We start from the raw sequence: 115,343 nt of genomic DNA, 5'->3' as shown, positions 1-115,343 counted from the left end.
ATTTTGCCAATGTTGATAAGCGTCTTGGCCTTTCTTCCACTCATCTTCCATCGTTCGTAACTCTTGCGTTGCACTATCCAGTTTTTGTTTCCATGCTTCAAATGTTTGTAAGTTTTCAGGGATTTTTTGCTGATTATATTCATAAGATGTTCGAAGCTCAATGTATTCTTTCTCTATGCTGTGATATGTCATTTCCATCTCACGTTTTTCCTTCTGCACTTCCTCTAATTGTACCTCTAACTCTTTTACATGTAATGCAAGTTGTTTTCTCTTTTCTTCACTTTCTTTTAATCTATTTACTTCAGCCGCTCGTTGTTTTCCTTTTTGTACTAGCGCATGATACGTATCGACTAACGATTCTGGTTGATAACCACGCTTTTTCACTTCTTCAATTATTTGTTCATACTGCTGACGGTAGAAATTCCATTTTTCTGCTAATTGAAGATATGATTTTTCAGCAATATTTTTCTTTTCTCGCAGCTCATTCAGTTGATTTTCATCAATGGAATCGCCTCGCTCTGTTGCTTTATTTGGATGTGTTGTACTACCGCATACCGGACAAGATTCTCCATCATGAAGATGTAGCGCTAATATTCCTGCTTGTTCATTTAACCAGCGGCTCTCCATCTCTTCATATGTTGTAACAGCAATCTCCATATTTTGAGTCGCTTGCTTTTTTTCTTGCTCATATTTTTCTTTTTCTTCCCAAACGTCATATGCTTGCTTTAATACTTTTGCATCTTCTCGCATATGTGTTAATTCTTCTACTTTTTCTACATATTGTTCAAGCGCAATTTCTAAATGATTTAATTCCTTAGTTAGTTGTTGTTTTTGCGAAATCTGAACTTCTAGCTGTTGTTCAAACTTTTGAATATTCGTTTTCATTCGCTCGCTCTGCGCCTCAGCTTTTTGCATTGTTGATTTTTGTTCTACCAACGAAGTTATAACGGGCTGTAATTCTTCTAGCCTCTGTACATTTTGTTTCAATTCCTCACGCGCAGGTTCTTTCTGTTTTAATTCTTCATATTTTCTTTGTGCAAGCGCAAATGCTTCAGCCGTCTTTTCCTTCTGAACAGTTATTTGGTTCAATGATCGCTGGGCATTCTGCTCACTTTGCTGCGCTTCTTCATACCATTGTTCAAACGGTAGTAATCTTTTTGCTTGTTCTGCTCGTTTAAAGTGTTTTTCTGCGATTTCAATTTGTTCGCGTCTTGCTTCTAAAGCTTGTTGTTGCTCTTTTTTTCGCTGTAAATCTTGAAATTTTTCATTTGTTGATTTTGCTGTATGAAAATGTTCTTCTATTTCTTTTAATTGCTTTGTTTGTGCGATTTGCTGCGCTTGTAATTGTCGAATTTCCGCTTCATAGTAACTCATTTCTTGTTCTAGCGCTTCAATTACTTGATGCGTATTGACATGTTCTTGCTGTACTAAGATCTCTAATAGCGAACCGTCTCGAACGGGTAATTGAAAAGTATTTCGGAAATAAATTTCTCTTTCTTTTTGTTTCCCCTGCAAGACGTCTTTCCACTGTTTCCGCTTTTGATCTAGTAATTCACGCATTAATTTATAACGATCCGTTTTAAAAATACGACGCAGAATTTCTTCTTTATTCTCTGTTTCAGATGTTAATAGTTTTCGAAACTCTCCTTGTGGAAGCATAACAATTTGGCTAAACTGATGTTTACTAAGACCTATTAACTCTTCAACTTTTTTATTTACATCTGTCACATGAAAACGATCGACACATGGATTTTTCTCACCGTTGACTACTTCATACAATTCAATTGCATGCCCCGTCACAGTTTTATTTCCTTTTTTCTTATGTCCAAGTTGTCTTTTTATCTCATATCGTTTTCCTTTTAATTGAAATGTCAATTCTACACTCGTATATACATTATCATCGGCAAAATGACTGCGTAGCATACTTGTATCACTTCGTTCTTCTCCGCTAGCTTCCCCATATAGCGCATAACAAATTGCATCAAAAATTGTCGTCTTTCCTGCACCAGTATTTCCTGAAATTGCAAAAATACGATGATCTCCTAAGTCACTAAAATCAATGACTTCCCTCTGTTTATATGGGCCAAATGCTGTCATCGTCAGCTGAATTGGTCTCATCCTCGTTCACCTTCCCGTTCCTGCACTGTTTGTAACACTTCTAAGAAGAGACGTTCTTTTACTTCGGATAAATCCGTTCCCTTCATTTCTTTATAAAAAGCTTTTAATAAAGATATATCATCCATTTTATGTCTAGAAACAGTGATTTCATCTGTTTCTGTAAGCTCTCGTCTTTGTATCGAACGCTCAACATGCATTGCATTTGGATATACAGATCGAACTTTTTCCATTGGTTGTAATACTGGTGTTTCATCTAATAGCTTTACAAAAACATAGTCTTCACTTGTTGGATGTTTTAATAAATCATCTATTTTCGCTTCTACTGTACGCATTTGACGACGAGGAATCAATAAACGCTTTTCTATTTCAACGTTACCTGTTCCATCTATCTCCACAATATAGTACCCTTTTTTATGTCGTTCTTCTGAAATAGAGTATGCAAGCGGTGAACCAGAGTAGCGAATGGTTTCATTACGAACAAAATGCGCTTGATGTAAATGTCCAAGCGCTGTGTAATGAAACTTGTCAAAATAGTGACTATTTACATACTCGGCACCACCAATTGAAAGCGGACGCTCTGCATCGCTCGTATTTTCCTCTGGTTCACCCGAAGATGTAACAAATGCATGTCCTACAAAGACATGTCTTGCCTCTTTATCCATTCTCTCTGACAGCTCATTTATAAAAATACACATCGCATCATCATGAGAACGAATATCCTCATTTTTCATAATATGTCTAACAATACTTGGATCAGCATATGGCACTAAGTGAAAATGTACTTCCCCATACTCATCATGTAAAATAACTGGCTCATATGGAAATTGAAATTGACCAACAATATGTAGCCCTTGTTTTTTCATTAACCCACTACCAAAATGAATGCGATCTGGGCTATCATGATTTCCTGCTACTGCGATAACAGGTGTTTGTAAGTCAATCACTATTTTTTGTAATACATCATTTAATAAGTCGACTGCTTCTGTTGGAGGAATTGCACGATCATATAAATCCCCTGCAATAATTACAGCATCTGGTTTTTCTTCTTCTACAGCTTGAACAAACTGTTCTAAAACAACGCGTTGATCTTCCGTCATATATACACCGTGAACAAGCTTCCCTAAATGCCAATCCGCTGTATGAAAAAACTTCATCTTGTCCTTCCCTTCTCTCTTTTAATTTACTGATTGCAATGAAACAAGTTGATAGCTAACAATTGTTTTCTCGTCTTTCCATTCTAACTTTTGAATCATTGCGCTACCAATTCTTTCTTGCTCTGATTTATATAAAGGTAATATCTCATTCACAGCAAATAAGTGATAGCCCTCTAACGTTAATTGAAATATGTTTTCTTCTATATGTAATCTTATTTCTTTTTCATTTGAAATAATTTTTGTATGCATTTCAAACTTCATATAGATACAACCCCTTTTTCTCTATTCACTATACTTTAATAGTATAGTGGGGATTCTAGATTGACAAGGGCATACATCTTCTTATTTCCTCTTTTATTTTTATATCTTTCAATACGGTATGTGAAATTATAATCATTTACAAAAATAAAAATACTTGAGATAGTATTTTTATTTTTGTAAATAATCTTTCATTATATAGTACAATACAGGAATTAAAACACTCACTATAAAAAATGAAAATAAAGCAATAGTATATCCGTCTTTATTTAATATAAAACAAAGTGAAATAGCAATGATAAAAATCGGAAATACAAGACGAACTTTTTCCTTCACTTCTTCTGTCGTATCTGTATGATGAAAATAACGCGTAATTCCTATCATGAGAGAAGACAAAATAATAACCGATAATAGTAAAGGTCCTGGCATTCCGATCTCCCCTTTCTCTATCCCTTATTATATACAAACTAATGATTTGTTAAAAGTTTGATAATTCAGCACTTATGACACCATGCGACTTATATATTACATTTTCTTACATAAAAATCATTCAACATCATAACATATTTTTTTTTCACACTACAAACTATCATGATTGCTGTTGTAATATTCCGCTTCCTACATTGAAATCCTGCAAATGTTACTCGTCAAAATATGCAAGACATAAAAAACCTAACATTTTGTTTAAACAATGAGACACTTTATCCCGCTATTTTAGGGCAGTAAGACTCCCACCTCAAGATTCAGACAGAAGCAAGGAAGATAGATCTGCCCGTAGCACCCGCTTGGTGAGGGCTCATAATCGGTGTGGGATGAAGAAAACCCCCATTGATTAAAGTTTCACTTTATTTTCTTTCATTTCGCGTTTTCAAAATTGGCACATTCCTTGCAATGTACAATAAATTATAAAGGATATTTTAGCTTTTATCGAGAAATAAGAAAATGAGAATATTTGTAGAGGAGGATTTAAAATGACTGAAAATGTTTTATTTTCCATTGGTGATCATGGTGTCGCAACCATTACGTTAAACCGTCCCAAAGCACTTAACTCCTTATCGTATGATATGTTAAAATCAATTGGGCAAAAGCTAAAAGAATGGGAAACAAATAATCAAATTGCATTGATTGTCTTAAAAGGTGCTGGATCAAAAGGTTTTTGTGCGGGTGGTGATATTAAAACGTTATATGAAGCTCGTTCAAATGAGGCTGCATTACAACATGCCGAAAAATTCTTTGAAGAGGAATACGACATAGATACTTACATATATCGTTATCCTAAACCAATTATCGCTTGTTTAGATGGAATTGTCATGGGTGGTGGCGTTGGTCTAACAAATGGAGCAACATATCGAATTGTTACCGAACATACAAAATGGGCAATGCCTGAGATGAATATTGGATTTTTCCCTGATGTTGGGGCTGCTTATTTCTTAAATCAAGCACCGGGACACACTGGTCGTTACGTTGCTTTAACAGCTGCCGTCTTAAAAGCTGCTGATGTATTGTATATAAATGCTGCTGATTATTATATGACAACCGAATCTTTATCTGCTTTCTTAACAGAAATCGAAAATATAAATTGGAATATACAAGATGTACATACTACATTAAAGAAAATTATTCTTACCTTCGCAAGTACACCTAATGCAGAAAGTACGCTTGCTTCTATATTAGAAAATATCAATACCCACTTTTCCTTCCATTCAATTGAAGAAATTATCGACTCATTAGAAAAAGATGGTGGAACATTTGCTTTACAAACAAAAGAAACATTATTATCAAAGTCTCCATTCTCATTAAAAGTAACATTAAAGCAACTGAGTGAAGGAAGAAATAAATCGATAGAAGAATGCTTTGCAACTGACCTTATACTAGCTAAAAATTTCATGCGCCACGATGATTTCTTTGAAGGTGTTCGTTCCGTTGTTATCGATAAAGACCAAAATCCGCAGTATAAATATAAAAAATTGAGTGATGTTTCAGATGAAGATGTAAACCGTTTCTTTCACCTTCTACATGTATGATGAAGAAGCTAGATAAACGGCAGATTTGCTGCCGGCATCTAGCTTCTTATTCTTTATTTCAGACAATTCAGTTTTTCTTATTCATTTATCTCGCTATTTTAGGACAGCCCGATTGGTGAGGCTTCATAATCAGTGGAGGATGAAGAAACTCTTCACTGATTAAAGTTTCACTTTATGTTAAACTATTGTTAACCTAAATTTCATACAATACAAAAAAGAAAGGTAGATGATCATGGAGAACTATTTTCTGTTTATTATTATGTCCATTTGTCTTATTATTTTACCTGGACCTGACACCGCAATGGCGACAAAAAATACGCTTACTTCAGGAAAAATAGGAGGCGTTAAAACAGTTTTCGGCACATGTATCGCTCTTTTCATTCATACGCTCGCTGCTGTAATTGGACTTTCTGCAATTATCGTAAAATCTGCTTTCTTATTTTCCATTTTTAAATATGGCGGTGCCCTTTACCTCGTCTATTTAGGTATAAAAGCACTTTTATCTTTAAAAGACAAAAACAATATAGATGTAAATGAACACTCTATACACCATGCAAATAAAAACAGTTCTTGCTTTCGTCAAGGTTTTCTTACTAACCTTTTAAATCCGAAAGTCGCTGTTTTCTTTTTAACCTTTTTACCACAATTTTTAAATCCGAATTATAATACACTTGTTCAACTTTTCATTATGGGGCTTACTTATCTAGTTTTAACAGTAATCTGGTTTAGCTTCTATATCTTCTTAATTGACAAAATCAGTACTTTCATGAAAAAACCTACTACTCAAAAATATGTTCAAGGACTTACTGGCATTGTACTAATTGGATTTGGTATCAAACTAGCTTTTGAAAAAAGCAACTAAAAAAAGGGTGAGTTGCAAATAAAACTCACCCTTTTGATAATACTTGATATGGAAATAGGATTTCCATATCAAGTAAACCTTTAAAGTTATAGTTTGTTATATTATAGCTTATTTTTCATCCTTAATAATAAATTGTTCAACTATTTTTTCTAAATCCTCCACTTTCTTTTTCATATCACCAGAATTAGCGGAAATTTTCGGATTGATATTACTTGTTTTTGAATTAACTGTCTCGTTTGTCCTGTTCCTTCAAATACTTGCGTTTAATTTTCAGAAACTTCAGATGGATACACATTTACTTCTTCTGTTGCAGCTGATATTTCCTCTGCTGCAACAGACACTGCTTGAATTTGACTTGTAATTCTATTGATATCCTCCATAGCTCGTTCTGCTGTAAGAGCAGATTCTTTTCCTTCTACAGCTTTCTCTGTACCTCTTTTCATAACGAGAACTGTATGTTGCGTATCTTGTTGGAGCGATTGTATCAAATGATTAATTTCTTTGGCAGATTCCTTAAACTGTTCATCCTTTGACGTATAAGAAGTACGTATTGTTAAATTACCTGTAGCAACTTGCCCCATGTCTCTTTGTAATAATGCGATTGGTTTACTAATTGCTTTTCTAATCATATAATCGATCCCAACAAGACATATAATTGTAAGAACTGAAATAGTAATAAACGTTAATACTGTATTTTTCACATACCATATATTACATACTTACCCGTTCTCACATTAAAACCAGCGCTCTGTGACAACTTTTTTACGTGTATAAAATTGAACACCATCTTTTCCATTCGTTCCAAGATCGCCATAGAAAGATGCCTTATTTCCTGCAAAGGCAAAGAATGCCATTGGTGCTGGAACGTTAACATTTACACCAATCATTCCAGCATCGATATGATCACGGAATGTTTGTGCGTGTTTACCACTTGAAGTATAAATGACTGCGCCATTAGCAAATTTAGATTGATTTGTTAGTTGAATCCCTTCCTCTAAATCTCTTACTCTAACAATACTTAATACTGGAGCAAAGATTTCATCTTGCCAAATTTTCATATTTTGATTTACTCCATCAAAAATGGTCGCCCCAACAAAATATCCACCCTCAACATCTTCTTTTATTTGACGGCCATCTACTAATAAGCTTGCTCCATCTGCTACACCGCTATTAATATAACCGATAACACGTTCTTTATGAGATTCGCGAATTAATGGCCCTACATAATTCTCTTCATGGAAGCCGTCTCCTACTTTTAATTTACGCGTTTCGGATACAAGAGCATCGATAAATTCATCCGCAATTTCATCTAAAACAGCTACAACAGAGCATGCCATGCACCGCTCTCCACTACTTCCAAACGCTGATCCAATGACACCTTGCACTGTCTTTTCAAGGTTGCAATCCGGCATAACAATTGCATGATTTTTTGCACCTGCAAGCGCTTGTACTCGCTTTCCATATTTTGTTCCTGTTTCATATACATAACGAGCCACTGGCTCAGATCCGACAAAGGAAACAGCTTGAATCTCCTTATTCTCAAGAATACTATTTACAACTTCTTTTCCACCTTGCACTAAATTTAATACACCCTTCGGAAAACCAGCTTCATAAAATAATTCTACAAGTCTTTCTGCTAAAAGCGGTGTTCTCTCAGATGTTTTTAATACGAATGTATTCCCACAAGCAATTGCTAGCGGAAACATCCATAATGGAATCATCATTGGGAAGTTAAATGGAGTAATACCAGCAACAACTCCAAGAGGATAGCGCCAAATTGAGCCGTCAATACCACCTGCAATATTCGGAAGCGCTTGTCCCATCATTAAATTTGGAGCTGATGTTGCCAGTTCTACTGCTTCAATTCCTCTTTGTACTTCACCACTTGCATCTTTCAATGTTTTTCCATTTTCTAATGTAATAATTTTCGAAAGCTCATCTTTATTTTCTTGCAAAAGTTGTAGATATTTATATAGCATTCTTGAACGGTTTGGAACGGGTACTTTTGACCATGTCTCATACGCATTTTTCGCAGCCTCTACCGCGCGCTCTACATCTTCTTTTGGAGAAAGAGGAACATATGCAATAATTTTTCCTGTTGCAGGATTTGGAACAGCCTCTACTTCTGTACCTGTAGATTCTACCCATTCACCGTTAATATGATTCTTCACTCGTTTAATTTCTGTTGTAATCATTTTATTCGCTCCTTTTTATTTTTTATTGACGATCATTCGTTTATTATTTATGGCTTGAAATGAATTGTTCACTGATCTTTTTGTATAAAGCAGCCATATCTTTCTCGCCATAACCAGCTTTACTGGTTTCATCATATAAGTCGAGAAGCATTTCACTTATCGGTAAGTGAATCTCACTTTCTTTCGCTAAATCGACTGCAAATCCTAAATCTTTCTTTAATAGATTGACAGTAAATCCTGGCTCATAATTTTCTGGAGCAATAAAGCTTTTATAATTTCGTTCATAAATTCTACTTTGACCATAACTTACATTTAAAATATCAAACATTTTATCTAAATCCACATGATTCTTCTTAGCTAGTATCAGAGCTTCACTAACCCCTGCCGTATAAAAACCAATTAGTAAATTATTAATTAGTTTTACTGTTGTACCGCTATCAATTTGTTCACCCACATGGAAAATATTCGCTCCTAATACTTTCATTACAGGCAACGCTTTTTCATAGACTTCTTTTGAACCACCAACCATAAAGGTTAATGTACGATTCTCCGCGCCAATTACCCCTCCGCTAACTGGTGCAGCTAAAAAGTCTACTTTGTTCTCATTTGCAAATTCTGCTATTTTCTTATTTAGTTGCGGTGCTACTGTACTTGTATCAATGAGTATGATATTTGGATGACTATTCTCAATTAAGCCTTCTTTTCCAAAATAAACAGCTTCAACAGCTCGTGAAGATGGTAAACTTGTAAAAACCAAATCGCACGTTTCTGCTAGTTTTGCAATGGATAAACCGATCATTCCGCCTTCTTTTTCAAAGGAAGCCTCGGCATCTTTATTTAAATCGACACCATAAACCATATAGTCAGATTTCACTAAATTTTTAGACATCGGAAGCCCCATATTCCCTAAACCGATGAAACCAATCTTTTTCATAACAATCTTCCTCCCATTTCATCCACTTTCACTATAAACTCTCTCTTACACTGTGCCCTTACACCACATATTTCCCTCGATTTATAATTGCTTTTGCAATCTCTCTCTTTTTCAGAAATAAATTCGTATATAGAGGCACAGACTGTTGACGAATTTCGTCTAGAATGGAATTCCTTGTTTCTTCTTCTGTTATTGCTGCAGAAAGAAGTATAGTTGCAGCTGATTCTACTTTGCGGTATCCTTCTTCACAAAGTACATCTGTTATGAGCTGTTTTACACGCTCTTTTTCTTCTCTATTTTTACTTACTGCTTTTTTCGTACGTAAAAATGCTGATTCCATTACGTAAACATCTTTCAACATATCTGCGATTACACGTGAATATTCTTGTTCTTGTTCCAGTTTTATGTCAGGAGTTTGAGATAACGTTTTCAAAGATTGTTTCAACAATTGTTTGGACAATAAAATATAGCGATGATTTCTTTCTAAGTTTTCAAACCGTTCTCCTTGTACTTCATGATCCATTTCGTTTAACTGTTTCATTAACATTTTCGCAACTGTTAATCGATTAATTTCATTCGTCCCTTCAAATATGCGACTAATTCTAGCATCACGGTATAAGCGTTCCACTTCATATTCTTGCATATAACCGTAACCACCGTGAATTTGTACAGCTTCATCGACGATATAGCCAAGCGTTTCTGAAGCATTTACTTTATTGAGTGCACACTCTATTGCAAATTGAGACATTTTTCGCATGATGTTGTCATCATTCTCATCAACTGCTTTATCAATTATACCTGCTGTTCGGTAAGCTGCACTTTCCGCACCATATGTAGCAATCGTCATATTTGCGATTTTTTCTTGAATCATTGTGAAGTCAACGAGTTCAGTTTGGAACTGTTTACGTTCTTTTCCATATTGTACAGATAAGCCGATTGCTTGTTTGGCTGTTCCGATGTTTCCAAAAGCAAGTTTCAATCTCGCAAAATTCAAAATATTAAGAGCTACATGATGTCCCTTTCCAACTTCACCCAATACATTTTTTGCTGGAATCACTACATCTTCTAAAATGAGCGTTGCTGTTGAAGAACCTTTAATACCCATCTTTTTTTCCTCTACTCCAAGTGAAACCCCTTCACATGTTCTTTCGACAATAAATGCTGTCATTCCTTCATTTGTTTTCGCAAAAACAACGTATACATCAGCCATATGTGCATTTGTAATCCATTGCTTTTCACCATTTAATGTCCATTCGGTTCCATCTTCATTTAAAACGGCACTTGTTTTTGCGCTTAAAGCATCTGACCCAGCGTTTGGTTCTGTTAAAGCGTATGCACCAATCCATTCACCTGATGCAATTTTGGACAAATATTTTTCCTTTTGTTCAACTGTCCCATAATATATATACGGCAGTGTTCCTACTCCTGCATGAATATTAAAAGAAACGCTAAATGCACCTGCATATCCCATTTTCTCTGCTACAAGTCCCGAAACTACTTTCCCTAGTTCAAATCCACCATATTCTTCAGGAACTTCTATACTAAGTAGTCCCAGCTCACCAGCTTTTTTAAATAAACTGCGCGAAATTTCATAATTGTGTTGTTCAATGTTTTCAATTTGCGGTGCAATTTCTTGTTTTACAAATTGTTCTGTCGTTTTTGCGATTAATTCTTCGTCACCTGAAAAGTCTTCCGGCGTAAAAAAGAATGTATGAACTTCCTTATTCAACGAAAAAAAATCATCCCATTGCAGCTTTGTTTTCTCCATCTATATCCTCCTATCATTTCAATCTTCATTTTATTTACAGGCAAAAAGTATGCCAAGTTAAAAACGCTGTGCAACATGATAACAATGAATAGAAAATGTAAAACGGTCTAAACAATTTGATATAGTTTCTGTAAATGTTCTTCAACAATAAAAGGCGATGAGCTTCCACATCAAGCAGTTGTGTTTGCCAAAGATGTATTATCATCGCCTTTTCTTTTTTGTTATTGATCTTCAGATAAAACGGTCTTCGCAATTCCGTTATCTAATTCTTCAAAATCATGATATGAAATTGTTTCATATAGTTCACTTCTTGTCTGCATATTTGATAGTCCTTCTTTTTGCGAGCCCGTTTCTTTAATAAGTGTAAATATACGCTCATATGCTTTTGCTGCGACGCGAAGTGATGTAACGGGATAAATGACCATTTGGAATCCCATATTAGCAAATTCTTCTGCACTATAATACGGCGTTTTCCCAAATTCAGTCATATTTGCAAGTAACGGAACGTTCACTTTACTGTTAAATAACCGAAATTCTTCTTCCGATTGAAGTGCTTCTGGAAAAATAGCATCTGCTCCTGCTTCGACATAAGCAATCGCTCTTTCAATTGCTGCATCCAATCCTTCTACAGCTCGAGCATCCGTACGTGCTACGATAACAAGTGATGGTGCTACTTCTTTAATTACCTTAATTTTTTGTATCAACTCTTCAGTTGTAACAAGTTTTTTCCCATTTAAATGTCCACATTTTTTCGGCAGTTGTTGATCTTCAATTTGAACAGCAGCAACATTTGCTTCTACCATCTCTACAGCCGTACGCGCTACATTGAGCACACCGCCAAATCCTGTATCAATATCAACAAGAAGAGGTAAATCTGTCGCTCTAACAAGATCTCTTGCTCTTTCAGCTACTTCCGTAGATGTCACGATCCCCAAGTCTGGCAATCCTTTGCTTGCTGTATAAGCAGCTCCCGATAAATAAAGTGCAGAAAAACCAGTTTCTTTTGCTACGAGAGCAGCCATTGCGTCATGTGCACCAGGAATTTGTAAAATTTCAGGCGCTTCTACTAAAGCCCGGAATCGATTCGCAAGCTCTTCTTGTGTTGATTGTTTGTTCACAACCCAAGCCATCCTTATTCCCCCTATATTAAGAAAAGATCTACAAATTCATTTACATTCATATTTTCTAATTTTTCTTCATTCAAACATACTTCATGTATTTTTTCTTGTTGCTTATTAGAGTAATGACCAGCGATATTGGCAGAAAACTTCTGTATAATCTTTGGAATCGCTTCATCACGACGGAAACGGTGTCCTAGTGGATATTCACATTCAACATTTTCTGTCGCTGTACCATCTTTAAAATGAACTTGTACAGCATTGGCGATTGAGCGCTTGTTCGGATCAAGGTAATCCAAACTATATTGTTTATTTTCTACAACAACCATCTTATTTCGTAATTCATCTACACGAGGATTAGAAGCTGCTTCATCCTCATAATCATCCGCAACGATATCCCCTTTTAATAAGCCAATTGCAGTAATATATTGCAAGCAATGATCGCGATCAGCTGGGTTATTTAATGGTCCTTCTTTATCAATAATGCGAATTGCTGACTCATGTGTCGTAATCGTAATACGATCAATTTCATCTAATCGACCCTTCACTTCTGGATGTAATTTCACTGCACATTCAGCTGCAGTTTGCGCATGGAATTCTGCTGGATAGGATACTTTAAATAATACATTTTCCATGACATAAGAATCTAACGATCTTGCTAGTTTTAACTCTTGTTTATTAAATAGTACATCTTGGAATCCCCATCCTGGTGCAGATAATGCTGTTGGATATCCCATCTCTCCTTTTAATGCAGTAAGAGCAAGGTGAACACCGCGACTCGTTGCATCCCCAGCTGCCCAAGACTTACGAGAACCTGTATTTGGAGCGTGACGATATGTACGAAGGCTAGAATTATCAATCCATGCGTGAGAAAGTGCGTTAAAGATTTCCTCGCGTGTACCACCAAGCATTTTCGTAACAACGGCCGTTGTTGCCACTTTTACATATAAGACATGATCTAGACCGACGCGATTTAAGCTATTTTCTAATGCAAGGACACCTTGAATCTCATGAGCTTTAATCATCATTTCCAGTATATCTTTTACTTTTAAAGGTTCTTTTCCTTCCGAAATGCGAACGCGACTCATATAATCTGCAACAGCTAAAATGCCTCCTAAATTATCTGATGGATGTCCCCATTCTGCCGCAAGCCATGTATCGTTATAATCTAACCACCGAATCATGCATCCAATATTAAATGCACCTTTTACTGGATCTAATACATAAGATGTCCCTGGTACACGTGTGCCATTTGGTACAATCGTTCCTGGTACAACCGGTCCAAGTAATTTCGTACACTCTGGATATTGTAATGCTAAGATACCGCATCCAAGTGTATCAAGTAGCACATAACGTGCGGTGCTGAATGCTTCTACACTTGTTACCTCTTTATTTAATACATAGTCCGTAATCTCTTCTAAAATTGCATCTTTTTGTTTAATTTCATTTGTTTTAATCATGCTATCCTTCCCTTTCTGTCGAAATTTCGTTATTATTAAGGATGGGTGTCGGTCAAACACCCATCTGGCGGGCGACCTTAACAACTCCCCAGTTGTTTTTTATTTGCTAAGCACATGTCGCTCGCCAATATAATTTACACGCGGACGGAACAATCGATTATTTGCATGCTGTTCAATTACGTGTGCACATAATCCCACCGTTCTTGAACTGAAAAAAATCGGCGTATAGAGTTGAATCGGAATACCGAGCATCCAATACACTGGAGCTGCATAATAATCCAGGTTTGGATAAATTCCTTTTTCCTTCTCCATAATTGTCTCTCCAGCTTCACACATTTCGTATAATGTATAATCCCCTTTTACATCACATAATTGTTTTAAAGCCTCTTTCATCATAAGCGCTCTTGGGTCCATCTTTTTCATATAGACGCGATGTCCAAATCCCATAATTTTTTCTTTGTTATACAATTTCTTTTGGAGTAATTCTTCAAACTTCTCAACAGTACCTGCCTCTAACAACATGTACATAACAGCTTCATTCGCACCGCCATGTAAGCTTCCTTTTAAAGATGCCACAGCACCCGTTAAAGCTCCATATAAATCCGACTGCGTTGATGCGATGACACGAGCTGTGAATGTAGAATTCGGCATTTCGTGCTCACTATATAAAACTAAAGAGCGGTCAAATATCTTTTCTTCAAGTTCCGTCGGCTTCTTACCTGTTAACATATAAAAGAAATTCGCACTATATGACAATTCTTTCAATGGCTGGATAGGCTCTTTATCATTTAAAATATGATAACTATTTGCCACAATATTTGGTACTTTGCTTAATAATTTGTACCCGCGGCTTTTATTTACTTCCAATGAACGATTTTCAATATCATGATCATAACCAGCTAATGCTGATACCCCTGTACGTAATCCATCCATTGGATGCGTTTCTTTTGGTAATGCTTTTAATACATGAAATACACCATCTGGGATTTCATATTCTTCTTTTAAATTCTTTTCAAGCACCTGTTTTTCATCTGCACTTGGTAAATGTTCTTCCAATAAAAGGTGCACAATATCTAAATATTCTTTTGTCTTTGATAGTTCAATTAAGTCGTATCCTTGAATTACGATTTCACCTTTTACTGTGTCAAGAAACGATATTTTTGTCTCGGCTGCAACTACACCGTCTAATCCCGGGGAAAATTTTTCTTCAGCTCTCATTACTATTTCCTCCAATCCTAATAGATCCTCGTGCACATAATTGTAAGCCTTTACAACGATAGAGAACTATATTTCCATTCCAATGTATCAGAGTTTTTAGAAGATTTCAATTTATTTTATAACGATAAGTTTCCTGCACCTTTTCTGATGTAACACTATTGTTTTTTAAAAATAATATTTACGCTTTTTACAACAAAATATGAAATGATGCTATTTTATGTTGAAGCTAAATATATAATTTTTTAACAAAATCAGACATAACACATTAACTTGAAATAAGCACAAAAAAAACGAGTGATACAAATATGTAACTCGTTTTAAAATGTGTCTATGTTATTAAGGTTCAAATACAATTTTTATATAAATTTTTTTTATTTTTAATAAAGTTATTATTTTCTCTCATTCGTCATCATGACTTTAATAGTTTTTACTCTTCATGCACCTTTCTTATTCATATAAGAATATACTGTTATATCCTACAATTTAGGAGTGATCACTTATGTACACCTTTCCCGCAAGAATTACAGTAGCAGCTCCCATGTCCCCTTCTACACATGTCGCATCAATACATGCCGGCACTTCTGATGTTGGCGTAGCCCTTCCTACCACATGGCAGCATTATCAATCTCCTTGGGGAGCAACTCCTTCTTTTTGGCAGCATAACAATCATTCAACTAGTAGTTCAGGTTATCATTATCCGTTTCAAATTTTCTATCATTTCCCCTCTATATATTTCCAAAATTTTTATGGAACATTCAATATATGATGATTTAGATAAGGCTATACTCTATTTTCTAATCATTATGTTTAAAAATTAAAATTCAACATAAAAAACCCCTATCATGCGAATTGAACTGGATCACTGATGTGAGACAGGAATAAAACACCTCCAACTGGTCGTTATATCTACATACGACAGTGGAGGTATTTGGTCCTTGTCTCACTTTATTGGGCCACTTTAAATTTATATCGCAATTATAGGGGTTTTTTATTCATTATGACATGCTGCAATCTTTAAGAAAGTTTACACTCACTGCCCACCATTTGAGCTAGTTGTCGTTTCTCCTTGACTTCCACCACTACTTGATGGTGTATTCTCTTGACTATTTCCATTTCCGCTATTTGGCGGCGTTTGATTTCCTTGATTATTTCCGTTTCCGCTATTTGGCGGCGTTTGATTTCCTTGATTGTTTCCATTTCCGCTATTTGGCGGCGTTTGATTTCCTTGATTATTTCCGTTTCCGCTATTTGGCGGCGTTTGATTTCCTTGATTATTTCCGCTTCCACTGTTTGGTGGCGTTTGATTTCCTTGATTATTTCCGTTTTGCTTATTAGCGTCATCTTCTTGTTTTTGTTCATTTTTCTTATTCTCTTCATTTTGTTGTTCTTGCTGTTTTTTCTCTTCTTCTAACTTCTGTTGCTCTTGTTGCTTTTTCTCTTCCTCTAGTTTCTGCTGCTCTTGCTGTTTCTCTTGATCATCGTTTTGCTTTTGATCATTTGAGCTTGACTTGCTCGGATTTGGAGAAGAATCAGATTTTGCACCTTTTACTCGCAATTCACTGCCCTCTTGAATAACGCTGCTCGGCTTTTTAAATTTCGCCTTACTGGAGCCAAATTCACTCATCATTTCTTTAAAAATAAGCTGAGCAATCTTTGTATTCTTACTGCTAATATAATTTTCTTTGCTATTTTGCATATAGCCAGTCCATACTGCCATTGTATATTCTGGGGTATAACCAGCAAACCAACTGTCACGTGCAGCACTTGATGGTAAATGATATTTTGCTACGTCTTCAGCTGAATAATTTGTTGTTCCCGTCTTACCTGCAACATCTAAAGAACTTACATTTGCTGCTGTACCTGTACCTGATTGAACAACTGAACGTAACATATCGGTAATCATATATGCAGTATAATCTTCCATAACCGTTTTTGCTTTTGGTTCAAAACTTTTCGATTTTCCGTCTGGATAAACAACTTCTTTTACAAAGTGTGGTTTTATATATTTCCCACCATTACCGAATGCGGCGTATGCTCCAGCTAATTCTGTTGGTGAGGCTTCGTTACTACCAATCGCCGTTGATTCTACTGCCGCTTTATTAAATGGAATTCCTAAACTTTCTGCAAACCCTTGTGCTTTTCGTAAACCAACTTCCTTCGCTGTTTTAATCGCTGGTATGTTTCGAGATAGTTTCAATGCATCACGCATTGTCATCAAACCTTTATAAGATCGATCCGCATTTTGCACTTGTTGGCCTGTTGAATACTTATATGGCGAGTCATCTACTTGATGATATGTTGGCCATTTTAAATATTCTATTGCTGGACCGTAATCAAAAATAGGTTTCATAGTTGAACCTACAGAGCGATCTAATTCAATAGCCATATTCTTCCCTTTAAATGTAGCTTTATTTTCACCGCGACCACTGCCTATAGCACGAATTTCTCCTGTTTTTGTATCCATAAACGTGAACGCACTTTGGAATTGATCATTTGGATAAGCAATAATATTTTCATTTAACAATTTGTCTGCAAAATCTTGTGCCTTCGGATCTAACGTTGTATAAATAGATAAACCATCTGAGCCAATATTTGCATCTGGCAATTCTTGTTCTACTTCTTTTACTACTGCATCTATAAATGCAGGATACGGCATTTCTGCAATTTGTTTAGCTGGACGTAGTCCTTTTGTTACTGGCACTTTTGCTGCTTCTTCCATTTGCTCTTTAGAAATGTAACCATGTCGATTCATAAGACGAAGCACAACATTTCTTCTCTCTGTTGCCCTCTCCACATTTTGTGGTTTTGTTGGGTCATAATTGTTCGGTGCTTTTGGTAACCCTGCAAGCATTGCCACTTCTGGTAATGTTAATTCTTTCAATTCCTTACCATAATAATTTTCTGCTGCTGTTGCGATGCCGTATGAACGATTTCCTAGGTTAATTTTGTTTAAATACATCTCTAAAATTTCATGTTTGGAATATTGCTGTTCTAACTTATATGCTAAATATATCTCTTGCGCTTTCCGCTTCGGTGTTTTATCCATAGATAAAAAATAATTCTTAATTACTTGTTGCGTAATCGTACTTCCACCTTGCGAACCATAATCTCCCTTTAAGCTGACTAAAACAGCACGTGCTATCCCTTTAAAGTCAACCCCACTATGTTCATAAAACCGTGCATCTTCCGTAGCCAAAAATGCATTTTCAACTAACTTTGGTATTTGATCGTACGTTACATTTGTTCGTTTTTCTTTTCCGTATTCATATATCAACTTTTTATCTTTATCATAAATTTTTGCTGATAACGGATTAACGAGCTTTGATTTTTCTAATTTAGGGGCATCCTTTATCATAATGAAAAAGGTAGTGACTCCTCCTACAAGCGCTACAATTCCAAATATTAAACAACCAATTAAAAATTTGCGAAAAAACGACGCTTTTTCTTTTCCTTTTTCTGTTCCCTTTCTTTTTTTCACAGCTGGTTGCTTGTTCTTTTGAATTTGTCTTCGCTCTTCTCGAGAACGATAATTTTCTGACATGTTTCTTTCTCCTGCCTTTCAATTCTCTCATTGATTTACTTGAAAACAAAATTCAAACATTGCTTGCATTGATAAAGTGAAACTTTAATCAGTGGGTGCTTCATTCCCCACTGATTATGAGCCCTCACCAATCGGGCTGTTACGGGCAGTTAATCTCCTTGCTTCTCTCTGAATCTTGAGGTGGGAGTCTTACTGCCCTAAAATAGCGGGATAAACATACTATCCTCTTCAAAATAATAATTTTATCAAAAAGCAATCTAAAAGTATAACAAACTCCTATGATAGCTTATACCAATAGCAAAATGCTTTTGGAATTTTTCAATCCCTCTGTTACAATTGTTCATTTTTTGAACATAAAATATAAGAGATTACATTTCAAGTGATTCCAGTAAGCCCCCCGCATAAAATCATATACATTTTTTACATTAATCCAACATCTCCAAATAAAAACATACTCGCAAAGCAAAGGTGACATAAAAATAGCACAACAATATGAACTTCGTGTGAACTTATGAAAAAGCAAGTAGAACAACTAATATTCATACTTAATATATATCATCTATGTATTAGAATGCTACAAAATAGCATTTTTTCTCTATCTGATATTTAAATATATTTAAAGAAGGGAGCTGAACAAACGCGACTTTATATCCAGTAATTCCCCAAAAACTGAGTCGCTGCAGGTTATAATCCATCATCTATGAATTTTTTGACGCTCCAGAAAGCGTTCACAAACAATCTTATCTTCACACGAGAATTTAATATGATTGTGCATAAAAAAGGAGCGTTACGTCTTATAACGCTCTGTTTCTTACTTAAGAAAGGTATTCATAATACCATCCTCTTTCATCTAACCAAGCAGTGAATTTGTCCATTTCTGGATTGCTCATTTTCTCCGTTAATACGTACGGATTACCATTCTTTCCTTCAAAAATAATGGACGCTTTTATATTTCGTTCTACTAAAATGTCAGAAACTTCTTTAATAGCCCCTATACCTAACCCGCCTGTTTTAATTCTTCTTCTTCCATCATCCGCCAATGAAACTCCTCCTCCTACAAACCATGATAAATTTTTATTTCCTATTAAATAATTCAAATCACATTTCCCAATTCCAGGGACATCTCCTGTCTCTGTGTATTGCCATATATCACACTCATATGCAGGCTTATTTCCGCCGTAACGCGGCAACCAAAGGAAGTCTGCCTTCACTCCACTTAGTCCATACTTATTATACATATGGTGACTTACATAGAACCCAACTTTCCACCCCGCTGCTTTACACGTCTGAATAAAGGCTTGTGAAGCAGCAGCCAACTGATCTGGGCCACAACTTTTAAGTGTATCGTCTTCTACATCTAATACGAGGAACTTCGCATTTGGACTTGTTCGAGCCATAAAGTCCTTTGCTTCTACAATGGCATCTTGGACAGAAACAAAACAGCCATACGCATAAGCACCATGAGGTACACCACGCTTCTCTAAATTTGCGACATAATTTTTATACTGCTCATCTGCTGTTCTTGACCCGTATTGTACCCGACATATGGCAAGAGCAATTTGAGGAGCGGCTACATCCCAGTTAATATCACCATTCCATTTAGAAAGATCAACTATATGTTTTTCCATCCTTCTTCTCCTTTCTTAATATTCTATTCAAAATTTTATAGATGGATTGTTCCAATACCTAAGTTTTGTACTACCTTACAACATGTATATAAGTAAAACGACTTGAAATAGGTATGAATCAGTAGGAATTTCTTCATCCCTCTAAACATGAAGATTTTGTATACTTTCTATCATTTTATTTCACTTACTCGTACACATTAAAAATAAAAAAAGAGTAACGCCTTGTTACTCTACACCTACTATTCCTTTTCTCTTATAATCTTTCTCAGTTTTCACATTCATTTATACCGTATCTAACTGTCCATTTTAAAATTTTTGTTCCCAATAAAGCTTGTATGTATATTTGCCGCTACATTTCTCAAAAGAAATCTTTTTTAATATATAACATAAAATCTTCATTTTACATGCTTCTCAGTTTTTCCATTTCATTTTGTATCTTCCGAATTTGATCAAAATGTAATGTAATGGATTCATTAGTATTTCTCTTATGATTTTGCTTCACGAGCAATACACCTGTGTCATAGAAAAATGCTTCTAATCCTTCCCTTATAAAAACTTTCGTAATATGAGCTGTTTTGATGGCGGATAAAATTGCAACTTCATTAGAAAATAATTCGATCTTATTTGGGCAAAATGCTTCTTCTAGCAATGTAACTTTATACGCATGAATAAACGCAATAAGACGACTTGATTTAGGATTTGTTAAATCTACTTTTATAATAACATCATTCATATCATCAGCTCCTTTACGATTGTGTCCCGCATATATCCACTCATTTATTAATTTCATCTTATTCATAGTATAGACAGGATATCTCAAACTGCATGTTCAATCAAGAATTGTGACTTTTTCCCATTAAATTAAATCCTTTAACATTCCTATCGCCTGAATATACTTACGAACATTTCTAAAGAACAAATCATACTATACAATTAATTACTATTTATAAAGCAGGTAAAAAAATGCCTTCAGTCATAGCAGATTTAGTTGTTCAAAATAGTAATGGCTCCTTCAATTCAGGTGATTTTTATAATGTCTCGCCAAAAGAAAATACAAAAGCTGATAGTGGTTCAGGTTCTTCTAATGTGGCGGTTGTCGTTAATACTGTTAATGATGTTCGTGCAAGCAATACGTTTGATTCTGATGTAGCAGATCAAAGTCAATTTGGAACAACTTAACTTTACAATGTATACAAAGAGCTACCTCACATATCTCGCTCTGTGTCACATACATAAAAAACCCCATGAATCATTCATGGGGTTACTTGTTTAAAACCGTATAGAATTTATTTTAAATGTAATGTATACGCGCCATTTCTATTTTCATATTTATAGACATACAAATAATATTTCCCTGGTTTTGCTCTATATGTCCCTTTAATAACGTTGCCATCATTTTGACCATATGCTACATAATTTTGCAAATCAGATTTATGATAAAGAACCCATGTCATTCCAATGTTTTGTTCATTAGATGCAGAAAGTTCTATATTTTGCGGTGAACTCATGTTAAAAGTATATACATCAACTTGATCATGATCGTTCAAAATTCCCTTTATCGGCTTATTCATCTCCAAAACATTTGCTTCTGTTAGTTGATTATTTGGTTCCTGTTCTACGCTCTGTACCATTTGTTGATGCGTAGCGCCCTCTGATTCTAATTTTTCTGGATGAAACCCTAGCTTAGATAAGATTGCTTTCAAGTCAGGTAAAACTCCTATTTTATCTGTAACTGGATTTTGAGACTGTGTTCCAGTACTAGGATTACTTAAAATGTCTCTTAACTCTTCCGGTGTATACGGTTGTCCTAAATGTTCTTTGGCGATGCCTTGTAATGATGTAGCTGCCCCTGCAATAATCGGCGAAGCGCTCGATGTTCCGCTAAAGGAAGATGTATACAAGTTAGTTGCCTCTCTACTTGGTTCCGCATGCGTTGTATCTACATGTTCTCCCCATCCGTATGTATCAATTCTGCTTCCATAATTAGAAAACCATAGACGTTTATGTGGAAATGTTGATGAACTTGCTCCTACCATAATAGCACCTGAATCTTTAAAATCCGGACTATTACGATTTAAAACTTGTTTACCATCTCTGTTCCGAAATTGATCAAGATCATTCCCGCCATTGGCCCCTGCCTCGATGATGACAATTCCTTTATTTGTTCCAGCACGAATCGCATCAAATACATCTGGTTGCACTTCTACAGGTAAATATTTATTTCCATATCCATCATAAGAAGACTGTGCCTCTAGTAATAAAACATCGCCAGGTTGTAAATCATTCACAGCGCTCACGATCGCATCAGCTGTATTATAATCACCATTATTGCGTATTTGAGAGATTACTTTCACTTTTGCTTTTGGTGCAATACCTATATTACCAATCTCATTATCTACTGCGGAAACAATTCCTAATACAGAGGTTCCATGACCTACATGCTGATTTATATTTTGACCAGACATCAGTTCAATCTTTTGTTGTACTAAGTCCTCATGATTTAATAACCAGCCATATTCCATATCTACAAAGGTTGTTCCTTTTCCGTCTCCACCTTTAATACTCCATGCATAAGTCGCATTAATTCCATACGGTGCTGCTGCGAGATATCCTTGTTTTCCAAATCTAGGATCGTCATATGGATGAAGGAAAAGATGATTAAGCATTTCAGGTGGTGCTAACTGTTCTTTTTCTTGTACATACGCATCCTCTATAAGAGGAGATTTTTTTAGCTTCTTTAATACACTTTTTTCTTCTATATCATTAGGTACTTGTAACATATAATAGTTTAATAATCTAGCAGATGATTGATCATCATGCCCTGTTGCATTCTTATCGATATTTCGAATCTCATTTGGATTCAAAGATGTGAATAAACGCTGTAATGTAAATGTTGGAAATTCATCAAAAAATTCACCTAATGCTATATCCTTTTTTTCACTTATAATTCGTTTCTCAATTCCATCTTCATAAGGGAATTGATTATCATTTTTCAACTTTATAATCAGTCGCTTTTCATTCACTTTTACTTGTTGATCTGCATAATACTTTTCACTCGCATACACTGTATTTTCAATCTTTCCAAATCCTACTCCCTCTACTCCTGTACAAATTGTAAGTGCAACTGTAGAAAGAAATATTCCTTTTAAAACCGTTCTCATTGTATCCTCTACCTTCTTTTATTTATTATATATAAATATATTGATGTAAAAATTATAATGAACAACCTATTAAACTACAATCTATTTTTATATGCAATTCTTCATATGCATTTTTTCATTGTATAACAATAAAGTTTAATCTTTTTTTCGCTTTCTTCCAGACATCTCATTTGTTGTGTCACTTCTACACTTTGACTATTTTTTGAAGCATTTTGAATCTACAATACGTACTTTTCACTCATAAAAATATCATAACTAACCCATACTATATAGAAAAAGGATGTATATACGATGAAGATTTTTCTAAAATACACTACGTTATGTATAGGATTCATTATAGGTGGGATACTGGTTCTCTCTTTCTTATTCTTATAAATATACAGCCTTACATCGAACTGCTTGAAGATATATTCAAATACATATTTTCAAAAAGCTGTATAATAATTAAAATTTTGAGCATTATATAAATAAGCTGTAAAACAGCTATAGTCGATTTTGTGAGTACCTAATCTTTTTTCTCCCTTTCCCTGGGGCCAAGCAGCTAGCGATCAACTAGCTGCTTTTCATTTATAAAAATACATTGATACATATGCTAGATACACATCTATAAGAAAAAATAGCCGCTATTTTTGTTCGCAAAATCATAAAATCTATATATTGATTTTTAATGTTAATATGTTAAAATTTTAATGTCCAAACCGCATTATTTTTGCAGTTTTATCCTCTAGAAGTCCTAGCTTGACAATAGCTAGGACTTTCTATATTCAATCTAATAGAAGTTTTCTTCATTCCATATTTTCTAAAGTCCACAGCAGATTAACTAATCATTCTCCTTATTCGCTTCCAATCATACACTGATTTCATATGAGTGATACTAGCCTTTTGCAACAAGCGGATTCTTCTTCAGGTTTACATTTGCGATTGTATTTGCCAGCAAAATTTGCCCCGCATTAACGGGCAGTAAGACTCCCTCCTCATAAGGTAGTTCAATTCAGAAATGAATAAGATTGTTCAAAAGCATAAATCATAACATAGCTCCTTTTACTGGAGTCCTCCTTCTACCTATATTCCTTACTTTTCTCTAAGTCAATCTCGCTGTCCGTTAACACCGGAAAAAATGATGTAAAGAACCTTATTTCTCGTCCATACAGAATGACAATTTTCTTAAATAAGATGGCTCCTCTTTACAATCTCCTATTGAATTTTATAATATTAAAATGTAATATTATATTGTCTTACTATCTATTTATTAACTCACACACTAACTAGAAAAGGAATCCGAATTGGATTCCTTTTCTATATAACAAATGCTACGTTATGATTTATTAAACATATTTACCAACTATTGATCCATTTTCTCGGCATCATGCTGTTTTTATTTTTAGTGTCAATCATTATACTTATCTCGCTACCCTTACAATCGATAAACGTTATTTCTTCTTTATCCTCCATCACAATCCCTCCTTCTCATTACGCTATAAACATTTTAGTTACAAATGAGAAAAAAGGAACGTTGTACCACTAAATTTCCATGTATCTGTTACATCCTCCAAAGCAATAGTGATCGTGCAAATACTTCTATAGTCAGTCACCTATTTCACCTTCATTAATACCCTATATATTATTGTATTGCATATAGGGGGATAAAACGTGATGATACTTTATGATAAAGAGATGTTACAAGAAAATCGTGCTAATGTCCCGAAGTGGCAGCAAGACGTATTTCATTCTTTTGTCCTTAAAATGACAAACACACACCAGCCTTTTCCTTGTATTCCTGCACAGAAAGGCTTTTTATTTAATCATTTGCGATATGGATTTATTGGTGATCCTAGAAAAGAGGCTACTAGTAAAGAGCTGGCTCATTTACTAAAAGCATACGTAAAACAATCTAAGGATTTAGGTAATTATACTTCTCTTATTGTTTTTATTGAAACCCCAACAAAAATTCTTACAAAAGCTACAGTGACAGACTATGAAAATTGGTATTGGTCTCTTCTTAACCAAACAAGTAAATTAGATGAAAAAGAATGGCCTGAACATGTTCCAAGCGATCCTATGAAGAACACGTGGGAATTTTGCTTTCATGAAGAACCATATTTTGTTTACTGCGCTACTCCCGCTCATGTTAAAAGACAAAGTAGATATTTCCCATGTATGATGCTTGCCATTACCCCAAGGTGGGTATTACAAGAAATAATGAAATCGAAAAAGCTAAGCGAAAAGCTGAAACAAGCGATTCGAAAACGTTTACACTCTTATGATACAGCTCCAATCCATCCTTCTCTTAAATGGTATGGTGAAAAAGAAAACTATGAATGGCAGCAATATTTTTTACGTGATGATGAAACAATTCCATCAAAATGTCCCTTTTCGAGAGCCATGAAGTATTTAAATAACAATAAGTCATAATGAATCTCATCATATAGGAAGAAAATTTCTGTCGGAAAATTATATGTGAAAGAAGTGAAAAACCAGATTGTATCGTTTGTTTGTGATACAATCTGGTTTTTTTGACATATTATTTAGTTGTACAAACATACATAACCGAATACCAATAAGTATACATAAAATTCAGCAATCCGAGATGGAAGGAGCTTGTCTGTATGAGTATCTTTTTAAGTTATATCTTTTTAGGTTTATCCTTATCAGCTCCAATTGGGCCTATTAATGCCGCACAAATGGACAAAGGGATTAAATATGGATTTTTTCATTCTTGGGTGCTAGGAATTGGCGCCTTAATCGCAGATCTTATTTATATGATGCTTATCTATTTTGGAGTTGTCCACTTTCTTCAGACCGATATCGTAAAACTATTTTTATGGTCTTTCGGAACTTTTGTTTTATTCTATACAGGAATAGAAAGTTTAAAATCCGCCAATGAAATTACAATTACGAATCATAAAAGCAAAGAATCCATTATAAAAACTTTTTTCTCTGGTTTCTTCATGTCTTTATCCAATCCAATCAGCATCTTATTTTGAATTGGTATATTTGGCTCCATATTAGCAAAAACCGCTTCTTCATACGACAACGATCATCTGCTTCTTTATAGCCTAGGCATTATTTTAGGAATTTTTTTATGGGATATTACTATGGCCGCTGTATCCAGCTCTTTTCGTAATATACTGAACTTACGTGTTTTATCCTTACTAACAATTTTATCGGGTTTATCGCTAATTGGATACGGAATATACTTTGGCTTTCAAGTATATCAAATCATTTTTCATTGACCCTAGCTCCTTAAACAAAGAAAAGGCAACGATATATAGAAATGCGCAAGTATTATGTATGACAAACCTAGCCATATATCTGGAAATCTTAGGCTCATTATCCATCTTGGCAATAAAGTGAAGCTTTAATTAGTGGGGATTTTCTTCCTCCCCCACTGATTATCACCTCATGCCCTAAAAAAATGTGGGATAAACGCACGCTCCTTACTTCTCATCAAAGCGTTCTTTATCATTATCTAAATATGTATGAGCTAGCTTTTCAATCACATCTATAACATCATACGCCTTCATTTCGTGCTTTGCTACCAATTCACTACCTACAGAAATTTCAATTTTAAACACTTCTTCATGCTTCATTTATGTTACTCCTTACAGAAGTTTTTTGATACACCTTTTCATATAAGTCTAGTCTCCCCTGTCCTTTTTCTCTTTATTCCATTTATATATGAATTGTAAAAGCATATCCATATATACGAATGAATAACAAAAACATATTAAGATTAGTATCAGAGACCACGGCTATGGTCTCTGATACTATTTTTTATAGTAGAAGTGAAGAATAAATCGGGGCAGCTCCTTAACGCAAATATACATTCTTCTCTGACATACTTTCCATACTATAATTTAAGAAAGCACCTTTTCTTCAAGAGCTTCTGTGTGGGTATAAATAAAATTCCCAATCATTTGATTCAACTCTGTAGCTGCTTTTGTCGGGATTTGATGCTTTGTATGATGAATAAATCTCAGTTCATTATACGGTAACTTTTCATGTAATACATTCGCATGACTATAAAATGTTTTATCTTTTTCTCCGTAAACTAATAACACCGGTAGATAAATATTCTGAAGCTGGTGGGTACAATTGTAATGCAAGCTATAACGATAATATTCCTCAATATTTTTCGCATTACCATTTCGAGATTCTCGAAACAATTTTTTAAACAATGTCACTTTATTAGAATTTCCCCACGAAATAGCAAATGCTAAAAATGAAATGGCTTTTATCTTTGCTAATGTTACACCAAGAGAGATTTTATTTTTTAAATATCCTTGACGTACCTCTGACATTCCGCCTATTAGTATGCCTCCTAAGGACCTTTCTGCATAAGTTAACAAGAACTCAAGTGCTACAGAGCTCCCTGTTGAATATCCACATATAAAAGCATTTTTTATTTTTAAGTGATCCAATAAAACTTTCATATCTTTTGCAATTAATGAATAGGTTATTGGTTCCTTTGAACGAAGACTTTTCCCATGTCCTCTAATATCAAAAGCGATTACTTTAAAATGTTTAGATAGCTCCTCTATTTGATACTCAAAATTTGAATGCGTCAATATCGGCGGATGAATAAAAAGAATAGGAGTCCCTTTTCCTTTCACTACATAATAAAGACTACTACCGTCTACATCTAACATTGGCATGTATGGGATCACCTCGATTGTTTGTAATTCTCTTATATAAGCGACTTATTTCAATCTACTTCAGTTTTTATCATTCACCTTTATGAAAAGAAATATGTTTCTTTTCTGTACCGTCTATATAAATGTTTTATTCTCTCAACAGCTACACTAATTGAGCTTCCAATGAAGGCACTTCCTATGATATCGAATGGATAATGATGCCCTAACCAAATTCTTGAAAAACCAGTTAAAATGGCTAAAATCCACATGACACCTCCAAATAAACGCTCACGCAGTAAGATAGAAGTCGCTAAGGCAAATGCCACAACTGTATGTTTGCTAGGAAATGAAGAATTCTTTTTAGCTGGAATAAGTAAACGCACAGGATGTACAATGAATGGACGTGGTTTAAAATAAAAAAACTGAATGAAACGATTTACACATAAAGCAGCTCCTACCGATATACCGGCAAACAATATACGTTTTCGGCATCCATTATTTCTAAACCACATGATAAGTAATAAAAGAATGTAAAGAAATCGAGATTTTTGCGAAATAAATACCATAAATGCATCCAAGCTCGAATTACGACCAGCTAATCCATTAATACTTTTAAAGATCCTGTAATTCATTGAGATTCTCCCCTTTTTCTTTCAGATACTATAATGGGTATCATTCCCATCTGAAATAGAAGTATGCGATTTCGCCCACGTTCTTATTCATTGAAATAAAAGAAAAAGACAAGTAAATGCATGACGCAGAGAAGATTTTTGTGATATGCTATGTAGTTCCACATGTGACTCCGCCTTCCCTATCATTACGCTACACGGAGGCCGTTTGAATGAACAACTTTACTTTTCCCATCATAAGAAAGCTACAATGATACTCGGCAATCTCGTTTCATCTATCACTAGAGGATCCAGCTTTCTTGTTTTAGAAATCCGCAATAGTCATTCCATTCTTTGACAGAAAAACCCTTCATCTGTCTTCCATTCTGCATATAATACATCCTGAAACTTTGTAACCCCTCTTTGTTTGATCTGTTTTAAAAGCCAATTTTCATCAAACCCTGCTTCTCTTAAGTTATCCTTAATAACCTCCCCATCACTGATTAATGAAATCGGCATATATACAGCTTTCTGTTTTAAACTTAAATCTTTAATTGTAGGAGATGCATATTGCGGCTTTTTTATGACGCTTATTTTCCCATTTGGTTCTAAAATCAGATACTCTACTTCCCTAACCGAGAAAATATCTTTTTGTTGTCGCAACATTTGTTGTAGCTGGTTCAAGTCTAAGTGATTCGCACTTAACTGCTCTCTGTCAATATGTCCATTTCGTATAAGGATAGAAGGATGCCCTTCAAACATATTTCTTGCCTTTCGCCATTTTTGCGTCAATACTTCTATCGTATAAATTAATATGATCCATATAAATACAGCGTATAAAATAGACCATACCTTCACTTTAGGATCATAAATAGAATTTCCAACAAGTTCACCAAGAACAATCGCAGAAATAAAATCAAAGGGAGTCAGTTGAGAAATCTGCATTTTCCCTAACAACTTAGTAGCAATTAATAAAACGAAAAAACCGACTATAAGTTCTATGGTAATTTGTCCGATATTCTCCATATGAAATGTCACCTCATAAAATCATTTTATATAAAAAAATATATAATCAAAACGAATTATCCATTTCATAACATACAATGAATAGCACAATCACTTCATTTATTTTCATAAAAGAAGCAGCAAGCTTTATTCGGCCATATCATTATTAATTAATTCTTTTAGAATTTGTGATGGCTCCTTCATCATGAGCTGTTGCTGATAGTTTGTGATACATTCTTGATAACGTTGGAAACGATTTTTATTTTGAAAAAAGGAGCATAATTGCTCCTCAAGAGTTTCTTTTTTACCTGTCACCTTGTTCAGCGGGATGATTACGCCTAACTTTTTTAGCTGTTGCAAATTAATTTCCTCTTGCCCCGGTAATACATGGTATATAAAAATCGGTTTTCTTTTAAATAAACTCTCGCTAATTGTAACTCCTCCAGGCTTTGTAATAATAGCGTCTATTAGATCATAAAGTTTGTTCATTTCTTCTCTACTCGTAATATATGGTAAAGGAATAATATACTCTCGTTGTAATCGTTGAATTTTTTGATATAATTTTTTATTTTTCCCGCATAACACATAAAAATGAATGCTTGTTTCCATTCCTATTTGGTCAATTAATTCTTCCATGGCTCCAACTCCTAAACTTCCACCGGTAATTAAGACTGACAGTGTAGAAGATGGAACGTTTTCTATATGCTCTTTTTGCTTTTTTATTTTTCTATGAATAGGAATTCCTGTAATAAAAATCTGTTCATTATGTATCCCTTTGTTTTGTAAAAACTCGTTCATATAATGGGATGGAACAAAATGAAAATCAATATGTGTAATCCCCCATCCCTGGTGAATAAAGTAATCCGTATATACATTGATAACAGGGATTTTCAGTTCACCTTTTTCTTTTAAATAATTTAATATATATGAAGGCAATGCATGCGTACAAACAATCAAATCAGGTTGTTTTTCTTTTATTAACTTTCTCATGAATGGGACAAACAAAATTTCGTATAACCGATAACGTTTCTGCTCTTCTTCGTTTTTGTAAACAAAATTTTTGTATATCTTGTTGTACAAATTAGGAAGTGTCTTAATCCACTTTAAATAAATGCTAGAAACGAATGCCTCTACTTTCCCATAACTATATGAGAGAATATCAACTTGATCGCATTTTATATGAAGTTGATCGTTCTGTATTCCCTCGATTAATGCATTTGCAACTTGATAATGTCCCGATGGGATTTGTAAAAATGGTAAAAATAAGATCTTTTTTTGCGTTGCATATTGTTCCATACAGCACCTCTTGCCATAACAATTGATGATATATTTTTCGTTCATTTTTTATTATGTAGCACTTTTTCTTTTCTATTCTAGTAGTAATGAATGATGGTTCTTGTTCCATAAATTACATACAAAATGAAAAGATTTTTCATGTATAATTTTTTATAAAAGGAGTGATGAAATGAAAATTTTATTACTATCTATTTTATTTATTGCTCTCTTCTACCTTTTCAAAAAAGCTCATAAAAACACAGCTGATGTTGTTATGAATAGAGTTCAAATCAATCAAAAGTACATTCACGAACAAGATTTAAAATTAAATATTCTACACCTTTCCGATCTGCATCTCGAAAATATTTCTATTTCCCCATCTCAGCTTTATGACAAACTAAAAGATGAATCAATTGATTTCATTGCACTTACGGGAGATTTCCTTGACCGTAAGCGTACTATACCGAAACTTGCTCCCTATTTAGAAGTATTAAATCAATTACACGCGAAGTATGGTATATACGCCGTTTTTGGTAACCATGATTATGTGCTGCACGAAACAGATTTACAAACATTAAAAGAAACACTCGAACAATATAACTGTAAAGTACTGCAAAATGAAAATCATATCATTTATGTTCAAGGTAAACTTATAAATATTATTGGTATTGATGACTTTAGTACGAAACGCAGTGACTTAACAGCCTCGTATAAAGGGATTCAGCAAGGCGTAAATTTAGTATTAACTCATGATCCAAATATCGTTCTTCATATGAAAGAATATCATTTTGACTATTTACTTGCTGGTCATTTCCACGGTGGGCAAATTTGTTATCCAAAGGCCTATCACCTTGTGAAGATGGGGAAACTTGCAAGAATGAATATGATAAAAGGACTTCATACGCAAGATGGGAAACCTTTTTATATTAATGAGGGACTTGGGCAAACAGGAGTAAATATTCGAGTGGGCAGTAGACCAGAAATTACATTGCATCAACTATCAATCTCAACTACAAATAAAGAACTACATGCAGTATAGACAATCAAAGCTGTTAACAGATTTCGTTAACAGCTTCTATCTTTACTCTACAATTAGAATATAGAATTTTATGTTGCTCTACTATCTTCTTTTAGAGACTTCATGTAAGGATTTATAAGGGTATCTTTCCAATAAACTTTCCTTTGACATAAATAAATATTGAGGAGAAGAAGATATATTATTCTTTATCATTTTTATAATCGAATTATTACCAGACAATAAACATATTGGTATAAATGCTATCCATTTAAACCATTTATAAAGAGGATTCGAAATAGAAACAAATTCAAATCCTAATCGATCTGCGCCCCGATTTAACATAGTAATTCCAATTATACCTTTAATTTTATCTGCCTTAGGATGATTTTGAATATATAATGCAAGATCTGGTAAGGACTTTTTGACATATTGATAAATGAACTTTCCTTTTTTAATATTATTTTCAAACGACTTCATTTCATTTAATAAACGAACATTGTGTAAATGAATTTTAATCAAAGTATCATTTTTATTGATTTGTGTACCATCTGAAAGCGTGATATTTTTTCCTTTGTAACGCGTAAGCCTCACGCGCAAAATATTGTCATCACAAGTTCCCTTATGAATATAAGTTAATCGCGTAAATTTGTAATAGATTGGATCAATAAAATTCCAAATCGTTAGTACATAACTTTTCATCTTGTTTTCATTTCCCTTTTTGAAATATTGATAAAACTATTTTGCATATTTTTATGGAAAATATTTAGGAAATCTTAAGATTTTAGAAAAAAAAACGAAGACATTACTATAAGTTGGTATCATAAATTTTTATAAAATATTGCAAGATAAATCATGTGAAATAGAACTGACAATTCTTTTTCTAATTATACTTTTACAGGGGGCAAAGAGATGAATATACTTAATTTCGTCACATCATTATTTACTTCTGGAAGAAGACCGCCACAAATGTTTAACTTGTTTAGAAATAAAAGAAATAATAGAGGATGGATATGGTTTTCCTTATTAGGATTAGGAACCATTTTCAGTGTAGCTGCAACACGGAATTCAAATATAAAGAAACCGATTCAACGGTTGTTTCAAAGTGTTCAAAATACGGCAAAAACTTTTACTCCAGCTAAATTAAACTTTGCAAATACGGAATTCGCTCATGAAATTACACCTAATAAGCAAAAGAAACAAAAGTAACAAAAACTAATCATTAGCACAATTAAGACAAAACTCGCCTCTCACTTACGAGTTTTGTCTTATTCTTAATGACTTTCTTTAAGCAAATTTTACCTCGCATATCAAAAATCAAAATATTTGACAAAAAAATTATTTTATGCTATAATTTACTTTTGATCATTTTAGGATTATAATAAGATTCTCCCGGCCAGGAGAATCTTATTTTTTGTTTTTAAAAAGGAGTGTGTTGAGATGAAAAAAAACGCATCCAGTATAACTTCATTAGTAGCAGCTTTTAGCAGAGCGTATCATAGTCAATTTGATACACCGAAAATTTTTCATGATGATATAGCAAAAGAGTTAATCTCTGCACAAGAATACAATATGATCAAAGAAAACATGGTACAAGGTATACAATTCTTCAACAAAGATATTGCGCAAAAATTGAACGGAAATACAGAAGAACTATTAAAATGGATTACCCAAGTGCAACTCTCTCCCACACCATTAGCACGTGCTGCATATTGTGAAGCAGTATTACTCCACGAAATCACATTAGGATTAACACAATATGTCATACTTGGAGCTGGATTAGACACCTTTAGCTTTCGACATCCAAAACTGGAAAACAACTTAAAAATATTTGAAATTGATCACCCTGCTACACAAACTTTTAAAATAAAACGATTACATGAAACAGATTTGAAAATCCCTAGTAATCTTCACTTTGTTTCTATGGACTTTACGAAAAAGTTTATGTATCCAAACCTAATAGCCGAAGGATTTCGTCGTACAAAAACGTTCTTTAGCCTTTTAGGTGTTTCTTATTATTTAACGAAAGAAGAAATGTCGAATTTGATTCATGATCTATTTACTATCGTTCCACCGGGAAGTTCTATTGTGTTTGATTATGCAGATGAAAAACTCTTTGAAACAAAAGGAATTTCTAATAGAGTTGAAAATATGATCAAAATGGCTTCTACGGGCGGTGAACCGATGAAATCGTGCTTTTCTTATTCTGAAATGGAGAAGATGTTAGAAAAATCCGGTTTACTCATCTATGAACATTTATCACCAACTCAAATCAATGAGCTTTATTTTCGCAATCGACAAGATTATCTATCTGCCTTTGAAACGATTCACTACATTCATGCTGTAAAACAATAAAAAACCCGCTTCATAAGAAAAAGGTGTCCATCGCCTACTGTCATAGGTGATGGACACCTTTCCATTCTCAACATTCCGAAAAAAAAGCATCCACTAGTTGGATGCTAACATGATAAGGAGTTTTTTATGAGTATTGAATAGGATATAAGCGAGTGAGCTTGTCCTACACTTTATCATATGCTTGTCCCTCTCAAAAGGTGAAAAAAGAAAGGATATCCCCAAAATAAATATGTTACTTTTTATAATATTAATCTCTAAAACTTAGCAAATACACCTTTTTCTACTATAAAAAAGATGAATAGATTCATCTATCCACTATTTCAAAGGCTTGCCAATGATTTTAGGGATGTTTCATATACGGTATTTCGATATTTATTATATTCTTAATGATCAATTTAACAGATACACCTTTACATATCTTAACTTGGAGAGATTGGTTAGGCTCTATAGTAGGTTCAGGAATCCTATCTACTGGAATGTTTACTATCAGTAAATTAAATTTCAAATAACTATTTTTTCATATTGTAATCTCATCTCTATTTCTCTTTTTACCTGGATGAAGAATTTTTTCTCAACATCCAATATATGGATTTACCTCACGAATTTTGTTACTATATAGTTAATCTCCATATTATTTCTCTGTCGTCTTTCTAAAAGGACTTGCGTCGGACAGCAAGTCCTTTTAATTTATTTTCTTTCAGTTCACCTTTTGTTTTTTCTACACTAACAAATATTTTCTTTCTAAGTCATACAAACGTTTAAGAGTATAGTATTCATCTCTTATATCCTCTTGCAACTAAGGATACTGAAACACAAGAAATACAACACGATTTTTTTAAATACTATTTTAAAACCCTTCTTCTGTATAAACCTTCGCATTCTGTTAATACTATACATAGGCTGTATGCCATAGCTCATTGAATGACCTCTGACTTTTTTCTTTCTCCAGTCCCCCTTGGAGATGAGCGGTTAGCTTCTGCTAGCTGCTCTTTTTCTCAGTCAACCTTTAAAAAGTAGTATATTCGAATAATTATATTGTAAATATTTGACCTAGACACTCATCTAACTTTTGTGTATGATATTCTCAAAGAGTAAGGTAAGAGTTACTCTTTGCCATTTTGAAAAAGGTTCTGCTGGAGACAGCAGAACCTTTTTTGTGAAGTGAAAATATTATTATAATATATTATTATGTTTTTTATATCCCTTCTCAATCTCTGATGACAGTAATACAGAACGAAGTCATAAAGAAGTAACATCTATGAAAAAGTTCAAATCATGTTGGAAAAACGATGCGAAAATAACTATCATGACTATGATTAATTCTAACAACAATCGTTACAATTTCAGAAGTTTGACACAGCTTCAAAAAAAGATTATAAAGAAAAATGAGATCCCTAATATTTAGTTCCACAACCTGAAACATGCTCATGTGACTTTAATGTTGAATACGGTATATTCATCTGAAGATTGTGAGTGGAAGATTAGGACATAAACGAGTAGGCATCACATTGGATACCTACTCTCATGTTGTACTAGGACTTCAAGAAGCTGCGGTGGATTAATGTGCGAACGATTACAAAAGTTGGTTTCATACTCATATTTTTATAAATATTCTTGACTGTAATAAATGTTTAATTTAATCCCCTATTTTTTCACTTACCTTCAAAATTTTCATGCTTGTCGCACTTAAAAGAACCTGATTTAAGAAAAGTCCGTTAGAAAATTCGTTGTATGCATGGGAAATGAAATAGTATTCACTTTTAATTTACATCATCGCTATTCATTCCCTCACTCCTTATTTGTCCTTAACAACAAACAAGACGCTACCCAGATTACGGCAGCGCCTACTATAATTGCTATTGGTTTAATCATTAACAAGTATATCTGGCCCCTTCTTCAACATGTACGAGAAGCCCGAAATAAATACGACACTAAATATAATAATAGAAGACCACATATTAAAATGATATTCTTTGCCTGCAACTAAATTATAGATGTTATGGACCAAGAAATTCCCACCTATGATAATTCCGCCTAAAAACGAACTAATTAATATACTCACTAAATAAAATTTGAGCTTGTAAAACATTTTCCATCTACTCCTTTTCTAAAATAACCTTTATATAAGCTCCCTTAGAAAATTATACCATTTAGTTTTTCAGATATTATTAAATCTATAGATAAATTAAGGTTATTTTAAGGAAGGTAGGTGTTCTTCATTCAAATGTCCATTTTGTTCCACTTCACGTTTAATGTGTAATTTCTATATAACAAAGAAAACATACTAAGATTAGTCGTACAGACCATGGCTGCTTTCTGATTAACCTAAAAATATTCCCTTTGATACTGTTATCGCGAGAGCTTTCATAACCTAAAATGGGATACTTTCCCTGTTCTTTGATTACCTATTTCACATTATTCCAAACCGTATCATTTTTGATCGCATTTAGGAACTCATGCCCTTCCCAAGTTAATGAACTGTAAATCCAGCCTGTTCCAATAATCCTAAATGGTAAACCGCTATTGTTCTATCGATATCAGATGGTATCTTTAATTCTTTCCCATCATCGTCTTGCTCTTCAATAAGTACTAATAAACTTCTAACTAATTCCTTTTGCTATTCGGACTTGGAATACGAAAATATATTTCGTTTGCCACGGAAGATGAAAAAGAACACCGAAAACTAAAAACCATGTTTTCCATCATTGCAATTTTATCTTGCTACGCTGCAACTATGTTATTTTTTTATCTAATTCAGTCTACAGTTTGTACATATACTATTTCTGTCCCTCTGTATAAAACTTAATATTCCGTCAATACTGTTTATTGATGAGCTGTATGCCATAAGTTCATTCAGATTGGCCTCCAATACGAGCAGTTAGCTTTTGCTAGCTGCTCTTTTATTGCTTGTCTACTTCATCCCATTCACCGTCATATATTATCCAACCACCGCAATCATACAAGTCTTTTTGAAGATTCTGTTTTCTTTATTTTTCACGTGCAATCTGTTCTATAATTTTTCTTAATGATTCCTGTGCTTTTATATAATCACTTTCCAACTTCATAATCCTTTTTTCGCTCTCTTCTACATATTGCATATATGCTTTGACTCTTCGTTCATTCCACGGTATTTTCATGGTAGCCTCTCCCTTCTACCCCAATAGCGTTTTTTGTTATAAGTCACTCAAATTCATACAATATTAGCCTGTCTATCTCTTCCTTGTAAATTAATATTTCAAAGTAATTGCCATTCTCAATGCAATTAGACTTATTCAGGTCAAAAACAAACAACTTTTCATCTTAATCTGTTTGTTTTTCTAAAATCACCTCATCTTCAAGCTGTTTGTATAGAAACAGACACAGGAGGATGTTTGTTAAAAACGCATAAGCATCATTTCCTTGTTGTTGCCCTTCTTCATTAATCTAACTTAGTACATGATTAGTAACTGTACTCATCTCTTTTCCCCCTCCAAAATAACTAATAAAGTACAACTATTTGTCCATTTCATCCTATAGCCTTAATTCCCTTCCCTATGCTATGTCCCATAGGAACATCTCCATTTTGTTCACATATACTTTAAAGGAAAAATATGAAACACCTACCCTCAAATGCTTCAAATTAATTTACTAGTATAACTAATTAAGACACACTTAACAGTTTGAAAAAATTTTTTAAAGGAGGTATTTATGAGACATAATCAAAAATCACGCTCACCCAATTCGTGTGATAAATTTCAGCACCCCTGCTTTATTTCTATATCCCCTTGTGATCAGAGCAATTGTTGTACACCTGTCTTTTTCTCAACTTCTCAACAGCAAGAATTATTAAAAATAATAAACCAATTAAACCAAGCTATCCTTTCTTTTTTTACAACACCGAATCCGGCAACTATACAAACACTTCAATCAGCATTACAGGCATTAAATAATTTATTAATAGCGGTACAACCAAATACACCAAATAGAAATTTAGTTATAAGAACCATAAATCAATTAATCAATTCCTTACCTACTGCATCTCTTACTCAAATTTCAGCATTATTTCAATTTCTATTCCAAAATTTATCTTCACTTATTAGTTGTTCAAACCTGCCAGATTCTTTATTACAACAAACATTCAACTTAATTTTACAAGGAGTCTTGAATAGTTCACTATTAAGTAATATTGGGCCGACCGGGCCGACGGGACCAACTGGACCGACCGGACCTGCTGGGACGGGAGTTGGAATTACAGGACCAACTGGACCGACCGGACCTGCTGGGACGGGAGTTGGAATTACAGGACCAACTGGGCCAACCGGACCGACTGGAACGGGAGTTGGAATTACAGGACCGACCGGGCCAACCGGACCTGAAGGGCCTGAAGGGCCTCAGGGACCTCAAGGCGTGCAAGGAATCCAAGGACCTGAAGGGCCTGAAGGGCCTCAAGGACCTCAAGGCGTGCAAGGAATCCAAGGACCTGAAGGGCCTGAAGGGCCTCAAGGACCTCAAGGTGTGCAAGGAATCCAAGGGCCTGAAGGGCCTCAGGGACCTACCGGACCAACAGGGGATTGTGAGTGCCCAACGGGACCAACAGGCCCAACGGGACCGACCGGGCCAACAGGGCCGACTGGGCCGACCGGGCCTGCATGTAATTTCCTTGTTTATGCTACAAATGCAGGAACCCGTGACGACCCTACAGATGATACAGTATCTGTAATCGACACCAGAACAAATACGGTAGTCGATACGATTACTGTAGGTAATGCACCTCTTGAAGTAACAGTTTCTCCAAATGGGGCTCGTGCTTATGTTACTAATATTTTCTCTAATACTGTTTCCGTTATTGATACTGCTACCAATACTGTTGTAGCTACCATTCCTGTTGGCACTAATCCAATTGGTGTAGCTGTTTCTCCAGATAACACAACTGTGTATGTTGGAAATCATGGTAATGATACTGTTTCTGTTATTAATGCTGCTACTAATACCGTTGTAGCTACCATTCCTGTTGGCATCGATCCACAAGGGGTCACTGTTTCTCCAAATGGAGCCCTTGCATATGTTGCAAATGAATTAAGTAACACAATTTCTGTTATTGATACTGCTACTAATACTGTTATCGCTACCATTCCTGTTGGCGTTCGTCCTAGGATAATCGTCTTCACTCTAGACGGGACTCGTGCTTATGTCACAAATCAAGACAGCGGTACTGTTTCTGTTATTGACACCGCTACTAATTCCGTTATTGATACAATTAACGTAGGTACCGAACCTGTTGGTATAGATATTACACCTGATGGCACTCTTATTTACGTTGTAAATAAAGTTAGCAATAATGTATCAGTAATAAACGTGGCAACAAATACTGTAATCGATACAATTCCTGTTGCACTATCCCCAGATCAAGTAACCATCATACCTGATGGCACTCGTGCCTATGTTACAAACCAAGCTAGTAATACAGTTTCTGTTATTGATATTGCTACTAATACTGTTATCGCTAATGTCCCAGTAGGTGTCGCTCCAACCGGAATAGCTACCGGAACTATTTGTGAATAAAATACAGAAATAGGCGACAAGAATAATTTTTATTCGTTATATTCTTTCTTTAACTATGTTTGAACAACTAGAATAAACCTCTATATTCTGTCAATATTGTAAATGACACGGTAATCTTTTCTCTGATTTCTTTAGATAAGCAGTTAGCTTTTGCTAGCTGCTCTTTTTATTCCATAAAGTAACCTTGCTCCTTATAGTTCTCCCATTTCTCTTTTTCAAAGATTCTTTCTTTCGTTTTGATACTTCCATAGCAATCAGTTTTAACTTTCACAAATTCTTTTTCCAATTCCTTAGTCCAATCTGCTTCATAAGGTTCCTCACTCACTAATCCATTCTTTGATGTATTGCTCTAATAAGTTCATATCCATTCCCCTCGTATATTAATATTTAAGCTCTATCTCAGACTTAGCCTGCATAACGTTTTTAACTATATTCATACTATACCTATCACTTTAAGTTACAATCCCATTATTGTAAGCATGGCATGCTTTGTTATACATGTCTGAAAATAGTTTGATACTATTATTCTTTCAAGAATATATATTTTTTATGAATTCTTGTCTCTTAAAACAAATCAAAATCTATTAAAACATCTAATACTAGGTCTTTAAACAAGCGCTTTGCTTCAAATTACATATACTATCATAAATCTATTACAAAAGGGGGTAATATTTTTATGAAAGACCGTTGCTATCGAACTGAATACTGCGTTTGTAAAAAAATAAAGCCGTGCTCTTGCTCTAAACGTCATTGTAAGTTTCCTCCAATCGCATGTCCTTGTCCTACTTCCAAAGCTCCTTTCATCCCTTGTCCTAAACCTCATCACAAACCTTGTTCATCTTCATGTTGTAAACGCAAATGCTAAACTAAAATAAGAATTTTGTTTAGTTTTCTAACCTTCCTCCTATAATGAATCTAAATATTCAGATACAATAAAATCAATAGTTACAACATTTTATTATTAGAAGGGGTACTTATGTCATTCGCAGCATGGAGTATAATTTTGCCGACTTTAATCGGAGCAATGTTCGGATTAATTTTTGACACACTCTCTTCTCAAAATGGCAGCAAAAACCCAAATTAAAAACTTAATAAGAAGATTCAAGAACTACTTCAGTGATAGCTGATATGTCCTTGGCATTTCAGTTATCACGCTCCTTCAAATAACGCTCTAGTCTTACTTCGCAACCCCTTGCTGCTGCCCAAAAGCCGTTGCTCTCTTATTCATTCGTTTTACAATCCGACTAACTTGAACCTGTGATTTCCCTATACGTTTTCCGATATTTTCTTGCCTTATTCCCTTAGAATGCACGTCCCATACAATCAATTCGCTATGCTGTAATGTATCGAAAAAAGAATGAAGAATCACTTTATTTTCCAATGTACTTTCTACATCTACCCCTTCACCGTTGTCAGCTGGATAGATAACTTTATCTAAAGAGAATGTCCCTAGTTGAGCAGCCTCAACAAGTCCATGACCCATATCCAAAGTTTTGCTAATATGGTTCACCGATTCTTCTGATAACTTATTTTTCAAGATTTTTCCCTTCGCATAATATACTGTTCGTTCAATTTTCAACTTCTATGTCTTCCAGATCCCATTACCAATTTCATAAACTATTCTGGGTGCAGCAAACGTAAGGAATTTAAAACCAAGCTCCGGCTTGAATTGTTCTCTTGCTTTCATTAGTGCAACCATGCCATTGCACTAGATCCTCAAATTCAACACCTGTATCGTCTTTTATCGCTTGTAATCTGTGACCATATTTTTTATGAATGAAATAGAAAACGAACTTTTCGTACTTTTAAATAAATTCTTCATCGACAGATCTTTTACATCAATTAACTCAGGCATTTTTCCTCCCCTTTCTTATTTTCCACATGTTTGTTGGCTCTTCCCACCTCTTTTTCAATTTATTTATATAGACTGAATTAAGAAAGAAGTTCTCCGTTTTTTGGAACACACAAAAGCAAGTAGATACTACGCGTTGTACATCTACTTGCGATTACTTGTGGTATGCGTAAAGGAGAAATATTAGGACTTCAATGGAAGAATATTGATTTCGAAAGAAGAACAATATCCGTGAACCGTTCCCTTTCTCATATCTCCGAAGAATTTTATGAGCCAAAGACAGCTACAGGAAAACGTCTAATTGTACTTCCTGAAATTACACTACACGCATTAGAAGAACAATATAAGCGAATACATGTAGAAAAAGAACGATACGCCAACTTATACAAGGACTATGATTTGGTATGCCCTACTTCCAAGCGGAAAACCTTGTAATTTCAAAAGTTTGACACAGCTCTGGAAAAAGCTTATAAAGAAAAGTGGAGTTCTTGATATTCGGTTCCATAATCTCAGACATACCTATGCGACATTGATGTTGAAACAAGGTATTCATCCAAAGATTGTGAGTGAACGATTAGGGCATAAACGAGTAGGCATCACATTGGAAACCTACTCTCATGTTGTATCAGGACTTCAAGGAAAAGCAGTGGAGGATTTTGCAAATAATCTATTTCAAAAACACTAATGTTTGCAAAATGGTTGCAAATACGAATTTTGCATAAAAATACTAGCGAATTCGTATACGATTGAAAGGAGACAAAAACATGAAAGAAATCAAAACAGAACAAGAATTCAAAGACATTATCGCAAGCGAAGATCCAGTAGTTGTTAAGTTTTTTACTACATGGTGCCCAGATTGTGTACGTATGGATCATTTTATTGGGGATGTAATGGAAGAGTTCAATAAGTTTGAATGGTACGCTATTAATAAAGATGAGTTTCCAAGTATTGCAGAAGAGTATCAAGTAATGGGTATTCCAAGTTTACTTGTATATCAAAATGGTGAGAAGTTAGGTCATTTACATAGTGCAAATGCGAAAACAGAAGAACAAGTTACTGAATTTTTAGAAGCATACTAAGATAAGAGATGCCACTGGAACATATTGTTTCGGTGGTTTTTTTATTTGGATTTTTCAACAGATTTTTCCCTTGTGAAACTTTGTTATCCCCTGCTCAAAAAGCTATAAAACGTCAACAATGTTTGTATAGACCCACACGACTTTCCTTTGATACTCTATTGATAGAAGGAATTTCTTTACAGAAAGGAGAGTGCTTTTTATGAATTCATGTTCGAATCAAGAAGCTGATAAAGGGGCTATTGTTAGCATTGTTGCTTACATATTTTTATCAGCAATAAAAATTATCATTAGTTATATCGCTCTATCTAGCGCATTACGTGCAGATGGTTTAAATAATTTAACAGATATCGGTGCTTCACTAGCTGTTTTAATTGGACTGAAAATTTCGCGTAAGCCTCGTGATCATGATCATCCATATGGGCATTCTCGCGCAGAACAAATCGCTTCATTAGTAGCTTCTTTTATTATGGCATCCGTTGGATTCGAAGTTATTATTAGCGCTATTCAATCATTTTTTAATCCTAAGCAAACAGCACCTAATGTAATCGCTGCGTGGGTTGCTTTCTTTTGTGCTATCGTGATGTACGGTGTATACATGTATAATAAAAAAATTGCAAAGCGGACAAAAAGCAAAGCATTAGAAGCCGCTGCCAAAGATAATTTATCAGATGCACTCGTTAGTATTGGTACAGTCGTTGGAATTGTTGCTTCACAATTCCATATGGCTATTCTTGATCCGATTACAGCGGTACTTGTCGGACTTATAATTTGTAAAACAGCATGGGATATTTTTATAGAAACATCTCATATGTTAACAGATGGGATTGATCCTGAAAAAATGGAAGAGTATTCTCAAGCAGTGCAACTTGTTCCAGGGGTTGAACATATCGTTGATATTCGGGCTCGTATGTATGGAAATCAAACGTATGTTGATATTACAATTGAAGTAGATGCCCATATGGACGTAAACAAAAGCCATCATATTACGGACGCAATTGAAGACATGTTACAACAGAAATTCGGAATTTTATATACTCATATTCATGTTGAACCTATGCAAAAAGAACCTATGTTGCCATGAAACCATTGAAAAAGTCTACTTCATAAGAAAAAAGAGTCCATCACCTACTGTATATAGATGATGGACTCCTTGCTATCCTCAATATTACGATAAAAATGCATGTTATCTTTCAAAGTAATCACTTCTTTGGCGTCTTCGATATTATAGGTTCTTTTTTAAGAATGCTTGATGAAAAATAATACATAAAACAAGCCAACTCCCCCCCGCTGCCCATCCAGCTAATATATCAGATGGATAGTGCACACCAAGATAGATACGGCTAACAGAAATCGAAAATATTACGAAACAGGCTGTAAAAATAATTAACACTTTTTTATGCAGTGCAATACGATGTTCCGTAATCGTCACATAGGCAATAAACCCTAGAAATGCCGTCGCATTCATCGTATGACCACTTGGGAAACTATACCCAGTCGCTGTGACAAGTTGTGATACATCAGGTCTTGGACGCTCATACCATAGCTTAAGCATACTGTTAAGATAACGAGATCCATAATAGTTAATCATTAAAAATAACGCACTCAACAACTTTTTTCGGATGAGAAAGTACATTACGATGATAATAAGCAATGGAAAATAGACTTTTTTAGAGCCAATATAAGACATCCAAATAAAATAAGTCGTCAAATATTCATTTCGGAAGCTTTGGATAAATGTTGTAATCACATCATCAAACTTCTCAATACAAGCGGTATGATACGAAAATGATAATACGACAAAACAAATGAGTAATATACCACTTAACAAGTATAAATGTCGATATCGTTTCACATACATAACCTCACAATACAAGAAATGGAGCGGTTGTTTTAGTTTCCCTCTCCATTTCTTTTTTATACATGTTTTTTATGAAGAAATATAACGACTCATTTCTTGTTGCATGTTAGAAATTTTTGAAACACAAATCTCCCATCTCTTCTAGTGCAAAGTATATATCCTGCTTGAGCTCTTGTACATTTTCATAATATGGTCTCTTCATTTGCAGCATTCTCATAATAATTTCTTTATTACCTTCCGCTAACAGTAATTCTTCATGCCATGGCTTTTCTACTTTATCGTTAGACTCATAACTAGCGTATAACAAAAATAAGATAAAATGGCCTAGCGCATAAAAGTCACTGCGATGTTCCACTTCGCGCATAAAAGCTTGTTCGCCTTCATAAAACCCCGCTCGTTCATCTATGTCTCCTTTATATCTCGCTAATCCAAAATCAACAATATGAATTGAACTCCCACTCATTAAAATGTTAGGGATTCTTAAATCGCGATGAATGATACCTTGACTATGAATATAAGAAACAACTTCTAATATTTTATATAAGATATAAAACGCTTCTCGTTCTTCATATATATACCCATCTCGAAAAATAAAATCTTCAAAATTCTCTCCCGCCATATACTCCATGACAAAAAACGGTTGCTTCTTCCAAACAAAATGGTCATACAAGCTTGGAATCGCTGGATGTTGCAAATTCTTTAAAATTTGCTGTTCTCTTACAAACGATTCCCTTCCTGATTCAGACTTTTGCTTACTTTGTCTCAATTGTTTTAATACTTTAACCTCATGATTCTGTAAATCTACCACTTTATAGGTAAAGCCATAACTGCCCATTCCAATTACCGATTCAATCTTATAGCGCTCTATAACAATTGTATTCTTACGCAGCGGTCTATCAAACCACGCGAGTATATGTCGCCATTTCATCAACTACTGGAAAAGAAACTACGGCTTTTTCGTTTTCTTTTATAGTGCTGATGTCCGTATCCGTGAGATGGACGTCTTCTATTATAATCGCTGCTTGAATAAGAGCGTCTTCTATGACGATAGTCACTACTTGAGTAAGAGTGGTATCTACCTTTTTTTCCTAATAAAGAATCAATAATTTTTTTGAACATCCCTTCACCTCTTATAGAAAATTTTATCTTCATTATACCAATATTTCTTTATGAATTTTGTGACAACTTTGTAAAGAAGAATCATGTTGAGAAGAGTAAAAAAACGACGAGTTGATCCCGTCGTTACTTTTACTCTTCATCTCCATCGAACACTTCGTCAATCATACATTTTTCTAGTAAGTATTCAAATGTAATGTCAGCAAGATCTTCGATTTCTTCTTGCTTCGGTACATATCCTCTTTCAATTAGTTGCTCATAAAAAAACTCCGCAATTTCTTCCGTGTCAATTACGACTTCAATTTCCTTCATGAGCATCACTCCTTTATTTCTGTTTTATGAAAGAATTTCAAAATTATGTATATGAAATTAGAAAAATACTTTTTCTTTTCCACCTTATTCTTTTCAGTCATATTGCTGTGAGCAAGCACATACGATGTAGTACAAGCTATTAAAAGGAGGTAATGATAATGAAATATCAATATGAAATAGAGCAAAGAAAAGAAGAGTTCATGCATGAGGACAAATGGGCAGACTCTCTTATTAAATGGCTTTTTATTTTTTTAAGTATAGTAGGCATACCTTATACCACATACGTTTTTATCCAATTTCTCTTTACTTTCTAATCCGTTATTTTTTCTCTGTTAATTTTACTAGATAATTATGAATTACATTCATCACAATTTTATACTCTTCATCTTGAAAAGTTTCATATAATAACTGATAATCGTTATAAATATCTAATAACCCATCAATAATTTCTTGCTTATTTGTTTTAATACTTACTCTCTTTGAATTATTAATGGATTTCAATTTCTCTAAGTCTAATTTATTCATTCCCGCTTTATCTTGTTTCATTTTCTTTAAAATCGCATTTGCTGTTTGGGCATTCGCAAGTAGTGTTAAATCAGATTCATCCGCTTCTAACCACTCACCATCTGTAATTCTTGATAATTCATATATCGTATCTTCCCACGCATCATTTTTATATCTCCATACTTCTGTACGAAATCCAACAATACGAAAAATATCTTGATCATATCCTGAAACTTGCACGAGATCTCCAAATGTAAACTGATAACATAGCTCAATCCACTCTGTCTTATTTTTTTTCACATCTTGCTCTGTAACATGTTGAAGCGTTTGTTCCACATAATATCCATCGTGATTATTTACTTCATATACATATACACCGTCTAGCATTTTCATATTTTTAATTTTTCTATTTTTATTGGTTCGCTTTCTTCTTCATAAAATTCCTTGAAGATATCCGTATCCTTTAATTTTGAGTAAAGTTCCAACATCTTCTTTACACCCTCTAAATCAACAGAATATTCGTTCATCTTCATATGTATCACCCCTTTATATAATTCATTATAAATCAGAAAGAAAAACCCGTACACACAAAATATGTACGGGTTCAACTTACTTTCTCATTATCATTTTCATCTTCACTTTTACATTCTTTTTTATCCTCTAATTTTATTTCTTGTGCCAATTCAAGGAGGGCTTTTGCTGCTTTACGGGCATCAAACTTTCCAATTTCTTTGTATTTAAAATTCATGATACCTCTCACCTCTGCCGATATGATATGCGAGACGTTTTGTCTGTGTTCTTTGTCCTTATCATTTTTCTATCGAGAGAATGAAAAGTGTAAATCAAAACTAAAAAAGCCTCCCTAACGGAAGCTTTCTCATAATCAATTATTATTTTATTTCTTTAAGATCACCTTGTTTAAATAAATCTTGGGTAACTTCTTCTCCGAAATTATTCAAAACAAAAGTTTGTTCTGCTACTGCATCCATAACTCCTGTGGCTTTACCAACGTTACCTTCTTGAGTAGTCCAGAAGTAATTATGGTCTTCTACAATTTTACTAAAATCTCTGTTTATCCATCTTTCATTGATTGCTAAAAATTCCTCTTTCTTTTCAAAGTTACTATTATTTAAAATGTCTCTTATCTTCTCTGCATTTTTCTTAGACATCGGGATAGCACCCCATTTCTGAGTTGCTACTACCTTTTGATGAGTCATGTGATGCATCGCTTTAATAACTTCATCTTCATTAGAACTTTCAGTAACAGGAAGATTCATAAAAACTTCATCTATCTGACCAGTCATTGATTCTTTTTCTCTTGGAACTTCTTTATATTCGCTTATATCTACTTCAGTACTAGTTTTCTTATTTACTGGATTATGTGCAACATAAATCATTCCGTAGGTTACCCCAACTGTAAGAGCAACCACCCCTACAATTGAGCTCATCCCAATCAATATTTTCTTTGCCACCGTTATCTCTCCTAATTCCATTTTAACATCTCATTCTAAGAATATTATATCAAAATTACCTATTTATGGATATTTTTCTCGTATTTCCTTTTTGAACCATTTATTTCGTGCGTACTCTTTAAAATTAGCACATTTATAAGAGTATCCTGCTGTTCCCTTTTAAATTTATATGTTATAAAAAAATCACCTCGACATTCTAATACCGAGGTGATAACAAAACAATAAAATTGATATTTTATATTAGTTTCCTTCTTCAATCATTACCATTGCAAGGTTTACATAACAATTGAAAGTTCATGGGATCATTATAAGCAGATTTATAAAAAAGGACATTGTGATTGTAATGGTCTATTCCAAATTGCTTTGGAATCAAACCTACACTATCGTTTCTACGATTTAAGGAAAACACAATACCTAGCTCTATAGCTATTTGGAAATTGTTTTCTGATTTTTAGAGCCGCAATATGTACAAACTGCCTATCTAATTACTAAAATAACATGTTAAACGTATGCCATAAGTATCCTTTAAATAAGTATCAGTTTCTTCAATAAGTCTTAAAATGTCCTCTGCACTCATGCCCCAACCTTCTATTTTACTTCAACAGTTAGCCTGATAAGACTTTCTAGGAACCATTCTGAACCTTATCAGCTTATAGCCACTCAATTTCTATTGTAGCGCCTTCTCTTGATCTTGTTGTGTCATGATTCGCTTCTGTATTACTACTGAACCATACCTTCTTTATAAACTTCTTCAAAAACGTGTTACATGCTTCTGCATTAAGCTCTTCTAATTTATCTAACTTTTTAATCGCATCTTGCAATCTTGCTTGTTCTTCATCCATATTTGATAAATTCTCAAGTTTAACATCAATGAGCTCCATTTGTTGCTTAACTTGTTTGATTTGTTCTTCGTTTTCTTCACGCATTTCATAAAACTCGGATTTTGTAATCTCCCCATCCATCCGCATTTCTTTAAGATTCCGTTGACGTTTATTAAATCTCGTTATTTGTTTCTCTAATGACTCTCGTTGAATGAATAGTTTCTTTTCTATCTCTATCGTATCAAGTGATTTCAACATTTGCAGCTCTTGTTCAAAATCTGGTTTCTTTTCTTTAACTTTTTGTAATACAAATTGTTCAATTGGTTCATATTTGTATCCTCGATCTCTACATTTATTATTATCAACTTTATAGATACATGATTTTATATAATCAACACCATTTCCATCGAATTGTATGTATCTTTTTCTACCACAACAATTACAATAAATAAGATTTTGTAGCTTCCTAGTCACTTTTCTTTTATTAAAGAAATTTCCTGTCGAATTTTCTTCCAATATTTTTTGAACCTCAAAAAATATCTGTTTACTCACAATGGGTTCATGAGCATTTTCAACAAACACTTTATCAACAACCCTACCATTTACTTTCCTACATGCTTTTACAACTCCATAATAAACAACATTTCTTCGCATATTTGATATATGTGCTGAAGTTAATACCTTACCTTGTCTACTTCTCCATCCAAGTATATCTAACTGCTTTGCAATTTCGTTTGCGCTAACTCGTTCTAATGTCTTTTGAAAAATAAATCGAATGATTTTAGCTTCCTCTTCAACTACTTCTAACCGCTTTTCTTCGTTCTTTTTATAACCTAGAGGGACTCTGTTACTCATTGTCCATTTCCCTTGCTCGGCTGCCGCTAATCGTCCTCTTCCCAATCTTTTACGAATTTGTTTATATTCAAAGTTCGCCATCATTGCTTGGAAGGAGAAAAGCATTTCATTACTTTCCTGTGATAAATCAATTGCACCTTGGGGAGTCAAAATTTTAATATCGTGTATAATCAACATCTTCTTAATTTCTTCAGCATGAGCGTTGTCACGTGAAATTCTGTCTATATCCATTACAAGAAGAGCGTCATAATCATCTAATCTGCTTAACAATAAATTTAGTTGCGGTCTTTCCATATTTACTCCACTTGAGATTTCTTGATAAATGTCATAGGTTAATTTTTGTTGTTTTGCAAGTTTAGTTAAGGCGTTTCGATGATTTAATAAAATCTCGTCTATGTTTAACTGCTCTTCGTTTCTTGATAAACGTAAATAAATTGCAGCTAATCCCATTGCCCACACCCCTTATTACATATATTAGAAATAATAACATAATATCCCTTGGTTAAAAATAGAAAATTAGTATTTTTAATTTTTCTATTTTTATTGGTTCGCTTTCTTCTTCATAAAATTCCTTGAAGATATCCGTATCCTTTAATTTTGAGTAAAGTTCCAACATCTTCTTTACACCCTCTAAATCAACAGAATATTCGTTCATCTTCATATGTATCACCCCTTTATATAATTCATTATAAATCAGAAAGAAAAACCCGTACACACAAAATATGTACGGGTTCAACTTACTTTCTCATTATCATTTTCATCTTCACTTTTACATTCTTTTTTATCCTCTAATTTTATTTCTTGTGCCAATTCAAGGAGGGCTTTTGCTGCTTTACGGGCATCAAACTTTCCAATTTCTTTGTATTTAAAATTCATGATACCTCTCACCTCTGCCGATATGATATGCGAGACGTTTTGTCTGTGTTCTTTGTCCTTATCATTTTTCTATCGAGAGAATGAAAAGTGTAAATCAAAACTAAAAAAGCCTCCCTAACGGAAGCTTTCTCATAATCAATTATTATTTTATTTCTTTAAGATCACCTTGTTTAAATAAATCTTGGGTAACTTCTTCTCCGAAATTATTCAAAACAAAAGTTTGTTCTGCTACTGCATCCATAACTCCTGTGGCTTTACCAACGTTACCTTCTTGAGTAGTCCAGAAGTAATTATGGTCTTCTACAATTTTACTAAAATCTCTGTTTATCCATCTTTCATTGATTGCTAAAAATTCCTCTTTCTTTTCAAAGTTACTATTATTTAAAATGTCTCTTATCTTCTCTGCATTTTTCTTAGACATCGGGATAGCACCCCATTTCTGAGTTGCTACTACCTTTTGATGAGTCATGTGATGCATCGCTTTAATAACTTCATCTTCATTAGAACTTTCAGTAACAGGAAGATTCATAAAAACTTCATCTATCTGACCAGTCATTGATTCTTTTTCTCTTGGAACTTCTTTATATTCGCTTATATCTACTTCAGTACTAGTTTTCTTATTTACTGGATTATGTGCAACATAAATCATTCCGTAGGTTACCCCAACTGTAAGAGCAACCACCCCTACAATTGAGCTCATCCCAATCAATATTTTCTTTGCCACCGTTATCTCTCCTAATTCCATTTTAACATCTCATTCTAAGAATATTATATCAAAATTACCTATTTATGGATATTTTTCTCGTATTTCCTTTTTGAACCATTTATTTCGTGCGTACTCTTTAAAATTAGCACATTTATAAGAGTATCCTGCTGTTCCCTTTTAAATTTATATGTTATAAAAAAATCACCTCGACATTCTAATACCGAGGTGATAACAAAACAATAAAATTGATATTTTATATTAGTTTCCTTCTTCAATCATTACCATTGCAAGGTTTACATAACAATTGAAAGTTCATGGGATCATTATAAGCAGATTTATAAAAAAGGACATTGTGATTGTAATGGTCTATTCCAAATTGCTTTGGAATCAAACCTACACTATCGTTTCTACGATTTAAGGAAAACACAATACCTAGCTCTATAGCTATTTGGAAATTGTTTTCTGATTTTTAGAGCCGCAATATGTACAAACTGCCTATCTAATTACTAAAATAACATGTTAAACGTATGCCATAAGTATCCTTTAAATAAGTATCAGTTTCTTCAATAAGTCTTAAAATGTCCTCTGCACTCATGCCCCAACCTTCTATTTTACTTCAACAGTTAGCCTGATAAGACTTTCTAGGAACCATTCTGAACCTTATCAGCTTATAGCCACTCAATTTCTATTGTAGCGCCTTCTCTTGATCTTGTTGTGTCATGATTCGCTTCTGTATTACTACTGAACCATACCTTCTTTATAAACTTCTTCAAAAACGTGTTACATGCTTCTGCATTAAGCTCTTCTAATTTATCTAACTTTTTAATCGCATCTTGCAATCTTGCTTGTTCTTCATCCATATTTGATAAATTCTCAAGTTTAACATCAATGAGCTCCATTTGTTGCTTAACTTGTTTGATTTGTTCTTCGTTTTCTTCACGCATTTCATAAAACTCGGATTTTGTAATCTCCCCATCCATCCGCATTTCTTTAAGATTCCGTTGACGTTTATTAAATCTCGTTATTTGTTTCTCTAATGACTCTCGTTGAATGAATAGTTTCTTTTCTATCTCTATCGTATCAAGTGATTTCAACATTTGCAGCTCTTGTTCAAAATCTGGTTTCTTTTCTTTAACTTTTTGTAATACAAATTGTTCAATTGGTTCATATTTGTATCCTCGATCTCTACATTTATTATTATCAACTTTATAGATACATGATTTTATATAATCAACACCATTTCCATCGAATTGTATGTATCTTTTTCTACCACAACAATTACAATAAATAAGATTTTGTAGCTTCCTAGTCACTTTTCTTTTATTAAAGAAATTTCCTGTCGAATTTTCTTCCAATATTTTTTGAACCTCAAAAAATATCTGTTTACTCACAATGGGTTCATGAGCATTTTCAACAAACACTTTATCAACAACCCTACCATTTACTTTCCTACATGCTTTTACAACTCCATAATAAACAACATTTCTTCGCATATTTGATATATGTGCTGAAGTTAATACCTTACCTTGTCTACTTCTCCATCCAAGTATATCTAACTGCTTTGCAATTTCGTTTGCGCTAACTCGTTCTAATGTCTTTTGAAAAATAAATCGAATGATTTTAGCTTCCTCTTCAACTACTTCTAACCGCTTTTCTTCGTTCTTTTTATAACCTAGAGGGACTCTGTTACTCATTGTCCATTTCCCTTGCTCGGCTGCCGCTAATCGTCCTCTTCCCAATCTTTTACGAATTTGTTTATATTCAAAGTTCGCCATCATTGCTTGGAAGGAGAAAAGCATTTCATTACTTTCCTGTGATAAATCAATTGCACCTTGGGGAGTCAAAATTTTAATATCGTGTATAATCAACATCTTCTTAATTTCTTCAGCATGAGCGTTGTCACGTGAAATTCTGTCTATATCCATTACAAGAAGAGCGTCATAATCATCTAATCTGCTTAACAATAAATTTAGTTGCGGTCTTTCCATATTTACTCCACTTGAGATTTCTTGATAAATGTCATAGGTTAATTTTTGTTGTTTTGCAAGTTTAGTTAAGGCGTTTCGATGATTTAATAAAATCTCGTCTATGTTTAACTGCTCTTCGTTTCTTGATAAACGTAAATAAATTGCAGCTAATCCCATTGCCCACACCCCTTATTACATATATTAGAAATAATAACATAATATCCCTTGGTTAAAAATAGAAAATTAGTATTTGTAATTTTACCCACGGTTCCATATAGCGTAATCACGACTATATCTCCGACATTATATTTAGGTTGTTTTTTTCTTGACATCTATATCTCTCCTTTTTAGAGTCGTGATTTTGATAACAGTATATGCGAACGATATAAAAACGCTTATCACATAAGCGTATATTCAAAAAAATTTTTTCATAAAAAAAATACATCACTTTTTATAAAGCGATGTATGTTTACATACCATATTATGCTAGCTATCTTTCTTGTAAATACAAATCCCATGCCTTATCAAAGATAGACATACTTTCTATTAATCCACTGCATTCTAAGTATGAACTAATTTCATGATAATCTTCTGATTGCTTTGGAAAACTTAAATCATCGTAGATTGCTTCTGCCAAATCAGATATTTCATTTTTAACCAATGGCGCACGGTGTTTCATCATATAATGGTAAAATGTTTTCTTCAAAAATATTCCCTACCTTTCTAACTTGGGTACATTATACAAGGGAGAAAAGAAAAAAACCAGCATAACAGCTGGTTAAAAATCAAAATAATTTTTCTTTAGTAAACGCGGACGCTCCATTAGTTCCTCATAAGTCAGTTGCTTTGGCAAATCTTTTGTATAAATCAGAAACAACTGATCTTCAATTTCTTTCACGATATGATCAGGTTGATATTCCATTCCACACGAAGAACAAGAAATACACGGTGTTTTTTGGATTTCAATTGCCTTTGTACCATCCGGCAACTCCCAATATACAGTATTTACACTTTCTATTGCTTCTTTACTTTCACACCACATACAATTCATACTGCATCACCTTCAGCTTTTTCATCAGCTTCTAGTTTTTTCATTTGCGCTTTATATTTTTTATCTTTCAGTTGATCGCGCTTTTCACGTTTATCCTTTAAGGATGAATGCGTTTCGTTCATTTCATAGTCTTTTCGGCGATTCATACGCTGCAGGTCATCCGGTACGAGGTTGAATTTCTTATCGCTCATTAATGCTGCTACACCAATATCAGACCGCTTCTCTTCATATGTTGGATAAATTTCTTTAAAGTACCCTTCCGCTCTTCCTGGCACATAATTTTCTGGTTCTGGATATGTTGTAATCACCCCTTCAAAGTTGCGGAGTACAACTTTATCCGCACTTTGTGAGATTAAATAGTTTGGCTGAAGCGCAATTTTACCGCCTCCGCCTGGAGCATCTACAACAAACGTTGGCACTGCATAACCAGACGTATGTCCGCGCAGTCCTTCAATAATCTCTAAGCCTTTAGATACTGGCGCACGGAAATGACCAATCCCTTCCGATAAATCACACTGATAAATATAATATGGACGAACTCGAATTTTCACTAAATCGTGCATGAGTTTTTTCATAATTGGGACGCTATCGTTAATTCCTGCTAAAATAACCGCTTGGTTCCCAACTGGAACGCCTGCATTTGCAAGCATTTCACATGCTAATTTAGACTCTTCAGTAATTTCAATCGAAGTATTAAAATGTGTATTTAGCCATACTGGGTGATATTTTTTCATAATATTACATAGATTTTCTGTAATACGTTGCGGGAATACAACTGGCGCCCTTGTTCCGATGCGAATAATTTCTACATGCGGAATTGCTCGTAAATTCTTTAATACATATTCCAAAATTTTATCATTAATAAGGAGTCCATCACCGCCAGAAATTAAAACGTCTCGTACTTGCGGTGTTTCACGAATATAAGCAATTGCTTCATCTAATTGTTTTTTTGGTACGCCCATGCCGATTTGTCCACTAAAGCGACGGCGTGTACAATAACGGCAATACATGGAGCATTGATTTGTTACAAGAAATAGGACACGATCTGGATAGCGATGCGTTAAACCAGGAACTGGTGAATCTTCATCTTCATGTAGCGGATCTTCCAAATCATACTTTGTTTTATATAATTCTTCCGAAATCGGTACAGATTGCATTCGAATCGGACAGCGCGGATCATCGGGATTCATAAGCGAAGCATAGTACGGTGTAATATTTAGCGGAATCGTTTTTGTTGAAATTTTAACACCTTCTTCTTCTTCTGGTGTTAAATTTATGACTTTCTTTAAATCATCTAACGTTTTAATCGTATTCGTTAATTGCCAAACCCAATCATTCCATTGTTCTTCTGTCACGTCTTTCCACAATTCAATTTCTTTCCAATGACGATTTGGTTTATATACATCGTGTAACATTGCTATTCCCCCTTTTTTTACGCTCACTTTTTATATAAGCAATAATTATGCCAACTTCACAATTTTGATAAGCAGTATTATAAGATTCCTTATCATATATAGGAAAAATCGTTTTTTTACATGTAGATACAATAATCGCTCACCATGATTCCTGTTACTTTTTGTATATGTAAACGCTCTTTTATTGGTGCAAACACATAAAAACGCCGATTATTCGGCGTTTTTTTTATATTTATTTAACTTATACTGCAAAGTTTGTCTTGGAATACTAAGTAATTTAGCAGCTTGTAATATATTCCCCTCCGTTTCTATTAGAGCTTGATGAATTAATTCCTTCTCCATTTGAGACAACGCCTCGCGTAAAGGCAATATCTTTTTCTTCTCCTGCCTGTTTTCTTTCTGGAATATTCGGGGTAAACAACAAGCTGTTAGCGAATGCCCTTCTGCAAGAATCACAGCATGTTCAATCGTATGCTTTAGTTCTCTTACATTTCCTGGCCAATGATACGATAATAATCTCTCTTTTGCATCATCGTTAATCTCAAATACAGCCTTTTTATATTCCTTGTTATATTGTTTTAAAAAATAAGATGCCAGCAGTAAAACATCTTCTATTCGCTCACGAAGTGGTGGAATATAGAGAGAGAATACATTCAATCTATAATACAAATCCGTACGAATCTTATTTTCGCGCAAGCAGACTTCTGGAGGCTGATTCATTGCAGTAATGACACGTACATCTACTTTTCTTGTCTTATTATCACCTATTCGGCGTATGACCCCGTCTTCTAAAACGCGAAGCATTTTTGCTTGCAGATCAAGGGGCATCGAGTTTAACTCATCTAAAAATAATGTCCCTCCATCTGCAAGCTCAAATAACCCCGCACGCTCAATAGCTCCCGTATAACTACCTTTTGTCGTTCCAAATAATAAACTTTCTAACAGTGATTCTGGGAGCGCTGCACAATTTTGTGCAATAAACGGTTTGTTTTTTCTTTTTGAAGCTTCATGAATTGCCTGAACAAATAATTCTTTTCCTGTGCCTGTTTCGCCGTATATTAAAACATTGGCATCTGTTGGAGCTACCTTTTGTGCTAACTCTTTCGTTTGACGAAAGCGAGTGTCATTCGTCACGATTGTATTAAACGCAATATGTTTTTTCGTTATTTTTCGTTTAGAAGAACGCTTCATTTTTGACTGTAAATCAACAATTGTATCTGTCAATTTTTGAATCGTTGTATAATCCTTTGCGATTTCAACCGCTCCAGCAATACTTCCTTCTATGAAAATAGGTAAAGTCGTATTAACCGTACATACATCCTCACCTTTTAAATTTTGATAACGCTGCACTTGATGAACGATAGGCTTTTTTGTATGTAAAACTTTCATAAGTGTACTCGTTTCTCGAGATAACGATGGAAATGCCTCTAATAAATGCTTTCCGAGTACATTCTCAATTTTTGAACCATCATGTTTCGCTGCAACATCATTATAAAAAATGGTAATTCCATTTTCATCTACAGCATGAATTGCTTCATCAATACTGCTCAAAATCGCTTCAATGACTTCTTGTGTAGAAACAGCTAGCAATGTCATCCCCCCTCTTGCCAACAATTCAGCATATTACACGCCGAATTGTTGGCGCCTCTATGTGCGATTATAAGCATTGAGATCTCATTCTATTGTTCCTTCTCTACATTCGTTATTTGTTTCATCATTCATACTGAATAAAGTAAAACTTTATTCAGTATGATTCGCTTTTACGAATCAGTCGTTTAGGGACAAGCTCTGCTCCCACGTATTTCTCTCCGAATCTTACTACCTATCAATAACTGGATAAAGTGAAACTTTAATCAGTGGGGATTTTCTTCATCCCTCACCAATCGGGCTTTTACGGGCAGCCCTACTTCCTTGCTACTCTTTGAACCTTGAGGTGGGAGTCTTACTGCCCGTTAATGCGGGATAAATCTTTTACCCATACATTCATATCTTCTAATTTATCAAAAATATAACAGTTATTAGCAAGTCTCCCTGTATACGTATAGCCTAACTGATGAAAAGCCGCATTCATTCCAAATGAAAGCGAGCGTGCAATTGTATAAGAACAAAAGATTGCTCGATCTCGCAGTTCTTCTTCTAATTGAACAAGTAAGCTTTTCATAAAACCATGTTTTCGATACTCAGGTAAAGTCGCACAATTTGTTAGTTCTGCATTCCCTTCTTTCACATTCATCTCTGCTGAAGCAGTGCTAACGATTTTCCCTTCTAATTCATATACATAATAAATGGTGTCTTCTTTCATTGTTTGTTTCACATAGTCTACTTGATTTAATGGTGTTGGATAAATTTCAAAAACTCTTCCGAATACATTTGCTAACTGTTCTGCATCATCTTCTGTTGCCTTCCGCAATATAAATGTGGTTGGAACTTGTTTATCCACTCCCCTTTTTTCCCTCACACCATTTAAAATTTGATCTTCATTTTCCCATTCGATACTATTTCTTCTTTCATTCCGTAAATACTTCACCAAGAAATAAGCATCGTGACCTTGAAAATAATGAGGAATTGTTGCTTCTAATAAAAAGCCAAAAGAGAGCCACGCCGAAACATGCTCTCCCTTTCCTTTTATAATACATTTAGTGAAAGAATGCTTCTTGGCCAATTCTTCGATTGTTTGTCTTATATATTCTACATTGCCTGTGTAATGATCAACTCGCACTCGCTTGTTAAAATAGTCCAATACTCCTTCTACAGTATAATACTTTGTCTGTTCTTTAAATGATTCATAATAGTTCATCTTTTCACCTCACACCAATCTAATAATGTACATGCAATGATTTTTGCAGCGGCAATCATTTTATCTACTTCAATGTATTCATTTGGATAATGCGCTACCTTCGTTTCTCCTGGCCCAAATATAATCGTCGGTACATCTACAATTTGAGTAAATAATCCACCATCTGTTCCCCATGGCGATGCTTCTATAATTGGATTTTTCCCTTCAATTTGCACAAAATTATTTTGAAGTGCTGTAATGAGCGGATGCTTCTCATCTAATTCACCCGGCACCCATCTTGCTCCAAACCATTCTACTTCTACAGGATGATCTCTAAACCATACATCCTTATCCTTTAATTGTTGCATCCAAGTTTCAAATTCTTCTTTTGCCGCCTCTATAGTCTCATTCGGCGCAATTCCACATCTTCCTTCTAATATTAAGGAATCTGGTACAGAACTCGGCCAACTTCCTCCTTCAATTTTCCCTATATTAATCGGAATTGGGATGGGAATTTCCTTATAAAGTGGGTCTGTTATTCGGTCATTTCTCTTTTGTTCTAATTCTTTTACATGCTCAACCACAATTATACTTTTTTCAATTGCGCTGATTCCTTCATAACGAGTCCCACCATGTGCAGCTTTCCCTTTCACATGTAGTCGAAACCACATCGATCCTTGCTGTTTTGGGAAGAACTTCATATTTGTTGGTTCTGGAATAATGACCCCGTCAGCTTTATATCCTCTTAAAATAGCTGCTAAACTTCCTGCACCACCGCTCTCCTCTTCTATTACACTTTGAAAATAAATATCTCCCTTTAATACAATGTCATTCTTAATAATCGCTTCCATTGCAAGTATTAAAGCAACATTCCCCCCCTTCATATCCGTCGTTCCACGACCATATATACGATTTCCAATTCTTTCACCACTATAAGGAGGATAATCCCACTGGTTCACATCTCCCTCTGGTACAACGTCAATATGTCCATTTAAAATCATGGATTTTCCGCCGCCACTTCCTTTTAAAGTAGCTACAATATTAGGACTATCTGAAAAATTCGTTCTTGGGGATACAAAATAAGGATGATCTTTCATTTTTGTAAAAGACGGCTCCCAAATGTCAAGATCTAATCCTAATTCACGCAACTTCTCAATTATGATTGCTTGCGCTCCACTTTCTTTTCCAGACACACTCTTTTCTTGAATCAATCGCTTTAATAGTTTCGCACTATCTTCTTCATGGCTTTCAATATAATCACATATTTGTTGTTTTAAATCTCCCATATCCCCCGCTCCCTTCATTCAATTACAAGCAAGTTAGAACTTATATGAAAAGCCGATTCCGTATGCTTCCTCACATCTTCTACTGTATAAGGACTCATCAATTCTTGAAGCACTAATCCTTTAGAAGTAACCTCCATCACAGCCATATCAGTAATAATGACATCAACGCAGTTTTTCGATGTTAAAGGCAGTGTACATTCAGATACAATCTTTGCATTCCCATACTTATCGACATGGTTCATTACAACAACGACTCGCTTTGCTTTTTGTGCTAGATCCATTGCTCCGCCAATACCTGGAACACGTTTTCCTGGTACAATCCAATTGGCTAAATCTCCATTCTCGCTCACTTGTAGCGACCCTAGAATTGTTAAATCTAGCAACCCTTTGCGAATCATTCCAAATGCGGTGCAGCTATCGAAGTAACTTGCCCCTTGAATAATTGACGTCGGCAGTCCCGCTGCATTGCATAAATTTGCATCTTCATCCCCTGTATTCGGTGTTGGGCCCATACCGATAATTCCATTTTCAGCATGGAACATAACGTGTATATCTTCCCGTAAATGGTTAGGAACAAGTGAAGGAATACCAATTCCTAAGTTGACAATCATGCCATTTTGAATTTCTTGCGCAGCCCGCTTTGCGATTTTATCTCTTACATCTATTCCCATGCCCATTTCCAATTCACCCCTTCCGATGGAACAATATAATCTATGAAAGCACCTGGAACTACAATCTCTTCCGGATGTAATGCACCAAGCGGTACAATTTCTTCCGCTTCTACAATTGTAATATCCCCCGCCATCGCAACATGTGGATTCATATTACGCGCACTTTTATCAAAAACAATGTTTCCAAATGGATCTGCTTTTTTTGCATATACAATTGCTATTTCAGCTGTAAGAGCTGTTTCAACTAAAAACGTTTTGCCATTTAATTCAACTGTTCGTTTTCCTTCCTCAACGACCGTATCAACACCAACATCAACAAGAATGCCACCAAGACCTACGCCGCCTGCTCGAATGCGCTCCGCTAGTGTTCCTTGAGGTGAAAATTCAATTTGTAACTTTCCTTCGTTTAATTGTCTCCCTGCATTCGGATTTGAACCGATATGAGAAGTGACTAATGATTTTACTCTTTCTCTTGTTATAAGACAACCAATCCCCACATCCGGGAACCCTGTATCGTTTCCAATTAAATGTAAGTTTGTAATTCCTTTTTCCACAATTGCTTGTATAAGAGATGGAGGGGATCCGATTCCACCAAATCCCCCAAACATTAGTGTCATATCATCGTGAAATAGCGAAATGACTTCATCTATTTCTTTCAATTTCCCGAATGTATTTGTCACCATTTTCATGCGATACTATGCCCTCCTCTTTGCATCATTTCCTCCACACTCTTACCAAAAATACTAAGTAGCTCATCTAGCTCAGAATATGTAGTAGTCATTGGTGGTGCAACAAGCAATGCGCTATCTTCCTTACCTGCTTGCCCTGAAACAGCTTGATATAAAAGGAGTCCGTTTTTAGCTGCCACTGAAATGAGCTCCGACGCTTTTGTAAACGGTTGCAATTCAATTCCAATTAGGAATCCTTTCCCCCGCACATCTGCAATAATAGTCGATTGCTGCTGAACTTTTTGCAATCCCTTTATTAAATATTCTCCTTTTTCCGCTGTTTTTTCAGGTAAATTATGTTTTTCCATATATTCGATAACCGCTAAAGCAGTTGCTGCTGATAATGGATTTGCGCTTAATGTATGACCGCTCATCACTGAACGGGACCCTCTTAAAATCGGATCCATAACACGATCACTTATAACCGTCGCTGCCATTGGTGTATAACCAGCCCCGAGCCCTTTCCCAAGCGTCATAATATCAGGCTCCACACCCCAATGCTCCATTGCAAACCACACTCCCGTTCGCCCAAGCCCTGTCATAACCTCATCCGCAATAAATAGAATATCATAATGCATACAAATATCTTTAATCACTTTATAATATTCCTTTGGAGGAACAACCGCTCCACCGGCAGCACCAATGATTGGTTCCGCTATAAAAGCTGCAATATGTTCCGCACCAATTCGCTCAATTGCTCGTTCTAATTCCGTTGCGCAGGCAAGCTGACAAGTTGGATATACTTTTTGTAACGGACACCGAAAGCAATATGGAGCTGATACGGTTGGATAATCTTCTAAAATAGCTACAAATCGTTGTCTTCTCAATGGATGCCCAGACATAGATAAAGCTCCCATCGTAATTCCGTGGTAGCTCATCCATCTTGATAAAATTTTATGTTTACCATGAATACCACGTTCTTGAAAATGTTGAATTGCAATTTTCATAGCTGTCTCATTTGCTTCTGTACCACTATTTACAAAAAAGCTCCAATTCAAGTCTCCTATACTTAAATCACTTAGTTTCTTTGCTAACTTTTCTGCTGGTTCACTTGTAAACTGTGACCGATAGACAAAAGCAATCTCCTCTGCCTGTTTTTTTATTACTTCAGCAATTTCTGCTACGCCATGTCCGATACCAGCCGTAATAGCTCCCGAGGAACCATCAAAATATTTATTTCCATTTTGATCGTACAAATATACTCCTTTTCCATGAGAAATCATTGGATACGGCTGACCAACAAGTGGCTTAATTAAGTAATCGCGCATAGCGCTCCCCCATTTCTCCAATTTGTATATATATATGAAGAAAATTGACGTTTCTTTCATAAAAAGAATCCCCTGCAAAAGCAGTGAATAGATAAAAAAGACTTATAAACTATAGAAATAGGCCTTATAAATCGAAAGAATATTCAGAACTAAAATTCTTTAACTCTCCTCTCCTTCGATGATAGAATCATGCTCTTCTCCCCCTCCAATTCGATTGAAAATTTCCTACAACATCAGCCACTCTATTCAAATTGCCGATATTGTGTAAACTTCGACGAAACTCCCGTTCATTTCCTTCCTGTTTGCATAGTTTACATCTCATACTTTTAAACAAAATTAGACAAATTTCTTATAAATCTAAATGTTTTCTTCTCCTAAGAAATGTGCGATGCTTTTCTTTCATAAAAAAAGAACCGATTAACGACAGTAACCAGTTCAGTATGACGCTCTTCATCCATGATTAGCGCACCCAACAAGCTCCAATGATGATTAATAAAATAAACAGCACAACTAACAACGCAAATCCATAACCTGTACCGTAGCCACAATAACTACCTGAATATCCATACCCCCACATGTTTCCCCCTCCTTTTTCTATATTTATATTGCACTATTACATTATGTAGGACAACTTCTCTTTCGTATGTGTATTTGCCTAGAAATCAAAAAATCGATATGTATAATCTCTTTTGAAAATAAGTTTCTTGCATAACTTCTTTTTACTAAAGCATATAGTTGTAATGATGACAAAGGAGGAATATCCATGACGCAATCTGAATTTGAAAAATATGGACAAGAAGCAATTTGCTATGAACAACTGGCACGGTACTATCAATATATAAGTCCTAGAAAATATATCGAGCTATCTATGAAATATCATCATGCGGTCAAGCAACTTGTACAGGCATACGAAAGGCGTGAATCACAAGAGGCAACGTTACCATCTTATATGAGGATATTTCACGCCTCACCGCATACAGCCCCTGTCGATATTTTAATAAATGGACAAAAAGTCATTAAAAATATCACTTTTCAACAATTCAGCCCTTATTTCTCCCTTATGCAAGGGCAATATAGGCTTGATATTGTTCCTCTAGACAATGAAACTCCCATTTTTTCAGCACTTATCCCGATGCTAGGAAATCATTCCTATACACTTGCAATACTTGATAAAGATTCGCATATTCAACTACAACCAATGTTAGATAATACACATTTGCCATCTGGTCAAGCTAAAATACGATTCGCACACTTCTCACCTGACACTTCCGTTGTAAATGTATCCTTAAAGAACGGCGATCATCTATTTGAAAATGTACTCTTTAAACAAGTAACAGATTATTTACAAGTAAGCCCTGGTACAGCTGATATCGAAATTTCACTTGCTGATACAAAGAAAAACCTTGTAACGATTCCAAACGTAAAAATCGAACCAAATACCATTTCTACAATTTCCCTTGTAGGTTACACTACAAAATCGCCAAATGTTACTACTGTTACTCTTACAAATTAAAAAAATCTACGCCATATTATGGTGTAGATTTTTGAAATGTAATATGAAATTCTGTCCACTCAGAGTTTGATTGACATGTAATCATCCCATTATGCTTTTCAACAATTTGCTTACATACAAATAAACCAATGCCAGTTCCTAATTTTTTTGTTGTAACAAATGGTTCAAAAATCGTTTCAATATTCTCTGCTGGAATCATTGGACCATTATTTTTTATTACAATATGAATCATTTCTTCATCTTCACATGTATCGATAATAATTTTACGATTTTCATTCATTGCTTCTAAAGCATCAATCGAATTCATTAAGATATTTAAAAAAACTTGCCTCACTTCACTTCGATATCCTACAAATGAAATCGGGTAAGGTAAGTTTTTTTCAATTGAAACATTTGCATTTACTAAACTTGGATATAAGAAATGAATAATATCATGAAACAAATCGTTTAGCCAAAATCGTTCCGATTCATTCCACATTTCCTTTTTAGAAACAAGTAAAAATTGCGAAATGCGAAAGTTTAACTGATCTAGCTCATGAGAAATAATATCTAAATACGATAAATTAGGATGTTCTGACTTTAGCAGTTTCACAAAACCCATTATGGAAGTTAACGGATTCCGAAATTCATGAACAAAGCTAGCAGACATTTGTCCTAAAATAGTTAATCTTTCTTTATGTGTTTCATTTATATATTGCTGTTTTTCCTCTAAATTTCTTGATATGATTTCCGAGTATTTTAAAACAGTATAATAAATTAATCTGTCAAAACAAGTATGTATTTTTGTCATAATTGGTTTTAGCTCGTAAGCTTTCACATCTAACTCACACATCGCTTCAAATAGTTCATTTCTTCCGACATTTGCGTTATAGACAAAATCGCCAATATTTGCATCCGCCCCTGCACGTTCAATCGCAATTTTCTCACATAACGGCTGTAAATAAGCAATATCCTTATCCTCCATAATAAGTTTAATAATTAATTCTAATAAGCGTTCTCCATTTCGAGCTACCTCTTGCTTAAACGGATCTTTGTCGGAAATTATCGTCTTGTTTTTCCAGTTCTGTACGAATTGATGCCTATTGTCTTTCAAATACGAACAAAATAATTCTTTAATATCCTCCTTATCGATTGGAAAAACCCCCATTTCCTCCATTTCCATGCGACGATACCCTATATATTTTGAATATTATCACAAAAAACAAATTTCGTTAAGAGATTATTGTCACATTTTGTTAATTTCTGTTGATAAAATTTATTTCATTTTTATCGCCCATTATACCCTTTGATAAGTGATAGATAATTCCCTTCTATTTGTGTCAATTTTCACATATATATCATGATTTTTTTTGCATCCTTTCCGATTCTTGCGTACAATAAGCATGGAAAGGTGTGAAAAATATGGTAAATAAAAATGTGGAAGATTATCTTCAAGAAGGCATTTATGGCCAAAAGCAAAACAAACCAGAAGAACGTAATATGTATTTAGGTACATTACGCGAACGTGTAGAGATCGCTTTAACCATCGGTCAAGTAATGCGAAGCACCATTTATTCAGAAGTAACAAAGAGTTTGCATTCTTCTCAGAATCTGCATCTATTTGTAAATGGAAGCATTACTTACCCACATTTATCAAAATACATTAAATTAGCAAACGAAAAAAACGTTCCCTTCACTATTGTTCAAAATAAGGGAACACATACACCAATCGGCTTAGTTGTAGCGCATCATACTGCTGTAGATAAAAATCAAATTTACGTTGAAGATGATATTTTCAAACAAGAAATCCCCTCATAACGAAGTAAAAGGTACACTTTAAAGAGTGTACCTTTTACAATCTACTCATCCATTCCATTTACGAACTAATTTGTTCTTGCAGTGATATAGAAGAGTCCGTTTCAGGCATAACAATTGGCGCAGGTTGTTTCGTTACTTCTATTCGCTTAATATAATGCCCATCCAATTCTTTAATACAGAACCTATATCCTTCAATTTTCACGATATCTCCTTCTTCAATCCCAAGGTTTTTCGTTAAAATCCAAGCGCCAATCGTATCAATTCCATCGTCATAAATTGTTAAACCAAGTAGCGCATTCACTTCACTAACAAGCACTTTTCCTTCTAAAATTGTTTTTGTTTCGCTGACACATTGAATTTCTGGTTGTTCATCTATATCAAATTCATCTTGAATTTCTCCAACAATTTCTTCCAATATATCTTCAACTGTTACAAGCCCTGCTGTTCCTCCATATTCATCAATTAACACCGCAATGTGCGTACGCTCCCGTTGCATTTTTAAAAATAAATCACGGATTGGAATAGATTCGATAACAAGAATAATCGATCTCATATATGTTCCTACTGTTTCAGCGTGACCAGCACCATGTTTTACAAAATCCGTAAAAATATCTTTAAAATTAACAAATCCAATAACATGATCCTTATCTCCATCAACCACAGGATATCTTGTATATTTTTCTTTTGACATTTTTTGCAATGCTTCTTTTATCGGCATATCCTTATCTAAAATATACATTTCCGTACGCGGAACCATAATTTCTTTTGCAATCCGATCATCAAATTCAAAAATTTTATTCACATATTTAAATTCTGATTGATTAATCTCTCCACTTTTGTAACTTTCTGAAACTAATAACTTCAGTTCTTCTTCTGAATGTACATCTTCACGCTCTTTCACCTGCGATAAACCAAACATTCTTGCTATATATCGAGCGGATCCATTTAGTAACCATATAAATGGGAATGTAAGACGATAAAAGAAAATGAGCGGTTTTGCTATAAACAAACTAATTTGCTCTGCCTTTTGAATTGCAAATGTCTTTGGTGCCAATTCTCCAATCACCACATGGAAGAAAGTAATGAACATGAACACTAGAATTACAGCTAAAAAATCCACAGATTGAACAGGTACTTTCAAACTAGTAAATAGTTGATCGAACGTTTGCTTTAGTGCCGGTTTTCCTAACCATCCTATTCCAAGCGCTGTAGCTGTAATCCCTAATTGGCAAGCTGATAAATACTCGTCTAAGTTTGTAATGACTGTCTTTACTGACTTTGCGCGCCTGTTGCCCACAGCAATTAAATAATCGATGCGCGATTCTCTCACTTTCACAATTGCAAATTCTGTTGCAACGAAAAATGCAGTTAAGGCAATTAAAACAATCAACATACTTATCCTAAATATGTCCAAATATGTTTCCTTACTTACGCTGTAAGCAAGGAAGCCACCTCCTACTTCAAATGATTCAAGCGAAATATCCAATTTGAATCTGGCAAAATTCTACATTAGCAATCACCTTTTTATATATTATATGCATACATAAAAAAGATATTTATATTTATGATAATCTAAAAATCTTGTTCCCGTCAATTTACAACACAGAGAAGTTGAAAATTGTACAGCTCTATTTTTCATAAATATATGCTAAATTTCGTAAAAAAACACTTTCTTTGGCGATTCAACACTTCTTTTGTCACTCCAGAAGGGAACAAACTTTTCATCTAGAAATCATGTAACAGGATATATATAGGAGGGATTATCTTGGAATATAAAACACCCTTTATTGCGCAAAAGTTAGGTGTTAACCCAAAAGCAGTGGTTCGGATTGCTCAACAATTAAATCTCACGATTCAAAAGAACAAATATGGTCATTATATTTTTACAAAAAGTGACTTTGATCAAATGTTAGAATATCACCGTTCTCAAATGGAACAAGATTCCACTTCCCAAACGAAATCCTCAAATGAGATTGAACAACTCGTCATACAATTAAATGCAATTACAAAACGATTAGATCATATTGAAGAACAAATACAAGATAAGGCAAATGATGTTGTCACATATCAACTATTACAGCATCGTCGTGAAATGGAAGAAATGTTAACAAAGATTGAGAAATTGGAGGCTTCTATTCCAAAAGAAGAACCCGTATATATTACACCGGATAGTCAATCAACATATGAACGAGAAAAAAAACCAAAACGCCGTAAAATGATTTTAAGTATGTTTGGCTTTTAATAATTCTTATTTATCAGTATATGCATTTAAAGGATGCCCATTGTTTAGGCATCCTTTCATTTTACTATGATAATATCGTCTCCATATCTTCAGCAGCAGTCATAATCGTTTTCAATCCGAATTTCTCTTGTAGCACTTGTAAAACACCAGGTGAAATAAATTCAGGCACTTTTGGTCCAATTCGAATATCTTGTATGCCAAGGCTAAATAGACCGAGTAAAATGGCAACAGCTTTCTGTTCAAACCATGATAATATAATACTCACTGGTAATTCGTTGACGTCACATTGGAAAGCCTCTGCTAATGCAGCTGCAATTTTTATCGTTGAAATGGAATTATTACATTGTCCTAAATCAATATAACGTGGAATTTTCGTTCTTGGCACAACTCCATAATCTATGTCGTTAAAGCGGAATTTCCCACAAGAAGTTGTGAAAATAACGGTTTCTTTTGGCAATGACATAGCCAACTCTCGATAATATTCACCACCCTTGCCAGGAGCATCACATCCAGCAACTACGAAAAAACGTTTTATTTTCCCCATCTTTACTGCTTCAATAATTTCTGGTGCCAATGATAAAACAGTATGATGGTGAAAACCAGTTACTAATTGTTCGTCAGATTTCATATGTACTGCCGGAAGCTCTAATGCTTTTTGGATTAATGGTTCAAAATTATCGTTTTCAATTTTTCTTACCCCTTCTAGCCCAGCTAGATCATAAGAAAAGAAGCGATCTGCGTACGTACCCTTAATCGGCATAACGCAATTTGTCGTTGCTAAAATGGCTCCTGTAAACTTTTCAAATAGACGTCGCTGATCAAACCATGACTTACCGATATTCCCTTTTAAATGTTTATATTTTTTAAGCTGAGGATATCCATGAGCAGGAAGCATTTCCGAATGTGTATACACGTTAATTCCTCTTCCTTCTGTTTGCTTAAGCAGTTCTTCTAAAGCAAATAGATTATGTCCTGTCACAACAATTGCCTTTCCTTCCACGCGATTTTGTGTAATGTGAACAGGCTTTGGAATCCCGAAATGATTAATATGTGCCTCATCTAATAGTTCCATTACTCGTAAAGCTGCTTTTCCTACCTTCATTGCCATTTCCAAATGTTCTTGTTCATTAAAGTTTGAATTTGTTAAAGTCATATATAACGCTTCATGTGTCACTGCATCTACAAATGAATCTGTATAACCGAGTTGAGCTGCATGAGTACGATATGCTGCAATACCTTTTAATCCAAAGACAATCGTATCTTGCAAACTTGCAATTGTTTCGTTTTTCCCACAAACACCTATTATTTTACATCCACCTGTTGGAGTTTGCTCACACTGGTAACAAAACATAAAATCTCATCCCTTCTTAATCAACTCTTACAAATAAAGCGTAATGTAAATGAAATAAGAAGGATGTGATGTGAATCACAATATTATATAAAAATTTGTGACAAATCAATTTGTTAACATAATATTTTTACTGTATCTTTTAATAAGCGTTTGTGCGTGAGCATTTCCTTGAATGATATCGCGAAACTCCTTCAAGGAATATAAGTGTGTAATACCTTTTCGAGCATGAATGCGGACTGGAACCCCTTGTAACATATCATGAAAATCAAATGGGGTATCTATTGGTTCAATTGGGAAACCAAGTGTAAGCAAATACATATACATTCGTTTTGTTACAACTGCAATATACCATTCTGCCTTCATTTCTAAAGCATGTATAAACAAAATCGCTGCTAATCTTTTGAAATGCCCTCGACCTCGAGATGTTTTTGCGATGCTTAACTTTCCAATTTCATATACATTGTTTAAGTTTTTTATCAATTTATTTTTAGAAAACGGATAAAAAAACTCAGAATTAGATTGTTCTGGTGAGGTATATTGAATACATTCAACAGTACCAATATAATGCTGATCTTCTATTAATAAAAACCGTGATGGATTTAAATTCCGTTCTACAAACATTAAATTTCGTTCCTCACAAAAATCTCCCCACAATTGCTCGAACCAAAAATGCTCTTCCTTCGTTTGAACACGCTGGAACATATTTCCCCACCTTTCTTATCGCTATCTCACTTATTGATAACGCTTACATTATATAATATAAGACCGAATCTTCGTATGCAACTAAAAATATTTATTACTTATAGTATTCGTTAAACAAAATGGAATTCCTATTCCCCGTTCATTTTTATCAAAAATACCGAAAAATAACCACCTAAATACATACATAGTAGGTGGTTATTTTTTAACGCTCTCGAGCAGTAAAGATTTTTATGTTTTTATACTTTTTAACCATTCCTCAAAAATTTGCATGAGTCCATATTTTCCAGCTAACTTCTCTTTTCCTTGCTTCGTTTTATATGGGTATAACTGCAGAAATACACCACAACCTGATTCAATTTTTTTGCCGTGCATATGACTTCCTGGATAGACACAAATTACTTCGTAAATCGCCTTTCTTTTAAAAATACGTTTCCCCTCTTTTTCATCTACATATTTAATAGACCAATATTTATACATTTGCTCTGTCGCTTTTGTATTACCAACAGGCTGAAAAATGTTATACATTGGACTATACTTTACTTCAATAATAATAGATGATTGATATTCATACCATTCTTCCTGCTTTACATAACAATCTAGCCGAATATCCGGTTTTTTCGTATCTTCTCCATTATAAAAATGGCTTCCTTTACTTAATGCAATAAGTGGATGAGTTTCAATTAAATCATTAAATGCCACATGGATTCGAAACTCATCACGATGTAGTACAATTGTCGTACCATCTTGTAATCCATCCAAATAAAAATATTTCTGTATCTGTTCTCGCATCGGTACTTTATCATGAAATCCCATTTCTTGTAGTATAGAAATAACAATAAAGAATGCATAATATTCGTAGACTAAAAATGTTGGTTTATACACGAATAATAAGGCTGGAGATTGCTGTCTATAATGGGGTAACAACTCTAAATGATACATAAGTTGTCGGTGTGGTATAGAGATAGAATAAAGTGTAATATTCGTTTTTTCAGAAATGTCCTTCCAAAACGGGGAATGTAACAAATGATGAAAGTACTGTGCACTTTCATAAACAATACGATTCAAAATTTTATATTCTTGTATTTTCACTGAACTCTTGCGTAAATCCGCTTCTTTCAACAAATGTATATTTTTATATTTTTTCTTTTCTCGATCCGTCACAGAGCCGTTTCGATCAATTGTTTGCATAATGGTTTTAACAGCTTGATATTCTTCCTTTTTTGTCTCCTTTGTTTCCTCTAGTAGTTTAACTGTCTTTTGTAAAAAACGCTGAGCTTCTACTAAATAAGAATAAAACTGCCTCGTTTTAAATTTAAGAAAAGCATTTTCTAAACTATTTTTCTGCTCTATAAACTTGCGATTATAGTACTTTCCGTGCATTTTTTTTTCGCTTATGATTACACTTTTCCGCGTCGATTTTCGTTCTCGCGTCTCCCAATTGTACGTATTGACGTACTTCGTATTCATTTCGATCTTTTTATAAATTTGTTTTATTTTTTTCATCTTCTTCGGCAACATTCGCAGTAACATTAAATAAGAAGAATCTTCAATATCACTTAATGCTGAAAATGTTTTTTTATAATAACCTCGATCTAAAATTAATTCGTTCAAAATCGACTTTACATAACTTTGAATCATTTCAAATTGATCATCTTCAAAATTTTTTGGAACAATTTGAAACGCTCCGTAGTATATCTCCCCTCCCACTCTTACTTCAAAGTGGTATAAGCCGCAGCGCCATGGATAAAAAAAATCTGTTTTTCCATGTTCATATATTAATATTTTTGATCTTTTTTCATGTAGTTCATATTGTGATTCTTGTATATTCTTTTGTCCTTCATACACTTTATTCCATATAAATGTAACATGAACTGCTTTCTCATAATGTAAAGATAGCCGTAATGGTTTTAACTCCTGCACTTTATAAATACACTGTGAGAGAGAGAATGCCGAAGTGCAGAGACGATTTAAAACGATAGTCTCTCCCTTCGCTTCCGATCCTACAATTAGTTTCAGTACAAAAGGCAACATTTCTATCGTGTCGACAATTTCAGTCTCATTGTGTTCTTTATTTTGCATAACCATACAACTCCAATTCGCGTCGCTTTTGTCTTAAATACGCTAAGGAATGTTCGAATGTTGAGACACAATTTGCAAGAGGAGATTGTAATAATGGGATTAGCATCGCTCCCTTTTTTTCCTCTTCAGAAAGAAGAGCACCAACTGTCATCTCGGTTCCACGCAATTTTGTTAATACGCGCTGCTTAATTTGCAAGTCAAAGCCTTCTTCCCTGCTAATCATATAAGACTGGTTATTGTGCATGGGAATATTTTGCAAATATGAGGCAATAGCCGCAGCGCATCGAAAAGAAATACCTTTTGATGCATCGTAAGAGGACAATATATCATGCAACTTATCTAGCAACTCCAATTCCTCCTCTGAAAAAACTTCAACCATCGCTTTATTTCTTACCCAATTTATGCGAAACTCCCTAGCGGTTACTGCCAGAGAAGGAAATTGTATATTCTTTTCCTGTCTCATGCTCATTTCACAAAATGGAATTTTTTGCAATGTAATAAGATTGACTCGATCTAATAAACGGTCGGATAATTCTTTCGTTGTTTCATCAAAATTTATCGTGCCAACAAAAATAATATTTTCTCCAATTTCAATTTTCGCTGGGACTTGATTTTCTCCCCTAGCCCCTTCTTCATATAAAGTAAGAATACGATTCTTTTTTTCTAATTGGAGAATCGATAAAAATGGGGTAAACCAATGCTCAATATGCGACATATTCATTTCATCAAATACAATCATATATAGCTGATTCGGATTTTCTTTTGCTTTTAATAATGTTCGAACAAGCTGTGTCTCACTTTCAATAAATGCTCCATTTGGATGAAGATAACCAAGTAAATCATGTGGCTCTTGATAAGTCGGAGATATAGGAATCCATATTAATTCTTCACCATATTGCAATCCTAATGCTTCTGCATACGCCTGCACAAAACGAGATTTCCCAATCCCTGGTATACCACCAAGAATGGTTAACATATTCGTTTTTACACTAATGTGAAAATTAAAGATATCCGTTACATCAATATATAACCCTTTATCACATACTATTTTCTGTACATACTGTAGAAAAGAGGTTTCTCGTTCGTCCCATTCCTGCTCTTCTTTTTGATTTCTAATATCTATCACTTCAATTGGCTTCCCCTCTTCCGCAACGCGTTTTACGAGTTGCTCGTATATATTTGCATTTACAAAATACAAATGATCATCAACTTCTAATTCCACATATTTCTTCCAGTCATCAATCTCAATATATTTACATTCCTTTCTTTGTTCACAATAGGCAATAGAACTAACCGACGGCTTTAATGATAAATTTCCATATAAACGCCCTTCATGCCATAATAAATCCGGTGTATCAAAATCCTGTGGAAACTTAGGCATGAGAAAAGATAGATAGCCATTCCCAAGCTTTCTCTCAAAAGATTCTCTTTTTCTATATCCAGTTAGTCTTGGTGAAGGAATAATTTTATATGCATCCACCAATTCTTTCTGTTCTGTGCATATTAATTCTACATATATGTTTCCTCTTTCATAATAAAGTCGAAATAACACCAACTGTTTTTCTAACTTTCTCTTTTTCAAATCAGCGAACACTTTCTCATTCTTCTTATTACTACATATACCTTCAAATACGTATGGTTCCTCTCCAAACTGGGATTGCAAAACCGAAGGAATTGGTGACAAACATTGGATTGAAAATGTCTCTTTTTCTTCTATGCCTTTTACAAATTTCCCAATAAACCTCATATGATACATCCGTTTTATAAAACTTGGATGAAGAGCTTTATGTAATTTCAATACACTCACCCTCTTTTTCCCATACTGTTCTTATTGTATGTATTATTTTATAAAACTAGAAACAAAAAACCTGACGTTATCCGTCAGGTTTTAAGAGAAAAATTGATATTAGTGCGAAGAAAATGTTTGTTTCTCTTGCAAAATCGCATTGTGAGCAATCTTTAATTTCGCTAAGACATACCGTAGTCTATCTTCAGCATTTTCATCCTTTTTATGCTGCAAATTTGCTAACGTTTCTACAGATCCTGCTAAATTTTCAATCACTCCACGCAATTCGGGATGATGGTTAAAAAACGATTCTTGTACTAAAACTTTTCTTAAATCATTGGTCAACTCTATAATCCTTACCAACTGTTTTTTTTCTTCCATATTCATCCCTCCTAAGCATCTTATTCTTATATATGAAATATTCTGTGAAAAATTGCAAATTCCTTGTATCTAAAACAAAAAAGTCCTACAAGAGGACTTTTTACACTTGTATATTTCCTGTAAATAGCAAATAAAGCGATGCAATAGTTGCAATGACAATGACAACCATAACATATCTCTCACCGTTTGAAAAATAGCGATTTCCTTTTTCTTTTCGAGCAAACATATAAACAACAAGACCAATACCATAAACAATGGAAACTAGTAACAAATTCTTTAGCCCAGCTGCATAAATTAACCAGATGGAATAAATAAATGCAATGAAAGCTAATACTCCATTTTTTATTCTCGCTTGTTTTATTTCCTTTGTAATAACTAATTTTAGCTGATACAATGCCGATAATAAATACGGTAATAAAATAGATGTCGAAGCAATAAAATACATCATTTGATATGTTGATTCTGAGAAAAGCACAATGATAAATAACGTTTGTGCAACACCATTTGAAATCCATAATGCAATATGCGGTGTTTGTTTTTTATTTGTTTTTGTAAATACTTTCGGAAAAACACCATCTTTTCCGGCCACATGAGAAATTTCAGAAACAAGTAGAAACCATCCAATTAAAGTCCCCACAAGTGATGCAACTAAACCGATATTAATAGCAACTGCTCCCCAAGAGCCAACTACATGTTCTAATACATGTCCCATTGAAGGCGTGTCTAAAAGAGATAATTCTTGTCTTGACATAGCCCCCATTGAAAGGACGGAAATTAAAATGTAAATTGCCATGACTAAAATAAGTCCCAAAACTGTCGCTTTTCCAACATCACGACTATTCTTTGCTCTTCCAGATAACACAACGGCTCCTTCTACCCCAATAAATACCCAAAGCGTCACGAGCATTGTGTTTTTCACTTGTCCAAGTACAGAAGAGATGGAAACAGTCCCTTCTCCCCAAAAATCATGAGTAAATGTCTCCCAGCGAAATGCTGTAACCATTACGACGATAAATAATAAGATTGGAACTAGCTTTCCAATTGTAGCAATTACATTCATAATTGACGCTTCACGAATTCCAATTAAAATCAAAAAGTGAAGTGTCCATAATAAAAGAGAGGCGCCAATAATCGAAGCTACATTATTTCCACCTTTAAAAATGGGAAAGAAATATCCAAGCGTGCTAAACAATAACATAATCGTTGCTACATTTCCTAAAATCCCAGCAAGCCAATATCCCCACGCACTATTAAAACCAATGTATTCACCAAACCCTGCGCGTGCATAACTATAAATTCCGCCCTCAAGCTCTGGTTTTTGCCTTGCTAATGTTTGATATACAAGCGCAAGTGGAATCATTCCTAATGCTGTAATACACCAACCAATTAGTGTAGCACCACTATTTGCCCCAGCTGCTAAGTCATGTGGGAGGCTAAATACGCCACCTCCAACCATTGTTCCAACTACTAATGCAATTAATGAGAAAAATCCTAATTTCTTTTCTATCGGTATCACCCCGTTTGTCATTCTAGGTGTTATGTTTATCCGTCAACTATTAAAGTCACCTTTTTCTCTAATAGAAGTTTCTTTTATATTTTTTCAGGAAAACATTACTTATTCTAAAAGAAAATGAGTAAAAAGGGAATACTTTTTTGAAAAAATGTATAAGTATGCATAAAAAAACCGTTCATTTCTCATGAACGGCCGTTTTTTAAAGCTAAAATTGTATATTTTTTGTAAAAATTTAACGAATAAGCTTTTATCTCATTATTTTAGGGCAGTAGCAGCCCAATTGGTGGAGGATGAAAAACCCCGTTGATTAAAGTTTCACTTTATTTTTTAATTGTTTCACCATCTTTTTTACACTTTCTCTACCTCACATTCATTTCGCGATTCTGGTGATTCATTCCAACTTACTTTTTTCAAGATATACTTGTTCTTTCACTCTAATGATCAAATAATAGCGTCTTTATAATCGCTATGTACTCTCTTATATAAGCCTTATTCTTAGAACGTGCAGGAGTCGAAGCAGCTAATGCTTCCATTTTGATTCCTAAACGTTTCGCAATAATTTTTGTACGATATAAATGATAGGTATTACTTACAATAATAGCGTGTGTAATATGAAATAAATCTTTACTAAACTTTAAATTTTCATACGTACTTGTCGAACGGTCTTCTATCAAAATACGATTGGCATTGATACCGTGTGCTACTAAATAATTTCGCATACTATGCGCTTCTGGAATATCTTCATCTTCTCCTTGTCCTCCAGATACGATAGCCTTTGTCTTAGGGTTTTCATTTAAATATTTTAAAGCTACATCTAAGCGATTTTGAAGAGATTGTGATGGCTTATCTCCAAATAATTTTGCACCTAATATTAATATATAAGGAATTTCATTACTCACCTCTTTTTGAGCAACTTTGCGCATCTGATACGTAATATATAGTATATATAATATTGGTAAAAGAAATAGAAGACAGACAATCCATTTATTCATTACTATATCTACACTCCCTTTCTTTCTATTATATAGAAAAAGAAAGGGAGGTAGAAGTCTTTTTAATGGCTACGTTGCCCCGCATTTTGAGGATTACGTGCTTTTTGAGAAGACGTATGAGATTGTGTTTGATTCCCTTTATGTTTTGCTGATCCTAGTGCTTTCGTTTTTCCCATTTGAATCCCCCCTTTTTATATTCCCTTTTATATTCTGTACTTTTCCTTTTCTCATACAATGGATTTATTGGAAGCTCCAATGTTTTTTTCTTTATATTTTAACAAAACGTAGCGGAGGGCAATCCCCATTGCACAAATTAACAAAATGCTAAGCGTATAAAATGGAAGCATGCCCCCTACTTTTGACACACCAAAAGTAAAACTCGTTAATAATATAATGAGCCGCAATAAACTATCTACACGTCCCATTACTTCATTTGAAATTTTCTCCATTATTAACACATTGCGTACAATCCTTGTTCTCGCATTTCCAATTGCATGAAAATAGAAAGCCCATATAACATAACAACTGAAGATTCTACAATCATTCCGGTAATTGAAATTACATATATACACATCGTAATTACGATAGATATTTCTGTCTTCACATATTTCATTAAAAAGGGCATGCTGATTCCAGCAAGTACAGCACCAATCCCATACATCATCCTCTTTATTGTATATACAGATGCATTTACTTTTAATACATCTGAAATGTATATTGGAATTAAATAATTTGTCATCATCACTCCGATAAATGACATATAGATGGCAAGTAAAAACCAAAAAAGTTTTTGGCGCCCTTTCATAACATGAGCCCCTTCAAGCATTTGCTTTTTAAATGGAATCCTTAGTAATAATGACTTTCTTGAAAAACGATCAATGCTTTGGCCAATAAGTGGTGACAATAAAAACATAATAAGAGTCGCTACAATAGATACATATCCAAAGATAACATCGCCACCGCTTTCCTTGATCAAAAACCACAGGATCGTTATCATAACAATCTCAGAACCAATAGCTTATCTGCTATTGGCTCCTAAAACATAATACAATCGAGACTCATAATAAAGAGAATTCATATCAATCAACTCCTAATTGCTTTTTCACCTCTTTATAAACGTCCATATATGCTTTTAATTCTTTAATAAGATCATGGATAAGCGGTTTTGCCTCTTCTCCAAGTTCACCATCTTGTACATGTAAACCGTCTACTACAACTTGTTTTGGAATGGTATTCGCGTACACTCCTCTTGCGACAATACGCATACTATTTAATGCGTTCATTCCGCCTTTTCCTCCACCTGCAACCGCCAATAAAGCAACTGGTTTATGAATAAATTCACTACTGCTTAAAAAATCAAGCGCATTTTTTAAAGCGCCACTCATTGCGTTATGATATTCCGGTGTACAAAGTACAACACCGTCTGCTGATTTTACTAAATTTTTCAATTTTGTTACAGCTTCTAGTTCACGCTGTGAATCTTCCCCGTTATATAAAGGCAATTCTTCGATCGCCAAATCATATAATTCCCCTTCAAAGTGCTCTGCAATATATTTTGCAATTACACGTGTTCTACCGAATTTTCTTGGCGTTCCATTCATTACGACTAATTTCATAATTCTTTCTCCCCCTTATTTAAGCTTCTCATTCTATATTATCAGAAAATTATATACAAAACACAACAAAAATGGTGAAAATGTTTTAGAAAATAGTATAAAAAGAACTCATACTTTCGTATGAGTTTTTTTCAAAAATGAAATCATTAGGACTTTTGTGCTTTAAAATGCCAATAAGCCTTCTCTGCTAACTTTCTCCGCTCCTCTGGTAGCTTGCTGTATTGTATAATCATTTCTACCATTTGTTCATAAGGAGCAAAAACGATTCCTGGCCACTCTTTTTCGTCTTCTGGATTACTCGATTCAGAAATAATAAACTTTTGATTCGCAACAGCATGAGAAATTCGTGGCGTTTCAAGAATTCCAGTTAAATGGAAATGAATATTTAAAATGATCTTTGCTCGTGCCATCAGTTCGTTTCTAGGAATTCCCCATACATTGCTTTGAAAAACAATATTCAAGTTCGGGGCAAGCTCTTGAAGCTGTTCAAAAATCGCTTGACGTCGCTCATTCATAGCACCAATAAACAGAACATCAATATCTTCTGAAAGCACGTGAGGAAATGCTCCTTTTTTTATTTCTAATGTCGGGGCATAATTCATCTTCACATGTTTTATTTCTTTTCCTAATCCTTTCTGTTTCAACCATTCTATATTTTGACGACTATAATCCCATACTTCTCTATCCTTTAATATTGTAAGATATGCCGCATTCACATAAGGACTCTCATCATATAACTGCTCTAAATTATACACAATTGCATGATTTGGTATAGGGATGGGGCGATAAGCAAATAAATGAGCACCAAAAAGAACGGTCTGTTTTGCTTGGTCCAATAACGTTTCTGATATAATTACTTCTTGTCCTTGTTGTTCTAATTGCCATTTTAAAGCACGTGCAACGTCTATAAAACTCCCATATGTGTACGGCCATATATAGAAACAATAATCATATTCTTTATTAAAAAATGATTCAATTACCTTTGCATTCTTTTCATACAACTCCACATTCGGATACTTCATTACCATCTCATTCGCATATTTTTTTGCAACTTTATATAAACCAGCATAATATGCCGCCACGCATCTTTTTAATTCTATACTTGGTCTATCCGCCTCCTGTATATCCATTTCTAAAATAAGATTTGCAACAACGAAAGCTTTCAAATGATCGTGATCGTAGTAATAATCCAACAGCGGAATTAACTCCTCATGCGTATTTCCATACACAGATGTACCGAGATCAATAGCCCATCTTATTAATTCCATTATCCCTCCACCTCCCCTTTCACACATAGATGTTTTAATAAAACTTTTTATTATTCTCAACCACCTTTGCGATGTATATCGGTAATTCTTCGATTTTCGATTCAAGAAACTTTTGTGCTTTTCTACCAATATGTTTCTTACTTTCAATATAATAAGCACAAATCGAAATTTCATAGTCAAATAAATAATCATACACATGATAATCTACAAATAGAAGATCTTCTTTTGGAAACGGGATTTCTTTTCCTTGTAATGCATACATTAAACTTAAATGATTTTTCGATCTCACTCTATATAATCTGGCTAACTGATATAATGATTCTGCCCTACTTGGCCTATATTCCCAAGCATTTTGAAAATACGTAACCGCCAGAGAAAGAAGTTCTTCTTCTTTTTGAATGAAACTTTCCAATTTCTGCACACTATTTCCAACCTTACTTCTTAATTGCTCTTGTTTTATTGCTAACTGCTCATAACAAACTCCAATTCGCAATAATGAATAAAATACTTCTTCTCTCCATCCCCCAGCCTCAACCCTTTTTTTGTACCATTTAATAGCTTCCTCAAATTCTCCTAAATGGTAATAGGTTTGAGCTAAATAAAATAAATACCGAATTTTCAAGTCTGGTGTCGTTTCTGGATCTTTTATTCCCTCCAATAATAATCGTTTATCTCTTTCAAATTTATCACTCTTACTTCCGCCATCTCCTTGATCATTTACAACAAGGCCATCTAACCTTCCCACTTCTTGTTGATAATCCGTCCCTAGTTTTGAACGATCTATATCCCAATATTCATGCGTAACCCCAACAGATTTCCAAGAAAGAGAGGCTTTTAATAATCTAGTAAGCCAATATTTAATATGAATATCGTACTGCATTGTCAAATAATGATCTTTCGTTAAACTACTTTTATCAAAATTCGCTGTCTCTTCTAAAACCATATCCGCATCAAGCACTAATAAATAATCTGATTCCGGATATGTTTTTTGTGCTAACGCTACTGCCAGCGTACGATTATAGCCAAAATTTCGAAACGGTTCATGGTGAACGGTCCCAGGTATCTCATTGTCCTTACACCATTGTTCTATTATTTCAGGCGTATGATCGGTAGACCCCGTATCACAAATCGATACAAAATCAATAACTGGTTTTGCAGAATTTAAACATCGCTCAATGATTTTCTCTTCATTTTTAACAATCATACAAAGACAAATTTTTTTCTCTTCTTGCTGCTGTCCACTTTTCACCTTACCACCTCCATTTTTTATAAATAAATCCCTCTATGTATAACTTGGATTATAAACACTCCTACTTTACGTATTCTTTTACTATTTATGAAAGCATTATTTTATTTATTCTGATTTTCATTCTACTGACTCCATCTTAACTTAAATGAGAGCTGAACTGCTCATAACAGCCCGATTGATGAAGCCCCCCACTAATTAAAGTTTTCCTTTATCTTCTTCCCTATTTTTTACGTTCAGTCTACAAAGAGTAAAACAAAAAAACTTGCACATTTGTACAAGTTTCTTCTCCAAAATAATGAATCATTTTTTTACAACAGCATGTCCGCCAAATTGATTACGAAGCGCTGAAACAACTTTTCCGTGGAATGTATCATCTTCTTGAGAACGGTAACGCATAAATAATGACATCGCAATGACTGGAGCGGCTGCTTGTAATTCAAGGGCTGTTTCGACTGTCCATTTTCCTTCTCCTGAAGAATTCATTACCCCTTTAATTCCAGCCAATTTAGGATCATCCGCAAACGCTTTTTCTGTTAAATCCATTAACCAACCACGAATAACGGATCCGTTCGCCCATACTTTTGCCACCTCTTCATAGTTATAATCAAAATCACTTTTCTCTAAAACTTCAAACCCTTCAGCAATTGCTTGCATCATTCCATATTCAATACCATTATGAACCATTTTTAAGAAATGACCACTTCCAACACGCCCTGCATAAGAATAGCCATTTTCTACTGCTAAATCTTTAAATAAAAGCTCCAATTGATTAAAGATTTCTTTTTTTCCACCAACCATTAAGCATGCCCCATAGCGCGCACCTTCTACACCGCCTGATGTTCCAATATCTACATAATGGAGCCCTAATCGTTCTGCTTCTTCAGCACGGCGTAACGTATCTTTATAGAAAGAGTTTCCACCTTCAATAACAATATCTCCTTTATCTAATAATGGATAAAGCTCATGTAATACTGAATCTACAATTTCTCCAGCCGGTACCATTACCCAAATGATGCGAGGTGATTCCAGCGTTTCCACTAGTTTCTTTAATGTAGGACGAGCAGCAATTCCAAGCTGTCCTGCTTTTTCTACAAGCTCTTGATTCACATCATAAACGACTACGTCGTGTCCATCTTCATGTAAATGTTCCGCTAATGGGAAACCCATTTTTCCTAATCCGATTAAACCTAGTTTCATATTCATCTAACTCCTATTCTATATTATAAGATTTAATAACGAAATGAGTCCAAGTGCTACAATTGACAGAATGGTTTCCATCGCTGTCCATGTGAATAGCGTTTCCTTTACCGTCATTCCGAAGTATTCTTTAATCATCCAAAAACCAGAATCATTCACATGTGATAAAATGAGTGATCCTGCTCCTGTTGCAAGCGCTAATAATTCTACATTCACTCCTGGCATACTCGCTGCAATCGGTGCTACAATTCCAGCTGCTGTCATCATTGAGACTGTTGCAGAACCTGTTGCAACTCGAATAAGTGCAGCAATCCCCCACCCTAATAGTATTGGAGAAATATGCGATTCTTTCGCCATATCTGCAATTGTAGTGCCGATACCTGAGTCTAATAACACTTTATTGAATGCTCCGCCTGCTCCAATAACTAACAGTATGTTCGCAATCGGCCCTAAACAATCATTTGTAAATTGTAATACTTTCTCTTTTGAAAATCCCTTTGCATAACCAAGGCTAAAGAAGGAATACATCGTTGCTATTAATAACGCAACGACAGGATCTCCAATAAAATGCAATGTCTTTGCCAATTGACTTGTTTTTTCTAATGCTACTTCCGCTATTGATGCTCCAAGCATAAGTAATACCGGAAGTAAAATAGTAAATAACGTGTTTCCAAAGCCAGGAAGTTCTTTTTTCGTATCCCTTTCATTCAGCTGCTCTGCTACATCTTTTGGAACGTTTTTATGTATACGAGCACCAATCCATTTACCGTAAATCGGTCCTGAAATAACTGCTGTTGGAATTCCAATGATTAACGCATATAATATCGTTTTTCCTACATCCGCTTTAAAAATACCAACTGCAGCCATCGCAGCTGGATGTGGTGGTACTAACCCATGTACAACAGATAGACCTGCTACAAGCGGAATACCAATTGTTATAAGTGAAACACCTGTTTCTAATGCAATTGTAAATACAAGCGGGATTAATAATACAAATCCAACTTGGAAAAACACTGGAATGCCGACTAAAAATGCAACAACCATCATTGCCCAATGAACGCGCTTTGTTCCAAAACGTTCTATAAGGGTATTTGCAATTCTTTCAGCACCCCCAGACTCAGCCATCATCTTCCCAAGCATTGTTCCTAAAGCTAAAACAATCGCTAAAAAGCCTAACGTATTACCAAGTCCTAATTTAATAGAATCAATGATCCCCATTTCTTTTGACGACGTTGCAATCAAAGGCATCCCCATGGCGAGCCCAACTCCGATTGCAGTTAAAATTAAAGCGACAAATGGATGCCATTTTGCTACTGTAATCAGTAATAGTAATATGACAACAGCCGCTAGTACAATCCCAACTACCATTTCTCCCAATCCCCCTACTGTTTACGTTGGAAAGCAGCTATACAATCAAACTCTTCTTTCAGACGATTGTAAAGTCGTTCATACATATAGAACATCTCTAAATATAAAGCCGTATTTTCTTTATTTGGTACATGATGATGAACAATTTGGATCCAATCTTTCACCTCTTCTAGTGAATCAATCTTTCCTATCGCATATAAAGATAACGCGGCTGCTCCTAGTGCAGATGCTTCATGACTTTCCGGAACAAGCAACTCTTTGCCCATCATATCCGATAACATTTGTCGCCAAAATGCTGATTTTGCAAAACCACCTGAAACACGAATCTCAGACAGCGGTCCTGTTTGATCTCGAATAGCAAGTGCTACAGAATAGACACTCATACAGACGCCTTCCATAACAGCACGAATAAAATGTTCACGTTTATGTTGCAGATGAATGCCGAAGAACGTACCTCTTGCATTTGCATTCCAATACGGAGAACGTTCTCCTGATAAAAATGGTAAAAATAGTAACCCATCAGCTCCAGCTGGCACACTTTCAGCATATTGAATTAATAAATCGTATGGGTCAATACCTAATTTCTTGGCGACTTCCTGTTCTGGACTACCAAATTCATCGCGTAACCACCTTAATAAAATGCCTCCATTATTCGTCGGACCGCCAATTACCCACTGTTTGTCTGTCAATGCGTAACAAAACGTTCTCCCTTTCTCATCGGTATTGATGTTTTGTGAAATGGTTCGAACAGCACCGCTCGTTCCGATTGTAATAGCTGCCTCTCCCGGAGATATCGCACCAACACCGACATTTGCAAGAACACCATCACTTGCTCCAATAACAACTGGCGTATTTTCAGAAATCCCCATCTTCTGAGCCAGCTTCACATTCATTCCTGACAAAATATACGTAGTCGGTACAGGCGTTGATAACTGTTCAGGTGATAGCTCCAGCATTTGTAATACATCTCCGTCCCAGTCTAATGTTTCTAGATTGAATAGACCTGTAGCTGATGCAATGGAATAGTCAACAACATATTGTGCAAATAATTGATAAATCACATACTCTTTTATAGAAATGAATTTATAAGCTCTCGCATATAAATCTGGTTCTTCCTCTTTCATCCACAACAATTTTGAAAGTGGAGACATCGGATGAATAGGTGTACCTGTTCTACGATAAATTTCATGTCCATGCATATGCTGCAATAATTTTTCTGATTGCTTTATACTCCGATTATCTGCCCATATAATAGATTTTGTTAATGGACTTCCTTCTTTATCTACCGCAATGAGTGCATGCATCGCAGTACTAATCCCGATGGAAGAAATATCGGCCGGCAGCACGTTCCCTTTTTTAATGGCAACGCTTACAGTTTTATATACAGCGGAACATATTACATCAGGATCTTGTTCAGCCCATCCCGAATGCGGCTGAATAATTGGATAATCAATTGCATGTGTTGCAACTACTTTCCCTTTTTCAGTAAAAACAACCGCTTTTGTACTTGTGGTACCGATATCAATCCCGATTACTCTCCCCCTTGTTTCCATACAAATCTTCCCTTCATTTCTAGCAAAATATCGTTTAGTAACCGTTTACACAAAACAGTATATAAAATATTTTTTCTTAAATCAATATTTTAAAAGAAAATTTTTTTCATTAGTAAACATAAGAAAGAGCAATGTATACAAGTACACTGCTCTTTATATTCGCTTCATTGAAATTGTTTCGCGTATACTTTGCAAATTTTGTAATGTTTCTTCTTGACGCTGCATTGACAATCCTACATACAATGTATCTAATAAACTAAGTTGTGCTAATCGTGATGAACTTGCTTCCGTCCGAAATTCCGTTTCGCGTGTTGACGTATATAACGTGATATCCGCCAATTGACTCAATGCAGATTTCTGATAGCTAGTAATCGCAATGATGCGTGCTCCTTTTGTTTTCGCTACTTCTAGTGCTTCCAGCAATGCTTTGTTGCTTCCAGAATGAGAAATTGCGATGACAACTGCTTCTGTCGTAAGCAACCCAGCTCCCATAATTTGAAAGTGCGAATCAGTATGAGCAATGCAAGAGATACCCGTTCTCATAAATTTATGATAAGCATCCATTGCGATAATGCCTGAACCACCATTTCCATAAAATTCAATACGTTTTGCTAGCTGCAATATATGTATTGCTTCTTCTAACGCTTCCTCATTTAATAGATGTAAAGTATCTTGTAACCCTGTAATATGCGAATGAAAGACTTTTTTTGCAACAGTTACCATATCATCTTCTGCAGACACTTCTTCGTGAATATTTTGCATAGGTGTATGTACAATTTCACGTGCTAATGTAATTTTCAAATCTTGAAACCCTTGAAATCCAAGGTGCTTACATAAGCGAAAAATCGTTGCTTCTGAACTATTTGTAATATCCGCTAATTCCGTAATTGATTTATGTACAACATCTTGCGGATATTGTATTATATGTTCAGCTATACTTCGAAGCTTTGGCGATAAGCCATTTAATGAAGCCTGAATTTTCCCTATACCAACTTTTGTACCAGGCATGTTATATCTTCCCCTTCCATATGAGTTTTATTGTACCTAATTATGCGAAGAAGAAAAACCGTTATTTGGTATCTTTATCTATTTTTTCATATTTCTTGTTTTACAGCGTAAAGTGCTGCCTGTGTCCGATCTTCTACTTCCAGCTTTGCAAGCACATTTGAAACATGTGTTTTCACTGTTTGCTCTGTAATATGAAGCTCTACTGCAATTTCTTTATTACTTCTCCCTTTCGCAATTTCATAAAGAACTTCTTTCTCTTTTTGTTAACAATGACAAGCGATTCTGTTTCATCGCTTCCTTTCATATCATATGCAATTTCCTTCAACATTTTTAAACGCATTGTCTCCTTTTCTGTTGCTGTATCATCCATTTTTATCACCCAATAGCATTATAACATCACGAATTTTCTAAATACTACTTCAAAAAAAAAGAAGCTGAATTGCTCAGCTTCTTTATTCTATATCAATAATATTTCTATTTTGTTTCACTTGATTAGATTTTGGTAACTCGATTGTTAACACACCATCTTTAAATTTTGCTTTTACATTTTCATTTTCTACGCCGTTAAATGTAAAACGACGAATAAATGAACCTGTAGAGCGCTCTTTACGAATATATGTGCCATGTTCATTTTTTTCTTCTACTTCATGATTTTGAGTCGCTTGAATTGTTAACATATCGTTTTCAAAGTCAACTTGAATGTTTTCTTTTTGAAATCCTGGTAAATCTGCTTCCACTACATATTTATCAGAATCCTCTTGAACATCTACTTTAAAAGTATTCATGTTCATTGGTTTAAAGAAAGCATCTGTCATCATCTCAAATAAAGAAGACCCAAATTCTGCAACACCATTTCTACGATTTGTTAATTCCGGAAATAAATCACGCATATTTCATTCCTCCTTATAAGATATGAATGAAAGATTAACTCTTTCTGTCTTTATTATATCAAATAGTCAAAAAAGGTCAAACTATTTGCTTGATTATTTGATTATGTACTTTTTTCCATTATTTCTTTATTATACGGTATGTGAAATTCAAGATCTCACTAAAAAGAATCACGTTTGTGGGATCTTGAATGATAGACAAGAATAAGACACTAAAACATATGAACACAACGGTATGATAGTAGTACCGTAACTCACGAACCTATACGGTCTGTCGTGAGAGTGGTGATGGCACACCGCAATCTTGCACGTCAGCGATACCAGAAATGGACTTCGCCTTTAGTAGCAAGAATCCCACTAACTTTTAGGGGCGGGCGTGTCAAATGATAGGAAAGTCAATGAAGAAAATAAAAAAATTCCGCCAGAAACGGAATTTTTCACTTTAATCATCCTCTATAACATGTATTACCTTCTCCACCAGTTATGTTTTAGCTTGTGATTTCACCCATTTTCTATTCAATGATTTCAGTATGAAAACAAAGTTTCATGTGATTGATCATGGCTTCACCAAGGTCAGTAAATGTTGCGACGCCTCGCTTATGTATTGCTGTTTGAAATCCTTCTGCATCTGCTCCAGCTATTGTCAAAAAGTCACAAATGTCCGTACATACTCCAACAGTATGCACTTTTTCCACTTCCAAGTTTTTCAAAGTAGCGGCCAAATCTGTTTTAAAGAATGCATTATAATTTGTTTTTGGGACATAAATTACATTTTCGTTTCCTTTATTTTCTTGATACCATTCATATAATTCACCATATAATTGTTGCCCTTCTGTATTCACAATATTATGGGGCGTCCATAATTGAAAATGAGGATCATCAGGCTGGTGCGCATCCATTGTAACAACAACAATATTCTCTTCTTCTAAAAAGCGAGTTGCTAATTCTGTAATATACGGTACAATTTGTTGCGCTGGTTTACCAGCAGTTAAAGATCCATTATCCGCTACAAAATCATTACTCATATCTACAATTAATAAAGCCTCTTTCCCCATATCCCTTCAACTCCTACTGTCAAATAGATTTTCACTCTGTCTTTGTACTGTTTTTTCAAACCTAATTTTAAACCCTACACTGTTTCATAAACGTTCTACTTGCTCGCATCTCGATTTGTTTCATACTAAACAATAGAAAACGTGCTTTTACGACGTCATATGTTGTATTCGACACTTTCAAACAAAATACCTACAAACATGATAACGATTCTAATCATTATGTCCCTTTCATTCTATATATAAAAAAAGTACACTACCTGTGTAAGTAATGTACTTTTTTTATATATTTTGTTAAGATGCTGGCTGCGTTTCAAAATTCGCTTGTTTGAAACTTACAACGTTTCCTTTTGGATCATTGTTCTCAAATTGTACTGCTGTAACTGTATGATGCCCAGTCTCTAATGTTGTTTGTTTTAATGCCACTGTTGTCTGCGTTACACTCGTAACTTGGTATTTGTCTGCAAATATATCATCTACGAATACAAACGTTTCTTTATCACTTTGAAAATTAGTGAGCTCTACCTCAACTTGTTGTATTAAAGTATCTTTCTTCACAAACACGGTTGGTACATTTCCGTTTTCCGAAGTACCATCTGGCGTAATGACTTTTACTTCTCCTTCCCCCATCGGACTTACTCCTTTAGGAAAAGGAATTAAATTTTCATCACTTGCATTTACAACTTGTTCTTCTTTCACAGACTGCACTTCTTTCATTTCATTTTGCGCAGTACATCCGATAAGCAATAAAGCAGACAATCCAGCGATTATGAATTTTTTCAAAATCCATTCCCCCTGTCTATTGGTCCCTTTCGTTTATTATACAAAAATAGTTTTATGTTCTAAAATTCATTTTTAACACTTACGTGAACAAACTTGTTTATTCGCGATTACTATATCATACTTTCTTTTTTAACAATATTACATTTTTCAAGAAATTTGTGGAACCTCCTCTTTCTATTTCATTTTAACCCATTTTATTTAGGAAATATTCATATGAGAAAAAGAAAACAGACATTGATCAAAGCAATGTCTGTTTTACCATATCATCCTTAAAAAATGAATTTTGTAATCTCTTTTACTTCTTTTCGTGCGAGCTTCCTTGGATGATCTTTTGGATATCCTAATGCAATCACCATATTCATTTGTTTTTCTCGCTCTATTTGTAAATACTCTCGTAATTCATTTTGCGCCAACAGCACCGGCCCTGTCATCGGACATGTGCCTAGCCCTCTTGCATGTGCTGCTAACATTAAGTTTTGTGCTGCTAAGCAGCTGCTTTTCATTCCTTCTTCTGCCCATACTGCCTCTGGAACAAACGAAATAGGATCAAATATTTTTTCGCGAAATTTAGATTCATACGGTGTTGCTAAACATATAATTAGCACCGGTGCATCAGAAAATGCCGTTGCATATGGTCCAAAGGAACGCGTGAGCAGTTTTCCTGCTTTCTCTTGACCGTTCTTTGCAGCTTGATCAGCCAATTTATGTAATGCTTCCCATGTCATATTCTCAATATCTTTAATTTTATCTCGATTCATAATCACAATAAATTCCCATGTTTGAGAGTTTGTATCACTTGGTGCATAGCGAGCACAATCAATAATTTCCTCTATGTCCTGAACAGATACTTCTTGTTCTGTAAACTTCCGTATACTTCGTCGGCCATGAACTATTTCTTTAAATATTTCATAATTCATATGATAATGTCCCCTTTTATAACGTTTTCAAAAGTCATCCTATTCCTTGCATTATATCACGAAAAAAAGCTGGGAGAATATCCAGCTTCTTTTTTCTTGCAATACTTAATTTGTTACCTTTAAAGGGGCAATACTTTCTTCATAAGCGGCTTGTAATTTTTTTGTCACAGGTCCCCTTTCTCCATTTCGAAATCGCTCATTTCCTATTTGAACAACTGGAAATATTTCAAGAGGGGTTGCAGTAAAAAAACATTCATCCGCTTCATAAACTTCCTGCAAAGAAAATTCTCTCTCCTCCACTTCAATACGTAAAGACTTTGCCAACGAAATCACATGATGACGGGTAATTCCATGTAAAATAAACTGATTAGCAGGATGTGTAATCAATCTATTATTCTTTACGATAAAGAAATTAGAATGACACCCTTCCGTAACAACTCCATCTCGAACCAGTATCGCTTCTTGATATCCTTGCTCATGAATTTTATTTTTAATCATAATGTTAGGAAGCAGATTTAAGGATTTAATATGGCACAACTTCCAGCGAATATCTTCTTCTACCGTAACTTTTATTCCTTCTTCCATTGTCTGAGTAGGTCTTGGATATGGAACAATGTTTGCAAAATACGTAGCTTGTAAATTCGAGTCGTATACATGATCTCGAGGCTGAACACCTCGTGAAATTTGAAGATATACATTCCCATCTTCCTTACATTGATTTTTCTCAATCAATTGTTGAAGTTGCTCGATAAGTTCTTCTTTTGTAAAAGGGGGAATCAAATGAATTTCTTTCATAGATGTAAAAAATCTTTCCAAATGTAACTCTAGTAAATGTGGCTTTCCGTTATACAATCGAAACACTTCGTAAATTCCATCTCCAAACTGCAATCCTCGCTCTTCTAACTCTATCGTCGGCCTTTCTTGCTTTGTATTTACAATTCTTCCATTAAATAAAATCCATTCTTTATAAACACCTGTCAATTCCTTCACCTCTTTACAGCATATTACTTCTATTGTACACCTACTCCCCTTTAACAAAAACAATTTTCTGATATTTCAATCTATAAAATACATACTGAAAATGGATTGCGGTCTCTATCCTTCCCTTCAATATCCCCGCTCTCTTCCTTTCTTCTATCTATACTAGGAATCCATACACTTTCATGTATATACGAAAACCGCCTTATATATGGCGGTTGTTATCATCTCTGTTTAACCAATTTAAAATAAATATGTAAGACTGATAATGAGTATGGCGTATACAAAATAGACAAAATAAAATGAGAAGCCCAATTCCGCTATATAATAAGCCAAATTTCAAAATAATACTTAACAGCGGTGGAAAATGAATAATATTTTGCACCAAAAATAAAGTAATTAGTAAAACGAAAAAAAACGGAGTATATTGCCATTCGCACGGCTTGCGTTTTATTCGCATATTTCTTCGCATAAAAAGTTGGCACATTTCTGCAATAAAAAAGCAACTCCCTATTAATACAAGACCGGTTGTTATCGACATTCCCCCACCTGCCTTACATTTATTTAAGTGTTAAAAACGTTTTATGTATCTATTTTCGTCTAACGTAAAGCCTACTCCTTCAAGAAAAGCTCTTGCTTTATCATTTACATTTTGGATTGCTACTTTTATCTCTTTTATTTGTCTATGTTTTATCATCTCCTCAAATGTAAAATAAGCATTCGTACCATATCCATAACCTTGATAATCAAAATGAATGACAAAATGAGATAATTGTGCACTTTTATCTTGAACGACATAACCAATTACGCCAATATATGTATCATCAGCTTTTATACAATATTGCACGTCTTCTGTCTCTAAGCCGTGGGAAGCAAACATTTCCTTAACTACTTCTTTTGTACCTGCATTCACTTTTTCAAATGTAATCATACATTGTCCATCCTTTTATTCTTATTGTATCAAGTATAGTGTGTATTTATGAAAAAAACCTTAAGATCAAACGTGACCTTAAGGTTTTTTTAAATTAAACTAAGCTATATGCACGCTTTGTTTCTTCATGGAATTTATTTGTATCATATTTATGTTCAACAAAGATTTGATGCCATACCATAAATGCTAATACTGTCCAAATTTTACGGCTATAATCGCCTTGATCCGCACAATGCGCTTCTAGTAAGTTTAATACATATTGCTTATCGATTAAATGCTCTGTTTTGCTTTCTTTAATGATATTAACAGCCCAGTCGTGCATTTCATCTTTTAACCAGTGACGAATTGGCACCGGGAATCCTAGTTTCTTACGATCTAACACATGATCTGGAACAATTCCACGTACCGCTTCACGTAAAATTGCTTTTGTTGTTCCGTTAGCGATTTTTAATTCTGTCGGAATTTTTGAAGCAACGTCAAATACTTCTTTATCTAAAAATGGTACACGAAGCTCTAATGAATTTGCCATTGTCATTTTATCCGCTTTTAATAAAATGTCTCCACGTAACCATGTGTACATGTCAATATATTGCATTTTACTTACATCATCATAATCTTTAATTTCATTATACAATGGTTTCGTGACATCCATATAGTTAATACTTTCATTGTAGTGCTTCATGAATACTGCTTTTTCTTCTTCACGGAAGATTTTCGCATTGCCATAGTAACGCTCTTCAATTGGTGTACATCCACGCTCTAGGAAGCTTTTTCCTTTAAATCCTTCTTTCAGTGCTCCGCTCAAAGCTTTTAAAACAGCTTTTCCTGGAGTAGGAATGTAAGAGAACATTTTTAAAGAATTGGGCTCACGATAAATATTATATCCACCAAACAGTTCGTCTGAACCTTCACCAGAAAGAACAACTGTTACATGTTTACGCGCTTCTTTTGCAACGAAGTACAATGGTACTGCTGCTGGATCCGCTAATGGATCATCCATATGCCACATAATTTTCGGGAATTCATTCATAAACTCTTGTGGTGTTACAAATACACTATAGTTTTTCACACCTAACTTCTCAGCAGTTTCCCTCGCTACGTCTACTTCACTAAAGCCGCGACGTTCAAAACCAACAGAGAACGTTAGAAGATTTGGATTCATTTCTTTTGCAATAGAAGCAATAATAGATGAATCAATACCACCAGATAAGAATGAACCTACTGGTACATCACTGCGCATATGCACTTTTACTGAATCATATAGTACATCGCGAATCGCTTGAATATGCTCTTCTTTCGTTGCGTTTGAAGCCTTGAAATATGGCTTCCAGTAACGATGAATCTCCATCTCTTTACCAATTTCTTTTACAAAATAATGGCCAGGTTCAATTTTATTGATATCTGTTGTCAATGTTTCTGGTTCTGGACCATATTGGTACGTAAAGTAATGTTGTAGCGAAGTTGGATTTACACCTTTATCTTGCATAACATGCATAATACTTTTCTTTTCAGATGCAAAGAATGTTGTATCCCCTTCTGTTGCGATGTAAAGAGGTTTGATGCCGAAATGATCACGCGCTCCGAAAAGTTTTTTCTCTTCACGATCCCAAATCATAAAGGCAAACATACCGCGAAGGTAATCCACACACTTTTCTTTCATATGTGCATATAACGCAATAATTACTTCAGTGTCAGATTGCGTTGCGAATGTTGCCCCTTTCTCTAGTAACATTTCTCGCAATTCTACATAGTTGTAAATTTCACCATTAAAAATAATTACATATCGATCATTTTCATAAGTTAGCGGCTGATGTCCTGCCTCTAAGTCAATGATACTTAAACGGCGGAAGCCAAATTGTACATGCTCATCACGAAAATACCCTTCGTCATCTGGACCACGATGGAAAATAATCGTGTTCATATTTTCAAATTGATGTTTTTCTGTTTCTGAAAACTCTCTAGGGTTTTCACATAAACATCCTACAAAACCACACATACTTCTTACCCTCTTTCAGTTTTCATTCTGTTTCTATACTACTATATCAACCCTATTTATACTAGCATAATCAACTTAATATGGCGACAAAAACTATAAAAAAATCACTCCGTTTCGCATTTTTAGTATTTTTTTATATAAACCTGAAAAATACGCACTCACATTTCTCCACTTTTGTCATATGATATTGCAAATTGATTTCTAGGAGGGATCGTCATGAGCGAAGAGCAAAAAGAGTCGTCTTCACGTCCACCAGCCCGAAATTACTTGAAACAAATTGATGATTTTTTCGAGCAGACACCTCTTCGTAACGTAATTGCTGATTTGAATCATTTTTTCCAAAAGGGAAATCGTTTATTAACATTCCCCGTTGATTTATATGAAGCTGGTGAAGAACTTGTTGTTACAGCTGAACTTCCAGGTGTCCAAAAAGAACAAATACAAATCGAAATGCAAAGCGAATACTTAAAGATTTCTGTAACTGAAGATATTCTTGAAGAAACAGAAGACAAAGCTTCGCATAATTATTATCGTCGTGAACGCTCTGTTTCAGAATCTTCTCGTATGATTAAATTACCCTATTTAATAAATAAAAAGACCGCAAAAGCTACTTATCAAAATGGTGTATTAGAAATTCGTGTCCTAAAGCTTCCGCAGCAACATGATATTTTATCCATCGATTAATTTACAAGTGAATGTATTTTAAAAAGAAGGATGCTGAGCATCCTTCTTTTAATCCAATAGCCGTTTCATATCACGCAATATATCTTCATATGGAGTATTACTAATTCCACTATACTTTTTCATTACTTTCCCATTTTGATCAATTAGATAAAATGATGTTACATGAACAACCTGCCCATTTTCTGGCTTTTCAACAAGTGCTTGAAAATTTTCTTTTGAGAATTTTTTTATATCTTCTAACGAATACCCTGTTAATAAGTTCCAATTACTTGTGTCATCTGTAAATTTTTGTATAAATGTTTTTAAATTCTCCGGCTTATCTACTTCAGGGTCTACGCTAAACGAAACAAATTGAACATCTAATTTTTGTTCTTTTGCCATTTTTTGCAATTTCGCCATATTGGCAGTCATCGGTGGACAAACTGTTTGGCAATTCGTAAACATAAAGTCAGCTACCCATACTTTTCCCTTTAAATCTTTTGTTCCAAATTGTTTTCCATCTTGATTTATATATTGAAAAGTTTCTAAGTCCCAATTTAATGGTTTACGGAGTTTTGATCCTGAGCCGCATCCTGCAAGTATAAAGAAGCAAAAAACAACTATGAGACCAATCAGCTTTTGATAACGCTTCATTTTCAACCCTCTCTTCTCTTTCCTTAATATGTATTTTAAGTTTATCATAACAAAAGTAAACACTATGAGAAAATTGTTTATCCTATTTGTTCACGAAATCGTACGAATTGATAGATATTCGTTTCATTTGCAAGTAAATAACTGGACAAACATTTCATTATTTACTAATATTATTCCCTTACAATATCTTCACATTGCATACTTCCAACAAATACATGCTTATTTTGTAAAGAAGTTCAAACCATTCTTTACAAGTTTTTAATGATTCATCAATGCTTTCCACTGTTTTCCTTTACAAGATTTCGGTACAATACAACTAAAAAGATTTTAAATGAGGTGATGTTCATGGCGAAACGCTACGAAAACATGGATACCGTTAGTACAAAAAAATCGATTCGTTCGTTTTTAAAGTGGCGAAGAGAACGTAATTTAGGTAAAAAAGATTTTTCATTTCTCGTGGAACAATCACCTGTAAAGCAAGTTGAATTTTTACGAATGAACAATGAACAAACGACTATTACATGGATCGGACATTCCACTTTCTTCATTCAAACAAACGGATTAAATATTTTAACGGATCCTGTCTGGGCAAAAAAATTAAAGTTTATACCGCGACTTACAGAGCCCGGACTCTCACTACAAGAACTACCTAATATCGACATTGTGCTTATCTCACATGGTCATTACGACCATTTAGACTTTTCAACACTCCGCCAACTAGACAATGATGTTCTATATTTAGTACCTGCGGGACTTAAAAAATTATTTTTACGAAAGAAGTTCACGCGTGTAGAAGAATATAACTGGTGGGAATCTACAACAATTGATGAAGTCTCATTCCATTTTGTTCCATCTCAACACTGGACGAGACGATCATTGTTTGATATGAATACTTCTCACTGGGGAGGTTGGATAATTCACAATGAAACAGCGGACGAAACCATTTATTTCTGTGGAGATAGTGGCTATTTTCGAGGATTTAAGGAAATTGGAAAACGCTTCTCAATCGATGTTGCACTCATGCCTATAGGTGCCTATGAACCAGAGTGGTTTATGAAAGTCTCTCATGTCTCACCTGAGGAAGCCGTACAAGCCTATTTAGATGTGAATGCAACTCACTTCATTCCTATGCATTATGGAGCATTTGCGCTTGCAGATGAAACGCCGAGGGAAGCTATCACACGCCTTCGCAATAATTGGAATTTGCGTATGTTACCTTGGGAACACTTACATGTGCTATTTCTTGGGCAAACATTTCTATATTCTTCCGTACCAAAACAGGCAGAAACTAAAAAAAATTTAGAACCTTTCCAAGCATAGCCTTTTTTCTTGAAAATATATTATATAGAAAAGAGCGGAAGGTGCTTAGATGAAAGAATACTTACAAACACGATTTATCATTAGTGGAAGTGCTTGTATAGCTCTGCTTATTTCTTATTTTTTATACAATTAAAAAAAGCTACTTGAATAAAAATTTCAAGTAGCTTTTTTCTACTCAGCTAAATACATAAAACCGATTGCTCCTGGTCCTGTATGCGTACTGATAATTGGTGTTGTATAGAGAATCTCTGCCTGTGCAAATCCGCTTACTTTCTCAACAGCAGCTTTTACACTTTCTGCAAGCGAAAGTGCTTTTGCATGTGGAATTGCTACTGCCTTCACAGTCTTTCCAGCTATATCTTGTTCAAACAATTTCGCTAATGTTTTTACAATTTGTCCTTGGCTACGCACTTTCGTAACAGGATTATAAACTCCATCTTCAAGGCTAGCAATTGGTTTAATATTTAATAATGAACCAATGAAGGCTTTCCCCTTTCCGATGCGTCCACCTTTCACTAAATTTTCTAGCGTATCTACAACAACATATAAACGAGTGTTTTTTCTTACTTCATCAAGACGATTTAAAATTTCTTCTAATGAACGACCTGCTTGTACCATCTTGGCTGCCTCAAGAACTTGATACGCTAAACCATGAGAAATAAATTGAGAATCGACAACTGTTACTTTTGTGTCTGTCATGGATGCTGCGCTATTTGCGGTTGCAACTGTACCGCTCATCCCACCCGTCATATGAATGGAAAGAACTTGGCTACCATCTTCTCCTAATTTTTCATACATTTCAACAAATGATCCCATAGCAGGTTGTGATGTTTTTGGTAATTCCTCTGACTTCAACATTTCTTCAATAAATTCATCTGGTTGTATATCTATTCTATCTAAATATGTTTGTCCATTTACAGAAATAGATAATGGGATTACATGAATATCATATCTCTCAATCACATCTTGTGATAAATCTGCCGTTGAATCTGTTACAATTTTAATTTTTTGCATATTTTGCTTCTTCCCTTTCCAATACGCTCTCCTTGTTATTATACTAGTATTCCTAATGCTTTCAACCATTTGAAAGCATTTTTCTGTAAAAAATCTTCTCTTTTATGCCCAAAAAGAAAACGGCAGAGCTCATTTGCTCTGCCAATAGTTCCATCATGCATTTTTTTCAAGTGTATTTGCTCGATATACATTTGCGTAATCATTCCACTTTAAACAACTTTGTAAATATTCTCGGAAAGAGTATGAGACCCTCGGGTGTTTTTGTTTTTGAATTTTTGTGATAAATAATTGGAGGCGCGACTGAATCAGAAACGCTAATGGATGATGTGCTTGTAGAACCGGTATTTCGAATATTTTAATACAATTTCCTGTTGAATGAGTAAAGTAAAAACTTTTCATAATCACAATATCAATCCTCTTTTTTATTGGATTTGTAACTTCAGTATAAACTTACAAAGGTGAAAAGTTTGTCTAAATTTCGGAGATTCTATAATTTTTTTCTTTTTTATATTGTATGCGATTATAAACATAGTATAACAAATACACTCAAAAAGTGCCTTTATAATGAGGCACTTTTTGAGTGTATTTCTTCTCTTCTTTGCTTCCTTCTACTTGTAAATTTAGATATAGCAATACTTATTTCATAAATACAAATAAGAGGTACAGCCACTAAGCTATGTGATAAAAAATCAGGTGGCGATATACAAGCAGCAAGAATGATTAATATAACGTAAGCATATCTTCTGACTTTTTGCAGAAATTCCGCTGTTAATAAACCTATGCTTGTTAAAAACATAACAATGACTGGTAATTCAAATATAACCGCAAATGGAATTGTTAAATTTAATACAAAATGAAAATATTTTTCTGTCGTAAACATCGTATAAAACATTTCATTTCCAATTGTTGTTAAAAAATGAAATAAAAATGGCATTACAATAAAATATCCAAAACATAAACCCGCTATAAATAATACAAATAATACAGGAATATACATTAATGTCATTTTCTGCTCACGCGGATGTAATCCCGGTTTTACAAACAACCAAATTTGCATTGTTGCAATTGGAATTGTACAAACAATGGCGAATACAGTAGCAATCGAGAAAAAGATCCATAATACGTCACTCGGACCGAGAACTGTCAGCTTCATCGGTAAATCTTTTACTAACCAAAAATAAATATCTTTCGTAAAAACAAAACCGACTATTAAAAATACGATAAATGATAAAACAGTAATTATTAGACGTTTTCGAAGTTCTACGATATGTTCTACTATACTCATCTCTCGATCTTCCATCTCGTTCACCACACTTCTCTCACCCAATCTAGCAAAAATTCTACTACACTCTCTCGTTGAAATCGACTTTCATATATCGATCATACTCCTTGACTATAAAAACAAGAAAAGCATTTCTAAAAAACACTCTCCTTTTCTATGCATAGACGTTCTTCCTATCTAAGAAATATTTCATATCACGTTTTACTATGATTTATTTTTTCTCTTTCTCCTGAAATGCATCATCCGTTAACTCTCGCGTCGATTTTTTAAATTCTTTTAATGTTTCACCCAAAGACCTTCCGATTTCTGGTAATTTTTTCGGACCAAATAATATAAGTATGGCTACTAAAATTAAAATTAATCCCGGAAAACCAATATTTGATAACATTTCCTCATCCCCTTTTCACTCGATTTTTCCCTTCTACTATCCCATAACCTCATTTTGTCAAAAAATTTCGTAAACGTCAACGAATCTATTATATTTTGTCAAAAAAATTAAAAAATATAATCAATTATACAAATTTTATTTCCTATTTTTATTGCATATGATATGTTTAAAGAGATAGTAATTGATTTTATCGATGGAAGGGATTAATTATGACACAAAAGATAACTAAAATGACACAGTTCGTAAAAGAAGAAATTGCGAATGCGATTACTCACGGAATTGGTGCTATTTTAAGTATACCCGCATTAATCATATTAATTATCCATGCTTCAAAGCACGGTACAGCTTCTGCCGTTATCGCTTTTACAGTCTATGGCGTAAGCATGTTTCTACTATATTTATTTTCAACATTATTACATAGCATTCACCATCCAAAAGTTGAAAAACTCTTTACCATTTTAGATCACTCTGCTATTTACTTATTAATAGCCGGAACATATACACCTTTTTTACTCATTACGCTACGAGGCCCTCTTGGCTGGACACTTCTTGCCATTATTTGGGCATTAGCAATCGGGGGGATTCTCTTTAAGATTTTCTTTGTACGCCGCTTTATTAAAATGTCAACACTTTGCTACATTATTATGGGATGGCTTATTATAGTAGCTATTAAACCCCTGTATGAAAACTTAACTGGACATGGATTTTCTCTCCTTTTAATTGGGGGGATTCTCTATTCAGTCGGTGCTATTTTCTTCCTGTGGGAAAAACTACCGTTCAATCATGCAATATGGCATCTATTCGTATTAGGCGGTAGTACAATGATGTTCTTCTGCGTATTATTTTACGTTTTACCTGTCGCATAAAAAAACTCTCAGCTTTTTCAAGCTGAGAGTTTTTTTATTACTTATGTAATTGAGCAGCAATCATATCCTTTGTATACTGCGTTAATTCTTTAACATCCATACTTCCATATTGCTCAGGTGTAATTGGTTTTGAAATAGTAAGCGTTACATGTGCTGGTTTCAGTCTATTTCCATTCTCTTCAAACATCTTATATGTCCCCTCTATCGTGACTGGTAAAATAGCTACTCCCGATTTGATTGCAAGGTGAAAACTCCCTGCTTTAAACTCACCTATTTCGCCGCCTTTACTGCGTGTTCCTTCTGGAAAAATTACGAGAGAGTGACCCTTTTTTAATCGTTCAATCCCCTCTTTAATCGCTTGAAGAGATTGACGGCGATTACTGCGATCCATAAACACACAATTCATTAATTCCATCCAAGCTGGTACAATCGGAATTTTTTTTATTTCTGCCTTTGAAACAAATCCAATCGACTTATTTAAATATCCTAGTAAAACAGGGATATCCATATTACTTTGATGATTACTTACAACAAGTACCGGTTGATCTTTCGGTACATTTTCAAGACCTTTCACTTCTACAGTCGATCCAGCTCCAGCTGCACGAACCATCTTTTTTCCAAACCAATTTGTTGTTTTATATACAAGGCGATCTTTCTCTTGTGGCGATAGTGTATTTACTTTCTTTTGAATGCGCCACAATCTCGGTGTAATACCGATTACAATTACAATTAAATATAAAGCTTTAAAAAACGTTTGAATCATACAAAACCCCCACCTATTATCATTCCGTCCTTCATTATACTAGACAAACGAGGGAAAAAGAAGAAAAAATGTCCAAACGACAAGCGTTTGGACATTTTTGAGTTTTCTATATTAGAAACGTTTTGCTAATTCACGTGCTTTAGCAATTGCTGCTTCTTTAATTTCTTGTGCTTTTTCAGGATTTGCATTCATCCCTTCGACTGCAAGATATTCTGTGTCAGATACACCGATAAATCCTAATACGGTATTTAAGTGTTGACGACCAAAGTCTACTGCTGCATAGTCACCTTCAGAGTAAATGCCACCTGTAGCTTGGATATGAAGTGCTTTTTTACCTTCTAATAATCCTACTGGACCATTTTCAGTATATTTAAACGTTTTACCTGCAATAGCAATATTATCTAAGTATGCTTTCATTACTGGTGGGTAACCGAAGTTCCACATTGGTGTTACAAATACATAACGATCTGCATTCATAAATGTTTCTAAGTTTGTGTTCATTGCTGTAATTTTTTGTTGTTGATTTTCAGTTAATGCTTCAAAACCTTCACCTGCTGCAAATTTGCCCCAAGCTGCAAATACATCTGCATCAATTACTGGTACTGTTGTGTGAAATAAATCGATTGTTATAACTTCATGTTGTGGGTTTTCATTTTTATATGCTTCGATAAAAGCTTCTCCTACTGCCATACCGAAAGATGTTTCTGCTGAATTTGGATTTGCTGTAATAAATAGAACTTTTGTCATTATATTCTCTCCCTTTATACATTTATCTTTAATTTGAGATTTGTTTTTTAAAAGTAAATTACTTACCTTATGTAAGTATAATACAAAAAGGCTTCTCCTTTGTCAACAAAAATAGTAGCTTTTTTTTCGTAAGTTAATGAGTTATTTAGTTTTACTATATCCCATTATAACAACTTTATAATATTATCCTTAAAAAAGCTATCTCTACTTTAAATAGAGATAGCTCCTCTCGTTATCTATCACTTTTGAAAAACATGCTTTACTTTCTCAGCTGGAATATTGCTTCCACCCCGCCCTTTTACATCTTCAATCATCATTGTAACAATCATGTCAGGTGCATTTAAATCAAAAGCAGCGAACCATCCAAGTTCTTTACCTTCTGCATCTTTTGCTGCCTTTAACTCAGCCGTTCCTGTTTTTCCAGCAAGAGTCATGCCATCAATTTTAGCAATTTTCCCTGTACCATCTGGGTCATTAATAACTTTTGTTAATGCTGTTTTTAATATATCTTGGTTTTCTTTAGAAATGACATTCTCTTTCCAAGCCTTTGGTAGTTTCTCTGTCTTGATAAGGTGCGGTGAAGGTATCGTTCCATCATTTACAATTGGTGCATATGTGAAAGCTAAATGAAGAGGCGTCATTAATACTTGACCTTGTCCATACCCTGTATCCGCCATTTGAATATCATTTTTCATTCCATCATTCACAATTTTTGAAACTGGGAACCCGTACTCAATTGGTAATTTCTCATCAAATCCGAATTTTTTTGCTTCATTTATAAATTTATCTTTCCCAATTTTTAATGCTTGCTGTGCAAAATAAATGTTATCAGAATACTTCATCGCTTTGTCAAAATCAATTGGACTTGCATCTTTTACACGTGTTACATAATAGTTACCCCATGAGGAATCTTTCGTCCATTTCAATCCTTCAATTTTTAATTCTTCCTTCGGATCAATTGTTTTTGTTTCAAGACCAATTGCACCTGTAATAGGCTTAAATACAGAACCTGGTACAGCTAACTGTGTAAATCGGTTCGTCATCGGCTTTTTCAGGTCATTAGCCCAAGCTTCACGTTGCGCTTTTGAAACTCCTCTTACAATGATATTCGGATTATAAGCTGGGCTACTAACAAGTGCGATTGTCTCACCACTTTTCGGATTAATGGCCGCACTTGAGCCTGCTTCTCCTTTCATTTCATTATAAATTTTTTCTTGAATCGTACTATCAATTGTTAAATTGATATTTTCACCATCTACCGCTTCCGTTTTCACCAATGTTTTGATTTCTTTCCCTTGCGCATCTTCCATAAAGACACGCCCACCTTTTTTACCACGTAGCTTTTCTTCAAACACTTGCTCTAAACCAGCTTTTCCAACTGGATCATCCGCTTGATAGCCCTTTTTCGCAAGTTTCTTTAAATCATCAGCATTTACTTTTCCAATATAACCAGTTAAATGTGCCGCCGCTTCTCCTAATGGATATGTACGAACATCTACAGGACGAGTTACAACACCCGGTAAGTCAATAAAATCATTTTGAGTAGCTCCCTCTTGTAAAATGCCAATTGGCACAAGGTAATCTGATTTTACCCATTTTGCATTTAATTTTTGATCGATTTCTTCCACAGACATATTTAATAGTTTCGCAATCGCTTCTTTTGTCTGTGCTGCATTATACTCTAATTTACCAGGAACAATGCTTACTTGAGATGCTTTTCCATTTATGGCAAGCCCTTTCCCGTTGCGATCATAAATTTCACCGCGTTTTGCTTGGAATGTTTGCATACGGATTTTGCTATCTTTTGTCATCCCTGGAAAGATAAAATCAGGAGTCCAGTCTATTTTCCAAACTTCTTTATCCCCACTTTTTTCTTTTACCATTTTCGCTTCGTGTGAAAATGAAATATTTCCACCAACAGTATCCATACTTACTTTAAAATGTACAGGTCCTTTGCCTTCTTGTTCCTTATTTCCCTCACCTGTTTCTACCTTTAAGTTTTTCACCTCAATACCCGCATAAATTTTCTCGTATTTCTCAGTAAATTCTTTTTTAGAAATTTTCTTTTTTGCATTTTCTGATAGTTGATCATACATCTCAGCGAACTTTTGCTTATTCCACGCTTTGGCATATGTATGAAATGCCTCTACTGGCATTTCTTCTTTGCCACAGCCAACTAAGACCAACATGAAACAAAGAAAAAGAGCCCCCCATATTTTTTTCAAACTATTCTCCTCCTCCTAGTAAGCAACGAAATACACACTCTCTTTCATAATAATATATAGTAAAAGGCACATGCTCGTTCTCATTATAGCATCTTCAAAGCAATTTCAGAAACTTTCATCTAACCATGTAAATAAAAAGATTGATGCAAATAAACATATTCACATCAATCCTTTTTATTATTGTTTCTTTTCATATATATGATAGTAATATGTGTACGGGTTCTTCTCGTCCGTTACACCTTTCTCTACAAACACTTCTTTCCACTCTTTCATATCGATTTCTGGAAAGAATGTATCACCTTCAAAGGCATGATGAATCTTCGTTATATATAACTTATCCACATACGGTAAGAATAGCTCGTAAATTTGCGCTCCACCAAAAACAAAGATTTCCTCTTCATTTTTACAAAGTTCAAACACTTCCTCCACAGAATGAGCAATCTCACAACCTTCCACGTAATAATCCGTATTGCGTGTAACAATAATATTTCGTCTTCCAGGAAGCGGTCTTCCAATGGCTTCATAATTTTTTCTTCCCATAATGAGAGGGTGTCCCATTGTTGTTTTTTTCACGTATTGTAACTCGCTTGGTAAATGCCAAGGCAACTTATTATCTTTACCAATTACTCGATTTTCATCCATTGCAACCATAAATGAAATAATCATCTTTTCATCTCCTCTTACAATCAGACTGCAACTGGTGCTTTAATTGCTGGATGCGGGTCATATCCTTCTATTGTTAAATCCCCCATTTCAAAATCAAAAACAGATTTCACATCTGAATTTAATTTTAATGTTGGAAATGGACGTGGTTCACGTGCTAATTGCTTCTTCACTTGTTCAAAATGATTTGTGTAAATATGTGCATCGCCAATTGTATGAACAAACTCTCCTACTGCAAGGCCACACTCATGAGCAATTAAATGCGTTAACAGCGAATAGCTTGCAATATTAAATGGAATACCTAAGAAAATATCTCCACTTCGTTGATATAATTGACAAGAAAGCTTTCCATCTGCTACATAAAATTGGAATAATGTATGGCATGGAGGAAGTGCCATATTTGGTACATCTTCAGGATTCCATGCCGAAACAATTAAGCGGCGAGAATCCGGTGTTTTCTTAATCATTTCAATTACATCTTTTAATTGATCAATCGTTTCACCTGCAGCCGTTTTCCAAGCGCGCCACTGCTTGCCATATACATCTCCTAAATAACCATACTTCCGCGCAAATTCATCATCTTCTAATACATTCTTTTTAAAGATTTCCATTTGCTCATCGTATTGTGTTTTAAATGCTTCATCTTCTTGTGAGCGCAGTCCGAAATTCGTCATGTCCGGCCCTTTATATTCATCACTTTCTACCCAGTTTTTAAACGCCCATTCATTCCAAATATTATTATTATGTTGCAATAAATAACGAATATTGGTATCACCTTTCATAAACCAAAGTAACTCACTTGCAACAAGACGAAATGGCACTCGCTTTGTCGTTAATAAGGGAAACCCTTTACTAAGGTCAAAGCGCATTTGATATCCAAATACAGATACCGTCCCTGTTCCTGTACGATCTTCTTTCTTTGTACCATGCTCCATGACATGGCGGCATAAATTTAAATATTCATATTCAGCATGTTTCATATATAAGAAAAACCCTCTTTCGCATCTATATCTATATGGAGTTTATCATATTAAAAACAATCATGCATACATTTACAAAGTTCTCACCCAAAATATTTATATTTTAAATTAGTTTAAATATCGAATTTTTCTAAATAATAACTTTATTGATCATTAAAAATTTCTTAATTTTTCCACATCCAAAAGGCTTTCACTCTCAATGATAGAAATACTAGCATGGGAAGAAAAAATATATTTGGAGGTTAAAGCGATGGCGAAAATTGAAACCCCTGTTATAGGAAACTTACAAACGAAAGTTAAAATGATGATGAACGATTTACACGTCCCCGGCGCTGCTATAGCAGTAATAAAAGATGGCGAGGTTATGATTTCGGAGGGATTTGGTTATCGAAATGTAGAAAAAGGAGAAGCTGTTACACCGAAAACACTCTTCGCAATTGGTTCCGCAACGAAAGCATTTGGCACCTTTTCATTAAGCTTACTAGCGCAACAAAACAAATTTTCATGGGACGCTCCTGTTCAATCTTACATCCCAACCTTCTCTTTATCGGATGTTTTTGCTACATCTCAAGTTACAGGACGTGATTTAGCTTCTCACCGAACAGGAGTAAATCGTCATGATACGCTTTGGTACAATTCTTCTGTAACTCGACAAGATATCGTGGAACAAATAAAGTATTTATCCCTTGATGCACCATTTCGCACGACATTTTTATATAACAATTTAATGTATGTAACCATTAGTTATCTTGTGGAAAAAATCACAAGTCGGTCATGGGAACAATACGTTACAGAACATATTTTAGAACCTCTCAATATGCAGCAAACAAACTTTTCTGTCACAGACTTACAAAATACAGATAATTATGCATTACCTTATATTGAAAATGAGGGCGAAATAAAAGAAATTCCGTTCCGCAATATCGATACGGTAGGCGCCGCAGGATGTATAAATTCTACAATTGAAGATATGGCAAATTGGGTGCTTCTTCACTTAAATCATGGAAAAATCGGAGAACAGCAATTACTCTCTAATGAATACTTACAAGATATGTATATACCGCACACGCCAATTCCAGATCACCCCATTTTATCCACTCCTGAATCTCCATTGAACGGCTATGGACTTGGTTGGTTTATTAGCGCCTATCGTGGTTATAAACTGATTCACCATGGCGGCAATATTGATGGATTTACGTCGCTTATATCCTTTATGCCAAACGAAAATATAGGAATGATCGTATTAACAAACTCTGGAAATACATTACTTCCTATTTATCTTACAAACTATATTTACGATAAACTACTCGGTTTAGAAAACATAGATTGGCATAAACGTGCAGTAGAAGATAGTGAAAAAATGAAAGAAATGATGAAAGAGCCAATTGAATCGCTGCCTGAGCAAGTAAAAGGGACGGTACCTTCTCACAAATTAGATGACTATACTGGAACATTTAAGCATCCTGCATATGGCCTGTTAACTGTATACAAACAAGGTGACTCGTTATATGTACAATTTATGGATATAGAAATGCAACTGCAACATTATCATTACGACATATTCGTTACTACAGTTACCTTGTTCCAAACAAAAATGAATATATTATTCGCCTATGACATCAATATACACGGTGAGTTTCCTACTTTGCAATTACACTTACCACAAATGTTAAGTACTGAGCCTCTTACATTTACAAAAAGAACGTGAATGACCTAAATCATAGAGGGAATCCTTGTTTCCCTCTATGATTTTATAATCAAAATCGTATCTTATATTTCTACATTAAGTGTATAAGCAACCTCTACTATAAATCCATTTGGATCATAAAAATCTATCGTATAGTATCCCTCTGCATAATGATTCATTTCAATCGGTCCACGAATTACCACTACTTCTGCACTTCTAACAAATTTTGCCACTTCATCAACTACGTTCCTACTAATAGCCTGATAACAAATATGTCTTGGTCCTAATGTCCTTACAATCCTTTCATCTACTTCCTTAAAATATATTTCAGTACGTCCCGTACTAAATGCATATTTGTTTAACTGTCGCCACCCAATGATAGCGAACAATTTACTATAAAACAGCATAGACTCCTCTAAATTTGCTACCCAAAATTCAATATGATGAATACCGGGTTCAAACTGTGTCATCTCCTTCTCTCCCCCTTATTTTCTCCTTAAATCAGTCTAACGATAAAGGTATTCACCGCTACTATATGTTTCCCTGTTATTTTCATATATGTAAACACAAAAAAGAGCAAGGGTGGTTTCCCTCACTCTTTCTTATGATAGCCATTTGGGCGGCATATTTGTATTCCAATAAATATCCCCTAACTCATGATGCGCTATATACCCATCATCAAAACGATGATAATGGAAGTTGAAATAATATCCATCTTGCGGTGGATGATCACGTCTTACATGGAATCGTAATAAGTCAGTTCCTGTTTTCGTATCATACACATGAAAAATCTTTTCGTTATTTCCACCAGCTGGTTTTTGTGAAATTGCTAACGATTGCAATGACTCTTCCGGTACATCGTGTGCAAGGTTAGCAATCGCTTCCTCTATTTTAGGTAAAATAATCTCTTTAAACTCATCTTCAATTACAGGTCCAATTTTAGAACCAAACTTTTGCATAGATTGTTTTTCAGCTTCTTTCATCGCATAAGTAATAAAAGATTCTGGTGTTAGCCGTTCATCATTTTCTTTATATGTATAGGACGTTTGCTCCAAATTTTGTTGCCTAGTAGGCTTGTCCGCTGCTTTTGTATTGTCAAGCAAAATGGAAGGAGGCGTCACTAAACCAAATGTAAATACAGTGATTAATACGACTAACGTTTTTCTAACCCAATTTGGCATCTTCATTCCCTCCCCTTTTACTCATTACCATTTATATAACGATTATTTCTTCCATTATACAAAATGATTTTAATTTTTGCACTTTATAAATTTATTGGCATCTCTATAAGCTTCAATTGAATATGGAATTGTAAGATTTCATACACTATATATAACAACAACTAGGAGGGGATGTAATGACTCTAGACGTCATATACTCCGGCATTAGTATTGTCATTCTACTATATTTTATCTATCAGTCCATTACAGACTAAAAGAGCCGTTTTCGGCTCTTTTTCTATGGCAAAAATAGAATCCAACCTACGATGACGGCAATTAAAATTCCTACAACAATTGCTGGTAATAGATAAAATTGAGCAAGGACCACTGTTGCATAAATCAAAATTGCTGGAAGCAATAAATACTGCGTCGCTCTCCATTTTAGCAATAATACTTTGCCCTCTTCACAGTATAAATGAAGAAACATTTTCTTCGTAAATTCATGCCAATAATCATGTGAGTAATGCAAAATAGCAAACAATGCAAAGATAAGAATGATGATTGTAATCCACCACGGTGTTCTCATTATACTAATTGTACTTATAAAAACAATCTGCCCATAAAACCTCAAAGAACTTCCGGTACGAAAAAATTCTTTTAAAAAAGATTCTACAATACGTGCATCAGATTCTTTTCCTAAAAATTTTTTAGAACGAGGAAACAACCACGGCTTTTTGCTCGAACTGCTCGGATTTGTCACATGCCCGCCAACTTGCATAATTCCCCTCGTCCAGCGCATACTTTCTTCCTTTTCTTTCTCAATTTCTTTAAAAAAGTACTTCTTATAATTCGCTTTTTGTTTTATGCATGCTACGCTAATCAAAACTGGTACTATAATAAATATAATGGAATAAACAGCGCTTTTTAAAATAAAAAATATGCCGCATCCAAGATAAATGAAACAAATAAAAAATAGCAAACTACTAACCATCCATAAGCCCCATCGTTTCCCAATACATACATTTATATACCGTACTAATAATGACAACATAAATCGAAAAACAGTACAAAATCCCCATACTAATACAATTTGTAAAGGTGATGCTCCTATATTTTTCATACATAGCGGTAACATAAATATGATTAAGATAACATTTGTTATACTAATCCGAACAAACGTATATAACATGCCATATCGCATTAATTTTTGCATATGTACTGGATATTGAATAAAAAATAAACAATCCGCCCGTTCCAAAAACGATCGTACTCCTCTCGAATAGATAATGCAATAAAACATAAATACACCAAGCAGAAAATAAGTAGTCTCTTCCATTGCTATTTCTCTTGTCCATAGCGACCGATAATAGATTCCACAAAATATAAATGCTGGAATAATTAAATATAATGCAACTGTCCAATCTGTCACAGAGCGTATCGATTTCCATTTTCTATGCAATTCGCTATATAATCGTTTCTTAAATTGTTCTTTTATCATGTTGTTCCCGCCTTACAATCGCATCAAAACAATCTAATAGTGGACTTCCTGGCATTTCTGCTAATGCTTGAATTGCTTCTAAATGACCATCTGCTACTAAAGTACCTTGTGAAATAAGAAGAAATCTTTCACAAATTCTTTCTGCTGTATCTAGTACGTGTGTACAGAGTAAAATTCCAACGCCGCGCTCTTTTTCTTTATATAAAAAGTTTAAAAACTCTTTTGTTGCGACTGGATCTAAACCGATAAACGGTTCATCAATGATATAAAAGTCTGGCTCTGTTAAAAACGCAAGAATAAGCATTGATTTTTGCTTCATCCCCTTTGAAAACTTAGATAAATATTCATGCTTGTGTTCTTCCATCCGAAACGTATGTAGTAATTCGTTTGCCTTCTCTTCCCAGCTTCCGACTTCACAGCCACGTGCAGCCATTAATAGTTCAATATGTTCCCAAAGTGTTAAATAATCATAATAGGTTGGCTGTTCTGGTACATATGCATATGGATTATTCTTTTTTCCAAATGATATTTCACCCTCCATATTGGTAAGCAAACCTAGAATCGATTTTATCGTTGTACTTTTCCCAGCTCCATTTGCACCAATCAGTGCAACTAACTCACCTTGTTTCATCGAAAAAGCTATATTACGGATTATTTTTTCATCTGTTTCATATCCAGCTGAACGAATATTAACTTGTAACAAATATTTCCCCTTCTTTCTCACTTCAATAAACTTAAGAAAATCATAACACATTCTCTATTAAAACATCACTTTATACATCTATTTTAATCATTATTGTTCTACAAGAAGGAAAAATCATTATTTAATAGAATATATGGAGTTTATAGTTATAAATCAAGGAGTTGATTGTATGGCATTTCAAATTCGAGAAGCAAACATAAATGATATTCCATCACTCTGTTCACTAACAAAAGAGCTAAAAGGCTCAACTATTTCTCACAAAGATATGCAAACTAGATTAGAATTTGTTAAGTTCAGTCCATTTGATTTCCTATATGTGTATGAAGAAGATAATAAAATACACGGTTTCTTCGGGTTTCGCATACGAGAGAATTTGGAGGATGTCACACGCTATGGAGAAATTTCCATTATTAGTGTTGATTCCACATCACGAAGAAAAGGAATCGGACAAATTTTAATGGCGTATGCTGAGCAATTAGCCAAAGAGCATAACTGTATTGGAACCTGGCTTGTCAGTGGTACTCAAAGAACAAATGCTCATCCATTTTATAAAAAATTAGGATATGAGATAAATGGATATCGCTTTGTGAAACATTTTTAAATTACGATTCGAAAGGAATAATCATGATGAAACATATTCAAGCTATCTTTATCGATCGTGATGGAACAATTGGTGGCGATCATACAGTACGCTACCCTGGTGCTTTTACTTTATTTCCATTTGCACAAAAATGTTTACACGCACTTAAAAGTCAAAATATTAAATTATTTTCTTTTACAAACCAACCAGGCATCGCTGAAGGAAAAGCAACTACTGAAGATTTCATTCAAGAACTCACCGCATTTGGTTTTGATGATATTTATCTTTGTCCCCATAGACATAATGATGGATGCACATGCCGTAAACCAAGTACTGGCATGCTTCTACAAGCAGCCAAAAAACATAATTTAGACTTAACAAAATGTATCGTGATTGGTGATCGTTGGACGGATATCGTCGCAGGTGCAAATGTTCACGCGAAAACGATTTTAGTACAAACTGGAGCTGGATATGATGCTTTGCACACATATCGTGAGAAGTGGGCACATATTACACCAAATTACATTGCGATCAATTTTGAAGACGCTGTAACGTGGATTCTCAACCAATCATAAATATATACTTATTTCAATAAATAAAGCTCAACTTACAATTTTTTGTACGCTGAGCTTCTTAACTATATATACAATTTTAAAATGTTAATTCATAATGAAAATAACGATTATCTCGTAAATATCCATTTTCCGCATATAATCGTTGCGCCGAGAAATTATTCATTTCTGTCTGTAATTTTAAACCTTTTGCGCCATGTTCTAACGCGAATTTTCTCGCTTCATCTAATAGTTTTTTGCCAATACCTGCTCCGCGTTTATGAGCTTGGACAAATAAATCATTTAAAATCCATAGTCGCTTCATTGAAATGGATGAAAAAGAAGGATATAACTGTGTAAAGGCAAGATATTCTCCGTTTTCAACTGCGACAAAAATGACAGATTCTTTTCCTTTCATCCGATTTCGTAAAAAAGATTTTGCTTCCTCCACATTGGATTCTTGTCCATAAAACATACGATAATTATTAAAGAGTTCTGCTACCCCGTCTAAATCTGCAATTGTCGCTTCATATATTTTCATTTTTCTCCGCTTCCTTTCCAATATTCTTTCATAATATCCGTCGCCCACTTAGGCTGAATGATTTTTTCATGCGGGATAAATTCCTGCATAACAGGCTTTATATCCAATATAGGAGTCCCATCAATCGCATCTAGGCCCTCAACTACTACTATTTTTCCTTCTTTTCTTACGAATTTGACAATTGTAGTCCCTAATCGATTCGGTCGATTTTTCCCGCGTTGTGCAAAAATACCTACTTTTGGATACTTCTTATTATTACGTGGATGCCTTGCTGCATATTGAATTTGGTCATCCTTTACTTTATGAAAATAGAAGATAATCTCAATATGTGAAAAACTCTCAATCCCCTGTATACTTTCTTCAGAAAAGAAGTCTGTTAATATAATGGTAGATTTTGTTTTTCCCCAATCGTCATCCTTTATCATCTTTCTTTCATTTTGTACAAAAGCGATAGGCCGAAGTGAAAACATTTATATCTCCCTTTTTTGTAACCCCTTACATTATAAAGTATTTTCTGAATGTTTTCCATATATATAATTATATAGTTTACATAACATTATTATCGAATTTCCATTACATAAAACTATATTTCCATTTCCCCCCTCTTGAGAGACTATTTTTATTACACACATTTAAATTATTATATTTTATTTTTATTGTGTAATTTTAATATAATAAATAACATTTCAAGAATAATAAATAAATCCTTTTTATTATACAATTCCAGTTAAACGATAAATACCAATCACTACAAAAACAGCTAATGTTTTAATAATCGTGATAGCAAAAATATCGCGATAAGATTGTTTATGCGTCAATCCCGTTACTGCCAATAATGTAATAACTGCTCCATTATGAGGTAATGTATCCATACCTCCTGCTGCCATTGAGATGACTCTATGCATAACTTCAAAAGGAATATGATATTGCTCAGCTGCTGCCATGTACTTTTCTGCCATCGCACTTAATGCAATTCCCATTCCCCCTGATGCTGATCCAGTAATTCCAGCAAGAACATTTGTCGTAACAGCTCCATTCACAAGTGGATTCGTAAATGTTGTCGAAATTCCATCCCTAATCATTCCAAACCCTGGAAGAGCTGCAATCACGCCGCCAAATCCGTATTCGGCACCTGTGTTCATAGCTGCAAGTAATGCACCGCCAATACTTGCGTTTAAACCAGCTTGGAATCCTGTAACTAAACGTTTCCAATTTAAAATAATCGTTGTAACAATTCCAATTAATAAAGCTAATTCCACAGACCAGACTCCTAATACAGCCGAAAGTTCTACTTTACCAAAATCTTTTAATCCTATCATTGTAAAATCAAAACCTTTTGGATACCATATCGGGATCCATGCTGTAAAAAATTTATTCATGACTCCTACTAATATAAGTGGAACAAATGCAAGCACTTGTCGAAGAGGCGTAATTTCAGAAACTTGAATGGCTGTTTTTATATTTTGTTTAGGTTCTAAACTAGCTGCCATTTCTGGAGCTCCATCTCCCAATCCATCATATCCTTCTCCATTTTTAGCAGCTTGTTTGCACCGTCTTTCCAAGTAAAGCATACCGACCACAAAAACAAAAATTGCTCCGATTGTCCCAAGAACGGGTGCAGCATAAATATCTGTTTTAAAAAATGTAGTTGGAATCACATTTTGAATTTGTGGTGTTCCTGGAAGAGCATCCATTGTAAACGTAATAGCTCCAAGAGCAATTGTTCCTGGTATTAATCGTTTTGGTATGTTTGCTTCACGAAATAAATTCGCTGCAAATGGATAGACTGCAAATGCAACTACAAATACGCTAACCCCACTATATGTCAAGATTGCTCCCATAAGAACAATGGCAAGCATGGAACGTTTCACACCAACAAATTGAATAATTGTCTTTGCAATAGATTCAGCAATACCAGACATTTCTACTACTTTTCCAAAAATTGCTCCAAGCAAAAAAACTGGAAAATATAACTTAATAAAGCCAACCATTTTCTCCATAAAAACATTAGAGAAAAAAGGAAGTACATGGCTCGGTTCGGTTAATAATACGGCAAATAATGCACAAATTGGTGCAAATAATATAACTGAAAACCCACGATAAGCAACAAACATAAGCATACCGAGTGCTAATAAAATAATAACTAATTCCATCTTCTCCCTCCTTTTTCATTTCCACGGAAATATTTTAAAAATTTTCAGATTTTTCAAGAACTACTAACCAGTGGGTCATATTGGTAATCAAAAGAGATTTGATATAATTTCTTCACTTCATCGTAGGATGGAATACGTGGGTGATTACTCGGACTTCCGCTAGCTAATGCATCTTTTGCCATTTTTGAAAGGGCATTCATAAATTCAGCTTGATCAATCCCATACCCTCTTAAATTAGGAATATGAAGATCAAAGCAAAGTTTCTTTATTTCCAAAATGATATGATTTGCAGCTTCTTCATCAGAATACGAACGTAACTCTGCATTTATATGTCGCCCGATGTCTGCAAAACGCTTAATAGCACAAACTTTTGTGAAATCTAAAACAGCCGGTAATAACATTGCATTCGATATCCCATGAGGCACATGAAACAATGCTCCAAGCGGACGGGACATTCCATGAACTAATGTAACTGAAGCATTTGAAAAGGCAATCCCAGCTTGTAATGATGCAATCATCATCGCTTCTCTAGCTTCCATATGATTGCCATCTTCATAAACAATGCGCAAATATTTCATAATACTTTTCATCGCTGAAAGTGCAAGCACATCTGTAAGCGGTTGTGAAAATCGAGATATATAAGCCTCCATTGCATGACATAACGCATCTATTCCTGTTGCTGCCGTAATATGAGATGGTACAGAGCGTGTTAATTCCGGATCAATAATCGCTACTTGTGGTATAAAGTTTGGATGCTTAATCATCATCTTCACATCTGTTTTTTTATTTGTAATAACAGTAACACTTGTTACTTCAGAACCAGTGCCAGATGTTGTTGGAATCGCAATAAGTGGCAACGATTCACGTTTTATACTTACATAATTTTGTACGTAATCTTCAATCTTACCTCCATTTGTGGCTAAAACAGCTACAGCTTTTGCTGCATCAATACAACTCCCGCCGCCAAGCCCAATAATAACGTCACATTTTTCCTCTCTACAAATCCTTAATGCTTCTGACACATGCACATTTGTCGGTTCAGCATTTACATTATTATACGTAACGACTTCTATCTTATTTGCTTTTAGCTGCTCTATACATACATCTATATAGCCGAGTTTTCCCATAATAAAATCGCTAATAATAAAAGCCTTCCTTCCTAATTTACTAGCTTGTCCCCCTAATTTTTCAAGCGAATTTCTTCCGTATAAAACAATCTTTGGCATCCGAAATTCCGCTACTTCTTGCAAATGTCTCACCT

Annotated in this window: 112 protein-coding genes and 6 pseudogenes (1 of these 118 only partly in view); 25 read left to right on the top strand and 93 right to left on the bottom strand. The window is 34.6% G+C overall.

Annotated elements, in window-relative coordinates:
* The 4 genes from MR059_RS05945 to MR059_RS05930 form a co-directional block, all read right to left on the bottom strand.
* On the bottom strand, positions 1 to 2,118 hold the 5' portion of the coding sequence (locus MR059_RS05945; protein ID WP_012094227.1) for an AAA family ATPase. The gene continues 972 nt to the left of window position 1, outside the view; only the first 2,118 of its 3,090 coding nucleotides appear in the window; its start codon is at positions 2,116 to 2,118; the stop codon falls past the left edge of the window.
* Positions 2,115 to 3,272 (bottom strand): exonuclease SbcCD subunit D, encoded by a 1,158-nt coding sequence (locus tag MR059_RS05940; RefSeq protein ID WP_012094226.1) that lies wholly within the window; start codon positions 3,270 to 3,272, stop codon positions 2,115 to 2,117. Before MR059_RS05940 ends, MR059_RS05945 begins: the two co-directional genes overlap by 4 nt.
* A 21-nt stretch (positions 3,273 to 3,293) precedes the next feature.
* Positions 3,294 to 3,533 carry a DUF2584 family protein gene (locus MR059_RS05935; RefSeq protein ID WP_012094225.1) on the bottom strand — a complete coding sequence of 80 codons (240 nt, stop codon included), beginning with the start codon at positions 3,531 to 3,533 and terminating at the stop codon, positions 3,294 to 3,296.
* 168 nt (positions 3,534 to 3,701) lie between these two features.
* On the bottom strand, positions 3,702 to 3,959 hold the full coding sequence (locus MR059_RS05930; protein WP_012094224.1) for a hypothetical protein: 258 nt from the start codon (positions 3,957 to 3,959) through the stop codon (positions 3,702 to 3,704).
* Between the two features lie 542 nt (positions 3,960 to 4,501).
* On the opposite strand from MR059_RS05930, the gene MR059_RS05925 reads away from it, so the two are divergent.
* Positions 4,502 to 5,554: an enoyl-CoA hydratase/isomerase family protein gene (locus tag MR059_RS05925; RefSeq protein ID WP_012094223.1), complete on the top strand. Its 1,053-nt coding sequence runs from the start codon at positions 4,502 to 4,504 to the stop codon at positions 5,552 to 5,554.
* Positions 5,555 to 5,783: 229 nt separating this feature from the next.
* Positions 5,784 to 6,416 carry a LysE family translocator gene (locus MR059_RS05920; RefSeq protein WP_048723097.1) on the top strand — a complete coding sequence of 211 codons (633 nt, stop codon included), beginning with the start codon at positions 5,784 to 5,786 and terminating at the stop codon, positions 6,414 to 6,416.
* A 263-nt stretch (positions 6,417 to 6,679) separates the two neighbouring features.
* Here the strand turns inward: MR059_RS05920 and MR059_RS05915 are convergent, their stop codons facing one another.
* The 7 genes from MR059_RS05915 to mmgD form a co-directional block, all read right to left on the bottom strand.
* Entirely contained in the window at positions 6,680 to 7,045 is a 366-nt protein-coding gene (locus MR059_RS05915; RefSeq protein WP_012094221.1) for a HAMP domain-containing protein, read from the bottom strand.
* Positions 7,046 to 7,150: 105 nt separating this feature from the next.
* On the bottom strand, positions 7,151 to 8,611 hold the full coding sequence (locus tag MR059_RS05910) for a CoA-acylating methylmalonate-semialdehyde dehydrogenase (RefSeq protein WP_012094220.1): 1,461 nt from the start codon (positions 8,609 to 8,611) through the stop codon (positions 7,151 to 7,153).
* Between the two features lie 43 nt (positions 8,612 to 8,654).
* Positions 8,655 to 9,551 carry an NAD(P)-dependent oxidoreductase gene (locus tag MR059_RS05905; protein ID WP_308806025.1) on the bottom strand — a complete coding sequence of 299 codons (897 nt, stop codon included), beginning with the start codon at positions 9,549 to 9,551 and terminating at the stop codon, positions 8,655 to 8,657.
* A gap of 52 nt (positions 9,552 to 9,603) precedes the next feature.
* Positions 9,604 to 11,313 (bottom strand): acyl-CoA dehydrogenase family protein, encoded by a 1,710-nt coding sequence (locus MR059_RS05900; protein ID WP_012094218.1) that lies wholly within the window; start codon positions 11,311 to 11,313, stop codon positions 9,604 to 9,606.
* A gap of 221 nt (positions 11,314 to 11,534) precedes the next feature.
* Positions 11,535 to 12,443: a methylisocitrate lyase gene (gene prpB, locus MR059_RS05895; protein ID WP_012094217.1), complete on the bottom strand. Its 909-nt coding sequence runs from the start codon at positions 12,441 to 12,443 to the stop codon at positions 11,535 to 11,537.
* 11 nt (positions 12,444 to 12,454) lie between these two features.
* Positions 12,455 to 13,891 carry a 2-methylcitrate dehydratase gene (gene prpD, locus MR059_RS05890; RefSeq protein WP_012094216.1) on the bottom strand — a complete coding sequence of 479 codons (1,437 nt, stop codon included), beginning with the start codon at positions 13,889 to 13,891 and terminating at the stop codon, positions 12,455 to 12,457.
* A gap of 99 nt (positions 13,892 to 13,990) precedes the next feature.
* Positions 13,991 to 15,109, bottom strand: coding sequence for a citrate synthase (gene mmgD, locus MR059_RS05885; RefSeq protein WP_012094215.1), 1,119 nt, complete (start codon positions 15,107 to 15,109; stop codon positions 13,991 to 13,993).
* A 499-nt stretch (positions 15,110 to 15,608) separates the two neighbouring features.
* On the opposite strand from mmgD, the gene MR059_RS05880 reads away from it, so the two are divergent.
* Positions 15,609 to 15,875, top strand: coding sequence for a hypothetical protein (locus MR059_RS05880; protein WP_012094214.1), 267 nt, complete (start codon positions 15,609 to 15,611; stop codon positions 15,873 to 15,875).
* A gap of 264 nt (positions 15,876 to 16,139) precedes the next feature.
* Here the strand turns inward: MR059_RS05880 and MR059_RS05875 are convergent, their stop codons facing one another.
* The 3 genes from MR059_RS05875 to MR059_RS05865 form a co-directional block, all read right to left on the bottom strand.
* Positions 16,140 to 18,650: a transglycosylase domain-containing protein gene (locus MR059_RS05875; protein WP_012094213.1), complete on the bottom strand. Its 2,511-nt coding sequence runs from the start codon at positions 18,648 to 18,650 to the stop codon at positions 16,140 to 16,142.
* An 815-nt stretch (positions 18,651 to 19,465) separates the two neighbouring features.
* Complete coding sequence (locus MR059_RS05870; protein ID WP_012094212.1) at positions 19,466 to 20,278, bottom strand: GH25 family lysozyme; 813 nt, start codon at positions 20,276 to 20,278, stop codon at positions 19,466 to 19,468.
* A 400-nt stretch (positions 20,279 to 20,678) separates the two neighbouring features.
* Positions 20,679 to 21,011 (bottom strand): hypothetical protein, encoded by a 333-nt coding sequence (locus MR059_RS05865; protein ID WP_041809706.1) that lies wholly within the window; start codon positions 21,009 to 21,011, stop codon positions 20,679 to 20,681.
* 230 nt (positions 21,012 to 21,241) lie between these two features.
* Between MR059_RS05865 and MR059_RS05860 the strand changes: the two genes are divergently transcribed.
* Positions 21,242 to 21,457, top strand: a complete 216-nt coding sequence (locus MR059_RS05860; protein WP_012094210.1) for a spore germination protein — start codon at positions 21,242 to 21,244, stop codon at positions 21,455 to 21,457.
* Between the two features lie 107 nt (positions 21,458 to 21,564).
* Here the strand turns inward: MR059_RS05860 and MR059_RS05855 are convergent, their stop codons facing one another.
* Positions 21,565 to 23,439 carry a S8 family peptidase gene (locus MR059_RS05855; protein ID WP_053083795.1) on the bottom strand — a complete coding sequence of 625 codons (1,875 nt, stop codon included), beginning with the start codon at positions 23,437 to 23,439 and terminating at the stop codon, positions 21,565 to 21,567.
* A 1,650-nt stretch (positions 23,440 to 25,089) separates the two neighbouring features.
* Between MR059_RS05855 and MR059_RS05850 the strand changes: the two genes are divergently transcribed.
* On the top strand, positions 25,090 to 25,851 hold the full coding sequence (locus MR059_RS05850) for a YqcI/YcgG family protein (RefSeq protein WP_041809703.1): 762 nt from the start codon (positions 25,090 to 25,092) through the stop codon (positions 25,849 to 25,851).
* A 194-nt stretch (positions 25,852 to 26,045) separates the two neighbouring features.
* Positions 26,046 to 26,672 (top strand): annotated as a pseudogene (locus MR059_RS05845) (LysE family transporter).
* A gap of 204 nt (positions 26,673 to 26,876) precedes the next feature.
* On the opposite strand, the gene MR059_RS05840 reads toward MR059_RS05845, so the two are convergent.
* The 5 genes from MR059_RS05840 to MR059_RS05820 all read right to left on the bottom strand — a co-directional run bounded on the left by MR059_RS05840 (position 26,877) and on the right by MR059_RS05820 (position 30,982).
* Positions 26,877 to 27,029, bottom strand: a complete 153-nt coding sequence (locus MR059_RS05840; RefSeq protein ID WP_012094207.1) for a hypothetical protein — start codon at positions 27,027 to 27,029, stop codon at positions 26,877 to 26,879.
* Between the two features lie 267 nt (positions 27,030 to 27,296).
* Positions 27,297 to 28,094 (bottom strand): alpha/beta fold hydrolase, encoded by a 798-nt coding sequence (locus MR059_RS05835; protein ID WP_012094205.1) that lies wholly within the window; start codon positions 28,092 to 28,094, stop codon positions 27,297 to 27,299.
* 80 nt (positions 28,095 to 28,174) lie between these two features.
* Complete coding sequence (locus MR059_RS05830) at positions 28,175 to 28,705, bottom strand: undecaprenyl-diphosphatase (RefSeq protein ID WP_012094204.1); 531 nt, start codon at positions 28,703 to 28,705, stop codon at positions 28,175 to 28,177.
* A 318-nt stretch (positions 28,706 to 29,023) separates the two neighbouring features.
* Positions 29,024 to 29,707 carry a YetF domain-containing protein gene (locus tag MR059_RS05825; RefSeq protein WP_012094203.1) on the bottom strand — a complete coding sequence of 228 codons (684 nt, stop codon included), beginning with the start codon at positions 29,705 to 29,707 and terminating at the stop codon, positions 29,024 to 29,026.
* Positions 29,708 to 29,833: 126 nt separating this feature from the next.
* Positions 29,834 to 30,982 carry an MGDG synthase family glycosyltransferase gene (locus MR059_RS05820; RefSeq protein ID WP_012094202.1) on the bottom strand — a complete coding sequence of 383 codons (1,149 nt, stop codon included), beginning with the start codon at positions 30,980 to 30,982 and terminating at the stop codon, positions 29,834 to 29,836.
* Between the two features lie 169 nt (positions 30,983 to 31,151).
* On the opposite strand from MR059_RS05820, the gene MR059_RS05815 reads away from it, so the two are divergent.
* Positions 31,152 to 32,000, top strand: coding sequence for a metallophosphoesterase (locus MR059_RS05815; RefSeq protein ID WP_012094200.1), 849 nt, complete (start codon positions 31,152 to 31,154; stop codon positions 31,998 to 32,000).
* Positions 32,001 to 32,081: 81 nt separating this feature from the next.
* Here MR059_RS05815 and MR059_RS05810 read toward each other — a convergent pair whose 3' ends face one another.
* Positions 32,082 to 32,678 (bottom strand): YkoP family protein, encoded by a 597-nt coding sequence (locus tag MR059_RS05810; RefSeq protein WP_012094197.1) that lies wholly within the window; start codon positions 32,676 to 32,678, stop codon positions 32,082 to 32,084.
* Positions 32,679 to 32,888: 210 nt separating this feature from the next.
* On the opposite strand from MR059_RS05810, the gene MR059_RS05805 reads away from it, so the two are divergent.
* The 3 genes and pseudogenes from MR059_RS05805 to MR059_RS21980 all read left to right on the top strand — a co-directional run.
* Entirely contained in the window at positions 32,889 to 33,185 is a 297-nt protein-coding gene (locus MR059_RS05805) for a hypothetical protein (protein ID WP_041809700.1), read from the top strand.
* Positions 33,186 to 33,416: 231 nt separating this feature from the next.
* Positions 33,417 to 34,331 (top strand): class I SAM-dependent methyltransferase, encoded by a 915-nt coding sequence (locus tag MR059_RS05800; protein WP_012094195.1) that lies wholly within the window; start codon positions 33,417 to 33,419, stop codon positions 34,329 to 34,331.
* Between the two features lie 1,342 nt (positions 34,332 to 35,673).
* Positions 35,674 to 35,893 (top strand): annotated as a pseudogene (locus MR059_RS21980) (site-specific integrase); the annotation flags it as partial.
* A 302-nt stretch (positions 35,894 to 36,195) separates the two neighbouring features.
* Here MR059_RS21980 and MR059_RS05795 read toward each other — a convergent pair.
* From MR059_RS05795 to MR059_RS05790, 3 genes are all read right to left on the bottom strand, one after another.
* The gene (locus MR059_RS05795) at positions 36,196 to 36,420 is read right to left on the bottom strand and encodes a hypothetical protein (RefSeq protein WP_041809697.1); all 225 of its coding nucleotides are present in this window, start codon (positions 36,418 to 36,420) and stop codon (positions 36,196 to 36,198) included.
* 316 nt (positions 36,421 to 36,736) lie between these two features.
* Positions 36,737 to 36,817, bottom strand: coding sequence for a DUF2513 domain-containing protein (locus tag MR059_RS22200; RefSeq protein ID WP_368860178.1), 81 nt, complete (start codon positions 36,815 to 36,817; stop codon positions 36,737 to 36,739).
* Between the two features lie 501 nt (positions 36,818 to 37,318).
* Complete coding sequence (locus MR059_RS05790; RefSeq protein WP_157671209.1) at positions 37,319 to 37,468, bottom strand: hypothetical protein; 150 nt, start codon at positions 37,466 to 37,468, stop codon at positions 37,319 to 37,321.
* A gap of 550 nt (positions 37,469 to 38,018) precedes the next feature.
* On the opposite strand from MR059_RS05790, the gene MR059_RS05785 reads away from it, so the two are divergent.
* Entirely contained in the window at positions 38,019 to 39,872 is a 1,854-nt protein-coding gene (locus MR059_RS05785; RefSeq protein WP_242161620.1) for a YVTN family beta-propeller repeat protein, read from the top strand.
* A gap of 1,177 nt (positions 39,873 to 41,049) precedes the next feature.
* Here the strand turns inward: MR059_RS05785 and MR059_RS05780 are convergent.
* A complete protein-coding gene (locus MR059_RS05780) occupies positions 41,050 to 41,451 on the bottom strand; it encodes a hypothetical protein (RefSeq protein ID WP_048722900.1) in 402 nt (133 codons plus the stop codon).
* Between the two features lie 438 nt (positions 41,452 to 41,889).
* Between MR059_RS05780 and MR059_RS21975 the strand changes: the two are divergent.
* The 4 genes and pseudogenes from MR059_RS21975 to MR059_RS05765 all read left to right on the top strand — a co-directional run.
* Positions 41,890 to 42,018, top strand: a pseudogene (locus tag MR059_RS21975) (site-specific integrase); the annotation flags it as partial.
* Positions 42,019 to 42,039: 21 nt separating this feature from the next.
* Positions 42,040 to 42,409 (top strand): annotated as a pseudogene (locus MR059_RS21780) (tyrosine-type recombinase/integrase).
* 79 nt (positions 42,410 to 42,488) lie between these two features.
* Positions 42,489 to 42,803: a thioredoxin family protein gene (locus MR059_RS05770; protein WP_012094192.1), complete on the top strand. Its 315-nt coding sequence runs from the start codon at positions 42,489 to 42,491 to the stop codon at positions 42,801 to 42,803.
* A gap of 199 nt (positions 42,804 to 43,002) precedes the next feature.
* On the top strand, positions 43,003 to 43,884 hold the full coding sequence (locus MR059_RS05765; protein ID WP_012094191.1) for a cation diffusion facilitator family transporter: 882 nt from the start codon (positions 43,003 to 43,005) through the stop codon (positions 43,882 to 43,884).
* 141 nt (positions 43,885 to 44,025) lie between these two features.
* Here MR059_RS05765 and MR059_RS05760 read toward each other — a convergent pair whose 3' ends face one another.
* The 4 genes from MR059_RS05760 to MR059_RS05745 all read right to left on the bottom strand — a co-directional run bounded on the left by MR059_RS05760 (position 44,026) and on the right by MR059_RS05745 (position 46,089).
* Positions 44,026 to 44,655, bottom strand: coding sequence for a phosphatase PAP2 family protein (locus MR059_RS05760; RefSeq protein ID WP_041809695.1), 630 nt, complete (start codon positions 44,653 to 44,655; stop codon positions 44,026 to 44,028).
* Between the two features lie 112 nt (positions 44,656 to 44,767).
* Positions 44,768 to 45,589, bottom strand: coding sequence for a serine/threonine protein kinase (locus tag MR059_RS05755; RefSeq protein WP_041809691.1), 822 nt, complete (start codon positions 45,587 to 45,589; stop codon positions 44,768 to 44,770).
* The gene (locus MR059_RS05750) at positions 45,589 to 45,780 is read right to left on the bottom strand and encodes a hypothetical protein (RefSeq protein ID WP_012094186.1); all 192 of its coding nucleotides are present in this window, start codon (positions 45,778 to 45,780) and stop codon (positions 45,589 to 45,591) included. The genes MR059_RS05755 and MR059_RS05750 overlap by 1 nt, the downstream gene beginning before the upstream one ends.
* Before the next feature lie 129 nt (positions 45,781 to 45,909).
* On the bottom strand, positions 45,910 to 46,089 hold the full coding sequence (locus MR059_RS05745; RefSeq protein ID WP_012094184.1) for a YozD family protein: 180 nt from the start codon (positions 46,087 to 46,089) through the stop codon (positions 45,910 to 45,912).
* A gap of 158 nt (positions 46,090 to 46,247) precedes the next feature.
* Here MR059_RS05745 and MR059_RS05740 point away from each other — a divergent pair, with 158 nt between their 5' ends.
* Positions 46,248 to 46,403 carry a DUF3930 family protein gene (locus tag MR059_RS05740; protein WP_081428369.1) on the top strand — a complete coding sequence of 52 codons (156 nt, stop codon included), beginning with the start codon at positions 46,248 to 46,250 and terminating at the stop codon, positions 46,401 to 46,403.
* 4 nt (positions 46,404 to 46,407) lie between these two features.
* Here the strand turns inward: MR059_RS05740 and MR059_RS05735 are convergent, their stop codons facing one another.
* The 20 genes from MR059_RS05735 to MR059_RS05640 form a co-directional block, all read right to left on the bottom strand.
* A complete protein-coding gene (locus MR059_RS05735; protein ID WP_012094183.1) occupies positions 46,408 to 46,986 on the bottom strand; it encodes a hypothetical protein in 579 nt (192 codons plus the stop codon).
* Positions 46,983 to 47,126 (bottom strand): hypothetical protein, encoded by a 144-nt coding sequence (locus MR059_RS05730; protein WP_164468627.1) that lies wholly within the window; start codon positions 47,124 to 47,126, stop codon positions 46,983 to 46,985. Before MR059_RS05730 ends, MR059_RS05735 begins: the two co-directional genes overlap by 4 nt.
* Positions 47,127 to 47,197: 71 nt before the next feature.
* Positions 47,198 to 47,341, bottom strand: a complete 144-nt coding sequence (locus tag MR059_RS05725) for a hypothetical protein (RefSeq protein WP_164468626.1) — start codon at positions 47,339 to 47,341, stop codon at positions 47,198 to 47,200.
* Between the two features lie 142 nt (positions 47,342 to 47,483).
* Complete coding sequence (locus MR059_RS05720; RefSeq protein WP_041809688.1) at positions 47,484 to 48,065, bottom strand: PRK06770 family protein; 582 nt, start codon at positions 48,063 to 48,065, stop codon at positions 47,484 to 47,486.
* A 650-nt stretch (positions 48,066 to 48,715) separates the two neighbouring features.
* Positions 48,716 to 50,191 carry a recombinase family protein gene (locus MR059_RS05715; protein WP_012094180.1) on the bottom strand — a complete coding sequence of 492 codons (1,476 nt, stop codon included), beginning with the start codon at positions 50,189 to 50,191 and terminating at the stop codon, positions 48,716 to 48,718.
* Positions 50,192 to 50,243: 52 nt separating this feature from the next.
* Positions 50,244 to 50,402 carry a hypothetical protein gene (locus MR059_RS05710; protein ID WP_242161619.1) on the bottom strand — a complete coding sequence of 53 codons (159 nt, stop codon included), beginning with the start codon at positions 50,400 to 50,402 and terminating at the stop codon, positions 50,244 to 50,246.
* Between the two features lie 71 nt (positions 50,403 to 50,473).
* On the bottom strand, positions 50,474 to 50,617 hold the full coding sequence (locus MR059_RS05705; protein ID WP_164468626.1) for a hypothetical protein: 144 nt from the start codon (positions 50,615 to 50,617) through the stop codon (positions 50,474 to 50,476).
* Positions 50,618 to 50,759: 142 nt separating this feature from the next.
* Positions 50,760 to 51,341, bottom strand: a complete 582-nt coding sequence (locus MR059_RS05700; RefSeq protein ID WP_041809688.1) for a PRK06770 family protein — start codon at positions 51,339 to 51,341, stop codon at positions 50,760 to 50,762.
* Between the two features lie 650 nt (positions 51,342 to 51,991).
* Positions 51,992 to 53,467: a recombinase family protein gene (locus tag MR059_RS05695; RefSeq protein WP_012094180.1), complete on the bottom strand. Its 1,476-nt coding sequence runs from the start codon at positions 53,465 to 53,467 to the stop codon at positions 51,992 to 51,994.
* Positions 53,458 to 53,622 (bottom strand): hypothetical protein, encoded by a 165-nt coding sequence (locus MR059_RS05690; RefSeq protein WP_164468625.1) that lies wholly within the window; start codon positions 53,620 to 53,622, stop codon positions 53,458 to 53,460. The genes MR059_RS05695 and MR059_RS05690 overlap by 10 nt, the downstream gene beginning before the upstream one ends.
* Before the next feature lie 158 nt (positions 53,623 to 53,780).
* Positions 53,781 to 53,996, bottom strand: coding sequence for a YozE family protein (locus MR059_RS05685; RefSeq protein ID WP_012094179.1), 216 nt, complete (start codon positions 53,994 to 53,996; stop codon positions 53,781 to 53,783).
* 72 nt (positions 53,997 to 54,068) lie between these two features.
* Complete coding sequence (locus MR059_RS05680; RefSeq protein ID WP_012094178.1) at positions 54,069 to 54,341, bottom strand: YokU family protein; 273 nt, start codon at positions 54,339 to 54,341, stop codon at positions 54,069 to 54,071.
* Positions 54,338 to 55,756 (bottom strand): lysine 2,3-aminomutase, encoded by a 1,419-nt coding sequence (gene kamA / locus MR059_RS05675; protein WP_012094177.1) that lies wholly within the window; start codon positions 55,754 to 55,756, stop codon positions 54,338 to 54,340. The genes MR059_RS05680 and kamA overlap by 4 nt, the downstream gene beginning before the upstream one ends.
* A gap of 210 nt (positions 55,757 to 55,966) precedes the next feature.
* Positions 55,967 to 57,352 carry a sigma-54 interaction domain-containing protein gene (locus MR059_RS05670; protein WP_012094176.1) on the bottom strand — a complete coding sequence of 462 codons (1,386 nt, stop codon included), beginning with the start codon at positions 57,350 to 57,352 and terminating at the stop codon, positions 55,967 to 55,969.
* Positions 57,353 to 57,698: 346 nt separating this feature from the next.
* Entirely contained in the window at positions 57,699 to 58,553 is an 855-nt protein-coding gene (ablB, locus tag MR059_RS05665) for a putative beta-lysine N-acetyltransferase (RefSeq protein WP_012094175.1), read from the bottom strand.
* The gene (locus MR059_RS05660; RefSeq protein ID WP_012094174.1) at positions 58,550 to 59,818 is read right to left on the bottom strand and encodes a peptidase; all 1,269 of its coding nucleotides are present in this window, start codon (positions 59,816 to 59,818) and stop codon (positions 58,550 to 58,552) included. The genes ablB and MR059_RS05660 overlap by 4 nt, the downstream gene beginning before the upstream one ends.
* Positions 59,819 to 59,832: 14 nt before the next feature.
* The gene (locus MR059_RS05655; RefSeq protein ID WP_012094173.1) at positions 59,833 to 60,495 is read right to left on the bottom strand and encodes a CoA transferase subunit B; all 663 of its coding nucleotides are present in this window, start codon (positions 60,493 to 60,495) and stop codon (positions 59,833 to 59,835) included.
* Positions 60,480 to 61,178, bottom strand: coding sequence for a 3-oxoacid CoA-transferase subunit A (locus MR059_RS05650; protein ID WP_012094172.1), 699 nt, complete (start codon positions 61,176 to 61,178; stop codon positions 60,480 to 60,482). Before MR059_RS05650 ends, MR059_RS05655 begins: the two co-directional genes overlap by 16 nt.
* Positions 61,175 to 62,485, bottom strand: coding sequence for an aspartate aminotransferase family protein (locus tag MR059_RS05645; RefSeq protein ID WP_012094170.1), 1,311 nt, complete (start codon positions 62,483 to 62,485; stop codon positions 61,175 to 61,177). Before MR059_RS05645 ends, MR059_RS05650 begins: the two co-directional genes overlap by 4 nt.
* A 460-nt stretch (positions 62,486 to 62,945) precedes the next feature.
* On the bottom strand, positions 62,946 to 63,062 hold the full coding sequence (locus MR059_RS05640; protein ID WP_041809682.1) for a YjcZ family sporulation protein: 117 nt from the start codon (positions 63,060 to 63,062) through the stop codon (positions 62,946 to 62,948).
* 186 nt (positions 63,063 to 63,248) lie between these two features.
* On the opposite strand from MR059_RS05640, the gene MR059_RS05635 reads away from it, so the two are divergent.
* On the top strand, positions 63,249 to 63,998 hold the full coding sequence (locus MR059_RS05635; RefSeq protein WP_012094169.1) for a DUF4397 domain-containing protein: 750 nt from the start codon (positions 63,249 to 63,251) through the stop codon (positions 63,996 to 63,998).
* A 16-nt stretch (positions 63,999 to 64,014) separates the two neighbouring features.
* On the opposite strand, the gene MR059_RS05630 is transcribed toward MR059_RS05635, so the two are convergent.
* Positions 64,015 to 65,160, bottom strand: coding sequence for a BA2291 family sporulation histidine kinase (locus tag MR059_RS05630; RefSeq protein ID WP_012094167.1), 1,146 nt, complete (start codon positions 65,158 to 65,160; stop codon positions 64,015 to 64,017).
* Positions 65,161 to 65,399: 239 nt separating this feature from the next.
* Here MR059_RS05630 and MR059_RS05625 point away from each other — a divergent pair, with 239 nt between their 5' ends.
* Positions 65,400 to 65,795 (top strand): YueI family protein, encoded by a 396-nt coding sequence (locus MR059_RS05625; protein WP_012094164.1) that lies wholly within the window; start codon positions 65,400 to 65,402, stop codon positions 65,793 to 65,795.
* A gap of 58 nt (positions 65,796 to 65,853) precedes the next feature.
* On the opposite strand, the gene MR059_RS05620 is transcribed toward MR059_RS05625, so the two are convergent.
* Positions 65,854 to 67,188, bottom strand: a complete 1,335-nt coding sequence (locus tag MR059_RS05620) for a hemolysin family protein (protein WP_012094163.1) — start codon at positions 67,186 to 67,188, stop codon at positions 65,854 to 65,856.
* A gap of 372 nt (positions 67,189 to 67,560) precedes the next feature.
* On the opposite strand from MR059_RS05620, the gene MR059_RS05615 reads away from it, so the two are divergent.
* Positions 67,561 to 68,037, top strand: a complete 477-nt coding sequence (locus MR059_RS05615; RefSeq protein ID WP_012094162.1) for a polar chromosome segregation protein — start codon at positions 67,561 to 67,563, stop codon at positions 68,035 to 68,037.
* A gap of 64 nt (positions 68,038 to 68,101) precedes the next feature.
* Here MR059_RS05615 and hcp read toward each other — a convergent pair whose 3' ends face one another.
* From hcp to asnB, 24 genes and pseudogenes are all read right to left on the bottom strand, one after another.
* On the bottom strand, positions 68,102 to 69,388 hold the full coding sequence (gene hcp, locus MR059_RS05610; RefSeq protein WP_012094161.1) for a hydroxylamine reductase: 1,287 nt from the start codon (positions 69,386 to 69,388) through the stop codon (positions 68,102 to 68,104).
* Between the two features lie 105 nt (positions 69,389 to 69,493).
* Positions 69,494 to 70,090: a hypothetical protein gene (locus tag MR059_RS05605; RefSeq protein ID WP_012094160.1), complete on the bottom strand. Its 597-nt coding sequence runs from the start codon at positions 70,088 to 70,090 to the stop codon at positions 69,494 to 69,496.
* A 228-nt stretch (positions 70,091 to 70,318) separates the two neighbouring features.
* On the bottom strand, positions 70,319 to 72,169 hold the full coding sequence (locus MR059_RS05600; protein ID WP_041809679.1) for a hypothetical protein: 1,851 nt from the start codon (positions 72,167 to 72,169) through the stop codon (positions 70,319 to 70,321).
* Complete coding sequence (locus tag MR059_RS05595; protein ID WP_041809677.1) at positions 72,159 to 73,967, bottom strand: AAA family ATPase; 1,809 nt, start codon at positions 73,965 to 73,967, stop codon at positions 72,159 to 72,161. Before MR059_RS05595 ends, MR059_RS05600 begins: the two co-directional genes overlap by 11 nt.
* A gap of 108 nt (positions 73,968 to 74,075) precedes the next feature.
* Complete coding sequence (locus tag MR059_RS05590) at positions 74,076 to 74,336, bottom strand: hypothetical protein (protein ID WP_012094157.1); 261 nt, start codon at positions 74,334 to 74,336, stop codon at positions 74,076 to 74,078.
* A 100-nt stretch (positions 74,337 to 74,436) separates the two neighbouring features.
* Positions 74,437 to 75,864, bottom strand: coding sequence for an arginine-ornithine antiporter (gene arcD, locus MR059_RS05585; RefSeq protein WP_012094156.1), 1,428 nt, complete (start codon positions 75,862 to 75,864; stop codon positions 74,437 to 74,439).
* A 419-nt stretch (positions 75,865 to 76,283) separates the two neighbouring features.
* Positions 76,284 to 76,841 (bottom strand): YdcF family protein, encoded by a 558-nt coding sequence (locus MR059_RS05580; RefSeq protein WP_012094155.1) that lies wholly within the window; start codon positions 76,839 to 76,841, stop codon positions 76,284 to 76,286.
* 227 nt (positions 76,842 to 77,068) lie between these two features.
* Positions 77,069 to 77,838, bottom strand: a pseudogene (locus MR059_RS05575) (MFS transporter).
* 82 nt (positions 77,839 to 77,920) lie between these two features.
* Positions 77,921 to 78,457 carry an NADPH-dependent FMN reductase gene (locus MR059_RS05570; RefSeq protein ID WP_012094154.1) on the bottom strand — a complete coding sequence of 179 codons (537 nt, stop codon included), beginning with the start codon at positions 78,455 to 78,457 and terminating at the stop codon, positions 77,921 to 77,923.
* A 146-nt stretch (positions 78,458 to 78,603) separates the two neighbouring features.
* Positions 78,604 to 79,725: a CgeB family protein gene (locus tag MR059_RS05565; RefSeq protein ID WP_012094153.1), complete on the bottom strand. Its 1,122-nt coding sequence runs from the start codon at positions 79,723 to 79,725 to the stop codon at positions 78,604 to 78,606.
* Positions 79,726 to 79,759: 34 nt separating this feature from the next.
* Positions 79,760 to 80,929: a tetratricopeptide repeat-containing glycosyltransferase gene (locus MR059_RS05560; RefSeq protein WP_048723093.1), complete on the bottom strand. Its 1,170-nt coding sequence runs from the start codon at positions 80,927 to 80,929 to the stop codon at positions 79,760 to 79,762.
* A gap of 345 nt (positions 80,930 to 81,274) precedes the next feature.
* The gene (gnd, locus tag MR059_RS05555; RefSeq protein WP_041809672.1) at positions 81,275 to 82,171 is read right to left on the bottom strand and encodes a phosphogluconate dehydrogenase (NAD(+)-dependent, decarboxylating); all 897 of its coding nucleotides are present in this window, start codon (positions 82,169 to 82,171) and stop codon (positions 81,275 to 81,277) included.
* A gap of 18 nt (positions 82,172 to 82,189) precedes the next feature.
* Positions 82,190 to 83,539, bottom strand: a complete 1,350-nt coding sequence (locus MR059_RS05550; RefSeq protein ID WP_012094148.1) for a GntP family permease — start codon at positions 83,537 to 83,539, stop codon at positions 82,190 to 82,192.
* A 14-nt stretch (positions 83,540 to 83,553) separates the two neighbouring features.
* A complete protein-coding gene (gntK, locus tag MR059_RS05545; protein ID WP_012094147.1) occupies positions 83,554 to 85,092 on the bottom strand; it encodes a gluconokinase in 1,539 nt (512 codons plus the stop codon).
* A 153-nt stretch (positions 85,093 to 85,245) separates the two neighbouring features.
* Positions 85,246 to 86,100: a MurR/RpiR family transcriptional regulator gene (locus MR059_RS05540; RefSeq protein ID WP_012094146.1), complete on the bottom strand. Its 855-nt coding sequence runs from the start codon at positions 86,098 to 86,100 to the stop codon at positions 85,246 to 85,248.
* Between the two features lie 86 nt (positions 86,101 to 86,186).
* Positions 86,187 to 86,385 (bottom strand): annotated as a pseudogene (locus MR059_RS05535) (response regulator transcription factor); the annotation flags it as partial.
* Positions 86,386 to 86,552: 167 nt separating this feature from the next.
* On the bottom strand, positions 86,553 to 86,990 hold the full coding sequence (locus MR059_RS05525; RefSeq protein WP_242161618.1) for an Hsp20/alpha crystallin family protein: 438 nt from the start codon (positions 86,988 to 86,990) through the stop codon (positions 86,553 to 86,555).
* Between the two features lie 509 nt (positions 86,991 to 87,499).
* Positions 87,500 to 88,042, bottom strand: a complete 543-nt coding sequence (locus tag MR059_RS05520; protein WP_012094144.1) for a cysteine hydrolase family protein — start codon at positions 88,040 to 88,042, stop codon at positions 87,500 to 87,502.
* A gap of 291 nt (positions 88,043 to 88,333) precedes the next feature.
* Positions 88,334 to 88,822 carry a hypothetical protein gene (locus MR059_RS05515; protein WP_012094143.1) on the bottom strand — a complete coding sequence of 163 codons (489 nt, stop codon included), beginning with the start codon at positions 88,820 to 88,822 and terminating at the stop codon, positions 88,334 to 88,336.
* A gap of 269 nt (positions 88,823 to 89,091) precedes the next feature.
* Positions 89,092 to 89,739, bottom strand: a complete 648-nt coding sequence (locus tag MR059_RS05510; protein WP_012094142.1) for a nitroreductase family protein — start codon at positions 89,737 to 89,739, stop codon at positions 89,092 to 89,094.
* 105 nt (positions 89,740 to 89,844) lie between these two features.
* Positions 89,845 to 90,720 carry a D-amino-acid transaminase gene (gene dat / locus MR059_RS05505; protein WP_087094867.1) on the bottom strand — a complete coding sequence of 292 codons (876 nt, stop codon included), beginning with the start codon at positions 90,718 to 90,720 and terminating at the stop codon, positions 89,845 to 89,847.
* Positions 90,721 to 90,922: 202 nt separating this feature from the next.
* Positions 90,923 to 91,258, bottom strand: a complete 336-nt coding sequence (locus MR059_RS05500; protein WP_012094139.1) for a hypothetical protein — start codon at positions 91,256 to 91,258, stop codon at positions 90,923 to 90,925.
* Between the two features lie 30 nt (positions 91,259 to 91,288).
* Positions 91,289 to 91,648, bottom strand: coding sequence for a GNAT family N-acetyltransferase (locus MR059_RS05495; RefSeq protein ID WP_012094138.1), 360 nt, complete (start codon positions 91,646 to 91,648; stop codon positions 91,289 to 91,291).
* Between the two features lie 94 nt (positions 91,649 to 91,742).
* The gene (asnB, locus tag MR059_RS05490) at positions 91,743 to 93,644 is read right to left on the bottom strand and encodes an asparagine synthase (glutamine-hydrolyzing) (protein ID WP_012094137.1); all 1,902 of its coding nucleotides are present in this window, start codon (positions 93,642 to 93,644) and stop codon (positions 91,743 to 91,745) included.
* Positions 93,645 to 93,860: 216 nt separating this feature from the next.
* Between asnB and MR059_RS05485 the strand changes: the two genes are divergently transcribed.
* Entirely contained in the window at positions 93,861 to 94,328 is a 468-nt protein-coding gene (locus MR059_RS05485) for an Hsp20/alpha crystallin family protein (RefSeq protein WP_012094136.1), read from the top strand.
* A 48-nt stretch (positions 94,329 to 94,376) separates the two neighbouring features.
* Here the strand turns inward: MR059_RS05485 and MR059_RS05480 are convergent, their stop codons facing one another.
* Entirely contained in the window at positions 94,377 to 94,961 is a 585-nt protein-coding gene (locus tag MR059_RS05480) for an SCO family protein (RefSeq protein WP_012094135.1), read from the bottom strand.
* Positions 94,962 to 95,306: 345 nt separating this feature from the next.
* Between MR059_RS05480 and MR059_RS05475 the strand changes: the two genes are divergently transcribed.
* Entirely contained in the window at positions 95,307 to 96,281 is a 975-nt protein-coding gene (locus tag MR059_RS05475; RefSeq protein WP_242161617.1) for an MBL fold metallo-hydrolase, read from the top strand.
* 171 nt (positions 96,282 to 96,452) lie between these two features.
* Here MR059_RS05475 and MR059_RS05470 read toward each other — a convergent pair whose 3' ends face one another.
* From MR059_RS05470 to MR059_RS05455, 4 genes are all read right to left on the bottom strand, one after another.
* Positions 96,453 to 97,295 carry a DegV family protein gene (locus tag MR059_RS05470; protein ID WP_012094133.1) on the bottom strand — a complete coding sequence of 281 codons (843 nt, stop codon included), beginning with the start codon at positions 97,293 to 97,295 and terminating at the stop codon, positions 96,453 to 96,455.
* A 153-nt stretch (positions 97,296 to 97,448) separates the two neighbouring features.
* Positions 97,449 to 97,700, bottom strand: coding sequence for a DUF2535 family protein (locus tag MR059_RS05465; RefSeq protein WP_012094132.1), 252 nt, complete (start codon positions 97,698 to 97,700; stop codon positions 97,449 to 97,451).
* Between the two features lie 154 nt (positions 97,701 to 97,854).
* Positions 97,855 to 98,595, bottom strand: coding sequence for a twin-arginine translocase subunit TatC (tatC, locus tag MR059_RS05460; RefSeq protein ID WP_012094131.1), 741 nt, complete (start codon positions 98,593 to 98,595; stop codon positions 97,855 to 97,857).
* Between the two features lie 193 nt (positions 98,596 to 98,788).
* Entirely contained in the window at positions 98,789 to 98,965 is a 177-nt protein-coding gene (locus MR059_RS05455; protein ID WP_012094130.1) for a twin-arginine translocase TatA/TatE family subunit, read from the bottom strand.
* Between the two features lie 209 nt (positions 98,966 to 99,174).
* Between MR059_RS05455 and trhA the strand changes: the two genes are divergently transcribed.
* A complete protein-coding gene (gene trhA / locus MR059_RS05450; RefSeq protein WP_012094129.1) occupies positions 99,175 to 99,831 on the top strand; it encodes a PAQR family membrane homeostasis protein TrhA in 657 nt (218 codons plus the stop codon).
* Positions 99,832 to 99,868: 37 nt separating this feature from the next.
* On the opposite strand, the gene MR059_RS05445 is transcribed toward trhA, so the two are convergent.
* The 5 genes from MR059_RS05445 to MR059_RS05425 form a co-directional block, all read right to left on the bottom strand.
* Positions 99,869 to 100,594 (bottom strand): lysophospholipid acyltransferase family protein, encoded by a 726-nt coding sequence (locus tag MR059_RS05445; RefSeq protein ID WP_242161616.1) that lies wholly within the window; start codon positions 100,592 to 100,594, stop codon positions 99,869 to 99,871.
* A gap of 111 nt (positions 100,595 to 100,705) precedes the next feature.
* The gene (locus tag MR059_RS05440; RefSeq protein WP_242161615.1) at positions 100,706 to 101,341 is read right to left on the bottom strand and encodes an FMN-dependent NADH-azoreductase; all 636 of its coding nucleotides are present in this window, start codon (positions 101,339 to 101,341) and stop codon (positions 100,706 to 100,708) included.
* 239 nt (positions 101,342 to 101,580) lie between these two features.
* Entirely contained in the window at positions 101,581 to 103,566 is a 1,986-nt protein-coding gene (locus MR059_RS05435; protein ID WP_242161614.1) for a penicillin-binding transpeptidase domain-containing protein, read from the bottom strand.
* 177 nt (positions 103,567 to 103,743) lie between these two features.
* Positions 103,744 to 104,232 carry a dihydrofolate reductase gene (locus MR059_RS05430; RefSeq protein WP_012094125.1) on the bottom strand — a complete coding sequence of 163 codons (489 nt, stop codon included), beginning with the start codon at positions 104,230 to 104,232 and terminating at the stop codon, positions 103,744 to 103,746.
* Between the two features lie 20 nt (positions 104,233 to 104,252).
* Positions 104,253 to 105,209: a thymidylate synthase gene (locus tag MR059_RS05425; protein WP_012094124.1), complete on the bottom strand. Its 957-nt coding sequence runs from the start codon at positions 105,207 to 105,209 to the stop codon at positions 104,253 to 104,255.
* 250 nt (positions 105,210 to 105,459) lie between these two features.
* Between MR059_RS05425 and MR059_RS05420 the strand changes: the two genes are divergently transcribed.
* Positions 105,460 to 106,917, top strand: a complete 1,458-nt coding sequence (locus MR059_RS05420; protein ID WP_012094123.1) for a serine hydrolase — start codon at positions 105,460 to 105,462, stop codon at positions 106,915 to 106,917.
* A gap of 62 nt (positions 106,918 to 106,979) precedes the next feature.
* Here MR059_RS05420 and MR059_RS05415 read toward each other — a convergent pair whose 3' ends face one another.
* From MR059_RS05415 to MR059_RS05400, 4 genes are all read right to left on the bottom strand, one after another.
* Entirely contained in the window at positions 106,980 to 107,366 is a 387-nt protein-coding gene (locus MR059_RS05415) for a VOC family protein (protein ID WP_012094122.1), read from the bottom strand.
* A gap of 132 nt (positions 107,367 to 107,498) precedes the next feature.
* Complete coding sequence (locus MR059_RS05410) at positions 107,499 to 108,077, bottom strand: YpjP family protein (RefSeq protein WP_012094121.1); 579 nt, start codon at positions 108,075 to 108,077, stop codon at positions 107,499 to 107,501.
* A gap of 277 nt (positions 108,078 to 108,354) precedes the next feature.
* Positions 108,355 to 109,554: an ABC transporter permease gene (locus MR059_RS05405; protein ID WP_012094120.1), complete on the bottom strand. Its 1,200-nt coding sequence runs from the start codon at positions 109,552 to 109,554 to the stop codon at positions 108,355 to 108,357.
* The gene (locus MR059_RS05400) at positions 109,535 to 110,257 is read right to left on the bottom strand and encodes an ABC transporter ATP-binding protein (RefSeq protein WP_041809669.1); all 723 of its coding nucleotides are present in this window, start codon (positions 110,255 to 110,257) and stop codon (positions 109,535 to 109,537) included. Before MR059_RS05400 ends, MR059_RS05405 begins: the two co-directional genes overlap by 20 nt.
* A 169-nt stretch (positions 110,258 to 110,426) precedes the next feature.
* Here MR059_RS05400 and MR059_RS05395 point away from each other — a divergent pair, with 169 nt between their 5' ends.
* Together MR059_RS05395 and MR059_RS05390 are read left to right on the top strand one after the other, a co-directional pair.
* Positions 110,427 to 110,858 (top strand): GNAT family N-acetyltransferase, encoded by a 432-nt coding sequence (locus tag MR059_RS05395; protein ID WP_012094118.1) that lies wholly within the window; start codon positions 110,427 to 110,429, stop codon positions 110,856 to 110,858.
* 26 nt (positions 110,859 to 110,884) lie between these two features.
* Entirely contained in the window at positions 110,885 to 111,412 is a 528-nt protein-coding gene (locus MR059_RS05390; protein WP_041809666.1) for an HAD-IIIA family hydrolase, read from the top strand.
* Between the two features lie 76 nt (positions 111,413 to 111,488).
* Here the strand turns inward: MR059_RS05390 and MR059_RS05385 are convergent, their stop codons facing one another.
* The 4 genes from MR059_RS05385 to MR059_RS05370 form a co-directional block, all read right to left on the bottom strand.
* Entirely contained in the window at positions 111,489 to 111,929 is a 441-nt protein-coding gene (locus MR059_RS05385; protein WP_012094116.1) for a GNAT family N-acetyltransferase, read from the bottom strand.
* Positions 111,926 to 112,399 carry an SAM-dependent methyltransferase gene (locus MR059_RS05380; protein WP_012094115.1) on the bottom strand — a complete coding sequence of 158 codons (474 nt, stop codon included), beginning with the start codon at positions 112,397 to 112,399 and terminating at the stop codon, positions 111,926 to 111,928. Before MR059_RS05380 ends, MR059_RS05385 begins: the two co-directional genes overlap by 4 nt.
* Before the next feature lie 243 nt (positions 112,400 to 112,642).
* On the bottom strand, positions 112,643 to 114,082 hold the full coding sequence (locus tag MR059_RS05375; RefSeq protein WP_012094114.1) for a GntP family permease: 1,440 nt from the start codon (positions 114,080 to 114,082) through the stop codon (positions 112,643 to 112,645).
* A gap of 53 nt (positions 114,083 to 114,135) precedes the next feature.
* A complete protein-coding gene (locus MR059_RS05370; RefSeq protein WP_041809664.1) occupies positions 114,136 to 115,341 on the bottom strand; it encodes an iron-containing alcohol dehydrogenase in 1,206 nt (401 codons plus the stop codon).
* Positions 115,342 to 115,343 lie beyond the last annotated feature (2 nt).

The organism is Bacillus cereus group sp. BfR-BA-01522 (assembly GCF_022662635.1).
Lineage (GTDB): Bacteria > Bacillota > Bacilli > Bacillales > Bacillaceae_G > Bacillus_A > Bacillus_A cytotoxicus.
This window is presented reverse-complemented; position numbering and strand designations above follow the sequence as displayed.

What these genes read in the sequence shown, in the direction of transcription:
- tatC (WP_012094131.1), bottom strand. Translation starts at nt 98,595, where the DNA reads ATGGAAGATCGAGAGATGAGTATAGTAGAACATATCGTAGAACTTCGA.
- MR059_RS05930 (WP_012094224.1), bottom strand. Translation starts at nt 3,959, where the DNA reads ATGCCAGGACCTTTACTATTATCGGTTATTATTTTGTCTTCTCTCATG.
- MR059_RS05785 (WP_242161620.1), top strand. Translation starts at nt 38,019, where the DNA reads ATGAGACATAATCAAAAATCACGCTCACCCAATTCGTGTGATAAATTT.
- MR059_RS05500 (WP_012094139.1), bottom strand. Translation starts at nt 91,258, where the DNA reads ATGTCGATAACAACCGGTCTTGTATTAATAGGGAGTTGCTTTTTTATT.
- MR059_RS05875 (WP_012094213.1), bottom strand. Translation starts at nt 18,650, where the DNA reads ATGTCAGAAAATTATCGTTCTCGAGAAGAGCGAAGACAAATTCAAAAG.
- MR059_RS05940 (WP_012094226.1), bottom strand. Translation starts at nt 3,272, where the DNA reads ATGAAGTTTTTTCATACAGCGGATTGGCATTTAGGGAAGCTTGTTCAC.
- MR059_RS05580 (WP_012094155.1), bottom strand. Translation starts at nt 76,841, where the DNA reads ATGAATAAATGGATTGTCTGTCTTCTATTTCTTTTACCAATATTATAT.
- MR059_RS05765 (WP_012094191.1), top strand. Translation starts at nt 43,003, where the DNA reads ATGAATTCATGTTCGAATCAAGAAGCTGATAAAGGGGCTATTGTTAGC.
- MR059_RS05810 (WP_012094197.1), bottom strand. Translation starts at nt 32,678, where the DNA reads ATGAAAAGTTATGTACTAACGATTTGGAATTTTATTGATCCAATCTAT.
- MR059_RS05550 (WP_012094148.1), bottom strand. Translation starts at nt 83,539, where the DNA reads ATGGTAGTTGGGATTGTACTAGCGGCTGTTGTCATATTACTATTACTG.
- MR059_RS05690 (WP_164468625.1), bottom strand. Translation starts at nt 53,622, where the DNA reads ATGTCAAGAAAAAAACAACCTAAATATAATGTCGGAGATATAGTCGTG.
- MR059_RS05715 (WP_012094180.1), bottom strand. Translation starts at nt 50,191, where the DNA reads ATGGGATTAGCTGCAATTTATTTACGTTTATCAAGAAACGAAGAGCAG.
- MR059_RS05395 (WP_012094118.1), top strand. Translation starts at nt 110,427, where the DNA reads ATGGCATTTCAAATTCGAGAAGCAAACATAAATGATATTCCATCACTC.
- MR059_RS05635 (WP_012094169.1), top strand. Translation starts at nt 63,249, where the DNA reads ATGACGCAATCTGAATTTGAAAAATATGGACAAGAAGCAATTTGCTAT.
- arcD (WP_012094156.1), bottom strand. Translation starts at nt 75,864, where the DNA reads ATGACAAACGGGGTGATACCGATAGAAAAGAAATTAGGATTTTTCTCA.
- MR059_RS05670 (WP_012094176.1), bottom strand. Translation starts at nt 57,352, where the DNA reads ATGACATTGCTAGCTGTTTCTACACAAGAAGTCATTGAAGCGATTTTG.
- MR059_RS05560 (WP_048723093.1), bottom strand. Translation starts at nt 80,929, where the DNA reads ATGATTGTTAAAAATGAAGAGAAAATCATTGAGCGATGTTTAAATTCT.
- MR059_RS05420 (WP_012094123.1), top strand. Translation starts at nt 105,460, where the DNA reads ATGGCGAAAATTGAAACCCCTGTTATAGGAAACTTACAAACGAAAGTT.
- MR059_RS05590 (WP_012094157.1), bottom strand. Translation starts at nt 74,336, where the DNA reads ATGGAAGAAAAAAAACAGTTGGTAAGGATTATAGAGTTGACCAATGAT.
- ablB (WP_012094175.1), bottom strand. Translation starts at nt 58,553, where the DNA reads ATGAACTATTATGAATCATTTAAAGAACAGACAAAGTATTATACTGTA.
- MR059_RS05540 (WP_012094146.1), bottom strand. Translation starts at nt 86,100, where the DNA reads ATGCCTGGTACAAAAGTTGGTATAGGGAAAATTCAGGCTTCATTAAAT.
- MR059_RS05440 (WP_242161615.1), bottom strand. Translation starts at nt 101,341, where the DNA reads ATGACAAAAGTTCTATTTATTACAGCAAATCCAAATTCAGCAGAAACA.
- MR059_RS05820 (WP_012094202.1), bottom strand. Translation starts at nt 30,982, where the DNA reads ATGGAACAATATGCAACGCAAAAAAAGATCTTATTTTTACCATTTTTA.
- MR059_RS05840 (WP_012094207.1), bottom strand. Translation starts at nt 27,029, where the DNA reads ATGAAGCATGAAGAAGTGTTTAAAATTGAAATTTCTGTAGGTAGTGAA.
- MR059_RS05520 (WP_012094144.1), bottom strand. Translation starts at nt 88,042, where the DNA reads ATGGGGAAAGAGGCTTTATTAATTGTAGATATGAGTAATGATTTTGTA.
- MR059_RS05855 (WP_053083795.1), bottom strand. Translation starts at nt 23,439, where the DNA reads ATGAGAACGGTTTTAAAAGGAATATTTCTTTCTACAGTTGCACTTACA.
- MR059_RS05925 (WP_012094223.1), top strand. Translation starts at nt 4,502, where the DNA reads ATGACTGAAAATGTTTTATTTTCCATTGGTGATCATGGTGTCGCAACC.
- MR059_RS05415 (WP_012094122.1), bottom strand. Translation starts at nt 107,366, where the DNA reads ATGACACAGTTTGAACCCGGTATTCATCATATTGAATTTTGGGTAGCA.
- MR059_RS05620 (WP_012094163.1), bottom strand. Translation starts at nt 67,188, where the DNA reads ATGTTGATTGTTTTAATTGCCTTAACTGCATTTTTCGTTGCAACAGAA.
- MR059_RS05650 (WP_012094172.1), bottom strand. Translation starts at nt 61,178, where the DNA reads ATGAAAATGGTGACAAATACATTCGGGAAATTGAAAGAAATAGATGAA.
- MR059_RS05815 (WP_012094200.1), top strand. Translation starts at nt 31,152, where the DNA reads ATGAAAATTTTATTACTATCTATTTTATTTATTGCTCTCTTCTACCTT.
- MR059_RS05625 (WP_012094164.1), top strand. Translation starts at nt 65,400, where the DNA reads ATGGTAAATAAAAATGTGGAAGATTATCTTCAAGAAGGCATTTATGGC.
- MR059_RS05390 (WP_041809666.1), top strand. Translation starts at nt 110,885, where the DNA reads ATGAAACATATTCAAGCTATCTTTATCGATCGTGATGGAACAATTGGT.
- MR059_RS05935 (WP_012094225.1), bottom strand. Translation starts at nt 3,533, where the DNA reads ATGAAGTTTGAAATGCATACAAAAATTATTTCAAATGAAAAAGAAATA.
- MR059_RS05865 (WP_041809706.1), bottom strand. Translation starts at nt 21,011, where the DNA reads ATGAATGATGTTATTATAAAAGTAGATTTAACAAATCCTAAATCAAGT.
- MR059_RS05740 (WP_081428369.1), top strand. Translation starts at nt 46,248, where the DNA reads ATGAAATATCAATATGAAATAGAGCAAAGAAAAGAAGAGTTCATGCAT.
- MR059_RS05910 (WP_012094220.1), bottom strand. Translation starts at nt 8,611, where the DNA reads ATGATTACAACAGAAATTAAACGAGTGAAGAATCATATTAACGGTGAA.
- MR059_RS05805 (WP_041809700.1), top strand. Translation starts at nt 32,889, where the DNA reads ATGAATATACTTAATTTCGTCACATCATTATTTACTTCTGGAAGAAGA.
- MR059_RS05570 (WP_012094154.1), bottom strand. Translation starts at nt 78,457, where the DNA reads ATGAAATTAGTCGTAATGAATGGAACGCCAAGAAAATTCGGTAGAACA.
- MR059_RS05565 (WP_012094153.1), bottom strand. Translation starts at nt 79,725, where the DNA reads ATGGAATTAATAAGATGGGCTATTGATCTCGGTACATCTGTGTATGGA.
- MR059_RS05795 (WP_041809697.1), bottom strand. Translation starts at nt 36,420, where the DNA reads ATGTTTTACAAGCTCAAATTTTATTTAGTGAGTATATTAATTAGTTCG.
- MR059_RS05445 (WP_242161616.1), bottom strand. Translation starts at nt 100,594, where the DNA reads ATGATTCAAACGTTTTTTAAAGCTTTATATTTAATTGTAATTGTAATC.
- MR059_RS05830 (WP_012094204.1), bottom strand. Translation starts at nt 28,705, where the DNA reads ATGAATTACAGGATCTTTAAAAGTATTAATGGATTAGCTGGTCGTAAT.
- MR059_RS05430 (WP_012094125.1), bottom strand. Translation starts at nt 104,232, where the DNA reads ATGATTATTTCATTTATGGTTGCAATGGATGAAAATCGAGTAATTGGT.
- MR059_RS05600 (WP_041809679.1), bottom strand. Translation starts at nt 72,169, where the DNA reads ATGCAAAATAAAGAACACAATGAGACTGAAATTGTCGACACGATAGAA.
- MR059_RS05800 (WP_012094195.1), top strand. Translation starts at nt 33,417, where the DNA reads ATGAAAAAAAACGCATCCAGTATAACTTCATTAGTAGCAGCTTTTAGC.
- MR059_RS05750 (WP_012094186.1), bottom strand. Translation starts at nt 45,780, where the DNA reads ATGTTCAAAAAAATTATTGATTCTTTATTAGGAAAAAAAGGTAGATAC.
- MR059_RS05475 (WP_242161617.1), top strand. Translation starts at nt 95,307, where the DNA reads ATGGCGAAACGCTACGAAAACATGGATACCGTTAGTACAAAAAAATCG.
- MR059_RS05645 (WP_012094170.1), bottom strand. Translation starts at nt 62,485, where the DNA reads ATGCGCGATTACTTAATTAAGCCACTTGTTGGTCAGCCGTATCCAATG.
- prpB (WP_012094217.1), bottom strand. Translation starts at nt 12,443, where the DNA reads ATGGCTTGGGTTGTGAACAAACAATCAACACAAGAAGAGCTTGCGAAT.
- MR059_RS05915 (WP_012094221.1), bottom strand. Translation starts at nt 7,045, where the DNA reads ATGATTAGAAAAGCAATTAGTAAACCAATCGCATTATTACAAAGAGAC.
- MR059_RS05410 (WP_012094121.1), bottom strand. Translation starts at nt 108,077, where the DNA reads ATGCCAAATTGGGTTAGAAAAACGTTAGTCGTATTAATCACTGTATTT.
- MR059_RS05495 (WP_012094138.1), bottom strand. Translation starts at nt 91,648, where the DNA reads ATGATTACATTTGAAAAAGTGAATGCAGGTACAAAAGAAGTAGTTAAG.
- MR059_RS05730 (WP_164468627.1), bottom strand. Translation starts at nt 47,126, where the DNA reads ATGAAGATGAACGAATATTCTGTTGATTTAGAGGGTGTAAAGAAGATG.
- MR059_RS05835 (WP_012094205.1), bottom strand. Translation starts at nt 28,094, where the DNA reads ATGCCAATGTTAGATGTAGACGGTAGTAGTCTTTATTATGTAGTGAAA.
- MR059_RS05425 (WP_012094124.1), bottom strand. Translation starts at nt 105,209, where the DNA reads ATGAAACATGCTGAATATGAATATTTAAATTTATGCCGCCATGTCATG.
- MR059_RS05630 (WP_012094167.1), bottom strand. Translation starts at nt 65,160, where the DNA reads ATGGAAATGGAGGAAATGGGGGTTTTTCCAATCGATAAGGAGGATATT.
- MR059_RS05525 (WP_242161618.1), bottom strand. Translation starts at nt 86,990, where the DNA reads ATGCGTGATTTATTTCCGGAATTAACAAATCGTAGAAATGGTGTTGCA.
- MR059_RS05725 (WP_164468626.1), bottom strand. Translation starts at nt 47,341, where the DNA reads ATGAATTTTAAATACAAAGAAATTGGAAAGTTTGATGCCCGTAAAGCA.
- MR059_RS05510 (WP_012094142.1), bottom strand. Translation starts at nt 89,739, where the DNA reads ATGAATTATGAAATATTTAAAGAAATAGTTCATGGCCGACGAAGTATA.
- MR059_RS05455 (WP_012094130.1), bottom strand. Translation starts at nt 98,965, where the DNA reads ATGTTATCAAATATTGGTTTTCCGGGATTAATTTTAATTTTAGTAGCC.
- gnd (WP_041809672.1), bottom strand. Translation starts at nt 82,171, where the DNA reads ATGAAACTAGGTTTAATCGGATTAGGAAAAATGGGTTTCCCATTAGCG.
- MR059_RS05710 (WP_242161619.1), bottom strand. Translation starts at nt 50,402, where the DNA reads ATGAAGATGAACGAATATTCTGTTGATTTAGAGGGTGTAAAGAAGATG.
- MR059_RS05380 (WP_012094115.1), bottom strand. Translation starts at nt 112,399, where the DNA reads ATGTTTTCACTTCGGCCTATCGCTTTTGTACAAAATGAAAGAAAGATG.
- kamA (WP_012094177.1), bottom strand. Translation starts at nt 55,756, where the DNA reads ATGTTACACGATGTATATAAACCAAATCGTCATTGGAAAGAAATTGAA.
- prpD (WP_012094216.1), bottom strand. Translation starts at nt 13,891, where the DNA reads ATGATTAAAACAAATGAAATTAAACAAAAAGATGCAATTTTAGAAGAG.
- MR059_RS05470 (WP_012094133.1), bottom strand. Translation starts at nt 97,295, where the DNA reads ATGCAAAAAATTAAAATTGTAACAGATTCAACGGCAGATTTATCACAA.
- MR059_RS05790 (WP_157671209.1), bottom strand. Translation starts at nt 37,468, where the DNA reads ATGAAAATACCGTGGAATGAACGAAGAGTCAAAGCATATATGCAATAT.
- MR059_RS05745 (WP_012094184.1), bottom strand. Translation starts at nt 46,089, where the DNA reads ATGAAGGAAATTGAAGTCGTAATTGACACGGAAGAAATTGCGGAGTTT.
- asnB (WP_012094137.1), bottom strand. Translation starts at nt 93,644, where the DNA reads ATGTGTGGTTTTGTAGGATGTTTATGTGAAAACCCTAGAGAGTTTTCA.
- gntK (WP_012094147.1), bottom strand. Translation starts at nt 85,092, where the DNA reads ATGGAAACAAGGGGGAGAGTAATCGGGATTGATATCGGTACCACAAGT.
- MR059_RS05755 (WP_041809691.1), bottom strand. Translation starts at nt 45,589, where the DNA reads ATGAAATGGCGACATATACTCGCGTGGTTTGATAGACCGCTGCGTAAG.
- MR059_RS05860 (WP_012094210.1), top strand. Translation starts at nt 21,242, where the DNA reads ATGCCTTCAGTCATAGCAGATTTAGTTGTTCAAAATAGTAATGGCTCC.
- MR059_RS05605 (WP_012094160.1), bottom strand. Translation starts at nt 70,090, where the DNA reads ATGTTCCAGCGTGTTCAAACGAAGGAAGAGCATTTTTGGTTCGAGCAA.
- MR059_RS05480 (WP_012094135.1), bottom strand. Translation starts at nt 94,961, where the DNA reads ATGAAGCGTTATCAAAAGCTGATTGGTCTCATAGTTGTTTTTTGCTTC.
- mmgD (WP_012094215.1), bottom strand. Translation starts at nt 15,109, where the DNA reads ATGAGAGCTGAAGAAAAATTTTCCCCGGGATTAGACGGTGTAGTTGCA.
- MR059_RS05655 (WP_012094173.1), bottom strand. Translation starts at nt 60,495, where the DNA reads ATGGGCATGGGAATAGATGTAAGAGATAAAATCGCAAAGCGGGCTGCG.
- MR059_RS05870 (WP_012094212.1), bottom strand. Translation starts at nt 20,278, where the DNA reads ATGGAAAAACATATAGTTGATCTTTCTAAATGGAATGGTGATATTAAC.
- MR059_RS05880 (WP_012094214.1), top strand. Translation starts at nt 15,609, where the DNA reads ATGTACACCTTTCCCGCAAGAATTACAGTAGCAGCTCCCATGTCCCCT.
- MR059_RS05375 (WP_012094114.1), bottom strand. Translation starts at nt 114,082, where the DNA reads ATGGAATTAGTTATTATTTTATTAGCACTCGGTATGCTTATGTTTGTT.
- MR059_RS05640 (WP_041809682.1), bottom strand. Translation starts at nt 63,062, where the DNA reads ATGTGGGGGTATGGATATTCAGGTAGTTATTGTGGCTACGGTACAGGT.
- MR059_RS05770 (WP_012094192.1), top strand. Translation starts at nt 42,489, where the DNA reads ATGAAAGAAATCAAAACAGAACAAGAATTCAAAGACATTATCGCAAGC.
- trhA (WP_012094129.1), top strand. Translation starts at nt 99,175, where the DNA reads ATGACACAAAAGATAACTAAAATGACACAGTTCGTAAAAGAAGAAATT.
- MR059_RS05735 (WP_012094183.1), bottom strand. Translation starts at nt 46,986, where the DNA reads ATGAAAATGCTAGACGGTGTATATGTATATGAAGTAAATAATCACGAT.
- MR059_RS05825 (WP_012094203.1), bottom strand. Translation starts at nt 29,707, where the DNA reads ATGGAGAATATCGGACAAATTACCATAGAACTTATAGTCGGTTTTTTC.
- MR059_RS05680 (WP_012094178.1), bottom strand. Translation starts at nt 54,341, where the DNA reads ATGAATTGTATGTGGTGTGAAAGTAAAGAAGCAATAGAAAGTGTAAAT.
- MR059_RS05705 (WP_164468626.1), bottom strand. Translation starts at nt 50,617, where the DNA reads ATGAATTTTAAATACAAAGAAATTGGAAAGTTTGATGCCCGTAAAGCA.
- MR059_RS05660 (WP_012094174.1), bottom strand. Translation starts at nt 59,818, where the DNA reads ATGGGAGATTTAAAACAACAAATATGTGATTATATTGAAAGCCATGAA.
- MR059_RS05405 (WP_012094120.1), bottom strand. Translation starts at nt 109,554, where the DNA reads ATGATAAAAGAACAATTTAAGAAACGATTATATAGCGAATTGCATAGA.
- MR059_RS05695 (WP_012094180.1), bottom strand. Translation starts at nt 53,467, where the DNA reads ATGGGATTAGCTGCAATTTATTTACGTTTATCAAGAAACGAAGAGCAG.
- hcp (WP_012094161.1), bottom strand. Translation starts at nt 69,388, where the DNA reads ATGTTTTGTTACCAGTGTGAGCAAACTCCAACAGGTGGATGTAAAATA.
- MR059_RS05900 (WP_012094218.1), bottom strand. Translation starts at nt 11,313, where the DNA reads ATGGAGAAAACAAAGCTGCAATGGGATGATTTTTTTTCGTTGAATAAG.
- MR059_RS05485 (WP_012094136.1), top strand. Translation starts at nt 93,861, where the DNA reads ATGAGCGAAGAGCAAAAAGAGTCGTCTTCACGTCCACCAGCCCGAAAT.
- MR059_RS05385 (WP_012094116.1), bottom strand. Translation starts at nt 111,929, where the DNA reads ATGAAAATATATGAAGCGACAATTGCAGATTTAGACGGGGTAGCAGAA.